At 37.7% G+C, this 115,343-nt stretch carries 103 protein-coding genes, 1 rRNA gene and 4 pseudogenes (2 of these 108 running past the window's edge); 88 read left to right on the top strand and 20 right to left on the bottom strand.

The features are described from left to right. From MKX69_RS08780 to MKX69_RS08725, 12 genes are all read left to right on the top strand, one after another. Window positions 1-486: the 3' portion of a glycosyltransferase gene (locus MKX69_RS08780; protein WP_024634784.1), read on the top strand. Its footprint begins 342 nt before the window's first position; 486 of the gene's 828 nt are visible here — the last part of the coding sequence; its start codon lies beyond the left edge, outside the window; it ends in the stop codon at window positions 484-486. Between the two features lie 4 nt (window positions 487-490). Then, the gene (locus MKX69_RS08775) at window positions 491-1,198 is read left to right on the top strand and encodes a glycosyltransferase family 2 protein (RefSeq protein ID WP_258430241.1); all 708 of its coding nucleotides are present in this window, start codon (window positions 491-493) and stop codon (window positions 1,196-1,198) included. A gap of 99 nt (window positions 1,199-1,297) precedes the next feature. Continuing rightward, window positions 1,298-2,164 carry a glucose-1-phosphate thymidylyltransferase RfbA gene (gene rfbA, locus MKX69_RS08770; RefSeq protein ID WP_195193411.1) on the top strand — a complete coding sequence of 289 codons (867 nt, stop codon included), beginning with the start codon at window positions 1,298-1,300 and terminating at the stop codon, window positions 2,162-2,164. Window positions 2,165-2,177: 13 nt separating this feature from the next. Next, a complete protein-coding gene (rfbC, locus tag MKX69_RS08765; RefSeq protein ID WP_195193412.1) occupies window positions 2,178-2,750 on the top strand; it encodes a dTDP-4-dehydrorhamnose 3,5-epimerase in 573 nt (190 codons plus the stop codon). 21 nt (window positions 2,751-2,771) lie between these two features. Then, window positions 2,772-3,800 carry a dTDP-glucose 4,6-dehydratase gene (rfbB, locus tag MKX69_RS08760; protein WP_086311060.1) on the top strand — a complete coding sequence of 343 codons (1,029 nt, stop codon included), beginning with the start codon at window positions 2,772-2,774 and terminating at the stop codon, window positions 3,798-3,800. Between the two features lie 97 nt (window positions 3,801-3,897). Next, on the top strand, window positions 3,898-4,749 hold the full coding sequence (gene rfbD / locus MKX69_RS08755; RefSeq protein WP_002315336.1) for a dTDP-4-dehydrorhamnose reductase: 852 nt from the start codon (window positions 3,898-3,900) through the stop codon (window positions 4,747-4,749). Between the two features lie 34 nt (window positions 4,750-4,783). After that, complete coding sequence (locus MKX69_RS08750; protein WP_010731146.1) at window positions 4,784-6,817, top strand: DUF7657 domain-containing protein; 2,034 nt, start codon at window positions 4,784-4,786, stop codon at window positions 6,815-6,817. 43 nt (window positions 6,818-6,860) lie between these two features. Then, a complete protein-coding gene (locus MKX69_RS08745) occupies window positions 6,861-8,141 on the top strand; it encodes an EpaQ family protein (protein WP_025478854.1) in 1,281 nt (426 codons plus the stop codon). A gap of 208 nt (window positions 8,142-8,349) precedes the next feature. Next, window positions 8,350-9,156 (top strand): ABC transporter permease, encoded by an 807-nt coding sequence (locus MKX69_RS08740; RefSeq protein WP_002289081.1) that lies wholly within the window; start codon window positions 8,350-8,352, stop codon window positions 9,154-9,156. Between the two features lie 11 nt (window positions 9,157-9,167). After that, window positions 9,168-10,388 carry an ABC transporter ATP-binding protein gene (locus tag MKX69_RS08735; RefSeq protein ID WP_002318607.1) on the top strand — a complete coding sequence of 407 codons (1,221 nt, stop codon included), beginning with the start codon at window positions 9,168-9,170 and terminating at the stop codon, window positions 10,386-10,388. Then, window positions 10,378-11,964, top strand: a complete 1,587-nt coding sequence (locus MKX69_RS08730; RefSeq protein WP_230340878.1) for a class I SAM-dependent methyltransferase — start codon at window positions 10,378-10,380, stop codon at window positions 11,962-11,964. The genes MKX69_RS08735 and MKX69_RS08730 overlap by 11 nt, the downstream gene beginning before the upstream one ends. 38 nt (window positions 11,965-12,002) lie before the next feature. Then, a complete protein-coding gene (locus MKX69_RS08725; RefSeq protein WP_341009800.1) occupies window positions 12,003-14,141 on the top strand; it encodes a glycosyltransferase family 2 protein in 2,139 nt (712 codons plus the stop codon). Window positions 14,142-14,247: 106 nt separating this feature from the next. Here the strand turns inward: MKX69_RS08725 and MKX69_RS08720 are convergent, their stop codons facing one another. Next, window positions 14,248-15,540: an ISL3-like element IS1251 family transposase gene (locus MKX69_RS08720; protein ID WP_000122610.1), complete on the bottom strand. Its 1,293-nt coding sequence runs from the start codon at window positions 15,538-15,540 to the stop codon at window positions 14,248-14,250. A 401-nt stretch (window positions 15,541-15,941) separates the two neighbouring features. Here MKX69_RS08720 and MKX69_RS08715 point away from each other — a divergent pair, with 401 nt between their 5' ends. The 11 genes from MKX69_RS08715 to MKX69_RS08665 all read left to right on the top strand — a co-directional run bounded on the left by MKX69_RS08715 (window position 15,942) and on the right by MKX69_RS08665 (window position 27,860). Continuing rightward, entirely contained in the window at window positions 15,942-17,333 is a 1,392-nt protein-coding gene (locus MKX69_RS08715; RefSeq protein ID WP_002322621.1) for a sugar transferase, read from the top strand. A gap of 19 nt (window positions 17,334-17,352) precedes the next feature. Next, window positions 17,353-18,393: a glycosyltransferase family 2 protein gene (locus tag MKX69_RS08710; protein ID WP_230340880.1), complete on the top strand. Its 1,041-nt coding sequence runs from the start codon at window positions 17,353-17,355 to the stop codon at window positions 18,391-18,393. 179 nt (window positions 18,394-18,572) lie between these two features. Continuing rightward, a complete protein-coding gene (locus MKX69_RS08705) occupies window positions 18,573-19,445 on the top strand; it encodes a LicD family protein (protein ID WP_341009795.1) in 873 nt (290 codons plus the stop codon). Continuing rightward, entirely contained in the window at window positions 19,442-20,143 is a 702-nt protein-coding gene (locus MKX69_RS08700) for an IspD/TarI family cytidylyltransferase (RefSeq protein ID WP_002310302.1), read from the top strand. Before MKX69_RS08705 ends, MKX69_RS08700 begins: the two co-directional genes overlap by 4 nt. A 7-nt stretch (window positions 20,144-20,150) precedes the next feature. Continuing rightward, complete coding sequence (locus tag MKX69_RS08695) at window positions 20,151-21,218, top strand: NAD-dependent epimerase/dehydratase family protein (RefSeq protein ID WP_341009789.1); 1,068 nt, start codon at window positions 20,151-20,153, stop codon at window positions 21,216-21,218. Next, window positions 21,211-22,188 (top strand): glycosyltransferase family 2 protein, encoded by a 978-nt coding sequence (locus MKX69_RS08690; RefSeq protein ID WP_002314201.1) that lies wholly within the window; start codon window positions 21,211-21,213, stop codon window positions 22,186-22,188. The genes MKX69_RS08695 and MKX69_RS08690 overlap by 8 nt, the downstream gene beginning before the upstream one ends. Before the next feature lie 11 nt (window positions 22,189-22,199). Then, window positions 22,200-23,591: an O-antigen ligase family protein gene (locus MKX69_RS08685; RefSeq protein ID WP_341009786.1), complete on the top strand. Its 1,392-nt coding sequence runs from the start codon at window positions 22,200-22,202 to the stop codon at window positions 23,589-23,591. Continuing rightward, window positions 23,591-24,415: a LicD family protein gene (locus MKX69_RS08680; protein ID WP_002314199.1), complete on the top strand. Its 825-nt coding sequence runs from the start codon at window positions 23,591-23,593 to the stop codon at window positions 24,413-24,415. Before MKX69_RS08685 ends, MKX69_RS08680 begins: the two co-directional genes overlap by 1 nt. A gap of 46 nt (window positions 24,416-24,461) precedes the next feature. Next, window positions 24,462-25,397, top strand: coding sequence for a lipopolysaccharide biosynthesis protein (locus MKX69_RS08675; protein WP_308947476.1), 936 nt, complete (start codon window positions 24,462-24,464; stop codon window positions 25,395-25,397). Between the two features lie 33 nt (window positions 25,398-25,430). Beyond that, complete coding sequence (locus MKX69_RS08670) at window positions 25,431-26,861, top strand: lipopolysaccharide biosynthesis protein (RefSeq protein ID WP_308947475.1); 1,431 nt, start codon at window positions 25,431-25,433, stop codon at window positions 26,859-26,861. A 51-nt stretch (window positions 26,862-26,912) separates the two neighbouring features. Next, window positions 26,913-27,860 (top strand): NAD-dependent epimerase/dehydratase family protein, encoded by a 948-nt coding sequence (locus MKX69_RS08665; protein WP_308947474.1) that lies wholly within the window; start codon window positions 26,913-26,915, stop codon window positions 27,858-27,860. A gap of 38 nt (window positions 27,861-27,898) precedes the next feature. Here MKX69_RS08665 and MKX69_RS08660 read toward each other — a convergent pair. Next, window positions 27,899-28,819, bottom strand: a pseudogene (locus MKX69_RS08660) (serine hydrolase domain-containing protein); the annotation flags it as partial. A 90-nt stretch (window positions 28,820-28,909) separates the two neighbouring features. On the opposite strand from MKX69_RS08660, the gene MKX69_RS08655 reads away from it, so the two are divergent. After that, window positions 28,910-29,869: an IS30-like element IS6770 family transposase gene (locus MKX69_RS08655; RefSeq protein ID WP_002293280.1), complete on the top strand. Its 960-nt coding sequence runs from the start codon at window positions 28,910-28,912 to the stop codon at window positions 29,867-29,869. A 9-nt stretch (window positions 29,870-29,878) separates the two neighbouring features. On the opposite strand, the pseudogene MKX69_RS08650 reads toward MKX69_RS08655, so the two are convergent. Continuing rightward, a pseudogene (locus MKX69_RS08650) lies at window positions 29,879-30,127 on the bottom strand (serine hydrolase); the annotation flags it as partial. A gap of 164 nt (window positions 30,128-30,291) precedes the next feature. Here MKX69_RS08650 and mltG point away from each other — a divergent pair. The 7 genes from mltG to MKX69_RS08615 all read left to right on the top strand — a co-directional run bounded on the left by mltG (window position 30,292) and on the right by MKX69_RS08615 (window position 35,810). Further along, window positions 30,292-31,467 (top strand): endolytic transglycosylase MltG, encoded by a 1,176-nt coding sequence (gene mltG, locus MKX69_RS08645; protein WP_341009779.1) that lies wholly within the window; start codon window positions 30,292-30,294, stop codon window positions 31,465-31,467. Between the two features lie 135 nt (window positions 31,468-31,602). Next, on the top strand, window positions 31,603-32,082 hold the full coding sequence (gene greA / locus MKX69_RS08640; RefSeq protein WP_002295409.1) for a transcription elongation factor GreA: 480 nt from the start codon (window positions 31,603-31,605) through the stop codon (window positions 32,080-32,082). A gap of 167 nt (window positions 32,083-32,249) precedes the next feature. After that, on the top strand, window positions 32,250-32,981 hold the full coding sequence (gene liaF / locus MKX69_RS08635) for a cell wall-active antibiotics response protein LiaF (RefSeq protein ID WP_258430498.1): 732 nt from the start codon (window positions 32,250-32,252) through the stop codon (window positions 32,979-32,981). After that, complete coding sequence (gene liaS, locus MKX69_RS08630; protein WP_002318624.1) at window positions 32,978-34,045, top strand: two-component system sensor histidine kinase LiaS; 1,068 nt, start codon at window positions 32,978-32,980, stop codon at window positions 34,043-34,045. Before liaF ends, liaS begins: the two co-directional genes overlap by 4 nt. A 6-nt stretch (window positions 34,046-34,051) precedes the next feature. Further along, window positions 34,052-34,684 (top strand): response regulator transcription factor, encoded by a 633-nt coding sequence (locus MKX69_RS08625; protein WP_002318625.1) that lies wholly within the window; start codon window positions 34,052-34,054, stop codon window positions 34,682-34,684. Window positions 34,685-34,823: 139 nt separating this feature from the next. Next, a complete protein-coding gene (locus MKX69_RS08620; RefSeq protein ID WP_002339643.1) occupies window positions 34,824-35,489 on the top strand; it encodes a potassium channel family protein in 666 nt (221 codons plus the stop codon). Window positions 35,490-35,516: 27 nt separating this feature from the next. After that, window positions 35,517-35,810 (top strand): HesB/YadR/YfhF family protein, encoded by a 294-nt coding sequence (locus MKX69_RS08615; RefSeq protein WP_002318627.1) that lies wholly within the window; start codon window positions 35,517-35,519, stop codon window positions 35,808-35,810. Window positions 35,811-35,877: 67 nt separating this feature from the next. On the opposite strand, the gene MKX69_RS08610 is transcribed toward MKX69_RS08615, so the two are convergent. Continuing rightward, complete coding sequence (locus tag MKX69_RS08610; protein WP_002289148.1) at window positions 35,878-36,825, bottom strand: phosphoglycerate dehydrogenase; 948 nt, start codon at window positions 36,823-36,825, stop codon at window positions 35,878-35,880. 178 nt (window positions 36,826-37,003) lie between these two features. Next, complete coding sequence (locus MKX69_RS08605; RefSeq protein WP_002339644.1) at window positions 37,004-37,807, bottom strand: DUF1189 domain-containing protein; 804 nt, start codon at window positions 37,805-37,807, stop codon at window positions 37,004-37,006. A 145-nt stretch (window positions 37,808-37,952) separates the two neighbouring features. Between MKX69_RS08605 and MKX69_RS08600 the strand changes: the two are divergent. From MKX69_RS08600 to MKX69_RS08580, 5 genes and pseudogenes are all read left to right on the top strand, one after another. Beyond that, window positions 37,953-38,866 (top strand): annotated as a pseudogene (locus MKX69_RS08600) (cation diffusion facilitator family transporter). A gap of 47 nt (window positions 38,867-38,913) precedes the next feature. Then, window positions 38,914-39,384 carry a GtrA family protein gene (locus tag MKX69_RS08595; protein WP_002339646.1) on the top strand — a complete coding sequence of 157 codons (471 nt, stop codon included), beginning with the start codon at window positions 38,914-38,916 and terminating at the stop codon, window positions 39,382-39,384. A gap of 84 nt (window positions 39,385-39,468) precedes the next feature. After that, complete coding sequence (locus MKX69_RS08590) at window positions 39,469-40,077, top strand: superoxide dismutase (protein WP_002298541.1); 609 nt, start codon at window positions 39,469-39,471, stop codon at window positions 40,075-40,077. Between the two features lie 133 nt (window positions 40,078-40,210). Further along, a complete protein-coding gene (locus tag MKX69_RS08585; protein WP_002292860.1) occupies window positions 40,211-40,411 on the top strand; it encodes a cold-shock protein in 201 nt (66 codons plus the stop codon). A 748-nt stretch (window positions 40,412-41,159) separates the two neighbouring features. Continuing rightward, on the top strand, window positions 41,160-42,386 hold the full coding sequence (locus MKX69_RS08580; RefSeq protein WP_002295400.1) for an LCP family glycopolymer transferase: 1,227 nt from the start codon (window positions 41,160-41,162) through the stop codon (window positions 42,384-42,386). 107 nt (window positions 42,387-42,493) lie between these two features. Here the strand turns inward: MKX69_RS08580 and MKX69_RS08575 are convergent, their stop codons facing one another. Continuing rightward, window positions 42,494-42,964, bottom strand: a complete 471-nt coding sequence (locus MKX69_RS08575; protein ID WP_002292857.1) for a TspO/MBR family protein — start codon at window positions 42,962-42,964, stop codon at window positions 42,494-42,496. 321 nt (window positions 42,965-43,285) lie between these two features. Here MKX69_RS08575 and MKX69_RS08570 point away from each other — a divergent pair, with 321 nt between their 5' ends. After that, a complete protein-coding gene (locus MKX69_RS08570; RefSeq protein WP_002292856.1) occupies window positions 43,286-43,864 on the top strand; it encodes a lytic polysaccharide monooxygenase auxiliary activity family 9 protein in 579 nt (192 codons plus the stop codon). A 99-nt stretch (window positions 43,865-43,963) separates the two neighbouring features. Here MKX69_RS08570 and MKX69_RS08565 read toward each other — a convergent pair. The 5 genes and pseudogenes from MKX69_RS08565 to rlmD all read right to left on the bottom strand — a co-directional run. Beyond that, a pseudogene (locus MKX69_RS08565) lies at window positions 43,964-44,128 on the bottom strand (IS3 family transposase); the annotation flags it as partial. Window positions 44,129-44,139: 11 nt separating this feature from the next. Next, window positions 44,140-45,099, bottom strand: coding sequence for an IS30 family transposase (locus MKX69_RS08560; RefSeq protein ID WP_000222573.1), 960 nt, complete (start codon window positions 45,097-45,099; stop codon window positions 44,140-44,142). A gap of 70 nt (window positions 45,100-45,169) precedes the next feature. Beyond that, a complete protein-coding gene (locus MKX69_RS08555) occupies window positions 45,170-45,904 on the bottom strand; it encodes an IS3 family transposase (protein ID WP_341010537.1) in 735 nt (244 codons plus the stop codon). Then, window positions 45,874-46,455 (bottom strand): transposase, encoded by a 582-nt coding sequence (locus MKX69_RS08550; protein WP_341008892.1) that lies wholly within the window; start codon window positions 46,453-46,455, stop codon window positions 45,874-45,876. The genes MKX69_RS08555 and MKX69_RS08550 overlap by 31 nt, the downstream gene beginning before the upstream one ends. Before the next feature lie 211 nt (window positions 46,456-46,666). Beyond that, window positions 46,667-48,049 carry a 23S rRNA (uracil(1939)-C(5))-methyltransferase RlmD gene (gene rlmD, locus MKX69_RS08545; RefSeq protein ID WP_002295399.1) on the bottom strand — a complete coding sequence of 461 codons (1,383 nt, stop codon included), beginning with the start codon at window positions 48,047-48,049 and terminating at the stop codon, window positions 46,667-46,669. 106 nt (window positions 48,050-48,155) lie between these two features. Between rlmD and recX the strand changes: the two genes are divergently transcribed. From recX to ntdP, 3 genes are all read left to right on the top strand, one after another. Further along, window positions 48,156-48,953 (top strand): recombination regulator RecX, encoded by a 798-nt coding sequence (gene recX / locus MKX69_RS08540; protein ID WP_002339650.1) that lies wholly within the window; start codon window positions 48,156-48,158, stop codon window positions 48,951-48,953. Beyond that, complete coding sequence (gene mutY / locus MKX69_RS08535) at window positions 48,946-50,124, top strand: A/G-specific adenine glycosylase (protein ID WP_002339651.1); 1,179 nt, start codon at window positions 48,946-48,948, stop codon at window positions 50,122-50,124. The genes recX and mutY overlap by 8 nt, the downstream gene beginning before the upstream one ends. A gap of 93 nt (window positions 50,125-50,217) precedes the next feature. Next, on the top strand, window positions 50,218-50,751 hold the full coding sequence (ntdP, locus tag MKX69_RS08530) for a nucleoside tri-diphosphate phosphatase (RefSeq protein WP_002290817.1): 534 nt from the start codon (window positions 50,218-50,220) through the stop codon (window positions 50,749-50,751). Between the two features lie 77 nt (window positions 50,752-50,828). On the opposite strand, the gene MKX69_RS08525 is transcribed toward ntdP, so the two are convergent. Continuing rightward, window positions 50,829-51,263 carry a GNAT family N-acetyltransferase gene (locus MKX69_RS08525; protein WP_002290819.1) on the bottom strand — a complete coding sequence of 145 codons (435 nt, stop codon included), beginning with the start codon at window positions 51,261-51,263 and terminating at the stop codon, window positions 50,829-50,831. A 165-nt stretch (window positions 51,264-51,428) separates the two neighbouring features. On the opposite strand from MKX69_RS08525, the gene MKX69_RS08520 reads away from it, so the two are divergent. The 4 genes from MKX69_RS08520 to MKX69_RS08505 all read left to right on the top strand — a co-directional run bounded on the left by MKX69_RS08520 (window position 51,429) and on the right by MKX69_RS08505 (window position 57,072). Next, complete coding sequence (locus MKX69_RS08520; RefSeq protein ID WP_002330482.1) at window positions 51,429-52,388, top strand: IS30 family transposase; 960 nt, start codon at window positions 51,429-51,431, stop codon at window positions 52,386-52,388. A gap of 80 nt (window positions 52,389-52,468) precedes the next feature. After that, complete coding sequence (locus MKX69_RS08515) at window positions 52,469-53,587, top strand: AI-2E family transporter (protein ID WP_002290821.1); 1,119 nt, start codon at window positions 52,469-52,471, stop codon at window positions 53,585-53,587. A gap of 127 nt (window positions 53,588-53,714) precedes the next feature. Then, window positions 53,715-55,091, top strand: coding sequence for a hemolysin family protein (locus MKX69_RS08510; protein WP_002290822.1), 1,377 nt, complete (start codon window positions 53,715-53,717; stop codon window positions 55,089-55,091). Between the two features lie 400 nt (window positions 55,092-55,491). Then, a complete protein-coding gene (locus MKX69_RS08505) occupies window positions 55,492-57,072 on the top strand; it encodes a peptide chain release factor 3 (RefSeq protein ID WP_002298237.1) in 1,581 nt (526 codons plus the stop codon). Window positions 57,073-57,275: 203 nt separating this feature from the next. Here MKX69_RS08505 and MKX69_RS08500 read toward each other — a convergent pair whose 3' ends face one another. Then, window positions 57,276-58,568 (bottom strand): ISL3-like element IS1251 family transposase, encoded by a 1,293-nt coding sequence (locus tag MKX69_RS08500; protein ID WP_000122610.1) that lies wholly within the window; start codon window positions 58,566-58,568, stop codon window positions 57,276-57,278. A gap of 208 nt (window positions 58,569-58,776) precedes the next feature. Here MKX69_RS08500 and MKX69_RS08495 point away from each other — a divergent pair, with 208 nt between their 5' ends. Next, complete coding sequence (locus tag MKX69_RS08495) at window positions 58,777-59,001, top strand: hypothetical protein (protein WP_002287661.1); 225 nt, start codon at window positions 58,777-58,779, stop codon at window positions 58,999-59,001. Between the two features lie 204 nt (window positions 59,002-59,205). Here MKX69_RS08495 and MKX69_RS08490 read toward each other — a convergent pair whose 3' ends face one another. Continuing rightward, the gene (locus tag MKX69_RS08490) at window positions 59,206-59,526 is read right to left on the bottom strand and encodes a DUF1827 family protein (protein WP_002339655.1); all 321 of its coding nucleotides are present in this window, start codon (window positions 59,524-59,526) and stop codon (window positions 59,206-59,208) included. A gap of 147 nt (window positions 59,527-59,673) precedes the next feature. After that, window positions 59,674-61,908, bottom strand: coding sequence for an ATP-dependent Clp protease ATP-binding subunit (locus tag MKX69_RS08485; RefSeq protein WP_025479629.1), 2,235 nt, complete (start codon window positions 61,906-61,908; stop codon window positions 59,674-59,676). 478 nt (window positions 61,909-62,386) lie between these two features. Here MKX69_RS08485 and MKX69_RS08480 point away from each other — a divergent pair, with 478 nt between their 5' ends. From MKX69_RS08480 to MKX69_RS08455, 6 genes are all read left to right on the top strand, one after another. Next, window positions 62,387-62,653 carry a phosphocarrier protein HPr gene (locus MKX69_RS08480; RefSeq protein ID WP_002287602.1) on the top strand — a complete coding sequence of 89 codons (267 nt, stop codon included), beginning with the start codon at window positions 62,387-62,389 and terminating at the stop codon, window positions 62,651-62,653. Continuing rightward, window positions 62,653-64,380: a phosphoenolpyruvate--protein phosphotransferase gene (gene ptsP / locus MKX69_RS08475; RefSeq protein WP_002339657.1), complete on the top strand. Its 1,728-nt coding sequence runs from the start codon at window positions 62,653-62,655 to the stop codon at window positions 64,378-64,380. Before MKX69_RS08480 ends, ptsP begins: the two co-directional genes overlap by 1 nt. A gap of 163 nt (window positions 64,381-64,543) precedes the next feature. Beyond that, on the top strand, window positions 64,544-65,590 hold the full coding sequence (locus MKX69_RS08470; protein ID WP_002323526.1) for a glycosyltransferase family 4 protein: 1,047 nt from the start codon (window positions 64,544-64,546) through the stop codon (window positions 65,588-65,590). Window positions 65,591-65,606: 16 nt separating this feature from the next. After that, window positions 65,607-66,830, top strand: coding sequence for a glycosyltransferase family 4 protein (locus MKX69_RS08465; RefSeq protein WP_002287605.1), 1,224 nt, complete (start codon window positions 65,607-65,609; stop codon window positions 66,828-66,830). Window positions 66,831-66,918: 88 nt separating this feature from the next. Beyond that, window positions 66,919-67,806, top strand: coding sequence for an NAD(P)-dependent oxidoreductase (locus MKX69_RS08460; protein WP_002339659.1), 888 nt, complete (start codon window positions 66,919-66,921; stop codon window positions 67,804-67,806). A gap of 85 nt (window positions 67,807-67,891) precedes the next feature. Next, window positions 67,892-68,122, top strand: a complete 231-nt coding sequence (locus MKX69_RS08455; protein ID WP_002287607.1) for a YkuJ family protein — start codon at window positions 67,892-67,894, stop codon at window positions 68,120-68,122. 56 nt (window positions 68,123-68,178) lie between these two features. Here MKX69_RS08455 and MKX69_RS08450 read toward each other — a convergent pair whose 3' ends face one another. After that, complete coding sequence (locus MKX69_RS08450) at window positions 68,179-69,144, bottom strand: GIY-YIG nuclease family protein (protein ID WP_258430284.1); 966 nt, start codon at window positions 69,142-69,144, stop codon at window positions 68,179-68,181. A gap of 305 nt (window positions 69,145-69,449) precedes the next feature. Here MKX69_RS08450 and fabT point away from each other — a divergent pair, with 305 nt between their 5' ends. From fabT to MKX69_RS08345, 21 genes are all read left to right on the top strand, one after another. Then, window positions 69,450-69,890, top strand: coding sequence for a fatty acid biosynthesis transcriptional regulator FabT (gene fabT / locus MKX69_RS08445; protein WP_002287610.1), 441 nt, complete (start codon window positions 69,450-69,452; stop codon window positions 69,888-69,890). Between the two features lie 9 nt (window positions 69,891-69,899). After that, a complete protein-coding gene (locus tag MKX69_RS08440) occupies window positions 69,900-70,862 on the top strand; it encodes a beta-ketoacyl-ACP synthase III (RefSeq protein WP_131774350.1) in 963 nt (320 codons plus the stop codon). A 52-nt stretch (window positions 70,863-70,914) separates the two neighbouring features. Further along, window positions 70,915-71,139, top strand: a complete 225-nt coding sequence (locus tag MKX69_RS08435) for an acyl carrier protein (protein WP_002287614.1) — start codon at window positions 70,915-70,917, stop codon at window positions 71,137-71,139. Window positions 71,140-71,245: 106 nt separating this feature from the next. Then, the gene (gene fabD, locus MKX69_RS08430; protein WP_341009755.1) at window positions 71,246-72,163 is read left to right on the top strand and encodes an ACP S-malonyltransferase; all 918 of its coding nucleotides are present in this window, start codon (window positions 71,246-71,248) and stop codon (window positions 72,161-72,163) included. A gap of 11 nt (window positions 72,164-72,174) precedes the next feature. Next, complete coding sequence (gene fabG, locus MKX69_RS08425; RefSeq protein ID WP_002339664.1) at window positions 72,175-72,912, top strand: 3-oxoacyl-[acyl-carrier-protein] reductase; 738 nt, start codon at window positions 72,175-72,177, stop codon at window positions 72,910-72,912. 18 nt (window positions 72,913-72,930) lie between these two features. After that, window positions 72,931-74,166 carry a beta-ketoacyl-ACP synthase II gene (fabF, locus tag MKX69_RS08420; RefSeq protein WP_002339665.1) on the top strand — a complete coding sequence of 412 codons (1,236 nt, stop codon included), beginning with the start codon at window positions 72,931-72,933 and terminating at the stop codon, window positions 74,164-74,166. Between the two features lie 2 nt (window positions 74,167-74,168). Continuing rightward, entirely contained in the window at window positions 74,169-74,645 is a 477-nt protein-coding gene (accB, locus tag MKX69_RS08415) for an acetyl-CoA carboxylase biotin carboxyl carrier protein (protein ID WP_002290844.1), read from the top strand. A 24-nt stretch (window positions 74,646-74,669) separates the two neighbouring features. Further along, window positions 74,670-75,089 carry a 3-hydroxyacyl-ACP dehydratase FabZ gene (gene fabZ, locus MKX69_RS08410; protein WP_002287621.1) on the top strand — a complete coding sequence of 140 codons (420 nt, stop codon included), beginning with the start codon at window positions 74,670-74,672 and terminating at the stop codon, window positions 75,087-75,089. Between the two features lie 7 nt (window positions 75,090-75,096). Next, entirely contained in the window at window positions 75,097-76,476 is a 1,380-nt protein-coding gene (locus tag MKX69_RS08405; protein ID WP_341009753.1) for an acetyl-CoA carboxylase biotin carboxylase subunit, read from the top strand. Further along, window positions 76,477-77,346, top strand: coding sequence for an acetyl-CoA carboxylase, carboxyltransferase subunit beta (gene accD, locus MKX69_RS08400; RefSeq protein ID WP_002287623.1), 870 nt, complete (start codon window positions 76,477-76,479; stop codon window positions 77,344-77,346). It begins immediately after the preceding gene. Continuing rightward, window positions 77,339-78,124 carry an acetyl-CoA carboxylase carboxyl transferase subunit alpha gene (locus tag MKX69_RS08395; protein WP_002290847.1) on the top strand — a complete coding sequence of 262 codons (786 nt, stop codon included), beginning with the start codon at window positions 77,339-77,341 and terminating at the stop codon, window positions 78,122-78,124. The genes accD and MKX69_RS08395 overlap by 8 nt, the downstream gene beginning before the upstream one ends. 227 nt (window positions 78,125-78,351) lie before the next feature. Then, the gene (locus MKX69_RS08390; RefSeq protein ID WP_002287626.1) at window positions 78,352-78,879 is read left to right on the top strand and encodes a YqeG family HAD IIIA-type phosphatase; all 528 of its coding nucleotides are present in this window, start codon (window positions 78,352-78,354) and stop codon (window positions 78,877-78,879) included. Then, a complete protein-coding gene (yqeH, locus tag MKX69_RS08385) occupies window positions 78,876-79,985 on the top strand; it encodes a ribosome biogenesis GTPase YqeH (protein WP_002295377.1) in 1,110 nt (369 codons plus the stop codon). Before MKX69_RS08390 ends, yqeH begins: the two co-directional genes overlap by 4 nt. Before the next feature lie 15 nt (window positions 79,986-80,000). Further along, a complete protein-coding gene (yhbY, locus tag MKX69_RS08380) occupies window positions 80,001-80,312 on the top strand; it encodes a ribosome assembly RNA-binding protein YhbY (RefSeq protein ID WP_002290852.1) in 312 nt (103 codons plus the stop codon). A 9-nt stretch (window positions 80,313-80,321) separates the two neighbouring features. After that, window positions 80,322-80,972, top strand: coding sequence for a nicotinate-nucleotide adenylyltransferase (locus tag MKX69_RS08375; protein ID WP_002287632.1), 651 nt, complete (start codon window positions 80,322-80,324; stop codon window positions 80,970-80,972). Then, window positions 80,956-81,549 (top strand): bis(5'-nucleosyl)-tetraphosphatase (symmetrical) YqeK, encoded by a 594-nt coding sequence (yqeK, locus tag MKX69_RS08370; protein WP_002287635.1) that lies wholly within the window; start codon window positions 80,956-80,958, stop codon window positions 81,547-81,549. Before MKX69_RS08375 ends, yqeK begins: the two co-directional genes overlap by 17 nt. 20 nt (window positions 81,550-81,569) lie before the next feature. Next, the gene (gene rsfS / locus MKX69_RS08365) at window positions 81,570-81,929 is read left to right on the top strand and encodes a ribosome silencing factor (RefSeq protein WP_077940756.1); all 360 of its coding nucleotides are present in this window, start codon (window positions 81,570-81,572) and stop codon (window positions 81,927-81,929) included. A gap of 3 nt (window positions 81,930-81,932) precedes the next feature. After that, complete coding sequence (locus MKX69_RS08360; protein WP_341009749.1) at window positions 81,933-82,673, top strand: class I SAM-dependent DNA methyltransferase; 741 nt, start codon at window positions 81,933-81,935, stop codon at window positions 82,671-82,673. A gap of 216 nt (window positions 82,674-82,889) precedes the next feature. Continuing rightward, the gene (locus MKX69_RS08355; protein WP_002339668.1) at window positions 82,890-84,041 is read left to right on the top strand and encodes a nucleotidyltransferase; all 1,152 of its coding nucleotides are present in this window, start codon (window positions 82,890-82,892) and stop codon (window positions 84,039-84,041) included. A 130-nt stretch (window positions 84,042-84,171) separates the two neighbouring features. Beyond that, window positions 84,172-84,891 (top strand): YebC/PmpR family DNA-binding transcriptional regulator, encoded by a 720-nt coding sequence (locus MKX69_RS08350; RefSeq protein WP_002287641.1) that lies wholly within the window; start codon window positions 84,172-84,174, stop codon window positions 84,889-84,891. Between the two features lie 178 nt (window positions 84,892-85,069). Then, a complete protein-coding gene (locus MKX69_RS08345) occupies window positions 85,070-85,717 on the top strand; it encodes a hypothetical protein (protein WP_002319388.1) in 648 nt (215 codons plus the stop codon). A 92-nt stretch (window positions 85,718-85,809) separates the two neighbouring features. Here the strand turns inward: MKX69_RS08345 and helD are convergent, their stop codons facing one another. Then, a complete protein-coding gene (helD, locus tag MKX69_RS08340) occupies window positions 85,810-88,089 on the bottom strand; it encodes an RNA polymerase recycling motor HelD (protein WP_341009746.1) in 2,280 nt (759 codons plus the stop codon). Window positions 88,090-88,365: 276 nt separating this feature from the next. Between helD and MKX69_RS08335 the strand changes: the two genes are divergently transcribed. The 5 genes from MKX69_RS08335 (at window position 88,366) to MKX69_RS08315 (ending at window position 96,214) form a co-directional block, all read left to right on the top strand. After that, complete coding sequence (locus MKX69_RS08335; RefSeq protein WP_002339670.1) at window positions 88,366-90,189, top strand: heavy metal translocating P-type ATPase; 1,824 nt, start codon at window positions 88,366-88,368, stop codon at window positions 90,187-90,189. Window positions 90,190-90,235: 46 nt separating this feature from the next. Continuing rightward, window positions 90,236-90,415 (top strand): 2-hydroxymuconate tautomerase, encoded by a 180-nt coding sequence (locus MKX69_RS08330; protein WP_002287649.1) that lies wholly within the window; start codon window positions 90,236-90,238, stop codon window positions 90,413-90,415. 336 nt (window positions 90,416-90,751) lie between these two features. Next, window positions 90,752-92,692 (top strand): threonine--tRNA ligase, encoded by a 1,941-nt coding sequence (thrS, locus tag MKX69_RS08325; protein WP_002287651.1) that lies wholly within the window; start codon window positions 90,752-90,754, stop codon window positions 92,690-92,692. Window positions 92,693-92,918: 226 nt separating this feature from the next. Continuing rightward, window positions 92,919-93,767 (top strand): MurR/RpiR family transcriptional regulator, encoded by an 849-nt coding sequence (locus MKX69_RS08320; protein ID WP_002287653.1) that lies wholly within the window; start codon window positions 92,919-92,921, stop codon window positions 93,765-93,767. A gap of 293 nt (window positions 93,768-94,060) precedes the next feature. Beyond that, entirely contained in the window at window positions 94,061-96,214 is a 2,154-nt protein-coding gene (locus MKX69_RS08315) for a peptidoglycan D,D-transpeptidase FtsI family protein (RefSeq protein ID WP_002287654.1), read from the top strand. A 430-nt stretch (window positions 96,215-96,644) separates the two neighbouring features. Here MKX69_RS08315 and MKX69_RS08310 read toward each other — a convergent pair whose 3' ends face one another. Further along, entirely contained in the window at window positions 96,645-97,454 is an 810-nt protein-coding gene (locus MKX69_RS08310; RefSeq protein WP_002296740.1) for a Cof-type HAD-IIB family hydrolase, read from the bottom strand. Between the two features lie 291 nt (window positions 97,455-97,745). Here MKX69_RS08310 and MKX69_RS08305 point away from each other — a divergent pair, with 291 nt between their 5' ends. Both MKX69_RS08305 and MKX69_RS08300 read left to right on the top strand, forming a co-directional pair. After that, entirely contained in the window at window positions 97,746-99,182 is a 1,437-nt protein-coding gene (locus MKX69_RS08305; RefSeq protein ID WP_341009741.1) for an NCS2 family permease, read from the top strand. 169 nt (window positions 99,183-99,351) lie between these two features. Then, window positions 99,352-100,548: a multidrug efflux MFS transporter gene (locus MKX69_RS08300; protein ID WP_002290958.1), complete on the top strand. Its 1,197-nt coding sequence runs from the start codon at window positions 99,352-99,354 to the stop codon at window positions 100,546-100,548. A gap of 61 nt (window positions 100,549-100,609) precedes the next feature. Here MKX69_RS08300 and MKX69_RS08295 read toward each other — a convergent pair whose 3' ends face one another. Continuing rightward, a complete protein-coding gene (locus tag MKX69_RS08295) occupies window positions 100,610-100,795 on the bottom strand; it encodes a YjzD family protein (RefSeq protein WP_002295359.1) in 186 nt (61 codons plus the stop codon). A gap of 230 nt (window positions 100,796-101,025) precedes the next feature. On the opposite strand from MKX69_RS08295, the gene dnaE reads away from it, so the two are divergent. The 3 genes from dnaE (at window position 101,026) to pyk (ending at window position 107,328) form a co-directional block, all read left to right on the top strand. After that, on the top strand, window positions 101,026-104,340 hold the full coding sequence (gene dnaE, locus MKX69_RS08290; protein ID WP_341009738.1) for a DNA polymerase III subunit alpha: 3,315 nt from the start codon (window positions 101,026-101,028) through the stop codon (window positions 104,338-104,340). Window positions 104,341-104,507: 167 nt separating this feature from the next. Next, complete coding sequence (gene pfkA / locus MKX69_RS08285) at window positions 104,508-105,470, top strand: 6-phosphofructokinase (RefSeq protein ID WP_002304759.1); 963 nt, start codon at window positions 104,508-104,510, stop codon at window positions 105,468-105,470. Window positions 105,471-105,543: 73 nt separating this feature from the next. Further along, window positions 105,544-107,328 carry a pyruvate kinase gene (gene pyk / locus MKX69_RS08280; protein WP_002295355.1) on the top strand — a complete coding sequence of 595 codons (1,785 nt, stop codon included), beginning with the start codon at window positions 105,544-105,546 and terminating at the stop codon, window positions 107,326-107,328. 34 nt (window positions 107,329-107,362) lie between these two features. On the opposite strand, the gene MKX69_RS08275 is transcribed toward pyk, so the two are convergent. Then, on the bottom strand, window positions 107,363-108,265 hold the full coding sequence (locus tag MKX69_RS08275; RefSeq protein WP_002319209.1) for a LysR substrate-binding domain-containing protein: 903 nt from the start codon (window positions 108,263-108,265) through the stop codon (window positions 107,363-107,365). A 185-nt stretch (window positions 108,266-108,450) separates the two neighbouring features. Here MKX69_RS08275 and MKX69_RS08270 point away from each other — a divergent pair, with 185 nt between their 5' ends. From MKX69_RS08270 to MKX69_RS08245, 6 genes are all read left to right on the top strand, one after another. Beyond that, window positions 108,451-109,020 (top strand): YceD family protein, encoded by a 570-nt coding sequence (locus MKX69_RS08270; RefSeq protein ID WP_002295352.1) that lies wholly within the window; start codon window positions 108,451-108,453, stop codon window positions 109,018-109,020. 57 nt (window positions 109,021-109,077) lie between these two features. Continuing rightward, the gene (gene rpmF, locus MKX69_RS08265) at window positions 109,078-109,257 is read left to right on the top strand and encodes a 50S ribosomal protein L32 (RefSeq protein ID WP_002290970.1); all 180 of its coding nucleotides are present in this window, start codon (window positions 109,078-109,080) and stop codon (window positions 109,255-109,257) included. A 169-nt stretch (window positions 109,258-109,426) separates the two neighbouring features. Further along, a complete protein-coding gene (gene gndA, locus MKX69_RS08260; RefSeq protein ID WP_077974368.1) occupies window positions 109,427-110,848 on the top strand; it encodes an NADP-dependent phosphogluconate dehydrogenase in 1,422 nt (473 codons plus the stop codon). A gap of 192 nt (window positions 110,849-111,040) precedes the next feature. Then, complete coding sequence (locus tag MKX69_RS08255) at window positions 111,041-111,727, top strand: response regulator transcription factor (protein ID WP_002290973.1); 687 nt, start codon at window positions 111,041-111,043, stop codon at window positions 111,725-111,727. Continuing rightward, window positions 111,724-113,229, top strand: a complete 1,506-nt coding sequence (locus tag MKX69_RS08250; protein ID WP_002328187.1) for a HAMP domain-containing sensor histidine kinase — start codon at window positions 111,724-111,726, stop codon at window positions 113,227-113,229. The genes MKX69_RS08255 and MKX69_RS08250 overlap by 4 nt, the downstream gene beginning before the upstream one ends. A gap of 684 nt (window positions 113,230-113,913) precedes the next feature. Beyond that, window positions 113,914-115,343, top strand: a 16S ribosomal RNA gene (locus MKX69_RS08245); it runs 130 nt beyond the window's last position.

Here is a 115,343-nt window from a genome sequence, read left to right as displayed (position 1 = left end):
GTTCCGATGATTTTTTCTGGGGGACGGCAAGTTTCTCCCGTCTATTCGAATCATTATATCAATCGTACAGCACAAGCAGTAGAAGTAGACGGTACGACAGCTGAAAGAATCATGGCAATCAATTCAGGTGTGGCATGGTCTGTCAAATTTCTAAAAAAGATTGGCGGGTTTAATCCTGCTTTTTCTTTAGATTTTTTGGATCATTGGCTGTTTTGGAAAGTGAATCAGTTGGAAAAAACGGTGGAGATACTACCAGTACGACTGGAACATGATCTTTCGGTATTAGACTATGAAAAAGTTTCAAGCAATAGATACCGTTCTATTTTACAAGCAGAAAATCGATTTTATCATGAATATGATCAAAGACATTTATCCAGTCACCGACAACAATTATTGTTAAGAACAGTTAAACAGTTTTTGACCGTCAAAAACCGGCATATCTGGCGGATGACTTTGCGCTCATATGTTAAGAATTGGAAGGTGTGAATTCGTGCGTTCGGTTTGTATAGCTACCTTTAATGGGGGCAGATATTTAAGAGAGCAGTTGGATAGTATTTTATCTCAGCTTTCAGCAGAAGATGAAGTGATCATTTCTGATGATGGGTCAGTAGATGATACATGGGATATATTGACTGAATACGCAGAAAAAGATAGACGGATAAAGCTTTTTTCAGGACCTCGTCAAGGGTTGATCGCTAATTTTGGCTATGCGATCCAGCAGACGAAAGGAGAGCTAATCTTTTTGGCAGATCAAGATGATGTTTGGTTAGAGACAAAAGTGAAAAAAATCACTGACTATTTTGAACAGCATCCGGATCAGTTAGTAGTCGTTTCAGATTTGATCATTGTGAACAGTAAGCTGCAAGAGATCCATGCTTCCTATTTTTCATTCCGAAATTCCAAAGAAGGATGGGTCAATAATGTGATACGAAGTCATTATATTGGTGCAGGTATGGCTTTTCGCTCTTCGCTGAAATCCGATATTTTGCCGATTCCGTCAGAAGTGCCTATGCATGACATGTGGATCGGTTTGTTGGGAGGAAGGAAGACTGGGTTTCTGAGAGAACCTTTGACACTGTATCGAAGACATGATTTAAATGCGAGTGAGATTGAAACGCATTCTAAATTACGCCAAAAAATTTCCTGGCGTGTTCATCTGATTATGGCGTTGATCAAACGAAAATGGTTTAAACGTTGATAAAAGATGTTTAAATCCTTAATATTTCCATGACAAATATAACGATTGATGAGATAATAGCAAAGTGAAATTTGAAATCAAAAAGGAGAGCATATATCCATGAAGGGAATCATTCTTGCTGGGGGCAGCGGAACACGTCTGTACCCTTTAACAAAGGCAACATCGAAACAATTGATGCCGATTTATGACAAACCAATGATTTATTATCCAATGTCTACTCTGATGTTGGCGGGAATCAAAGAAATTCTGATTATTTCAACGCCACAAGATACACCACGTTTCAAGGAATTATTTGGAAACGGAAATGATTTAGGACTGCAGATCGAATATGCAGTACAAGAAAGTCCAGATGGATTGGCACAAGCGTTTATCATTGGAGAAGAATTTATTGGAGATGATAGTGTCTGCTTGGTATTAGGGGACAATATTTACTATGGTGGCGGTCTGTCTAAAATGTTGCAACGAGCAGCTTCAAAAGATGCAGGCGCGACAGTATTTGGCTATCATGTCAATGATCCAGAACGCTTTGGTGTAGTAGAATTTGATGAGAATATGCAAGCTTTGTCGATTGAAGAAAAGCCTGCTCAGCCAAAATCACATTACGCAGTAACTGGCCTTTATTTTTATGACAATGAGGTGATTTCTATTGCTAAAGGAATCAAACCGTCAGAACGTGGAGAACTAGAAATCACAGATGTCAATAAAGCATATTTGGATAAAGGAAAATTATCTGTAGAACTTATGGGACGCGGATTTGCTTGGCTTGATACAGGAACACATGAATCATTGCTTGAAGCATCTACCTTTATCGAAACGATTGAAAAACGTCAGAATTTAAAAGTGGCTTGTTTGGAAGAAATTGCTTACCGTATGGGCTACATTGATAAAGAACAACTGCTAGCCCTTGCACAGCCTTTGAAAAAAAATCAATACGGTCAATATTTATTGAATTTGGCCGCTGAATAAGGAGTTCCTACAGATGAAAGTAACAGATACAAAATTAACAGATGTAAAAATCGTGGAAATGGATGTCTTTGGCGACCATCGCGGTTTTTTTACAGAAAGCTATTCAAAAGCAAAATTTGCAGAACATGGATTAGATTATGACTTTGTTCAAGACAATCATTCGTTATCTGCTGAAGCTGGTGTTCTTCGCGGGCTTCATTTCCAAAAAGGAGAAGCTGCACAGACAAAATTGATTCGTGTGGTTACTGGAGCAGTTTTAGACGTAGTAGTGGACATCCGCAAAGGCAGCCCGACTTATGGTCAATGGGACGGATTTATCTTATCTGAACATAATCATCGTCAGTTGCTTGTACCTAAAGGATATGCACATGGATTCGTTACTTTAACACCAAACGTGAACTTCCTTTACAAGTGTGATAATTACTATAATGCAGAAGCAGATGGAGGCATCGCATTTGATGATCCAGATTTAGCGATTGATTGGCCAATTGATTCATCAAGAGCGATTATGTCGGAAAAAGATCACCGTCATCCGACATTAAAAGAATTTGAAGCAGAAAATCCATTTGTTTACGGAGAAATCTAAGAATTAAGGAGAAATTTTCTTATGAAAAACATCATTGTTACCGGAGGTGCCGGATTCATCGGCTCTAATTTCGTTCATTACGTGGTAAACAATCATCCAGAAGTGCATGTCACTGTTTTGGATAAACTGACTTATGCAGGAAACAAAGAGAACTTGGCTGGACTTCCTAGCAATCGCGTAGAATTGGTCGTAGGAGATGTTGCAGATGCAGAATTAGTGGACCGTCTAGTAAAAGAAGCGGACGCAGTTGTTCATTACGCGGCAGAATCCCATAACGATAATTCATTAAAAGATCCTTTCCCATTTGTACAAACGAATATCATTGGTACGTATACACTTTTAGAAGCTTGCCGCAAGTATGATGTACGCTATCATCACGTATCTACTGACGAGGTTTACGGAGATCTTCCATTACGTGAAGACCTACCGGGACATGGAGAAGGCGAAGGAGAAAAATTCACTGCCGAAACACCATATAATCCTTCAAGCCCATATTCTTCTACAAAAGCTGGTTCAGATCTGTTAGTAAAAGCGTGGGTACGCTCTTTTGGCTTACGTGCAACTATTTCAAATTGTTCAAACAACTATGGTCCTTACCAGCATATTGAAAAATTTATACCTCGCCAAGTAACGAACATTTTAAGCGGTATTCGTCCAAAATTATATGGTGAAGGGAAAAATGTTCGTGACTGGATCCATACAAATGATCATTCTTCAGCAGTGTGGTTGATTTTGACAAAAGGCAGAATTGGCGAAACCTATCTGATCGGTGCGGACGGCGAAGAAGATAATAAGACTGTGATGGAATTGATCTTAGAAATGATGGGTCAACCAAAAGACGCATACGACCATGTAAACGACCGTGCAGGGCACGATTTGCGTTATGCAATCGATTCGACAAAATTGCGAGAAGAGCTAGGTTGGCAGCCTGAGTTTACGAACTTCCGTGATGGGTTGGCTGACACGATCAAATGGTACGAAGAACATGAAGACTGGTGGAAAAAAGAAAAAGAGGCCGTTGAAGCAGCATATGCCAAAAATGGACAATAATACAGAGAAAATTTCACTGTATTAATGGAAAAACACATGTGAGGCAGGCGCTCGCCTGTCTCTTTTTTAAAATAAAAATCAAGGAGCGGATAACCATATGTTTTTATTAACTGGAGGAAATGGACAATTAGGTACAGAATTGCGCCATTTATTAGATGAAAAAAATCTGCCATATGTTTCAACAGATGCAAAAGACTTGGATATCACAGATGCTGAGAAAACAATGGCTTATATTACAGAATTAAAACCGGATGTTATTTTCCATTGCGCAGCTTACACAGCAGTAGATAAAGCAGAAGAAGAAGCAAAAGAATTAGATGAGAAAATCAATGTCGATGGCACAAGAAATGTAGCGCTTGCAGCAAAAGCTGTGAATGCTCAATTCGTCTATATCAGTACAGACTATGTCTTCGATGGAAAAAACAAAAATGTAGAGTACGAAGTAGATGACCAAACGAATCCACTAAATGAATATGGTCGTACGAAATTATTAGGTGAAAAAGCAGTAGAAGAGATTTTAGAAGACTATTATATCATACGAACTTCTTGGGTTTTCGGGATTTATGGACACAATTTCGTCTTCACGATGCAACGCCTAGCGGAAACCCGCGACAAACTGACTGTAGTAAATGACCAGTTCGGGCGGCCAACTTGGACACGTACTTTGGCAGAATTTATGGTATATGTTATCGAAGAAAAAGCACCATTCGGTATTTATCATTTGTCGAACGAAAATAGCTGTTCTTGGTATGAATTTGCCAAAGAAATATTGAAAGATACAGATGTGGAAGTAGCGCCTGTTACATCGGAAGAATTTCCACAAAAAGCAACGCGTCCGCAGTATTCAGTCATGAGCCTGAAAAAGACAGAAGCGTTAGGATTTGCCATACCAACTTGGCAAGAAGCACTTGCGCAAATGCTGGAAGCTGCCAAAAAAATGAATAAGTAATTTCCTTTTTATCAAATAGAATTTGGAGCATGATATGGAAAAACAAACAAGAAGTGCACGACGAAAAGAAAAACCAAAAGCGAATCAGGCAGATTCGAATTTGGTGCTTGACCTGTTTCTAAAACTCCGATACCTTATTGGTGTTTTAGTCATCGTGGTCATTGTTACTTTTAATTTAAACGGAAGTTCACTTGGTGTTTGGGATAAATATGTGTCGCAAAGAGACGATGGGAAAAAAACTGATGTGATTTTTGGACAGAATCGGGAAGTGCGGTCAGATGAATGGCTGGTGCAGACACCTTTTTACCTCTCACAAGCTGAAGAGGACTTTCCGTTGGTGAACGAAGATTATTCATTGAACGGACAAAACATGATCATTGCGTATAATTCTCCTGTAAAGGATATTACGGTTATCGGAAAACCATTCAACTGGGGATTCTTTTTCCTCGGAAGAGATCGAGGCCTTTCCTTTTATTGGGCGATGAAATTAGTCGTCATGGTCTTGCTTGGATTCGAAGTACTGATGATATTAACGAAGAGAAAAAAAGCATTATCGCTGATTGGCGCATTTGCGCTGACATTTTCTCCCGCAGTCCAGTGGTGGTTCATGCAGCATGTGGGCGATTTGATTTTCTTTACTTTGGGATTGATGACTGCTTTTTATCATTATTTCTATAATCATGATAAAAAATGGCTGCGAACGTTGATGATGCTTTTGGTGGTTATTTTCGGTATTGGGTTTATTTTAGTGATTTACCCAGCCCATCAAGTGATGCTGGCGTACTTGCTGATTTTTTATTTTGTTGGACTGCTTATTTACTACAGCAAGAAAATTTCTTGGGATCTGTTGGATGTAGTGTTGATTGGAGGGGCAGTTTTATTTATTGGCGGAGTCATGGTTCATTTCTGGCTGACGTCAAAAGACGCATTGTTAGCTTCTTTGAATACCTTATATCCAGGAAAACGAGTCAGTACCGGTGGAAAGTGGACGATTGGCGAATTTTTTTCTTTCCTGACAAACTGGAAAATTCCTTTTGAAGACATCAACTATTCGAATAACTCTGAAGTGGCTTTGTTCTACCACTTCTTTCCAACTGTATTCCTAGCCAGTCCATTTGTCTTATTTGGCAAAAAAGATAGTGAACAAAAGTTATTGGGACGTATTTTGATGATTTTTTGTCTGTTTTCTATCTTTTGGATTACCGTTGGATTGCCAAAATGGCTAGCAGAAATTACTCTGCTGTCTTATGTTCCTCCTTTAAGAGCCATCCTTACTTTTAGTTTTGCGGCTTGCCTATTATCAATTTGGTTCATCGCTTATATTTGGAGAGAAGATGTTATTCCTATTTGGTATAAATTCATTTTACTGGCAGTAAACGCATGGTCTTATTTCTATGCACTTACTCATTCGAAGATGGATAATTATTTTTCAGATTTCGAAACCATCGCAGTCGTTGTGTTGGGAACAGTGATTTTAGCTTTTGCATTATTTGGATGGAGACGCTTGTTTTATCTTGCTTTTGCCGCCGTGATCATCGCATCTGGTTTCTTTGTCAATCCAGTCGTAGAAGGTACTGGAGCGATTTTTGAAAAAACACTGGCAAAAGAAATCCGAAAAATCGATCAACAAGACCCTGGCAAAGTCTGGTTGACTGAAGATGAACTGTATAACTTCACCCCAACTTTGGGTGTGAAATCTTTCAATACAGTCCGCTTTTATCCAGATATGGCTGCATGGAAGAAAATCGATCCAAAAGAAGAATATGAGAAGTATTATAATCGGTATGCTCACACAAGAGCTTTTATCGCTAAGGAAGATACAAAGTTCATTTTAGATCGTCCAGATATGTTCTCAGTCACGTTGAATTTTGAAGACGCAGAAAAGTTAGGGATCAACTATGTAATCAGTAAGCGACCGTTAACTGATTACAATCAGTTATATGAAGCTCAATTCACACAACTATATGGACCGGATAAAGATGGTTATATGATTTTTAAAGTAGAATATCCCGATTATCCAGATGTACCACAAACACAAACTCAGGAAAATCAGCTAGTCTTACAGTAATGGGCTAGCTGAGAACAACCCTGAAGTATTATTAGAAAGGAGAGTGGAGATAATTCAAGCAATCGTACAAAAATTTGTCAACAAAATGAGTGCTGGTTTCTTGCTTTTGTTGCTGACGCTGGTCTTTTCTGTTTGGACAGCAGGATTAAGCTTCCCAGCCACTTTGTTTATATATAACAACAGTTCGCTACTTATCACTTTTAGTGTGGCTATTTTGCTCATTTTAAATGTTTATAAAGCAAAAGGCGTCGATTTTCTTTATTTAGGTGTTGCGCTTGCACTTTTCATTTTCTTTTCTTACTTTCGGGAATTAAGAAATGAGTCTTTATTTGGAGATTTACTGTTTCCTTTGATTATTTTATTTTGTTTAGTAATTAAATGGATTGAGTGGACAAAATGGGATCGCGGGATTTATCTGCTTGTCTTTACGGTCTTCCTCGGAATCACGTTATATCGTGTATTTACAGAGATCCAAGTACCAGAAGGACAAAGCATCTGGGCTCCAGGAAATTCGCTTTCTGATATTTGGATCAATACGAATACAATCGGAAGTTCTTTGATGACTCTTGCTTTATTGATCAGCGGATTTGCCAGTTCTTTTGAACGGTGGTATGTTCGTATCATCGGTGGGATAGCAGTCGTTGCAGCCTTTTTAGGTATTTGGGTCTGCCAATCAAGAGGCGCATTAGTTGCATTGATTGTTTTTGCGATATTGGATCTTTTACCTAAATCATTGATGCGTGTCATTCGTGCACCGTTTATTGCCTATACGGCTACGATTCTTTTGGCTTTACCGATTTCTTATCTAGCCGCTGTTTCCGAAAAAGTCAATTTGTTTACCGGTCGAGAAGATATTTGGCATAAATTCTATCAGACGCTAGGAGAAAAATCTGAGCAAGTTTTACTAGGGATGAAAACATTCATCTTCCAACGAGGAAACCAATTTTTAGGAAACCACAATAGTTATAATTCTATTTTGAATATCTATGGGTTAATAGGGTTTGGAATTGCTGCTTTGCTACTTATCCTTTTTATTGGTCGCTTAACGTTGAAAGCAGATTTATCCAACGGGCAGATGACTTTTATCTGGGCTTTTTTTGCGGTGATGATGCAGTCATTTATGGAGGATACATTGACTTCATATCCATGGGTTCCGATTATTTATATCCTGTTGGCTATGTCCGTTCATCGCTATGACGAAACGAAAGTTATGGAAGAATACTATGACATAGAAGAGCCATATGACGACATGAATGCTGGAGATCCAAGTTATGAGGAACAACCAGATAGCGCTCATTCTTCCAGGATCCAACGCTATCATTGATAGGCGCAAAATACGAGAGAGGCTGTGACAACCGTCGCAGCCTTTTTTGGTTTATTGCAATTGTCTAGCATCTTCTGTAAAATAGAAACGTTAGAGAAAATCTTGTATCATAGAAAATTAAGAAATAAATAAGAACGCAGCTCGGTACCAAAAATATGGTAAAATGGCACTTGACTGTAATTCACTGAAATCGCTTGGAGGAACACAAATGTTTAAAGATTTGTATTTATTTATGAAGGACATTTATCAGAACAGAAAATTACTGCTACAGTTTTCGATCAATGACTTCAAATCAAGATATGCAGGATCGTTTTTAGGGATCTTATGGGCGTTTATCAATCCGTTATTTACTGTATTGATTTATTGGCTGGTATTTGGCGTTGGATTGAAAGCACAAATGATCGATGCAAAATACCCATTTATCGTATATTTAGTTACCGGGATGATTCCTTGGTTCTTCTTCTCTGATGCCTTTGCATCAACTACGGTTGTTTTTCGGGAATATACTTATTTAGTAAAGAAAGTCGTATTCAATATTCGTATCTTGCCCACGACGAAAATCCTATCCAATTTGTACACCCATTTATTTTTCATTCTGATTGGCATAGCTGTTGCGCTTATAAATGGTATATATCCTTCAGCCATGTCTTTACAGCTGATTTACTATCTATTTTGCATGTGTGCTTTCTTGACAGGATTGACTTGGCTGACAGCATCCATCCAACCATTTTTACCAGACATCATGCAATTGATTACGATCGTCTTGCAGTTGATCATGTGGACGTTGCCGATATTATGGAGCCCGAACCAGTTTGACTCAGGTCTTGTAAGCATATTGAAATTAAATCCGCTGTACTATGTTGTTCAAGGCTATCGTGAGTCGTTTTTAAGTGAAGCTTGGTTCTGGGAGCATGGAACATATACTTTGTATTTCTGGGTGTTCACATTAGTAATGTTCGTAATCGGCTCTGCAGTGTTCCGTAGATTGAAACCACATTTTTCAGATGTGTTGTAAGGAGAATAGCTATGACAGAATATGCAATTAGACTAAAAGATATCACAAAATCTTATAATATGTACGCAAAACCGTCGGATCGATTTCGTGAAGCTCTTAATCCTTTTAAGAAATCCTATCATGATGTGTTTTATGCGTTGAAAAACGTGAATGTAGAAATAAAAAAAGGTGAGATGATCGGTTTCGTTGGAGAAAACGGATCCGGAAAATCTACGATGTTGAAAATCATTACAGGGGTACTGACACCAACAGCCGGTACGATGGAAATCGAAGGGAAAATCTCTGCTTTGCTAGAACTAGGTTCAGGATTCAATCCTGAGTATTCTGGCTATGAAAATATCTATTTAAATGGGATGGTACTAGGCTTTTCAAGAGAAGAAGTCGATGAAATGGTCGATGATATCATTGAATTTGCTGACATCGGCGACCATATTTATCAACCTGTAAAAACTTATTCAAGTGGGATGTTCGTTCGTCTAGCTTTTGCTGTAGCAATCAATGTGAATCCTGATATTTTGATTGTAGATGAAGCATTGGCAGTAGGAGACCTTGAATTTCAACTAAAATGTATGGAAAAATTTACAGAAATCAAGAACTCGGGAAAGACGATTTTATTCGTTTCTCATGATATCAGTTCGATTCGCCGTTTTTGTGATCGTTCCTATTGGTTGAAAAACGGAGAAGTCGTCGAATATGGCGATACGATGGAAGTAACGACGAATTATGAAAACTTTTTAAAGAAAAAATCAGTTAAAACAGTGGATCGGAATAAAAACCAAGTAGAACGGTTCGCCGCTCCAGATATCGTCGACGTGACGAAAGCGGAATTGTTGGATAAAGACAAAAATCCGGTGGATATGCTGGAACAAGGAGAAAAACTATACGTTAAAGTAACTTATGAAGTAAAAGATGATACAATCAAAAATCCGGTTTTAGGAATTGCGCTACGAACAGTCGACAATTTTTATGTGTGCGGACTCAATACTCTACTAGATGGTATCAAGATTCCTTGGAAAAAAGGAGAGAATATCTTTTATCTGGAGTATGAAAAGTTAGGTTTGTTAGCTGGTGAATATTATTTTGACGTTGCGGTCTTTGAAGAAAATGCAACGGTTCCTTTGGTATATAAGACAAAGTACATGAATTTGTTTGTCAGCGGTTCTTATATCGGAGAAGGCATCGTGGTCTTAGACCATAAATGGGAAGAAGGGACTCATAGCAATGAAATATGATTTTGAAATGGACCTAGATGAACAAAGCAGTGTGGGAAAAATTGCCGCACAGATCAAACCAGGAAGTAAAGTTTTAGAGTTTGGTCCCGGAAACGGCCGATTAACGAAACATTTAATCGGTGCAAAACAATGTGAAGTGAGCATTGTTGAGTTAGATAAGGAATTGTTCGATTTTGTCAGCGAATTTGCTCAAGATGGATTTTATGGTGATATCGAAAGTTTTGAGTGGGCAAACTATTATGCTGGACAGACATTTGATTACGTCTTGTTTGCGGATGTTTTAGAACATTTGGTAGATCCTGGAAAAACATTGAAGAAAGTCAGAGAATTTTTGAATGAAGAAGGAGAGATCCTGATTACATTCCCTAACTTGGCGCATAATTCTGTCATGATCGATTTGTTCAATAACCAATTGCCGTGGGCTTCTTATGGTCTCCTAGATGAAACCCATAATTCTTTTTATACTCATGATGGCTTCCAAAAAGTTTTTGAAAAAGCGGGATTATTCATTAATATTGAAGATTATTTGTACTTAGCTGTAGGTGATACAGAATTAAAATCAACTTATGAAGAATTGCCAGAAGCTGTACGCTATGATTTCAAAATGCGACCATTCGGTGAAGTCTACCAATACTTTTTCTCATTGATGAAACATCCAGTAGCACAAAGTTCCATTGCACAGCCACAAAATTCTAATTATGTAAAAGTGTTAGAAGTAACCCAGCAAACGAAACAAGATGAAACAATCCACCAAATACCATTCAATAATTTCACTGGGGAAAATGAGACACTAAGTTTCCCCGTATCAGAAACAACAGAAAGAATGGTGTTTCGCTTCGCGCAACAACCTAGCTTTATCGAATTCAGCGCAGAAGCTGCCGGAGAAAAACTAACATTTATCGATTCGAATGCTGTAGTCAAAACAGTAAATGATTGTTATTTGTTTGATGGGAAAGAATTACCAGAGTTCGTTCTAACGGATATTTCTGGGAAAGAAGTGACTATCCATTGTCACTATCGCTTTATCGGGGAATTGACACCAACAATGAAAGAATTGTTGGAAACGATTCGTCCCATGGCTGAAGTCACAAAGCAGCTTTCTGAGAAAAATGATGAATTAGAAAGAGAAAATCATCATCTTCTTGAGGAAAATACAAGACTAAATCATATGTTAAAAACAACCACAAATCGCTATTGCACATTGTTGGAAAGTGATGAATGGACAATCAAACATAGATTAGGACGACGTAAGAAAGAAACATCGAAAAAAATCCAAGAAAAAGAGCTTTCTATATGTATTGACGAGAAAATCTGGGATGCAGAAACAAAAATATTAAAAATCATCGGATGGGGAATCGCTAATTCGGATCGCCAGCCATTGTCCTATAAGTTATCAGCTGACCAATCGCCATTTTTCGAAGCAATTCCTGTTTCACGAGAAGAAGTCAATCAAGCAGAACAGCTCGCAAAAGGAACAGAAGCGGGATTTGAATTACGAATCCTCTGCGAGCAAGAACGTTCATTCTTAGTGGAAGCAGTGGCTCAAAATGGCCAATCATGGATCATTGAAATGTAAATAATGTTTAACTTATAAAGATAAGGAGTAAACGAATCGTGCAAAAAAAAGAAATTGCCGTATTTATCGATCAAATCACTCGTGAACGGGCCACTGGCGATTTGCTTATTGTGGGCTGGGCAATTGATGAAGTGACCAAAGAAATCCCTACGATAAAGGTAGAAAAAGAAAATGTGATTGCTGAAGCAACACATGTCGTAAGATTGGATATCAATCGTTTATATAATCTTGATGTTAAGACCCAAAGCGGTTTTAAGATACGTTTATCGGGGAAAATGAGAGGAAAAGCAATCTTAGACTTCCAAACAGCGAGATATCAAAATGGCATAGCTGTGAAATTAAACGGTAAATACCCTTATGATGACGGCATTGAATCTTCATGGGAAAGAAAAAAAAGATTACTGAAAAAAGGGATAAATTATGCAAGGACTCATGGCGTAAAAAAAGCAATCCGCCGAGTCAAATTGGAATTGAAGCCAGGATCGATCAATTATGCAGAGTGGATCAGTCGTCATGAGAAACCAGATTTGAAAGAGCAAAGGAAAGAAGCACAAGGATTTGCGTACCGCCCATTGATTTCCATACTTATGCCTGTCTATAACGTTGAAATCAAATGGCTCGAAAAATGCATTGATTCGGTACTGGATCAAACGTATGATCATTGGGAACTATGTATCAGTGATGATGCTTCTACTGATCCAGCTATCCGAAAGTGTCTGGAATCCTATCAAGCAAAAGATGATAGAATCAAAGTCGTTTTCCGACAAGAAAATGGACACATCAGTCTGGCAACTAATTCTGCATTGGAAATGGCAGAAGGAGAGTTTATAGCACTCTTAGATAATGATGATGAATTACCGCCATTTGCATTATATGAAGTGGCAAAAGTGCTAAACGTACATCCAGAACTAGATTTGATCTACAGTGACGAAGATAAAATCGATGCAGATGGCAATCGTTTTGATCCGCACTTCAAAGCAGACTGGTCGCCTGATACATTGATGGGAAATAATTATATCTCTCACTTAGGCGTATATCGAACAAGCATTGTTAAAGAACTTGGCGGTTTCCGTAAAGGTTATGAAGGGTCTCAAGATTATGATTTGGTCCTTCGTGTGACAGAACAAATCCCTGCAGATCATATTTACCACATTGACCGAGTCTTGTATCATTGGCGGACGATCCCAGGATCAACTGCAAGTAATGGTGAAGCCAAAAGTTATATCTATGATTCCGGAGTGAAAGCATTGACAGATGCCCTGTCTAGAAGGAATATCAAAGGAAGCGTACGTCCTGGCAGAATTTCTGGATTTTATGAGATTACTTATGACGTCTTGCAAGAGGATTTGGTCAGTGTGATCGTTCCAACGAAGAATGGCTATGAAGATCTAAAAAATTGTGTAGATTCGATCATCGAAAAAACGTCTTATTCAAATTATGAAATCATTATTGCGGATAATGGAAGTACAGATCCAAAAATGCAAGAATTATTTGCAGAATACAAGCATCAGCTGAAAGACCGCTTTATCGTAGAATTGATTGACATTCCATTCAATTATTCTCGAATCAACAATTTAGCAGCAGAAAAAGCAAACGGCAAATACTTTTTATTCTTGAATAACGATACAGAAGTGATTGAGCCAGATTGGATGACGGCGATGGTTTCTTATGCACAGTTTGATCGAATCGGCTGTGTAGGAGCAAAACTGTTTTATCCAGATGATACAACGCAGCATGCAGGAGTACTATTAGGAATCGGTGGTGTTGCAGGGCATGCATTGAATAACTATGATCGAACACATTGTGGTTATTTCGGCCGATTGGTCATTGACGTCAATTACTTAGCAGTCACTGCAGCTTGTATGATGGTCAAGGCAGCTGACTTCAATGCTGTCAATGGATTTGATGAAACATTAGAAGTAGCATTCAACGATGTTGACTTGTGCTTGAAAGTTTATGAACTGGGTCGTTACAATGTCTATGCACATCAAGCAGAATTGTACCATTTCGAATCTAAATCAAGAGGTTATGAAGATACACCAGAAAAACAAAGACGTTTTGCTGGGGAAATCAAAAAAATGCAAGATAAGTGGCCTTCTTATATTGCTCATGACCCATTTTATAACGATAATCTAACTAAAGAAGGAATCGGCGATTTTTCGTTGAGACCTGATTGATCAAAAGAACTGTATTTTCATTTTTAGGCTCTTTGTCAAATGATGTTGGTAAAGAGAAACCTTAGAATAATTGGAGATCAAGTGGATCAGTTCCTCTTGATCTTTTTTAGTTGAAAATCAATGCGTTGCCATGACGAATCATGATGCGCAATTTGAAATTATAAAAGCTACGAAAGCCATATGCATTTCGTTTTAACACTTTGATATGGTTGTTCAGACATTCAAGTGGGCCATTTGAATAACTTTGTTGTAAAGCATTTTTGATTTGTGGCAGAAATTTCTGGAACGTTCTCAAGGTCGTCTGATAGCCTTCGGGAAGCATGATATTATTGGTAAGTAGTTCTTCAAACGATACGTAGTCTCGTTCCTTTACAGCGTAAAGAAAGTCTTGATATAACTGATAGCCTACACGCAAAGCAGGGCTCCCTTTCAGTAAGCGATCCACAATATCGGTCTCTGTTAAATGAGCTTTGAAGCCAGGTCGCCAAAGGCGTCGAGTATAATCAAGCTTGCGTTCATCTTTTTGAAGAAGTTTCCAGTATCTTTTTAATTGCTTACCTAATTGATAGTGTTTTTGTTCTTTGCTTTTTAATAGTTGGTTCGTTTCTTTGATTCGATGATTGCGAAAGGTACGACCAATATGTTGGACGATGTGAAACCGGTCAATAATCAGCTGTGCTTTTGGAAACAGCTTTTTAACGAGCGATACATAAGGAGCGTACATATCAATCACGATCCATTCGACCGCTTCACGAATTTCTCGTGAAAAATGACTAAAATAACGTTTTAAAAAAGGCAGTTGTCGGTTCTCGACAATGTCCAATAAGCGCTGTGTTTGTCCATCCATCATGATGAAACTCATAGCACCTGAAACACCCCGAACTGATTTGAATTCATCAAAACAAAGTACCTTAGGTAACGGTGTCCGAAAAGGATTCAACGGACGATAAAATCGCTTCATAATACGGTAAACAGAAGAGACCGATAGATTTTTCTGAGCGGCGATCTCTGTCATTGAGGTATTTTTTTTCAGACGAGTCACGACAGACCAGCGGACTTTCTCACTGATGAAACAGTGTTTTTTCGCAACAGAAGTATCTGCGACAAAGGTCCGCTGACAAGCTTTGCATTTGAAGCGTTGCTTTTTCAATTCGAGGTAGGTACGGTATTCAGAAACATCGTTCATTAACAACCGGACGGTTGTTGTACCCCAACGCACAATATCTGAAGCAATCTGGTGTTTACAGTGGATGCATTCTTGGGCTGTATAAATCAAGTTTCCACGATAAATATGACAGATTTGCCCTTTGTATTTTTCTTTTGTGAGACAATTTTCGTTAAAAGTAACTGATAAGTCTAGAATATCTAATGTTTCTTTGATAAGGTGAGTGTAAGACATCTTGATTCCTCCTTTTGGGTTGGTTCGCCAAATTAATTCTAAAGGATTTCAAGGTGTCTTTTCTATATGTTTTGGAAAATAAAAAAGATGCTGGTGTCATCCACCAACATCAAAAAGTATAGAGCCCATTTTTATTGATGAAAATACAGTTTTTTTTAGTTTAGTATATGAATATTGTAACTTGTGACCGAAGAGATGATAGGAAGAACATCCATTCAGTAGGAAGCGTGTGATACGGTTTTTGTCCAACTCTCTGTTAGGCAGAGATACACATATAAGCATACAATAGTTGCCTTTTCTAGTTTCTTTTAATTTCTTTTACAATTTGGTTATTCACTAGGTTTTTAAACTTTGCTATGGTAAGATGATAGAGGCATTATTTTATGGTTAGGAGTGTATATATGAATAAAAATGGGGAGTGGAATGCGGCACGCAGGATATTCATTATCATCATGGATGTACTTGTATTGAATGTGTCGATCTATCTTAGCTTTTTGCTGAAGTTCCAAGGAGAAGTCCCAGCAAGAAACTTAGAGACCTTTCAGCATTCAGCAGTTTTTATTTCCATTATCTTTATTGCGTTGAATATTTTGTTAGGAGCTTATGTATTCTATAACCGAATGATCAGTGATATCGTCTTCATTACTGTTATTGGACAGGTGCTGATAGCATTGGGGATCATGGTGGTTACTTTTGCTGGACGTTGGTTTGCATTTCCGCGTGGCGTCATCGTGCTCTCGTTTATACTTGGCACGATATTACTTAGCGTTTATCGGATAGTCGTTTATAAACTATACTTAAGAGTCAGTCGTGATAAGAAAGTACTTATCGTAGGTTTGGAGAAAGATGTCGCACCAGCGATCCAAAACTTTCAATCTAAGAAAAACAACAAACATAAGGTTGAAGCAGTAGTGATCGACAATTATTATGAAAACACAAAAAAATTGATTGATGACATCGATATTGTCTACCTAGCTTCTAAAATCCCAGAAGATGAAAAAATCAATATTTATCAATTAGTGACAAAAAAAGAGAAGAAGCTGTTTTTAAATACAACTTTTGAAAATTTAACGATGATCAATCCGAACATCATGAATTTCGAAGATGAAAGTATCATTGAAGCTTCCGGTTTCAAAATTCAGCCGGAATATGAATTATTCAAACGTCTCTTTGATATCATCGTTTCGCTTATTTTACTGATCCTCGCTTCACCTTTTATGCTAATCACAGCGATTTTGGTAAAAACAACTTCACCTGGACCAATTATTTATAAACAAGTACGTATTACGAAAAATCAAAAGGAATTTTCAATCTATAAATTTCGTTCCATGAGTGCAACAGCTGAAGCAAAATCAGGACCAGTCTTGGCAAAGAGCAATGATGCACGTGTGACACCAGTAGGCAAATTTATCCGTGCCGTACGTTTTGACGAATTACCTCAAATATTTAATGTATTGAAAGGCGATATGTCGATCGTCGGACCACGTCCAGAAAGACCATTTTTCGTTGATCAGTTCAATGAAGAAAATCCTTATTATTATTTAAGACACAATGTACGTGCAGGGATTACCGGATATGCACAAGTATACGGAAAATATGTATCAGATTATAATAGTAAACTACGTTTTGATTTGTTGTATATCAAAAAGTATTCCTTACTATTAGATTTAAAGATTTTACTTCAAACAATCAAAATCTTATTTGATAAGATGTCCTCACAAGGACTAGATGAAGATGAAAATATCAGTTCATTAGCAGAAATCGACTTTTCACAAGAGAAAATTTATCGCTAAGCTGGAGGAAAGAAATGAAATGAGCCATCCGATATTTAGTATAATTGTTCCAGTTTATAATGCCGAAGACACGATCGTTCATACAATAGAAGTTTTAAAAAATTTGGCATTTGAAGAATATGAAGTGATTTTGGTCAATGACGGGTCAACTGACAAAACAGAGCAGCTGATTCAGTCAGCTATCCAAGGAGATAGTCATTTTCAACTTTTTACAACCGAAAATCAAGGACCTGGACTTGCTCGAAATGAAGGCATCAAGCAAGCTACAGGGAAATATGTATTATTTTTCGATGCAGACGATGAGCCAGTCAAAGAAATTTTGGCAGATTATCAGCAGTTGTTTGAACAGTATCCTGAAGCAGATTTGCTTATCAGTTCTTTTACATTCCGCACGCTAAGCGGGGAAGAAATCATTTCGGAAAAGGACTATCTTGTTCCAGAATACCAATATACAAATCATGAACAGTTCGTGGATGATATGTATCAACTGATGAATCAGCAGTTGATGTATGTGGTTTGGAACAAATGTTACAAGAGGGAAATCTTGATGGAAAAACAGATTCTATTCAAAAATTACAGCAGTTGTGAAGACCGTATCTTCAATTTGAACTATTATGAACATTGTCAGCAAGTAATATTGAATCCAAGAATCGAGTATATTTATCATTTTGAAGGTGGAAAAGGGATAACCAACCAATATAAACCGAATAAATTTGAAACCTTTAAAGAATTTTATGAATTAGCAAATGTCGTGACAAGTGATAAAGACAAACCAGGTATGGCTTCTCTTCTTTTAAAAGGAACAACCTCTGTCATTTTTTCTATTTATGAGAATTCTGAGCGAACTGCTAAAGAAAAAAGAGAAGAAGCTATGCATATCTTGAATGATCCAGCCATCCAAGAAGCTAAAAAAGTTGCATTGACTGATTCCAGCGCGAAAAAAGTAACAAAATGGCTGTATAATTTGCCGGCTCCTCTATTATTATCTGCGGTGAAAGCCGGCAGCTTTGTGGAAGTGAAAATGCCAAGCATCATGGCATTGTTGAAGAGAGTTTATTAAAAAAGTCGGAATAAGGGGTTGTGACTGTTTTTTGTCACAACCCTTTCAAAAACAAAAAATAGCTGTTTATCTATCCGTTTTCAGTCAGTAAAGAAAGAACCACTTGCATAAGATTGAAAACCGCCTCTATTTATGAGAAAATAGGGAAGATTAATAAAAGAATGGTTGAGGCAACTATAATGTACAGTACAGATCCTGAATTAAAAAAAATTCAAAAAGTAAATCTCGAAATGGCACAATACTTTGTAGATTTTTGTAAAAGTCACGATTTGTTGTGTTATTTTTGTGGTGGCGGCGCAATCGGAGCAATTCGACATAAAGGTTTTATCCCATGGGATGATGATTTAGATTTTTTCATGCCTAGAAGGGATTATGATCGCTTAGCTGAATTATGGGAAACCGGCCCACAAAAAGATAAATTTGTTTTATTAAGACCAACTCTGACGAATCACGATCGGAACTCCTTTACAACTATCCGTAACGTCCAAACGACCTTTATCAAAACGTATCAGGAAGATTTAGATATCCCTCATGGTATCCAATTAGATATTTTTCCGTTAGATACTGCACCTGAAAAGCAAGCAGAACGGAAAAAGCAAAAGATATGGGCAATGATCTATGTGCTTTATCGAAGTCAGCAAGTACCGCAAAACCATGGGAAAGTAATGGAATTAGCTGGAAAGTTATTGTTAAATAGCGTATCCGCAAAAACGAAGTATAAAATATGGAGATATGCTGAAAAGCAGATGACCAAATACAATGATAACCCGACGAATTTCGTTACAGAACTTTGTGTCGGTCCACGATATATGGGAAATGTTTATCCTGCAAAAGACTTTGAATCTGCTGTGTGGATACCATTCGAAGATACAGAGATGCCAGTACCAATTGGCTACGATCATTATTTAAGTCAAGTTTTTGGCGACTATATGCAGCTTCCCCCTGAAAAAGATCAGGTTTCTCACCATGAAGCAGTTTATATTGACCCAGAACATTCATACAAAATGTACAAAGGAAAATATTATTTAACTAAAGGAGCAGAAAAAAAATGATTACAGCTATTATTATTGCCGGCGGTGTCGGTAAACGTATGGGACAAGATATCCCAAAACAGTTCATTACAATTGAAGGTAAACCTATTATTATCTATACTTTAGAATCATTTCAAAAACATCCACAGGTCGATCGGATTTTAGTCGTTTGTAAATCTGGCTGGGAAGAAACGATGTGGGCGTATATCAAAGAATTCAATATTAGCAAAGTCCAATGGGTCATCACAGGGGGATCAAAAGGACAAGAGTCAATCAATAATGGTGTCCAGTTTTTGAAAGATTACTCTGAAGACGATGATACGATCATCATCCATGATGGTATCCGTCCACTAGTAGACGAACTGGTATTGTCAGATGTAATCGTTAAATGTAAAGAATTTGGTAACGGTGTAACCTCTCTACCTTACAACGAACAAATTTTTATCAAGAAAACAGAAGAAACGACGGAACAGTATGTCGATCGTAACACATTGCGACGTGTCTCAACTCCACAAGCTTACCAATACGGAAAACTACGGGCAGCATATGACCGAGCAGTGAAAGAAGACATTGGTATGACTGATTCTTCCTATACGAATACCATGATGGTAGATTTAGGAGAAACTTTATATTTTGCTGCTGGTTCTGATAAAAATATCAAATTGACAACAACAGATGATCTAGAATTGTTCAAAGCATATTTAAAAATGAAAGACTAGGAGAAAGATGATGACGTTGATTAAACAACCAATGTACCAAAAAGATTTGGCAAAAGTGATCGATCATACACCAAAAATAAAACAGCTACATGGCAAATCCGTTCTGATGATTGGCGCTTCGGGAATGATCGGCTCTTTTTTGATTGATACGTTGATGGCTGCTAATGAACAACTAGACATCAAAATCAAAGTATATGCTATGGGCAGAAACCGTCAGAAGCTTGAAAAAAGGTTTGCCAGTTATCTTTCCTTAGATACTTTCGAAATTGTTGAAGGTGACGTCACAGAACCCTTACCAAAAGAAATTCAAGCTGACTATTTGATACACGGTGCAAGTAACACACATCCTAAGGCTTACGCAACTGATCCAATCGGTACGATCATGACTAATCTTGCAGGTACAGAGCAAGTATTGAAACATGCAGTAGCAACCCAGCCTGAGAGAGTATTATTTTTATCAACAGTAGAAATCTATGGCGAAAATCGAGGCGATATAGAAAAATTCACAGAAGATTACTGCGGGTATATCGATTGTAATACACTGAGAGCAGGCTATCCTGAAGGAAAAAGAGTCAGTGAATCATTATGCCAAGCCTACATCGCAAAACACGACCTCGACATCGTGATTCCAAGGCTTTGCCGTACGTTTGGTCCGACGATGCTTTTATCTGATACGAAAGCATCCTCACAATTTATTTTAAATGCAGTCGAACAAAAGGATATTGTTTTAAAAAGTGAAGGAAATCAATATTTTTCGTATGTTTATGTTGGAGATGCTGTTTCTGCTATTCTTCATTTACTGCTTGAAGGAGAAAAAGGAGAGGCGTACAATGTTTCTTCAGAAAACTTTGATTTACGACTAAAAGAATTAGCACAACAGCTAGCTGATATCAGCGGCAAACAAGTAATTTTTGAATTGCCGGATGAGATTGAACAAAAAGGTTTTTCAAAAGCAAACACGGCTATTTTAGATAATGAAAAAATCAAAATGACAGGTTGGACACCACTTTTTGAACTAAAAGACTCTTTAGTCCATACCGTAGAATTAGTTAAAGGTGAGAAGCAAAATGTGTGAGATTAGTATTATTGTTCCTGTTTATAAAGTAGAACCCTATTTAAGAAAATGTGTAGATTCAATCTTAGCGCAAACATTTACTGATTTCGAAGTGATATTAGTAGATGACGGTTCTCCTGACAACAGCGGTAAAATATGTGATGAATATGCATCAAAAGACAGTCGTGTCCGTGTCATCCATAAAAAAAACGGTGGATTAAGTAGTGCAAGAAATGCCGGGATTGATGTGGCACGAGGGAAATATTTAGGCTTTGTTGACAGTGATGATTATATCGAAAAAGATATGTATGAACTTTTGTACGACAACATTGTCAAAGAACAAGCAGATCTTTCTATTTGTGGAGTATATGACTTATACGCAAGTAGGGAGCCTAAAATTTTAATGCCACAATATATGGTTTTATCGAAAATAGAAGCGATGAAAATGATTTTAGAAGCAAAAGTTGTTTCTGTTCAGGCTTGGAATAAACTATACAAAAAAGAGATTTTTGATACTATCCGCTATCCTGAAGGTGTTATCACGGAAGATGCTGCTGTTATCCTATCTGTATTAGAAAAAACAGAAAAAGTAGTTATTGACACTCAGCAGAAGTATTATTATTTTCATCGGGAAAACAGCATTTCAAGTAGTGGTTTTGGGGAGAAAGATCTTGATACAATCAATGTTTGGAAAGAGAATGAAATTTGGATTAAAGAACGCTATCCAAAATTATTGCCAGTGGCACATACTAGAACTTGTTGGGCACATTTTATCGTTTTAGATAAGATTGTGATTAGTAATAGTGAATGTAGCTATAAAGGAACCAAAGAAATAGTAAGATTTTTAAGGGATAATTATTTGTTCATTTTAAAGAATCAATATTTTACTAGAAATAGAAAAATAGCGGCGACAGCATTAAAAATAAATTTAAATTTATATAAAAAGCTTTCCATATTGGAAGAAGAGAAGCATAAAAGTAAGCATAGTTAGGTGAGTGGAAAATGGATGTAAAAAAAATAAAGGTTTTTTCTGATAAAAGCAAAAAAGTTTTTATAGTTGTCTTTGGAGTCGCATTGACCATTCGGTTAATTAATTTTTATAGTCTTTTGCCTTCAAAAATCGATACAGCATTATTTTCGTTGATAACTGTATGGGCCTTTGCCATTTTAATAATTGATGCGTTATCTAAGGAAGTAAAAATTTATAAAACAGATTATCTTTTATTAGGATTTATATTAGCTATTTTGTGTTCTACGTTCTTTAATGGACCTAGTGGGATAATTGAAAACATTAAACTAGTCATTTGGCAGGTTATTTATTTATTTGTTGTTTATCGTATTGGAAGAGATAGTATTGATTCTGAATTTCTTACAAAATTCGAAAAATTAATTATAGGTATTTGGAATAATTTGGTTATCATTTCTTTAGGAATGTTCTTTACGCACTATTCTTACGTAGCACCTTTTGAAAAACTTTATAATGGCTTTAGAGCAGGATTTGTCGAGAACCGTTTGTATGGTATTTTTTCTGACCCTAATTTTGCCGGTGCAACTTCTGTAGCAGTTGTTTTTCTTGCTGTAAAGCTATTAATGACGAATAAAAACAAAATGGCAAAAATATATAGCATAGTTACGATCCTTCTTCAATTTGCTTACATCATTTTATCTGGATCAAGAACAGCAGAGATTGCTTTGGTATTATGTGCTTATTTTGCTATCTTCTTTATTGTCTATAACCGATTTGGGAAGACGATTGCTTCTAAATTATTATTGGCAGTAATCTGTGGGGTTATTGGAACTGGAGCTGTTTTAGGAATTGCTGAAGCAGGGAAATATGCTGCCCCTAAATTGATCAATATAACAGCAAGATATGTTCCTAGAAAGTCTGAAAATCCAGATAAAGATCAGAATTCTATCAGTTTAAAACGGGATGATGTTGTAAATAAGGACGATGTGTCTAATAATCGTTTTGCTTTATGGAAAAGTTCGTTTGAGATTTTTCAAAGTAGTCCGCTTGTCGGGAGTTCACCTCGTAATTTAGTTAATTATGCTCAAAAAGAATTACCGAATACGTTCATTGCAACAAAAAAACAAACTTCCCATAATTTTATCTTCTATTTATTAGCAACAACAGGGCTGTTAGGGACTATACCGCTACTTGTATTTCTTGGAATTAAGATTTGGAATACATTGCGACAACTATTTATGCGTACTATAAAAGACTACGATTCGTATGTATTAAATACCATGGCAGTACTTGCAATTTTGATTTCTGCTATGTTTTTAACAGAATTAGTATTAGTAAATAAATTAGGAAGCCTCATCTTTTGGCTATATTTGGGATATATATCAAAAAAAAATTCTGTGGTAGGTAAGGGAGGTATATCAGAATAATGAGAGAATTAAAGATTAAAGATATCCAACGTATAAGCGTAGAAATCCTTGTTTATATAGACCAAATTTGTAGAGAAAATCAGATTGAGTATTCATTATTTTATGGAAGTTTAATTGGTTCAGAGCGACATCAGGGTTATATTCCTTGGGATGATGATTTGGATATTATTTTGACCAGACCTAATTATGAACGATTAATCCAACTTCTTAAAAATGATGATTCGTATAAATTATTAAGTTTTGAAACGAGAGATAATTATAGATATTGTTACGCAAAATTAGTTGATCCTAATACAAAAGCGGTAACGAAGCAATATTATAGTAGTGAAGATCCTGATTTAGGAGTCTTTGTAGATATTTTCCCCTTTGATGGATTTCCAGAAAATCCAGAAGAACGAAAACAATTTGGCGATTTATGTGAACTCTATCGTGCAAACATGATGTTTACATTAAACCATTCGTACGCTATATCCAGATCAAAAGTTAAAGCAATGGTTAAAAGGGTGATTTATTATCCTAAGTACCGTCGACTGTTGAAAAAAGGAAATTACTCATTCTGGAAAAATAAATATGAAGAATTAGTGCGTAAGTATCCGATTGAACAGACGAAGTATTGTGGGTACATGGAATTTATTAATGAAGTATGGGGAGTTTTTCCGATAGAATGGTTTGAGCATTATGAGGACGTAGAATTTGAGGGGCATAAATTTAAAGCAATTAGAGATCGGAAAAAGTTTTTGGAACTGAGATACGGGGACTATATGAAACTCCCGCCAAAAGAAGAAAGAATTTCACATCATCCCTATAAATTTTATGAAAAGTAAATATATGAATTAAATTAATTTGTAATCGAAGTAAGGATGAATAAGAATGATAGACTATAATAAGATAATGATTATTACCCTAGATAAAAAATCTGTCCTTTATTCAACAGACGCAATTGAACTTGGAATAGACGTAAACAGTTATTTTAAAAAAAGAAATATGTTTGTCAAATGTTTAAATCATCTTGACAGATATATTAATACTACTTTTTCCAGAATAGCATATGGTGACTGGAAAAAAAGATTAAATGGGATAGAATTACTAATACTAAATTCACATTTTTTTTCAAAATCAGTTATCAAGTACGTAAATAAACATTATCCACATGTTCGTATTATTATTTGGTATAGTAATCCTGTTTCAGTAGATACATCTATTGACTTCTTTGATGGACTAAATTGCGAAATCTGGTCATTTGATAAAAAAGACGTTGAACAGTTTTACTTAAATTATAATAATCAATTTATTGATACGAGTAGCTTAAAAGTCGTTTCACATGAGAAAAAATATAAGTCTGAATTGTGCTTTATAGGAATAGATAAAGGACGATTAACTTATTTAACAGAACTTCAAACTTTTTTCAAAGAAGTAGGTATAGATTCAATGATCTATATTGTAGATTCTAGTCGAAATTCTTCTTCAACTTATCAATATGAAAAGCCGTTAAGTTATCAAGAGGTAATCAACTATGAAGGAAATTCGAAAGCGATATTAGATATTGTTCAAGAAAATCAAACAGGACTGTCTCTTAGACCTATTGAGTCGATTTTTTTGGGAGTAAAACTAATAACCAATAATAATATGGTAAAATATCAGGATTTCTATAATGAGCAGAATTGTTTTTTACTAACAGAACGACCTTTATCTGAACTAAAACAATTTTTAAATACCCCATATATTCCGGTACCAGATAAAATATTAGAAAAATACACTCTAAAGAATTGGATCAACAACTTTATACGATTTGATTCAGATAAATGATTATAGTTTTTTAGAAAGATGATGTGATAAAACTTGAACACGAAGGCAAAAATGGTTTTTCGTAACTTATATTATACGGTTGGAGCAAATTTCATAACTTTAGCTATTTCCGTACTATTGAATTTATTTGTGCCTAAACTGCTTGGAGTAAGGGAATATAGTTACTGGCAACTGTATGTGTTTTATTCTTCTTATGTTGGTTTTTTGCATTTAGGATGGATAGATGGTATCTATTTAAAAATTGGCGGTGAAGAATATGAAAATCTAGATAAAGATAATCTAGGTTCGCAGTTTTGGTATTTATGCCTTTTTGAGACCCTATTATCTGTAGGTGTTATTATCTTTAGTCAGTTCTTCATGCCTCCATCGTATAAGAAAATGATTTTGACTTTAACAGCAGTAGTTTCTGTTATTACGATAATGAAAACATTTATATTATATGTATTACAATCAACAAACAGAATAAAAGAGTATGCTCAATTATCTCGTGGCGACAGATATTTATATGTAATAATGATAGGAATGTACTTTTTTATAGACGGACGAAACTTTTTTTGGCTGATTATATTAGATATCATTTCAAAACTAATCATCACTTTATGGGGAATGATGCAAATTTCTGATATGGTTTGGCAAAGAAATATACTTAAATTTAAATCTATTTTAAGAGAAATTGTTGATAATATCAATATTGGTAGTAAATTGATGTTATCAAGTATTGCAGGTATGCTTATTATTGGTTCAATTCGTTTTTTTGTAGAAAAAAGATGGACAATTGAAATTTTCGGTAAACTATCTTTTACTTTGAGTATCTCTAATATGTTTTTGACGTTTATTAATGCAATAGGTATAGTAATGTTTCCACTGCTACGTCGTTCGAATAAAGAGAAACTTCCATGGTTATTTAAAACAATAAGAGATTTGTTTGTACCAATTACGTATAGTTTTTTAATTTTTTATGTTCCAGCTAGATATATTTTAAGCATGTGGTTACCAGAATATGCTGATAGTCTTCAATATATGGGAATTCTATTTCCTATTGTTATTTACGAGGGAAGAATGTCTTTATTGATAAATACCTATTTAAAAACAATACGTAAGGAAAAAACAATTTTGTTTGTAAATATACTTACTTTATCATTAACATTGTTGTTTGCTATAGTTATTATTTTCTTAGTTGGAAATATAATGCTTGCAGTAGGACTAATTTTATTTAGTTTAGCATTAAGATGTAATCTTGCAGAATTTTTCTTATGCAAATACTTAGATGTAAAAGTAGGAAGTAAAATTATATTAGAAACCGTATTAACAATCTTATTTATTATTGGTAACATAGTATTCGACGGTGGGTTCTTAAGTATGGTTGTTTATTTAATTAGTTTCTTAGTATATATATTTATTATTAGAAAAAATTTGGTAAAAAGTGCCAAAGAATTTTGGCATCTAATGAAAGCCGATAATTAGTTTGATATTTAAGTTAATAGAAAATAAATATGTGCAATTGGAGTGAATTTGATGGACACTATATTGATTACTGGCGGAGCTGGTTTTATCGGTTCAACGCTAGCAAATTATTTGGGAAAAGAAAACAAAATCGTAGTAGTCGACGATTTATCAATGGGAAAAAAAGAAAACTTGGATATGGAGAAACAAGTGACTTTCATTGAGGGGGATGTATCAGATCCTCAATTGATGGAAAGAATCATGAAAGAATATCAGTTTGCCTATATTTTTCATCTAGCTGCTGTAGCTAGTGTGGCAGATTCTGTAGAACGGCCTGTAGAAACACATCGTGTAAATTTTGACAGTGCGCTTTTATTGCTTGAATTAGCACGAAAATATCAATCTGATTTAAAACGATTAGTATTTAGTTCCTCAGCTGCAGTTTATGGTGATGAACCAACATTGCCAAAAAAAGAAGAATCAGTCATCCGTCCATTAACACCATATGCTATCGATAAGTTTGCAGCAGAACAATATGTTTTGGATTACTGTCATTTATATGATGTTCCGACTAGTGCTGTCCGATTTTTTAACGTTTATGGTCCCAATCAAAATCCAAACTCTCCATATAGCGGAGTCATTTCGATTCTAGTGGATCGTTACAAAAAACAATTGGCAAAAGAAAAAGCAGAATTTACTTTATTTGGTGATGGGAGCCAATCTAGAGACTTCGTTTATATAGAAGATGTTATACAAGCACTTTTACTTGTTGCCAAGGAAGAAAAAGCTTTAGGACAGCAATTCAATGTCGGTACAGGAAAAAGCACTACGCTACTTGAATTGATTCATTCAATTGATCAAATCTTAGGAACAGAGCTAGCGCTTAAATATGAAGCGGAGCGTTCAGGGGATATTCGTGATTCTTTAGCTGATATTTCAAAAATTCGTTCTTTAGGCTATCAGCCTAAATTTGATATATTGAGTGGAATGGAACGGTATTTAAAGTCAGAAATCAACTAAAACAAAAACCAGCAAGATGCTGGTTTTTTTGTTTCGACTTAGCTTTTTAAATTAACACCTTCCATCAGTTCATAAATCTGATTTCTTAAATCAGTGGCCGGTAATTTGATTTTCTTATCTGATTGGATATTACTTTCCATAACGATTGCATCTTTAGTGTCTTTTTTCATCGCTACTACTGCATGGAATCGATTGATATTTCCCTGAGCAAGGATATAATCATTTCCACTGTAAACACCGCCGCTGTAAGGATGTTTATCACCATTATTTTGCCACAATGAGAAAAGTAGTTCTTTTGGTATGATAACGCCAGAAAGAACACTGGTAAAGAATTTGGTCAAGTCATAAACAGACATACTTATATTTCCTGTACCTAATTCATTTCGGATGTCGGTTTCAGGCTCGATCAATGCTTTTGAATAATCGTCAGTTGCTGACATCTGGTAAGATACAGCATGTTGAGGCGAATTTTTTACATTGTCATAAAAATCTGTATGTTCTAGATGGAGAGGACGAATGATTTCTTTTTTTAGAAGAGTTTCATAAGGATGATTCGTTAGTTTGATCAATATCCCTGTAAGCAATGTATAATTCAATGGTTCATAATGATACGTATCATAATCAGCAAGTTTCAAATGATGAAGGGCGAACTGAATGATTTCACTATCCGACATAGGTTTGTCGGGAGAAGCAGTTCGATGAAGACCAGAGCGCATATAAAGCATATTTTTGATTGTGATTTGCTGACTTCCAGGAATCTGAGGATAAAATTCAGATAGCTTTGTGTCAAAAGTTATCTTGCCAGATTGAATTTGTTTTAGGATAAGTAAAGCAGTCATCGCTTTTTGGATCGAACCGATTTGATAGTAAAGAGAAGGAGAATTCGATTCTTTTATGCGTAGATTTGCGTACCCATATCCTTTTTCTAATATCACTCGATTATTTTTGCGTACCGCGAATTGTAAAATTAAGTTAGAAAAATAAAAAGGCATTTATGGTACACTCAAATTGTATTTCCGACGAAAGAAAACAAAGGAGTGTAACCATAAATGACCTACAAACATCTTACCATAGACGAACTGACAATGATAGAATCATATTATCTTCAACATAATAAGCCGGTTGAAATCGCTAACCGAATGGGACGTGCTATACAAACTATTTATAATGTAGTCAATAAGTTCAAGCAAGGCAAGACTGCTCTTGATTATTGGCACCAGTATAAAGAAAATAAGAAAAAATGTGGGAGAAAAGTCATTCAATTACCTGCTCATGAAGTAGATTACATTAAAGAGAAAGTCACTCTTGGTTGGACGCCTGACGTCATTATCGGGCGAAAAGAAAGGCCTGTTTCATGCGGTATGAGAACACTTTATCGTTTATTTTCTAAAGGAATATTTGATATTGACACACTACCGATGAAAGGTAAAAGAAAACCCAATGGCCATCAGGAAAAACGGGGAAAACAACAGTATCAGCGCTCAATCCATGATCGACCTGATAATTATCCTGATTTCAATTCTGAGTTTGGTCACCTTGAAGGTGATACGATCGTTGGCATTCATCATAAAAGTGCCGTCATTACTTTAGTTGAAAGATTATCTAAAGTCATTATCACGATTAAACCCAACGGCCGTAAGGCATTAGATATTGAAACTGCCCTTAATCAATGGTTTTCTCGCTTCCCTAAAAACTTCTTTAAATCTATTACGTTTGACTGTGGAAAAGAATTTTCTAACTGGAAAGCCATTAGTAACCAACATGATATTGATATATATTTTGCGGACCCTGGAACACCTTCTCAACGCCCATTAAACGAGAATTCTAACGGGATTCTGCGTCGTAATGGACTGCCGAAATCAATGGATTTTAGAGAAGTGAATCAGACATTTATTTCCAGTGTCAGCAATCAACGTAATCATATTCCAAGAAAATCATTGAATTACAGAACACCAATCGAAATATTTTTGAGCTATGTACAAGAAGCATTTTATTCTAGCTTAATTTGACAAATCATATACATAAATCGAACCGATATAATCTGATTTTTGCAGTAATTGATCAATTTTGCTGGCAAGCATCTGCTCATTAGATGTTAAATTGGAAGCAAGTTGTGCGGGTTCCGTTTTATAAATTTGTGGTTGAGGTTGTTTTGTTAATTGCCATCCTGTAATGATGCCTGTTGAAAAGAAGCTGACAGCCAGCAACAAAACTGCGAGAAAAGAAAGAGAGATCTGCTGTTTTTTTTGATGTTTTCCTTTTGCCATATTAATTCCTTTCTATCCATTTTTAACTATTTTTCATTGTAATCCTCAAAAAGAGCATTTGCCACTTACAATTTTGACATAATATTTGGTAAAATAATTCACGGCAGTAGAAATTTCATGTATAATAAACAGAGTTACGAAGATGATAGTAAGGAGGAGTTGTTTTGTCAGGAAACAAACAACACCCAAGCAAAGACAAAAAAGAAGCCAGTAAGGCAGCTACAGCAGATATAATCGACAAGCGGAGAAATCTGCGTAAAAAAGAAGATAAGATCGTGAGGAAGATCATTTTAGTGATCGCTCTTACATTATTGATTATTGGCGGATTTCTCGGGTTTACCGTATATCGTTATGTAGATAGCGGGTTGAAGCCTTTAGATAAATCGGACGACCAATTAGTCCAAGTGGGAATCCCAAGCGGCTCTTCTAATAAGCAGATTGGCGAAATTTTGGAGAAAGACAATATTATTAAAAGTGGGATTGTTTTCAATTATTATACAAAATTTAAAAACTTAACTGGCTTTCAAGCTGGTTATTATCAGTTAGCGCCTAATATGACTCTTGATGAGATTGGCAAGCAGTTGCAAGAAGGCGGCACATCTGAGCCAACAAAAGTTGCAGATGGGAAAATTGCCATTCCAGAAGGCTACGACATCGATCAGATTGCTGAGCGGGTAGCGAAGGTAACTGGTAAAGACAAGAAAGAATTTTTAGATTTAGTAAATGATGAGACTTTCTTTAACGAGTTGTATCAAAAATTCCCAGAATTGTTGGAAAGTGCCTCTAAAACTGAGAACACAAAATACCGTTTGGAAGGCTACTTATTCCCAGCTACTTATGATTACTACACGAGTACTTCGCTTAAGGATCTTGTGATTGAGATGGTGAACAAGACAAATACGGTCATGCAAAACTATTATTCAGCTATCAAACAGAAAAATTTGACTGTACAAGAAGTTTTAACTTTGGCTTCTCTAGTTGAAAAAGAAGGCGTAAAAGAAAATGATCGTAAAAATATTGCACAAGTCTTCTTTAACCGAATCAAGGCAAATATGCCACTTCAGTCAGATATCTCTGTTTTATATGCATTAGGAGAACATAAAGAATTGGTGACGTATGAAGATACAGCTGTAGATTCACCATACAATTTGTATACCAATACCGGCTATGGGCCTGGTCCTTTTGACAATCCAAGCGAAGAGGCAATCAAGGCAGTATTAGAACCAGCAGAAAATGACTATTATTATTTCGTAGCAGATACGAGCACTGGAAATGTTTATTTCGCTAAAACGTATGAAGAACATATGGAACTAGTGCAAAAATATGTAAATAATTCTTAGAAAAACAGGGGCTAGTCATTGATCATTTTTAGAAAAACATTTACATTTTAAGAAAAGTGTGGTAATCTTTTTTGGACTATATTCCTCAAAAGATTACCTTTTGCGGTATTTTATCGAAAAAAGGAGACGTTACACATGGTAGAGAAAGTTTATCCAATGACTCTAGAAGGTAAAGAAAAATTAGAAAAAGAATTAGAAGAACTAAAAACAGTTAAACGCGGAGAAATCATTGAACGAATCAAAATCGCTCGCGGTTTCGGAGATCTTTCCGAAAACTCCGAATACGAATCAGCTAAAGATGAACAAGCATTTGTTGAAGGAAGAATCACAACAATTGAAAATATGATCCGTTTTGCACAAATCATCGATAATGACGGCGTAGATGCAGATGAGGTATCGATTGGTAAAACAGTTACGTTCATCGAGTTGCCTGATGGAGATGAAGAAGAGTACACGATTGTCGGAAGTGCTGAAGCAGACCCGTTTTCTGGAAAGATTTCCAATGATTCTCCTATCGCGCAAGCATTGATTGGCAAACGTAAAAATGATGAAGTAACCATTGCTACACCAGGTGGCGATATGTTAGTTAAAATCGTCAAAGTAGAACAAGCGTAGTCTGACTGAAAGATCTAGAGAGTTCATCTTACTGATGACGCACTCTAGATCTTTTCTCTTTGAGTATTGCAGTTTTCACTGAACGATCTTACATCTAAAGTCCTATAGCCAACAGTCAAAAAAATAGGTATGATGAAATGAGAATGTGTCAGGAGGGAGAAAAAGCGATGAATAGTTCTTGGCGTTTTTTTGTGGTAGCCGAAGCACTGCTGCTGTTATTTGCTGTTTGGCAAATCGTAAACAATACTGGACTTTTGCTTTTAGTAATATTCGGTATTTTCAATATATATCTAGCTATGCGCAAATATCCTCGTACTAAATTTCAAAATTTTCAATTGATCTTAGGGAGCTTGGTCATTTTTTTTAGCTTAGTCAACAGTCCTGCTTTATGGATGATGGTTGTATTGGCCGTTTTATTTATCGGCCTGAAAGGTGTAGAGATTTCAGGAATAGATTTGACAAAAAATGCTTTTTGGCGAAAAAAACAGATCATGATGGTCCAAACAGAGCAATTAAAAACACATAATAATGAGCGTAAAAGACAGCAATTATTTGGTAACCAACGTATTGGAAACGACGTCTATGAATGGGATGATATCAACATTGCCATCATTTCTGGTGATACTATCATCGATTTGGGCAATACACTTTTGCCAAAAGATGATAATATTGTGATTGTAAGAAAAGGGATAGGCAGAACACGGATCTTAGTACCCCTGGGAGTGGCTATTCGTTTAGAGCATGCGACATTAGTAGGAAATGTCTTGTTTGAAGAAGAGCAGTTTTCCTTAAAAAACGAACAGATCAAAATCTGCAGCAGTGATTATGATGAAAATCCTCGCAGATTGAAGATCATTACCAATACCTTGGTTGGAGATGTCGAGGTGATACGAATATGATGGGAAGAATATCCAAAGCAATGCTAGCTGTTTATTCGGGGATTGCGGCTTTCCTTATTATTCTATTTTCACTTTTCACTTATTTTTATGCCAGTAACCAAAGTCATTGGTGGGGAGAATTGCTGCGTGCGCGTTTATTATACGTTCCGCTTATCTTCCATTTGATGGCAATTTCATTAGGTGTAGGATTGATCGTATTTCTATTGTTATCACTTATTCAAAAGGCAAAATACGGGAAAATCGAAGAAAAGCTTCGTGCACTTTCTTCTGGCAATTATGAATCCAAACTTTTGCATCAGCCGATCCCAAGCGCGTCGGATGATCTGTACATCAAAGATATTGATATGGAAATTACTAAAATAAAAGAAAAAATGATCGAAGTATCCAGTGAATTACAGATTATGACTAGCCGTCCTCAATATGTAGATGGACAAACCAAAGAAGAGATTTTAGAATTAGAAAGGCATCGATTAGCTCGTGAGCTTCATGATTCAGTTTCACAGCAATTATTTGCAGCGATGATGATGATGTCGGCATTGACGGAGCAAGCAGAAAAAAGTGAGACACCAGAAATGTTCCGTAAGCAGTTGAAAATGGTGGCAGAGATCATCAACGCTTCCCAGTCTGAGATGCGTGCGCTGCTTCTTCATCTGCGTCCAGTCAATTTAGAAGAAAAAAGTTTAAAACAAGGCATTGAGCAGTTATTGAAGGAATTGCAGAATAAAATCCAGATTTCGCTAAAATGGGATGTAGAAGATGTAAAATTAACTAGTTCCATTGAGGATCACTTGTTCCGAATCGTTCAAGAATTGTTATCAAACACATTAAGACATGCTAAGGCTAATGAATTAGAAGTCTATTTGCATAAAATAGATAACAATCTTTTATTACGTATCATTGACGACGGGACAGGATTTAATATGAATGAAACCAAAACGGGAAGTTATGGATTGAACAATATCAAAGAACGAGTAGCTGGTATTGGTGGAACAGTAAAAATCATTAGTTTTAAAGGGCAAGGTACGAGCGTGGAGATCAAGGTCCCTTTGATGAAGGAGGCATAGATAAAGATGATAAAAGTTTTATTAGTAGATGACCATGAAATGGTACGCTTAGGCGTCTCTTCTTATTTATCTATCCAAGAAGACATTGAAGTGATTGGAGAAGCTGAAAATGGACGTCAAGGCTATGAAAAGGCGATGGCACTTCGACCAGATGTCATTTTAATGGATCTAGTCATGGAAGAAATGGATGGCATCGAATCAACAAAAGCAATCTTAAAAGATTGGCCAAAAGCCAAAATCATTATCGTCACAAGTTTTATTGATGATGAAAAAGTTTATCCTGCAATTGAAGCAGGAGCAGCAGGATATTTGTTGAAGACGTCTACCGCACATGAAATAGCTGATGCTATAAGGGCTACGCAATGCGGCGAGCGAGTATTGGAACCTGAAGTGACAACAAAAATGATGGAAAAAATGAGTCGGCGAAATGATCCAGTATTGCATGAAGAATTAACGAATCGAGAAAATGAAATTTTGATGCTGATTTCTGAAGGGAAAAGTAATCAGGAAATCGCGGATGAATTGTTTATCACACTGAAAACAGTTAAAACGCATGTGTCGAATATATTAGCTAAGTTAGAGGTAGAAGACCGAACTCAAGCAGCTATCTATGCGTTTAAACATGGTTTGGTGAAATAAAAACGATGATAAAGAGGATAATCAAAAGCTGAGAAAATAACTATTATTTTTCTTGGCTTTTTTACAATAATGATGCTTGCTTTTGTTTTTGGAAAGGCTTTGTTATACTGAGAAAAGAAGATACTAAAGGAGGAAAATGGTGAAACAAAATTTTGCAATTATAGGCCTTGGACGATTTGGCGGAAGCATCTGCCGTACACTGATCGAAGCTGGACAAGAAGTACTGGCTATTGACAGTAATGAAGATCGAGTCAATGAATATATGAATATAGCCACTCATGCTGTTGTGGCAAATGCACAGGATGAGATGACACTTCGTTCATTAGGTATAAGAAATTTCGATCATGTAATTGTCGCTATTGGAGAAGATATCCAAGCCAGTATCTTAGTTACTCTGATGGTAAAGGAAATGGGCGTACCGAATATTTTAGCAAAAGCCCAAAATGAGTACCATGCCCGTGTACTAGAGAAGATCGGAGCAGATCGTGTCGTACACCCTGAGCGAGACATGGGGATACGGATTGCACATAACTTAGTATCAAAGAATATTCTAGACTACTTAGAGCTGTCAGATAAATATTCTTTAGCAGAAATCCGAGTCTCCAATCCTAAATTTTTCAACAAAACATTAGCTGAATTAAATTTCAGACAACGTTTTGACTTAACAGTAGTCGCCATACGAAGAGTAGATCAAACGGTTATCGCTTCTCCTGCAGCAGATGAATATGTTCGTGAAAATGATAATCTACTGGTGATTGGAGAGACAGGCGATGTGGATATTCTAGACGATAAGATGAATCAATAGAAAGAAAAGAGAAAGTAGGTTGTTGGGATGGAATTAACGGTAACGCCAAAAGCACAAAAGTGGTTTGACTCAGAAATTGATCTGCCAGAAACTTACGGAATACGTTTTTTTGGAAAAGTCTACGGCAAAACAGAGGTTCATGATGGTTTTTCGATTGGAATGTCAGTTGAACAGCCAGAACATCCTGTAAAGAAAGTGGAAATGGATGGGACACTTTTTTTTATCGAGGAAGCAGATGAATGGTTCTTTAAAGGATATGATTTACTTGTTGATTATGATCCCAACCTGGAGGAGCCAACCTATCACTTTAAAAAACAATAAAAAAAGAGAGGGTGACACAATTTTTGTCACCTTCTCTTTTTTCTTTTGAAAATATTGTTTTCAGCTATTAATATCCTGCAGACAATTTTACTTGATTGGTTTGAAGCTCATGGGTGGCAAAGTAGCTTTTCAGATTGGTTAAAAAAATAGCCATTAATTTCTTTTGAAAATCAGGTGTCAAACCTGCAATGTGGGAAGTAATCAGTACATTGTCCATTTTCCAAAGAGGATGATCTTGTGGAAGAGGCTCTTCCTCAAAAACGTCTAATGCTGCAAAGGAAAGTTGCTGGTTATTTAAAGCCTGCACCAGATCTTGTGTCTTAACAGAAGCACCACGGCCAACATTGATGAATACAGATTTTGGATCAAAGTGTTCAAACATATGCTGATCAAAGAGCCCAGTTGTTTCCTCCGTTAGAGGTAAGATATTGACTACGAAATCTACTTCAGGAAGAACTTCCTTTAGTTGATTTAAAGAAAAAGTCTTTTCCATTCCTTCTGCTGGATGACCGGATGTATTGATTCCATAGCAGTTCATGTCTAATGCTTTGCATTTTTTTGCAATCATTTTTCCAATATGGCCAGTTCCAATGATTAGTATTTTTTTTCCTTGGATAGATTGGTAATGGACCGATGAACCTAACCATTTCATGTCACTCTGTGCCTTTTGTGCTTGAAAAAGACCACGAGAATACCCAAGGATGATTCCTAAGACATGCTCCGTAATCGATTCACTGTGGATGCCACTACCATTTGAAAGTAAAATATGTTTCTTTGAAAAAGTCTCAAGGGGTAGCTGATCAACACCAGCTGAGATAGATTGGACCCATTTCAAGGTAGAAGAGGCTAATAGTTTTTCTTGGTAGTCTGAGTTCCAGCCCAAACTGATCTCTACATTTTGTAGATCCTCTGGTTGTAATTCTGTTTTAAAGATATAACCAGGCGCTATAGTATGGATTTCTTCGATAAATTCATCACGAAATGGACGATCTGCATAAATGATTCTTTCTGACATAGTTAATTTCCCGCCTTTCTTTACTCTAAGTGTAGCGCATACAAGAAGAACTTTGAAGCGCCTTGCTTGTTTTTTGAGAAAGAAATATTTTTCAAATAAAAAAGGGGCTGTGACAAAAAAAATGTCACAACCTCTAAAAGGGTCTATTGAAGTAGAAATAACGAGTTGTCTTTATTTCTTAATTGATCGATATTTTTGCCCATCCTTTGACAGCTTGAGCAAAAATAAAGATTCCTGCAAAAGCAATGAAGGCGCTAGTGTCAAAAGAAGGAAGAAAGACCATCAAGATTGTTGCAATTATAGTAGGCAATGAAATTGAATAGATCAATGTTTTTAAACAATCAAGAAAAGTAGCTTTTGTTAGTCGAAAGCGTGCATAGAGAAAAGCAGCAATGTTGGTAAATAGCAAAGTGATCAGCAGATTCAGAAAACTAAGATAAATAGAAAATATAAATGTCAGGACTTTTATCCAAAGTGGTATAGATGCTTCACTTAAAAAAGAACGGAGCTGCTTACCTGTTAAGTTTTTTAAAGATTCATTGGTGTAGGGAAGTTCTAATTGGTTATTGTTCAACAAAGCAGAAGTCGTGCCTGTATTAGGAAGAGCTATGATAAGTTTGTTTTTTAACATCCCGACACTAACAAAATTTCCCATCAAATCAGTAGAGATGTCCTGTTCTGTTCGTTTTCCCTCTGGATCAAATGTGAAGATAATGGAGTTTGTTTGGTAAATGAATCCTTCTTTTTCTTCGGTTTGAAGCTGCCCGTTTTGGATTGTAAAATCAGGAATGCGAGTAGCAATCTTTTGCCCATCCAATTGAATGTTGTTTAAGACTTGAAAAACTTGAAAAGAGATTGGCAAAGCCATAATTATACTCAAAACTAAAAGATAGACAATGGCTTTCCAAAATGGGACATTTCTCGCCTCCTTTAGGTCTTTGAATCGTATAAAGGAACTGATAATTAATTGTTTTGTTGTCATAAGTACTCCTCATCTAGTAGTGTCATCACTTGCAATTCTAGCGAAGTATCAAGTGAAATACAAGTGCTTTAGGGAAACAGCTGAATGATTGGTGAAATATCAAAAAAATGTTATTCTTGTCTAAAGACTATCCAATATAAATAAAATGGAGGAAGGAATAGTGCCTACACAGCCACAGAGATCATCAAAAAAACTATTTGGAGTAGTGGTTTTGAATGCGGTGATCACTTTATCAGAATTTATTGGAGGGATTATGTCAGGGAGTTTGTCTCTTGTTTCAGATGCTTTCCATAACCTTAGTGATACATTGGCAATTATTTTTTCTTACGGGGCACAAAAAATGGCCCGAAAAGAAGCAAATAAAAAACGTACGTATGGCTACCAGCGTTTAGAAATATTGAGTGCTTTCATCAACTCATTCATATTGATCATATTATCCTTGTTTTTAACCGTTGAAGCATTCAAGCGGTTCACTTCACCAGAAAAGATAAATAGTCATTTGATGCTAACAGTAGCAGTTATTGGATTGCTCGCGAATTTGTTCTCAGTATTATTATTACGACAAGAAGCAGATGAAAGTTTGAATATAAAATCTAGTTATTTGCATTTGTTAAGTGATACACTGTCTTCGGTAAGTGTGATTATCGGAGCAATTTTGATCCGTTTTTTCGATATCTACTGGATCGATCCAGTTATTACACTGATCATTTCGATATATATATTGATAGAAGCGATAATGGTGATCAAAAAAGCTGCCGCTATTTTAATACAAAGTGCACCTGCTATCGACTATGAAAAAATGGAACAAGAAATTGAAGCAATCGATGGGGTAAAGGATGTTCATCATGTCCATATTTGGCAGTATAGCGAAAAGATAATTATTTTCGACGGACATATTGATTTTGAAGATCAGCTACTAAGCGAGATTGAAAAGATATATCCTCGTATAATTTCTTTATTAAAATTAAAATATGGTATTACACATGTGACGATCCAAGCAGAGACAAAGGCAAAGGATCAAAAAAATTAATTTTTTTAAATAAAGATGAAAGTTATTGAAATATAGAGTATGATAAATAAGAATTTTTAATAAGGTAGGTTGGCTCATGAAGCAGTATCGACAGTTAAAAGGATATTTAGAAGCAAAAGGATATTGGGAGATACTAGTCTATCTCTTTTTTGGTGGTTTGGCTACGATTGTAAATTTTGTTAGTTTTGCTCTCGCACGCCAATATTTTGATTTAAGTATGGCCTTATCCAATTCTATTTCGTGGTTTTGTTCTGTATTGTTTGCTTTTGTAACGAACAAACTTTGGGTATTCCATTCAAAATCACCGAATTTTACACATGCACTTATTGAATGCGGTAAGTTCTTCTTCTACCGTATCCTTTCTTACGGATTGGACATGGAGGCAATGGTATTGTTGATTAATGTTATGAACAGCAATGAGTATGTGGCGAAAATCATCACTCAAATTATTGTTATCCTAGCGAACTATATTTTCAGCAAGTTGTTTATTTTTAAAGAAACTGAGGTTTTTGAAGAAGAAGTAGGTCAAAGTGAAAAAGACGACTAGGCATAACAATTGAAGAATTTCCTTCTCTTTGTTACTCTTTGTAATGTAGACATTATTAAGAAAACATTGAGGAGGAATTTTTTTATGACTTACACATTACCAGATCTACCTTATGCATATGACGCATTGGAACCTTATATTGACGAAGAAACGATGCATCTGCATCATGATAAGCATCACAATACTTATGTGACGAATTTAAATGCAGCAATTGAGAAATACCCAGAATTAGGCGAAAAAACAATAGAAGAATTATTATCTGATATGGACGCTATTCCAACAGATATCAAGACAGCTGTACGTAACAATGGTGGCGGACATGCTAACCATTCATTTTTCTGGGAAATCATGGCACCAAATGCTGGTGGCGAACCTACAGGAGAAATAAAAGAAGCGATTAATGAAGCTTTTGGTGATTTTTCTTCTTTTAAAGAAGAATTCAAAAAAGCAGCCGCTGGACGATTTGGTTCTGGATGGGCTTGGCTTGTAATGGAAAATGGAAAATTAGCTATTACCTCTACTGCAAATCAAGATTCTCCATTGATGGAAGGAAAGACACCAATTCTAGGTTTGGACGTTTGGGAACATGCTTATTATTTGAAATATAAAAATGTCCGACCAGATTATATTGCAGCATTCTGGAATGTTATTAATTGGGATGAAGTAAACAAACGTTTCGAAGCAGCAAAATAACCATTTCCTCCGTCATATCAGTCTTAAAAATAATTTGGAAAATAAAAGAGCGAAAGCTTGCTAGCGTTTTCTAAATTGGGTATAATGTTCTTGCAAGGTTACTTGCAAGAACTTTTTTGGAGGCTATACATTTATGGAACACGGAACGGTTAAATGGTTCAACAATGAAAAAGGATTTGGGTTTATTACAGTAGACGGCGGAGATGACGTATTTGTTCATTTCTCAGCAATTCAAGGAGACGGCTTCAAGAGCCTAGAAGAAGGTCAAGAAGTAGAATTCACGATTGTTGAAGGTGCACGCGGACCTCAAGCTGCTGAAGTGACTAAATTATAATAATTTGTTGAATAAAGACACGACTTCTTAGAGAGTCGTGTCTTTTTGTCTATTTATGAAGTTTTTAGATTTTTTGGCTAAGTAAATGCATTTGTTCACTTGACATGTCCTAACTAATTATCAAGCAAGGAACATTTTCTTCGTTAGTAATGGATTTTAAAGAAATTTCAGTTTTTGGATGTTGAATAAAAGACCATTTGTGAAACCACTAGTATACTTACTCATTACCATGTCAATTCTATTACTTTAAAAGAAAATCGTTTTACTTTGAAGAGGAGCATATCTATCCATTAAAAGATGATGGTAATGCAATCACTAGTTCGAGTCATTTTAAGAGCCATGCAGTGAGCTGGAAATAAAACGAATAGAAGATGGGTAAAAGGACCAGTCATAGGAAGAAATTTTCGTGAAATCGAATGATAATCTGAACGGTAGGCAAAGACTGTTAAAAAGATGGGAAAGGTATGTGCGATCATTTTACTGCACGATTATTTGGAAAATACCTTGTTGTTCGCTTTTTCTGGAAAAAATACATAAAAAAAGATAAAACGATTGCGAACTGCGTGTATTCGGTCTTTCGATCTTTTTCACGGTATGGTATGATAGTTAAGAATTTTGAGAAATTTTAAAAAATAATAATCGTTACACAAAAATGTTTTTTAAAGTTTTCTTATGATTAAAAAGTGAATTTGCTGATTGAACAGTTATATGAGACAATATTTTAGAAAATGTGAAACAGAGGTGTATTATGAAGCGATGGCAAAAAGTTCTATTAACCTTGTTAGGGGTATTCGTTTTGCTGATTGCCGGATTATCAGCATACGGAATCAGATTTATGGGAGAAGCGAGCCAAACAGTAAACAAAATTTCTAAAAACTCTAATCGAATATCCTCCAAACGTTCTGAGAGAGTAAGCATTGATGACAAAGAACCTTTTTCGGTTTTGCTATTAGGTTTAGATACCGGTGGATTAGGAAGAACGGAACAAGGACGTTCTGATACGATGATGGTAGTAACAGTTAATCCGAAACAAAAAAAATCAACGATCATCAGTTTGGACCGAGATATTTATACGAATATCGTAGGTTATGGAACGGTAGATAAATTAAATCATGCCTATGCATTTGGTGGTGTCGAAATGGCCATGGATTCAATTGAGCAACTGCTCGATATTCCTATTGATCATTATGTAACGATCAATTTGGATGGCATGGAAGATTTGATCAATGCGGTCGGTGGCATCAAAGTGAATAATAAAATTGACTTTACTTTGGATGGTGTCCATGTACCAGTAGGTGAACAAACATTGAATGGAGAAAAAGGTTTAGCCTATTCTCGAATGCGACACGAAGATCCAGAAGGCGATATCGGTCGACAACGTCGTCAGCGGGAAGTAGTGACGAAAATCGTCAATAAAGTTTTAAGTTTAGATGGCGTAAGCAATTATAGAAAAATTTTAAAAGCAGTTGAGAACAATGTGACGACGGACTTAGATTGGGATGACATGCTTGATGTAGCGACGAACTACACCCCGGCGTTTGAAACAATCAAACAAGACCAGTTGCAAGGCGAAGGACAAATGATCAATGATATCTACTATCAAATTTTAGGAAAAAATGATCTTCTTTCGATCCAAAATGAACTGAAGAAACAATTAAATATAAAAACAAGCGATACATTACCTAATTTGAAAAATGAGAATGCTTCAATGATGTTCTTTGATGATTCGGAAGATGGCGATTCGACAAACGGTGATGGATCGAATAGTGAAGGGTACACCGATTATTCTTCCTATTCAGAAAACACATATGATCAGTACCAAGATCCGAATACCTATTATCAGCAAACAGAAGATACAAGTCAGTACTATACACCAAGTCAAGATACTCAAAGTTATGATCCTTACGCTGGACAGGAACAAAATGGTTATGGTTATGACCAGAATAATGAGTATGGAACAACAAGTGGGTACTAGAAAAAAATAGTTTGGTTAATAAAGAGTGCCACCTAAATTAGACAAAAAATCTAACTTAGGTGGCACTTTTTCTATGTGTTAAATTACAGGACGTCTCTTTTTAGCGCTTAGTTTAAAAAATAAATTGAATAATTCAATAGAGTTGCGAATAGTACCCATAAATAATAAGGAATCATGAGCCACATTGCCAGGCGATGATGCAGCCACAACTGATACATAAGCACTGACAAGAAAATAACTAAAAGTGTAATATCGATTGCTGCAATGAAAATATTTCTTAAATTAAAAAATAGAGCAGACCATATAAAATTAAAAATGAACTGAATCACAAAAAGACCGACAAGATTGTTTCGCTGTTTTTTGTTGTTGTGATTAAGTAACAAATAAAGAGAAATACCCATCAATATATACAGTAAGGTCCACATCGGCCCAAATATCCAGCTAGGTGGTGCAAATGGTGGAAGTTGCAAAGAATAGTAATATTCTCCGGGATTTCCGCTAAGCAACCCTGATAAAAAGCCTAATATGACAATTCCTATAACACAAACCCAAAAACGAATATCTTTTATCATCTTCATTTTACTAACTCCTTTCTATAATAGTAGTTTACCATGAAGGCTCACAGCAAGACCTGTATTTAGTTTGTGAAGTAAGAAAAAAATTGATAATTGTTGTTATTAAAAAGTTGAACATTTGTTTATATGAATGATGTTTTTGAAAAAGATCATATGATTTGATTCTCATGTTTTCTATTTGTACTTTTCTCGTCTACTTCTGTTATAATCTGCATCTTACTTTTTTCACCTTTTTTACTTCAACATAAAATTATAAAAGCATAATGTTTGTGTTAATGCAATAAAGCGTTTACAATGTGGTTATCAAATGAAGGAGGTTTCTACATGAAAAAGATTAGTACGTTATTGTTTATTGGGTTAGTTAGTTTAGGGTTGTTCGGTTTTAGCATTCCAGGTTTTGCGCATGGTTATATTACTTCTCCAGGAAGCCGTGCATACCTAGGAACATCAGCAGCAGGAAACTTAAATCAAAATGTCGGAAGAGCACAATGGGAACCGCAAAGTATCGAAGCTACCAAAAATACATTCATTGATGGAAAAATTGCTAGTGCAGGAGTCAGCGGCTTTGAGCCTTTAGATGAACAGACATCTAACAGATGGCATAAAAACATGGTTAATCCAGGAACATTAAATATTACTTGGAATTTAACAGCACAACATCGGACAAGTACTTGGGATTACTACATTACCAAACCAACTTGGAATCCTAATCAACCTTTGAAATTTAGTGATTTTGAATTGATCACAAAAATAGACGACAAAGCAACTGTTCCACCAAAAACAGTCAACCAAACGATCACACTTCCGCAGGATCGAAAAGGATATAATGTGATTTTAGCAGTATGGAATATCAGCGATACGACAAATGCATTTTATCAAGTGATAGACGTGAATATCCAATAATAATCAAAAAGGGCTGTGACAAATGTAGTGACCCCCAAAAGTTAGACTTTTTTGGAGTGGAGAAATCCACTCCTTTTTTCATGCTCTAAAATGATATTTTTACACAACCGTTACGGTTGTTTTACGAAATTGGACGGGACTTTGCCAGTTTAATTTCTGTTTTATCCGTTCATTATTGTAGTAATAGATATAGCTATCGATGGCTGATTTTAATTCCTCGAAACAGTTATAAACTTTCCCGTGAAAAATCTCTTGTTTTAATAAGCTCTTAATTGTCAAATTAAGTTAGACAAATCATCAATACTTACGTAACTCAAAAATACTTCCAAAGGTGTTCGATAATTCAGTGATTTTCTAGGAATATTATTTCGTTTCGATGCGACAGATTGAATAAAAGATTCATCTACTGAATTGAAATCCATAGATTTCAATAAACCATCTCTACGTAACAATCCGTTAGAATTCTCGTTTAGGCCTCTTTGAGACGGCGTTCCTGGATCAGCGAAATAAATGGCAATATCATTGGCATTACTGATCTGTTTCCAATTTGAAAATTCCTTTCCACAATCAAAAGTGATGGATTTGAATAGATTTTTCGGTACAGATTCAAACCAATGATTTAATTTGTTTTCAATATCAATCGCTTGTCTACCACACGGTTTCAATGTGATGATAACTTTTGATAATCGCTCAACTAAGGTAATTACAGCACTTTTATGTTTCAAACCTACGATAGTGTCACCTTCAAGGTGACCAAACTCATTTGAGAATTGGCTATAATCTTTTTCACGTTCATGAATAGAGCGACGGAAAGCTTGTTTTCCACGTCTTTCTTGATGTCCATTTGGTTTACGCTTGCCTTTCATCGGTAAGTCAGAAGGATTAAATAGCCCCTTTTTGAACATACGATAAATGGTACGAGCAGAACAACGAATAGGAAACGCTGCACGACCAACAATCACATCGGGTGTCCATCCTTGAACAACCTTTCTTTGAATATATTCTGATTGTTCCTCAGGTAAAACAAGCGGGCGTCTACCACAGTTTGATTTGTTTTTCTTATACTGTTGATAGTACTCTAAGGCTGATTTTCCTTGCTTGAAGAACAGGTATACTTTATGGATCGTTTGTCTTGAACGATTCAAGCAATGCGCAGTTTTCGCAACAGATTGATTTATTTTGAAATAAGACTCTATCATTACAAGTTCATCCGTTGTAAGATGGGTATAGGTCATTTGTACTCACTCCTTATAATTCTTTGGACGGAACTATTTTGAGTGTAGCACAAATGACTTTTTTAGTTGTCTAGCTTAATTTTACAATCGGCGAGCCAAAAAAATTCTCCATAAGTGAATTATCTAAGCAGTTCCCTTTCCGAGACATGCTTTGAAAGATTTTGTACTCCTTCAATTTGTTTCTATAAGCTTTCATTTGATACGCCCAACCTTGATCTGAGTGAAACGTACGACGATAGGGACAATCGTTAGTGGTCTGGATAGCTTCCTCCAAACCTTCCATTACCGCTAATGCATTGGGTTTTTCAGAGATACGATAGGATAAAATCTCACTATTGAACATATCCATAAAAGGATCTAGATACAATTTATTTTGACGGATAATGCCTTTGGCATCCACTTCATGGTATTTAAATTCAGTTGTATCCGTCGTGATTTTCTGATGGCAGATACTAGTGTAGAAACGACGATGGATCCGATTTTTGGCTACTGCTCCGACTTGACCTCGATAAGAATTGTAGCGCCGTGATTTACGTGTGTATGCCGTTACTTTTATTCCTAGCTTCTTGATCAGGCGCTGAACTTTCTTTTTATTGATAGAGAAACCGCGGTTTCTTAGTTCATTGGTCATCCGTAAACAGCCATAATCCTTGTGCTTCTCCCGAATTTTAAGCATTTCCGCTTCAATCTCTTGATCTGGATTTTTACGGTCCAATCGTTTTTGCCAGTACATAAAGGTTGCCTTAGGGAACTTTAAAGTTTCTAGAAGCTCAACTAATTTAAACGGTCCTCGGAGGCTTGCGATGATTCGTGCGATTGCTTCATTCGTCGTTGTTGGGCTTCCTGTTTTCGCAGCTTCCTCAATTCTTTTAAAAAGGCATTTTCAATTTGAAGGGAACGGACTCGTTTCTCCAACTCCTCGATGCGTTCACGTTCTTCAGACGTTGCTTTAGTTGTAGATTTTTTCTTATTTTTGGGTTCATTTTTCTTAGACAAGATAGGTGGACATCCTTTCGTTTTTGAGAGTCCATCGATCCCACCCTCACGGAATTGATGCATCCAACTAGCGATCAAATTAGGGTTGTTCATGTTAAGTGTGTTGGCAACTTCACGATAGGACAGCTCACTTGTTAGATATAACTCTATCGCATCCAGCTTAAATTGAACAGAATATTTTTTCTTTTGTCGCTTTCTTACTAGACCCTCTTCACCAAATTCTTGATAGGCATTGATCCAGCGCTTCACTTGTGATGGAGCCTTAATGGAATACTTCTTTGCCAGATAATCACTTCCGCCTTTGCCATCCAAATAATCATGAACGATCTTTAATTTAAGTTCAAAAGTATACTTAGCCATAAAAAATACCGACCTCCAAAAGTTAGATTTTTTGGTCTAACTTTTGGGGGTCGGTACAAAAAACTATGTCACAACCCTTTTTTTAAATAAATAGTGTCCTCCTGTTAACTCTTCGGTCACAAGTACAGTATTCATAAAACATGAAGAGCTATTTTTGTTTGGCTGTTCTTATTACTTGATACAGGGCAGACTTTTTCACAACCTCTTTCATTTAGTCAGCGAGTCTCGTCATCTTCACGACAACTTCACAACGTGCAGTCTGAGGAAACATGTCGACAGACTGTAAATATTCAATCTTGAACTTTTTACTTAAATTAACTAGATCTCTGGCAAGTGTAGAAACATTACAGGAGATATAAACAAGTTTTTTTGGAGGGTATTTCAATAATGATTGGATCAATGCGTTATCCAAACCCGTACGTGGTGGATCTACGATGATACCATCAGGCTGAAAACCTTCATTCAACCATTTAGGCAGAACTTGCTCTGCTGTCCCGACTTCATATCGAGTGTTGTGATATCCTAATCTTTCCGCATTTTTTTTTGCATCAGCGATTGCTTGAGGAACGGTATCCATTCCCCGTACTTCTTTGGCTTGTTTTGCTACACTTAAGCCGATCGTCCCAACTCCGCAATAAGCATCCACGATCGTTTCATTAGGCTGGACATCTAATGCTTTGATTCCTTCGCCATAAAGCAATTCGGTCTGCTGAGGATTGAGTTGAAAGAAGGCACGAGGAGAAAGATCGAAAGTCACTTCATTGATTTGTTCTTCAATGGCTTCTTTTCCCCATAAGTGGATCGTTTCATCCCCCATCACGAGAGACGTTTTTTGTGCCTGGACATTTTGCATGATTGAAACAACTTCGGGCAGTCGTTCATTGATCTCACGGATCATTGCGTTTTTTTGCGGGAATTTTTTACTGCGAGTAATAAAAACAACTTGTAACTCCCCAGTTTTGACACCGATTCTAACCATGATTGTGCGGAAGATTCCACTGTTTGTCCGTTCATCATAGATGGGTGCATCAAATTTATTCAATAGTTGAACAACAGTATTCATTACTTTTTGTGTTCGAGGTTCTTGAACCAAGCAGTCTGTTATAGGGACTAACTGATGAGAGTTTGCTTCGTATAAACCAGCTTCAATTTTTTGAGTCTGCTTATTTTTTCGTAACTGAAATTGTGCTTTGTTTCTATAATGCCAAGGCTCATCCATCCCGATCGTCGGCAAAAGTTGATAAGATCGAAAGCCTGCTGGTTTGAATTTTTCCAATGCTTGCAAAAGCAGATCCTTTTTAAAATCCAATTGAGCTTGATAAGCTAAGTGTTGTAATTGACAGCCACCGCATTCATAGTAAACAGGACATGGTGCCACTACGCGATCTTTGCTTGTTTTTTTGACTTTTATTAATTCTCCTTCTGCATAGCGAGGAGTTGCTTTCGTGATTTTCACTAGTACTTCTTCTTTTGGTAGTGCATATGGAACAAATATGATCAACCGTTTGAAATAACCGATTCCTTCACCATTTATGCCTAAACGCTTGATTTTCAAAGGAACCGTTTGTCCAGTTTTGACAATTGTTTCTGCCATAAGTATCTCCCTTTTTCTTTTTTCTGTGGTTTATTCTAACATATAATACCTGATTACGGGGATTTTCTGTGGTATGATAGAGAATATATGTTCGAGGAGGGTGTTTATGTTAACCGTTACGAGAATCAGTAAAGGCAAAGGCCCTTTCTATCGCGTAGATTTATCTGAAGGAGAAGCTTTACAAGTATCTGAAGATGTATTAGTACGCTATCGATTATTAAAAGGACAGGAATTAGACGAAGAAACTATCCAAGAGATCAAGAAGAGTAGCGGAGCTGATTTCGGTTTTCACCTAGCAATGAATTACTTAAGTTATCAGTTGCGATCGGAAAAAGAAATCCGAACATACTTAAAAGAAAAGGAAATCCTTCAAGAAGATCGAAATAAAATCGTAGCCCGCTTAAAAGAATTGGACCTTGTCGATGATTTGGTCTATGGGGAAAGTTATGTGCGCACGAATATGCGCTTAAGTGACAAAGGACCAAAGAAATTAGCGCAGAAGATGCAGCAAAAAGGTTTGAAACTTGAAATCATTGAACAAGCGCTCAACCAATATACATTTGAAGACCAAGTTCAAAATGCACATCAGACAGCCGAAAAAGCGTTTGGAAAAAATCACGGAAAAAGCCAAAAAGAATTATTGAGAAAAATCCAACAAACATTGATGACGAAAGGCTTTTCTCAAGAAGTGATCCAACAAGCGATGGCTGATCTTCCGCAAGAAGCAGATCAAGAAATAGAATATGATTATTTAGTCAAACAAGGAGATAAACTATGGCGAAGAAATTTAAGGTTTGAACCTAAAAAAAGAAATCTAAAAGTAAAGCAAAGCTTATATCAAAAAGGATTTGATTTGGATATGATCCAGCGATTCATTACGGAAAAGGAAGAGGAAAGTGAATAAAGAATGGGAAAAATGGACAGATAAAGAAAAAAAAGAATTTCAAGACCAGTTCATTCAATGGTATGAACAAGAAAAAAGAAACCTGCCTTGGCGCTATAATCGTGATCCTTATCGTATCTGGATCTCTGAGATCATGCTTCAGCAAACCAGAGTAGACACAGTGATCGATTATTTTTATCGTTTCATGGAATGGTTTCCTACAATTGAAGAGCTAGCAAATGCTCCAGAAGAAAAGCTTTTAAAAGCATGGGAGGGCCTTGGTTATTACTCAAGAGCCCGGAACATCCAAGCTGCTGCTAAACAGATCATGTCAGAATTTGATGGGGAAATGCCGCAAACGCCTGAAGAAATTAACTCATTGAAGGGAATAGGACCATATACGACAGGCGCGATTGCAAGTATCGCATTTGGACTTCCAGAACCCGCAGTTGACGGCAACGTGATGCGAGTAGTCAGCAGATTGTTTTGCATTGAAGCAGACATCGCAAAAGCTTCTAGCAGGAAAATCTTTGATGAAGCGATGCGGAAAATCATTGATGAAAAGCATCCAGGTGAATTCAACCAAGCAATGATGGATCTAGGTTCAGCTATCTGTACACCAACCTCTCCAAAGTGTGAGACTTGCCCGATCCAAGCCTTTTGTTTAGCTAACAAACGAGGAATCCAAACGAGTTTTCCTGTAAAAACAAAAAAAGCAAAGCCAAAAGACGTTTATTATATCAGTGCGGCTCTTCAAAATCATTCTGGAGCGTATTATTTTGAAGAAAGAGATAGCCAAAAATTGCTGGCGAATATGTGGACATTTCCAATGATGGAAGTGACACAAGAGGAGTATGAGCGATTGAAAAAAGAATGGGAAACAAAGCCAGAAATCGATCTGTTTGATGACCTAGTAGCAGAAGAAGAGCAAAATCTCCCATTTGAAAAGCAGGAACTCTTTGTTTGGCAGACACGACATTTAGGAGAAGTTACTCATATTTTTAGTCATCTGAAATGGCATGTTCTCCTTTTTTACGGACGGGCAACCGAGGGAGCAGAACAAGAATTTACCGAGAACAAAACTTCGAAGTGGTTGAAGCCTGATGCATTTGATTCGGTCGTTTTTCCTAAGGTCCAAATGAAACTGGTAGATCAGTTAGAGAAAAATCGAAACAATAGGAATCCTTTCTAGGCAAAGCTCATTTTTATTGATATAATAATTATGATGTCGGTGTAATGAACACCCAAACACAAAGCACAAAATGCTGCTTAAGGAAGGGTTGCTATGGGAGTTCCAAAAGAAGGAGAGTTTGTGACGATCCAAAGTTACAAGCACGACGGCAAATTGCATCGAACGTGGCGAGATACCATGGTATTAAAAACAAGCGAACACTCTATGATCGGCGTGAATGATCACACATTAGTCACTGAATCTGATGGCCGCCGATGGGTAACGCGCGAACCAGCGATTGTTTATTTTCATAAAAAATACTGGTTCAATGTAATAGCAATGATCAGAGAAAAGGGGGTTTCCTATTATTGTAATCTAGCTTCACCTTTTTTGCTGGACGATGAGGCCTTGAAATATATCGACTATGACTTGGATATCAAGGTATTTCCTGACGGCGAGAAACGACTATTGGATGTCGATGAATATGAGATGCACAGCAAAATGATGAATTATCCGAACGATATTGACTTCATCCTAAAAGAAAATGTGAAGATTCTGGTTGACTGGATCAATAATGGAGATGGCCCGTTCTCGGAAGGCTATATTGATATTTGGTATAACCGTTACAAGCAATTGTCGCGTAAGTAAACACAAAAAAGAACAGTAAGCCAGTGAGAGATTTTTCTCAAAAGCTTGCTGTTTTTTGCTTTTTTCGAAATAAATTTTTATAAAGTCTTTTTCATATAAATATGAGGCATGCCAGCATCTTCAAAAGGATCGCCGTAAGCTGTATATCCTAGTTTTTCGTAAAAAGTTTCAGCTGTGGACTGTGCCCCTAATAAAATCGTATTATAGCCTTGATTCTTAGCAAAGTTTTCTGCTTCTTCAATCAATATTTTTCCTAACCCTTGGTGTCTGTATTCAGAAAGAATCGCCATCCGCTGTAATTTCATTTTTCCGTTTTCTAAAGGCAAAAGACGTACAGTTCCTTGCGGTTCTTTTTTATCTGAGTACAGGACGAAGTGGATACAATGGGCTTCATCTTTGTCTATTTCTCGAGACAAAGGCACACCCTGTTCGACTACAAAAACTTGATGCCTGATCCGTACAGCATCTAAGTAAATATTGCTCATTGTATCTTTTGTTTGTACAACTTTCATGGTCTAGCCACCTTCCTTTCGTATAGTATACTGGAAAATAAAACAAATAAAAAGTATGGCAAGTTTTCAAAACGCCGATTGTAAAATTAAGCTAGACAACTAAAAAAGCCATTTGTGCTACACTCAAAATAGTTCTGACCAAAGAATTATAAGGAGTGAGTACAAATGACCTATACCCATCTTACAACGGATGAACTTGTAATGATAGAGTCTTATTTCAAAATAAATCAATCTGTTGCGAAAACTGCGCATTGCTTGAATCGTTCAAGACAAACGATCCATAAAGTATACCTATTCTTCAAGCAAGGAAAATCAGCCTTAGAATACTATCAACAGTATAAGAAAAACAAATCAAACTGTGGTAGACGCCCGCTTGTTTTACCCGAGGAACAATCAGAATATATTCAAAGAAAGGTTGTTCAAGGATGGACACCCGATGTGATTGTTGGTCGTGCAGCGTTTCCTATTCGTTGTTCTGCTCGTACCATTTATCGTATGTTCAAAAAGGGGCTATTTAATCCTTCTGACTTACCGATGAAAGGCAAGCGTAAACCGAATGGACATCAAGAAAGGCGTGGAAAACAAGCTTTCCGCCGCTCTATTCATGAACGTGAAAAAGATTATAGCCAATTCTCAAATGAGTTTGGTCACCTTGAAGGTGACACTATCGTAGGTCTGAAACATAAAAGTGCTGTAATTACCTTAGTTGAACGATTATCAAAAGTTATCATTACATTGAAACCGTGTGGTAGACAAGCGATTGATATTGAAAAAAAATTAAATCATTGGTTTGAATCTGTACCGAAAAATCTATTCAAATCCATCACTTTTGATTGTGGAAAGGAATTTTCAAATTGGAAACAAATCAGTAATGCCAATGATATTGCCATTTATTTCGCTGATCCAGGAACACCGTCTCAAAGAGGCCTAAACGAGAATTCTAACGGATTGTTACGTAGAGATGGTTTATTGAAATCTATGGATTTCAATTCAGTAGATGAATCTTTTATTCAATCTGTCACATCTAAACGAAATAATATTCCTAGAAAATCACTGGATTATCGAACACCTTTGGAAGTATTTTTGAGTTACGTAAGTATTGATGATTTGTCTAACTTAATTTGACAATTAAGAAAAATAAAAAAGAATAAAAGAATTTTTAACGAATATAATATATACTAGTAAGAAAGAAAGGAGGAAATCTATTGTTTGAAAAACTTAGACAGTCTAAACTAATGTTTTGGTCGCTTGAATTATTGATCATAGCTGCATTGATCATGATTTCATCAGAAATAAACTTTATTTTCGAACCGATCGGGACATTTTTTTCCACGTTATTTGCACCTGTACTGATTGCAGGCTTTCTTTACTATTTATTGAATCCTATTGTCAAGCTGTTGATGAAAGCAAAAATCAAAAGAATATGGGCTGTCGCAATTGTGCTGCTCCTTTTAGTTGCAGCAATTATTTGGATTTTACTTAGTGTCATCCCAAGTCTAGTACAGCAAATTTCCTCATTGGCATCTAATATGCCTGATTTCATCAAACAGGTAGAAAGCTGGTTAAAAGAGGTAGCCGAATTGCCTTTGTTCAAGGAAGTAGATATCAATAAATATTTTGAGCAATTAGACATTTCTTACGGGACAATCATTCAGCAATTCCTTAGTGGAGTATCCAATAGTTTAGGTTCGATCGTTGGAACGATCGCTTCGGCAACCGTAGTAATCATTACAGCACCATTCATCTTGTTCTATATGTTGAAAGACGGAGAAAAACTAGTGCCAAACATCCAACAGTTTTTCCCAGAAAAAAGAAGAAACCAAATTGTGGAGTTATTGGGGCAACTGAATAAAACATTGGCTAATTACATTAGCGGACAAGCAATCGAATGTTTATTCGTTGGTACCTTCACATTTTTAGGATATATGGTAATTGGTGTGGATTATGCTTTCTTATTTGGGGTCATTGCGGGATTGACAAACCTAATTCCATATTTAGGACCTTATCTAGGACTAGCACCTGCATTTCTAGTAACAGTCTTCAATGATCCGGTAAAAGCATTACTTTGTTGTGTGGTTGTGCTAATCGTCCAACAGTTGGATGGGAATATCATTTATCCTAATGTAATTGGGAAATCACTGAAAATCCATCCATTAACGATCATTATCGTTCTTCTAGTAGCTGGAAATATTGCCGGATTGCTTGGTATCTTCTTAGGTGTTCCTTTTTACGCAATCTGCAAGACGATCATTTCCTATATAATCAAAATCGTCAAAGAAGACAAGCAAAATGAAAACAAGAAGAAAATTGCTACGACCTCGTAGGTAGTTTTAGTACACTTGTTTTTATTGCAAAGAAAATTGCTTTGTGATACCATTTTAACGTGGCTATAGTGCCACGTTTTTTTCTATCGTAAACTAAAAATTAATTTTATAAGGAGAGAATGCGATTATGAATGCTGACCCTGAGAGTCAGTCGCTGTTAGCGCAGATTTTATTATTGATCGTTTTGACATTGATCAATGCTTTTTTAGCAGCTTCCGAAATTGCTGTTGTTTCGATCAATAAGAATCGAATCGAGCAAAAAGCTGATGAAGGAGATGTGAAATCTCAAAAGCTTTTAAAAATATTGCAGAATCCAAATAATTTCCTATCGACAATCCAAGTAGGAATCACTTTGGTCAACATTTTGTCTGGTGCTTCACTAGCTAATACTTTATCGGAACGGTTAGCTCCGGTATTAGGTGGCGGCACAGCGGCAAAAAATATTGCAAATATCATTGTGCTGGCTATTTTGACCTATGTATCGATTGTTTTTGGAGAATTGTACCCTAAACGTATTGCTTTAAATAAATCAGAAGAAGTCGCAAAGTTCACTTCAGGGCTGATACGCTTGATTGGTGTAGTAGCTAAGCCCTTCGTCTGGCTGCTTTCTGCTTCCACAAGTTTATTGGCGCGTATCACGCCGATGACTTTTGATGATGAAGATTCAAAAATGACCAGAGATGAAATGCGTTATATGCTTGAAAACGAAGGCGTATTGAATAATGAAGAATTAGAAATGCTCCAAGGGGTTTTTTCTCTTGATACGAAAGTTGCCCGAGAAGTCATGGTCCCACGAACGGATGCATTTATGATTGATATCAACGACACTGTGGAAGAAAATGTGAATAAAGTTTTATCCGAAAACTATTCAAGAATCCCTGTTTATAACGAAGACAAAGATAAAGTAGTCGGAATCCTTCATACAAAGAATTTACTAAAAGCTGCCCATAAATTCGGCTTTGATAATTTAGATATCAAGAAAATCATGCAGGAGCCTTTATTTGTTCCTGAAACGGTCTTTATTGATGATCTGTTATATGAAATGAAAAAGACGCAGAATCAGATGGCTATTTTATTAGATGAATATGGCGGCGTCGTTGGGTTAGCAACACTAGAAGACCTTTTAGAAGAAATCGTCGGAGAAATCGATGATGAATCAGATGAAGTTGAGAATCTTTATGAAAAAATCGATGAACACGAATATATCATCCAAGGACGTATGCTGATTGATGAGTTCAATGAAGCTTTTGACAGCGATCTGCATATGAGTGATGTAGATACGATGGCTGGTTATTTGATTACAGCATTAGGCATGATTCCGGATGAAGGCGAAAAGTTATCGTTTGATGTCGATAATATTACGCTGGTTTCTGAAGAAATGGAAGGTTCTCGAATCCTTAAAATCCGTGTCATTTTTCATGATCCGGAAGAAACAGAAGCGGAACCTGAAGAAGAACGAAGATACTTCAGAAAAGAATTCGAAGATGACGAGCCAAGAAGATAATTGGAAACTTGGTTATGAAAGATGTGTTGCTTGAATAAACAAGCAACACGTCTTTTCTTTTAGTCAGCTGACAAAAAAATATTTGACTCTTATGGTTTGGTGGCTTTTTCATTCGCTGAATCCATGCTATACTGATTCAGTTGTAGTAGTTGACAAAGGTTGTGAAAAAGCTATCCTGCATTAAGTAATAAGAGCAGCCAAGCAAAAACAGCTTTTCGTATTTTTGGCTTGGGTGGGCTTATTGCTGATAGGCTGTCTCTAGAACGCCGTTTACTCGGAAAAAGAGACTGCTACACGGCTTTTGTCACAGCCCTATATGAAATTGTCTTTCTTTAAGAGATCGGACAATCTGTGCCTAGAGAAAATATAAATAATTGAATGGAAGAAATGGAGTTAGGTTATGAATAATCCAGAATTAAAGCAACAAGTGGACAATCGCAGAACTTTTGCGATCATTTCCCATCCGGATGCTGGGAAAACAACGATTACAGAACAATTACTATTGTTTGGTGGGGCTATCCGTCAAGCCGGGACCGTAAAAGGCAAAAAAACAGGTAATTTTGCCAAATCAGACTGGATGGAAATCGAGAAACAACGTGGGATTTCTGTTACTAGTTCTGTTATGCAGTTTGATTATCAAGGGAAACGAGTAAATATCTTGGATACACCAGGACATGAAGATTTTTCTGAAGATACTTATCGTACTTTGATGGCCGTGGATAGTGCGGTCATGGTAATCGATAGTGCAAAAGGGATCGAAGCACAGACAAAGAAATTATTCCAAGTTGTAAAAAAACGTGGCATCCCGATATTTACTTTTATCAACAAACTAGATCGTGATGGTCGTGAACCATTGGAATTGTTAGAAGAATTAGAAGAGCTATTAGATATCGAATCTTATCCGATGAATTGGCCAATCGGTATGGGTAAAGGGCTAGAAGGTCTTTATGATATCTACCATAATCGTGTAGAGTTTTATCGTCCGGAAAATTATCAGGATGAACGATTAGTAGAATTGGATGAAGATGGACTGCTTCCCGAAAATCATCCTCTAACTGAAAATTCCTTATATGAACAAGTCTTAGAAGAAGTAGAACTAATCAAAGAGGCTGGAGATGCATTTAATCAAGAAAAAATTGCTCGTGGCGATCAGACACCAGTATTTTTTGGTTCTGCATTGACTAACTTCGGTGTACAGACTTTTTTAGAGACTTTCGTTGAATTGGCACCAGCTCCTTATGGACACAAAACACAAGATGATCAGATGGTAAGTCCTTATGAGGAAGAATTTTCAGGTTTCGTATTCAAGATCCAAGCAAATATGAATCCAGCCCATCGTGACCGAATCGCTTTTGTCCGAATCTGTTCTGGAACATTCGAACGAGGAATGGATGTCTGGTTGGAACGTACAAATAAAAAACTGAAATTAAGCAATGTCACACAATTTATGGCAGATTCGAGAGAAAACGTCGAAAAAGCAGTAGCAGGCGATATCATCGGTGTATATGATACAGGTAATTATCAGATTGGGGATACATTGTTCGAAGGAAAACTAAAAGTTGCTTATGAAGAACTCCCTTCATTTACTCCAGAGCTGTTTATGAAAGTGACTGCAAAAAATGTCATGAAACAAAAATCCTTCCACAAAGGAATCTATCAATTAGTTCAAGAAGGAGCGATTCAGCTTTATAAAACATATCTAACGGAAGAATATATCATTGGAGCTGTTGGTCAGCTACAATTTGAAGTATTCCAATATCGTATGTTAAATGAGTATAACGCCGAAGTAATCATGTCTCCAATGGGACACAAAATCGCTCGCTGGATCGATCCAGAAGATTTGGATGAGAAGATGAGTTCAAGTCGCAATATCTTGGCTCGTGACCGTTTCGACCAACCATTGTTCTTATTCGAGAACCAATTTGCAGAACGCTGGTTTGCGGATAAATATCCTAATGTAAAATTAAAAAGTCTGATGTAAAGAAGTATTGACACAAGCTGCCCTGCATCAAGTAATAAGAATAGCCAAACAAAAACAGCCTCTCATATTTTGTTTAGAGCCGTGACGGATTTTCCGTGACGGCTCTTTTTACTATATTAAAATGGCTCTTTGTCAAATGATGTTGGTAAAGAGAAATCTTAGAATAATTGGAGATCAAGTGGATCAGTTCCTCTTGATCTTTTTTAGTTGAAAATCAATGCGTTGCCATGACGAATCATGATGCGCAATTTGAAATTATAAAAGCTACGAAAGCCATATGCATTTCGTTTTAACACTTTGATATGGTTGTTCAGACATTCAAGTGGGCCATTTGAATAACTTTGTTGTAAAGCATTTTTGATTTGTGGCAGAAATTTCTGGAACGTTCTCAAGGTCGTCTGATAGCCTTCGGGAAGCATGATATTATTGGTAAGTAGTTCTTCAAACGATACGTAGTCTCGTTCCTTTACAGCGTAAAGAAAGTCTTGATATAACTGATAGCCTACACGCAAAGCAGGGCTCCCTTTCAGTAAGCGATCCACAATATCGGTCTCTGTTAAATGAGCTTTGAAGCCAGGTCGCCAAAGGCGTCGAGTATAATCAAGCTTGCGTTCATCTTTTTGAAGAAGTTTCCAGTATCTTTTTAATTGCTTACCTAATTGATAGTGTTTTTGTTCTTTGCTTTTTAATAGTTGGTTCGTTTCTTTGATTCGATGATTGCGAAAGGTACGACCAATATGTTGGACGATGTGAAACCGGTCAATAATCAGCTGTGCTTTTGGAAACAGCTTTTTAACGAGCGATACATAAGGAGCGTACATATCAATCACGATCCATTCGACCGCTTCACGAATTTCTCGTGAAAAATGACTAAAATAACGTTTTAAAAAAGGCAGTTGTCGGTTCTCGACAATGTCCAATAAGCGCTGTGTTTGTCCATCCATCATGATGAAACTCATAGCACCTGAAACACCCCGAACTGATTTGAATTCATCAAAACAAAGTACCTTAGGTAACGGTGTCCGAAAAGGATTCAACGGACGATAAAATCGCTTCATAATACGGTAAACAGAAGAGACCGATAGATTTTTCTGAGCGGCGATCTCTGTCATTGAGGTATTTTTTTTCAGACGAGTCACGACAGACCAGCGGACTTTCTCACTGATGAAACAGTGTTTTTTCGCAACAGAAGTATCTGCGACAAAGGTCCGCTGACAAGCTTTGCATTTGAAGCGTTGCTTTTTCAATTCGAGGTAGGTACGGTATTCAGAAACATCGTTCATTAACAACCGGACGGTTGTTGTACCCCAACGCACAATATCTGAAGCAATCTGGTGTTTACAGTGGATGCATTCTTGGGCTGTATAAATCAAGTTTCCACGATAAATATGACAGATTTGCCCTTTGTATTTTTCTTTTGTGAGACAATTTTCGTTAAAAGTAACTGATAAGTCTAGAATATCTAATGTTTCTTTGATAAGGTGAGTGTAAGACATCTTGATTCCTCCTTTTGGGTTGGTTCGCCAAATTAATTCTAAAGGATTTCAAGGTGTCTTTTCTATATGTTTTGGAAAATAAAAAAGATGCTGGTGTCATCCACCAACATCAAAAAGTATAGAGCCATTAAAATCATAGAAATGTCTAATCAAAAAAATATAAAAATTATTTTGCGTACATATGATTAAAGAAAGGAGAGTGTGACACATGGAAACAGAATGGCAAAGACGTGAAAGAAAAAAACAGAAAAAAGAAGAGATGTTACGATTATGTCGATTATTAGATGTAAAAGACTGGGACAAAAACGAGCAAATTGCACAAAAAGTACGATCAATCATCCATAAAGAGGAAAAAGTTAAAAATAAAGACACGCGTAGAACTGAAAATGAAAAGAGAAAAGTACAAAAGAAAAGAGAAAAATCAAAAAGCTAGAAAGAAAAAGAGGCTGAGACAGAAGCGTTTAACTCCAAGAAATAAGCTGGAATTCACAAAAATTTGAAAAGCAATTTTCGTGAATTTCAGCTTATTTCCGAAGGAGTTGCTTCTGCTTCCGCCGTTTATACGTGTTTAGAGCGTGAGACAAAAGTGTTCTTTACTTTTGTCCCACGCTCTTTAATTATTATGTTCAAAATTTGTTTACACGGCTAATGTAGCGCCTAATTCATGTTTTGGAATCGAGATTTCAACAAGGCCTGCCAATTCGATTACTTTGATTTCATCCTCGTGGTAAACGGCGTCTTTGATTTTATCTAAGAAATAATTTTTAGCATCTTCGATTTCTTTCGGCTGGATTTTACGTTTGTCATTGATCAGCAGAATTTCATTATGTTCAGGGGCTTCAGTGTAGACAATAGTGGTATTTCCGGCTGTGTAGACCTCGACTAGATGGGCATCAGTGTTTTCAAGCTGGTTTAATACAAGACGGGAATGGCTGTTTGTTACATTTACCAATTTCATGGCCCTCACCTCTTTTATGTATTTTTAATTGCTTGTTTCTCTTATTATAATTTCTTTTTTATAAAATGAACAGTATTTTGACTTTTCTGAAAAAAGAATGAGACGGCATTTCTCAAAGAAATACCGTCTCACGCTATAAAACTGGATTTATTCAGCCGTTTCTTCGGCTGATTCTTTTGCCAAACGTTCTGGTTTAGAAGTAACGATGATTTTTCCATCTTTATCCAGTTTTGCTTTCAACTCATGGATAGAAGGGTGATCAAGATAAAATTCAGCGATACCATCTTCGATTTGTTCTTGGATTGTGCGTCGAAGAGGACGAGCACCCATAGATGGATCATAGCCTAAGTCAACTAATTTTTCTTTGACATTCGTAGGAACTTCGATGTGAAGTTGCTGTGCTGCCAGCATTTGGTTGACATCGTCTAGCATTAGTGTGACGATTGTCATCAAGTTTTCTTTTGATAATGCACTGAATTCGATGATCCCGTCAAAACGGTTCAGAAATTCTGGTGTAAAGTAGTTGTTTAATTGGTTCAATACAGAACGAGTAACACCTTCGCGTGCCGCACCAAAACCAACGTTTGCTTCTACTTTACCAGTTCCGGCATTACTTGTCATAATGATGATCGTATCTTTAAAGCTGACCGTTCTTCCTTGTGCATCTGTCAATCGACCATCATCTAAGATTTGCAAGAACATATGCAAAACATCTGGATGAGCTTTTTCTACTTCATCTAACAAGACAAGACTGTAAGGATTTCTCCGTACTTTTTCTGTTAATTGACCAGCTTCTTCGTATCCGACATAACCTGGAGGAGAACCAATCAATTTAGAGACACTATGTTTTTCCATATATTCAGACATATCGAAACGAATCATTGAATCTTGTGAACCGAATAGTTCGTAGGCAAGTTGTTTCGCAAGCTCTGTTTTACCTACACCAGTTGGTCCAACAAATAAGAAGGAGCCGATTGGACGATTCTGTTTGTTTAATCCAACACGGTTTCGGCGAATCGCTTTCGCTACTCGATCTACAGCGTTATCTTGTCCGATGACATGAGCTTTCAAGTCATCTGCTAAATTTTTCAGTTGTGTCTGTTCTTTTTCTTTTAATTCACCCACTGGAATACCTGTCCGTTGTTCAACGATTCTTTCCATATCTTTTTCGGTAATCACAGGTGTTTCCTCTTCAGTGAGCTGACGTTCTTTCATTTTTTGAAGTTTATTGATCTGATCGCGATAATAAGCTGCTTTTTCGAAATCTTCTTCTCGAGAAGCTAAAACTTTTTGTTCTTCTGCTTCTTGCAGTTTTTTCTCGATTGTTTTAGGATCAACGATTTGGATCGTCAAGTTTTTCTTAGAACCTGTTTCATCTAGCAAATCGATGGCTTTATCCGGCAAGAAGCGATCTTGGACGTAACGATTGGATAAAGTTGCGGCTGCTTCGATGGCCTCATCAGTATATTTTACATGATGATAGTCTTCATAACGTTTTTGCAAACCTTTCAAAATACTGATCGTTTCTTCGACAGTTGGTTCATCTACCCGTACAGGTTGCATACGACGTTCTAAAGCAGCGTCTTTTTCGATGATGCGGTACTCATTTAAGGTAGTAGCACCAACCATTTGTAATTCTCCTCGAGCTAAAGCTGGTTTTAAAATATTACCAGCATCCATATTTCCATCACCAGCAGAACCAGCACCGACGATTTCGTGAACTTCATCTATGAATAGGATCACATTTTCTGCTTGACGGATCTCTTCAATCAATTTTTGCATACGTTCTTCAAATTGTCCTCGTATACCAGTACCTTGGACTAAAGATACGACATCTAAACGAATGACTTCTTTGTCCATTAATTTTTGCGGTACATCACCATCTACGATTTTTTGTGCTAAACCTTCAACAACTGCTGTTTTACCAACACCTGGTTCTCCAATCAAGACAGGATTGTTCTTGGTTCGGCGATTTAAAATTTCAATGACTCGTTTGATTTCGTCATCGCGTCCGATCACAGGATCGATATCACCTTGTCGTGCTTGTTCTGTGATATTGATTCCGTATTCTCCCAATAAACCTTCTGTATTGCCTTGAGGTGGCTGACCACCATTGAAGTTGTTGTTTCCGCCAAATTGTGTTGGTGGTGTTTGCTCATAATTTCCTTGCTGTTGCATTTGGCGAGACATGGAACGGAAAAGATCGTCCAAACTGCCAAATCCAAATGGATCATTTTGGGCCATATTAGTCAGACCTCCATTTTGTTGATTTTTGATTTTTTGATAACAGCTCTGACAGTAATCGAGTTGTGTCCGCTGACCATTGACAGTGGCATACAAGTGAATCGTTGCCTCATTCTTGCCGCAGTTTTGACAAAGCATGAATCATTCACGTCCTTTCACAAAAATGGGTACATCCATATTTTACATCTCGTTTTTCATGAGGTAAAAGAATAACCCCTAGTTTTTTAAGAGATTTATGAGGTAGAAAAGGTGAAATCTCTATTGACCATTCCTGACCTTTGACTCTTATTATACTAAAAATAAAAAGGGAAGCAAGTAATTCGTTTCATATGAAAACAAAGAGGGTCAAAGGAAAGAATGATAAACGTCAGGAGAAGAGAAAGCGACAAGAAAAAGAAAATAAACACGTTTGTTATAAAATGTGAAGAAAAGGATGAAAAAGAATCCGGAATAATTTGAATACTTTTATCTGAAATTGAATGAAAACTGTTGTATCTAACGAAAAAAAATGTTAATCTTTACAGATGAAAGGGTGGCATTTGTTAGGATTCTCTGAATTACTAAAAAAGAAAACCCTCACATAAAAACAACACTCACTTAAAGGAGACCGATTAATATGGAAAAGAAAGAATTTCACGTAGTAGCAGAAACTGGGATCCACGCTCGTCCAGCTACACTATTAGTACAAACAGCAAGCAAATTTAACTCTGATGTAAACTTAGAGTATAAAGGTAAATCAGTAAACTTGAAATCAATCATGGGCGTTATGTCTTTAGGTGTAGGTCAAGGTTCTGATGTTACTATTACTGCAGAAGGTGCTGACGAAGCTGATGCAATGGCAGCAATCGTTGAAACAATGAAGAAAGAAGGCTTATCTGAATAATGGTTGAAATGCTAAAAGGGATTGCCGCTAGTGACGGTGTAGCCGTTGCAAAAGCTTACCTGCTAGTTCAACCGGATTTAACATTCAGTAAGGCAACAGTAGAAGATACTGCGGCTGAAGAAGCTCGTTTGGATGCTGCATTAGCTAAATCTACTGAAGAATTGCAGCAAATTCGTGAAAAAGCAGCGCAAAGCTTAGGTGAAGTAGAAGCGCGAGTATTTGATGCCCATTTGATGGTTCTTTCAGATCCAGAAATGGTAGGTCAAATCAAGCAAAATATTAAAGACAACAGCGTAAATGCTGAATCAGCGCTAAAAGAAGTAACGGATATGTATATCGGTATGTTCGAAGCAATGGAAGATAATGCTTATATGCAAGAGCGTGCTGCAGATATTCGTGACGTTGCTAAACGTATTTTAGCGCACTTATTAGGCGTTACTTTACCAAATCCATCAATGATCAACGAAGAAGTGGTCGTTGTTGCACATGACTTGACTCCAAGTGATACAGCACAATTAGATCGCAATTTTGTAAAAGCGTTTGTAACAGACATTGGTGGACGTACTTCACATTCTGCTATCATGGCACGTTCTTTAGAAATTCCAGCAATCGTTGGGACAAAAGAAATTACTGCTAAAGTCAAAGAAGGCGATATTTTGGCTGTCAACGGGATCGAAGGCGATGTAATCATCAATCCTACAGATGAACAAAAAGCTGAATTTGAAAAAGCAGGTGCAGATTACGCAGCACAAAAAGCAGAATGGGAAAAACTAAAAAATGCAGAAACTGTCACAGCTGACGGCAAGCATTTTGAATTAGCTGCAAACATCGGAACACCAAAAGATCTAGTTGGTGTCCATAATAATGGTGGAGAAGCAGTTGGTCTGTACCGTACTGAATTCCTGTATATGGATTCTCCAGACTTCCCAACAGAAGATGACCAATATGAAGCTTACAAAGCTGTATTAGAAGGTATGGAAGGAAAACCTGTAGTTGTTCGTACAATGGACATCGGTGGAGATAAAGAACTACCATATCTGCAATTACCTCATGAAATGAATCCATTCTTAGGATATCGTGCATTGCGTATCAGTTTATCTGAACAAGGCGACGAAATGTTCCGTACACAAATGCGTGCATTGCTTCGTGCATCTGTTCATGGTAATTTACGTATCATGTTCCCTATGGTAGCTACACTCAAAGAATTCCGCGCAGCAAAAGCGATCTTTGAAGAAGAAAAACAAAAATTGATCAGTGAAGGCAAGGAAGTATCTGATACGATCCAAGTCGGCATCATGATCGAGATTCCAGCAGCAGCAGTCTTAGCAGACAAGTTTGCAAAAGAAGTAGATTTCTTCTCTGTAGGTACGAACGATTTGATTCAATACACAATGGCAGCAGACCGTATGAACGAACGCGTTTCTTACTTGTACCAACCATATAACCCATCAATTTTACGTTTGATCAAAAATGTAATTGATGCAGCACACGCTGAAGGAAAATGGGCAGGTATGTGTGGAGAAATGGCTGGAGATCAAACAGCTGTTCCATTGTTAGTAGGTATGGGTCTAGATGAGTTCTCAATGAGTGCGACATCTATTCTTAAAACGCGTAGTTTAATGAAACGCTTGGACACAGCGAAAATGGCTGAACTTGCTGATCGTGCATTGAAAGAATGCGATACGATGGAAGAAGTCGTTGAACTTGTTCATGAATATGTAAAATAAACAACGTATCAAAAGCTGGTGTGGCTTGTAAAAGAGCTACGCCAGTTTTTTTGTTCTTTTTTAAGAAAACGTTTTTGTCAGTAAGAATAGACAAAAATAGGGCTTAAGTTTGAGTGACAGTTTGTAGGCTATGTTATACTATATAAGTGAAGGGGGACGTAAGGTGAAGGTATTATTATATTTTGAAAGTGAAAAGATGCTTGCAAAATCTGGAATCGGGCGTGCGCTTGATCATCAAAAACGTGCTCTGACAGAAGTCGGTATCTCTTATACACTAGATGAAAAAGAAGATTATGACATCCTGCACATCAATACATACGGAATCAATAGTCATAATATGGTCAATAAAGCCAGAAGAGAAGGAAAAAAAGTTGTCTATCATGCGCATTCTACAGAGGAAGATTTCCGAAATTCCTTTATCGGATCGAACCAGCTTTCTCCTATCGTAAAAAAATATCTGGTAGGATTGTACCAAAAAGCGGACTATCTGATCACGCCAACACCTTATTCAAAACAGTTGTTAGAAAGCTATGGTATCCGTGTGCCGATTCAAGCTATTTCCAATGGGATCGACTTAGAGAAATATCGCCCTGATCCAATGAAAGAACAAAAGTTCAGAGAATATTTCAAACTGTCTCCGGATCAAAAAGTAATCATTTGTGTCGGTTTGTTTTTCGAACGTAAAGGAATCATTGATTTCGTAGAAATTGCTAAGAAGATGCCCGAATACACATTTATTTGGTTTGGTCATGTTCCCATGTACTCGATTCCTCGGAACATCCGGAAAATTGTAAAAGAAGATCATCCTGAAAATGTCCTGTTTCCTGGTTACATTCGTGGAGAGATCATAGAAGGCGCGTATTCAGGTGCAGATCTATTCTTTTTCCCTTCTTATGAAGAGACAGAAGGGATCGTTGTTTTAGAAGCTTTAGCAAGCAAACAAAACGTACTTGTTCGAGATATTCCAGTGTATAATGGCTGGTTAGAAGATAGCAAGAACTGCTATATGGGGAAGACAAACGAAGAATTTATCCGACTGATCCAACAGATTACCAATCAAGAACTACCGAGTACGACACAAGCCGGTTATCAAACAGCAAAAGAGCGAAGTATCAATAAAATCGGTGAAGAACTTAAAAATGTATACGAAAGTGTACTGAATGAAAAAGTCTCTAGCAAATTAAAAAAAGTAAATCAGGTCAAGGACTAGTTTGGAGGCGAAAAACATGAAAATCGGCTTTTTTACCGATACCTACTTTCCGCAAGTCAGCGGAGTTGCTACATCGATCAAAACATTAAAACAAGAATTAGAAAGACATGGGCATGAAGTCTATATTTTTACAACGACCGATCCTAATGCGGATAAGTTGGAAAAAGATGTGATTCGAATGCCAAGTGTACCATTTATTTCTTTCAAGGATCGAAGAGTTGTTGTTAGAGGCATGTGGTATGCTTATTTGGTTGCCAAAGAACTAGAACTAGATCTTATTCATACCCATACAGAATTCGGAGCAGGGATACTTGGGAAGATGGTAGCTAAGAAGTTGAAAATACCTCTGATCCATACTTACCATACGATGTATGAAGATTACCTTCATTATATTGGTAAAGGAAAAGTGATCAGGCAATCCCATGTAAAATACTTGTCTAGATTATTTGCAAATCATACGACAGGTGTAGTTTGTCCAAGTGAACGTGTTATTGATACATTACGCAGCTATGGTGTAATAGCACCGCTTCGCGTGATTCCTACTGGTATCGACATTGAAAAATTCAAACGTTCTGATATCACTCAGCAGGATATCAGCAAATTAAGGGAGTCACTAGGTCTTCAGGAAAACCATTTGATGATTCTTTCTTTAAGCAGGATTTCTTATGAGAAAAATATCCAAGCCTTGATTAATGGGTTTCCTCAGGTCATCTCCGCTTATCCTAACGCCAGATTAGTTATCGTAGGAAAAGGACCTTATGTAGAAGAGTTAGAGGAATTGATCTCAGAACTGCAGTTAGAAGAATTTGTGCAGTTCACAGGAGAAGTGGACAACAATGATGTAGCACTTTATTATAAAGCGGCAGATTATTTTGTCAGTGCTTCTACTTCAGAAACACAAGGGCTTACTTATACAGAAGCGATGGCAGCCGGAACACCTTGTGTCGTGGAAGGAAATGCTTATTTGAACCGATTGTTCGATCATCCTTCATTAGGGAAAACTTTTGAAACCGACGAAGACTTTGCACCAGCACTTATTGATTATATTTCCAGTGAAGTTCCTAAAGATCCAAAAGTTTTAGAAGCTAAACTTTATGATATTTCATCTACACATTTCGGCGAAGCTATGATCGAATTTTATCAAGACATGGTTGTTTATCATGAAGAAGAGATGCGAAGAAAAGAAGAAGAAGACTCGATTGAACGAATCAAAATAAAATTAAATTCATTTAAAAGATAAAATTCAAACATTTTTTATGAAAAAATCCTTGTTTCTAGCGTATACTAGCATAGAAGCAAGGATTTTTGATTTTTAGGAGGTCGAAAAAATGAAACTTGGTTTTATCGGAACAGGCGTCATGGGAAGTGCTGTCGCACGCCATCTACTAGAAGCAGGACACGAAGTAGCTGTCTATAATCGGACAAAAGCAAAAGCTGATCCTTTAGTAACAGAAGGAGCTATCTGGGCAGATACACCAAAAGCGGTAGCAGAACAAAGTAATATTCTCTTTACAATGGTAGGTTACCCCAAAGATGTAGAAGAAATCTACTATGGACAGTTGGGGATTTTTTCTGCAGATATCTCAGGACATATTTTAGTTGACTTGACTACAAGTACACCAAGCCTGGCAGAAAAAATTGCAAAAACAGCAAAAGAAAAAGGCGCAGATGCGTTAGATGCACCGGTATCCGGTGGTGACTTAGGAGCAAAGAATGGTACACTGACGATCATGGTCGGTGGAGAAGAAGCCGTTTATGATCAAGTACTGCCTTTATTCAAAGAATTTGGTACGACATTTACATTGCATGGTTCTGCTGGGAAAGGTCAGCATACAAAAATGGCTAATCAGATCATGATTGCAGGTACGATGACAGGAATGACGGAAATGCTTGTCTATGCACAAAAAAACGGACTTGATTTAAAGAAAGTGATTGAGACGCTTTCAGGTGGAAGTGCAGCTAACTGGTCTTTAAGCAATTATTCTCCTCGTATTTTAAAAGAAGATTACACACCTGGTTTTTTTGTCAAACATTTTATCAAAGATTTAAAGATTGCATTAGAAGAAGCAGAAAAAATGGACCTTGTATTGCCAGCAACTACCCAAGCATTGAAACTATATGAAGAGTTGGCAGATAAAGGTTTTGAGAATGACGGAACCCAAGCTTTGATCAAACTTTGGTGGCCTGAAGGAAAAATACCAGAAAAAAAATCATAAAAAACGAGTTTTTTTAGAGAAAATCAATGCAAGTAGGCTATGCTTTTGATACAATATAACAGAAATAAGAAAAGGAGGACCTCCGATGACACATTCACAATTAGTCGCAATCATAAAACGACTGGAGGCTATGGTCGAGTCAGCAGATAATGAACTGCAAGTTCGCCGTTTTGAAAAAGAAGGCGTAGAGAAGTGTACAGTAACTTATGATAAAGCGACCGATACATTTGAATTAACTGAAACAGATACTCATCAGCAATACGAATTTGATAATATCGATATCGTAGCGATGGAAATCTATGACTTAATCCAATAAATTTTAGGATAATTGACATTTGAAGTTGAAGATGCCTAAAAGAAGCCGAGAAGCAACTAATTTAGTTGCTTTTCAGCTTCTTTTTTGTTTAACAGTTCAATTTCAAACTGTTCTTTTTCTAATTTTTTGCGGTAACTGATCAAGATTTGTACAGGATCGATTTCTTCTTTTGACAATTGACGTTTCAAAGATAAATGAGCTTCTTTCTTTTCATAATAGAAGTCAGGAGAAACGTCACCAGAGGCAATCATTGTTTCTGCAAGTTGACCATAACAAACGAGGTAGTGCTTTTTCTGACTCTCATCTGCTGCTAATGGCATGCTGAAGGTGAGCGATGGTGTTCTTAAAAACTGCTTTTGTTCCTGGATCCGTCTAATAAAATAAGTAACTAATTCGATATCTTTTTGAAGCATACCGGCTTTTTCGAAATTCAACTGATAGATGAAATGTTGTTGTCTTTTTTTCAAGTAAGTCAGTAGCTTTTTATTTCGGCCTTGAAACAGCCCTTGGAGTTCCTTTTTTTTCTGTTCAAAAGTCATTTCCTGTAGGTCAGGAAACTGGACTCGCAAAGCTAACAAACTAATTTCAGACAACCAAGGCATTTGATAAGTTTCTTCCATTATACGCAAAATAGACGGCATTTTTTTATAGAGACGAAAAGGCCCGTATGTTCGAGCCGTAGGAGTATCTGTTAATACAAATCCCTTATTGGTAATATGTACATAATTATAATTACTGAAATAATTCATTTGTCGGTTATAAAAAGGACGGTAATGTTGGATCAATTGACACTCGAGCAATAAAGCATCTAATTCCGTGTCTACTACGACGAAATCAAAATCTGTTATATGATAAATCATACGTAATACTTTTTTTGAATGCTGTTTATTCTGATGAAAATAGCTGCTTACTCTATTTTTGAGCCGTTTTGCTTTACCAACATAGATGACCTTACCATCTCGGTCTTTCATAAGATAGACACCCGGCAGCATGGGGAGAGTTTTCATTTTTTCTTTTAACATAGGATCTCCTTTTACGCTTTGAATAAAAAGACTATAACAAATTTTGAAATAATGGACAAGTTTTAGGGAATTCTATAGTTCTGTTCACAGAAAATACTTTGATAATCAAAATATGTGAGATAGATGATTTTTCTAATAAAAGAAATTATAAATGCTGATTTATCAGTTGTTTTAAATGAGTAAAATCTTAAAAAAAGCTCATATAGTAAAAAAATGATCTTTTAAGGTTGCATTTTGAAAAAAGTTAAGATATAGTTTGAACATCAAAAGATTTGATAATCAAACTAATTAGTGGACGGTGGAACATGGAACCAGATTTAAAAACAGTAAATGATTATCTTGTTAGTGTCTTCAATGATATTTTGACAATCGAAGAGTCTGAGCTGAAAAAATCTCAATTCAAAGATCTGTCAATCACAGAGATGCACACGATCGAGGCAATCGGGATGTACAAGAAAAAAACAACTTCAGAAGTAGCCAAAGAACTATCAATTACTGTTGGGACCTTGACCACTGCTATTAACAAGTTAGTAAAAAAAGGCTATGTCGAACGTATCCGCAGTGAAGATGACCGCCGCGTTGTAAAGTTGGGACTAACGAAAAAAGGAAAGTTACTATTTCGGGTCCATCAGCATTTTCATCGTGAAATGGTCAAGAACATCTTAGACGGAATGGCTACGGAGGAACAGCATGCCTTGCTGGATGCACTGAAAAACTTGCACGACTTCTTGCAAGACTATAAGTGAGGGTATTTAATGGAACAATTTGGAATGATTACTGCAACAGCCAGCGTCCTTCCTGAAAAGATTATTACTAATAATGATCTTTCCAAGATGATGGATACCTCTGATGAATGGATTTCGTCAAGGACGGGTATTCGTGAACGAAGATGTGTAACAAATCATGAGACTTCTGATTTATGCATTTTAGTGGCGGAAAAATTGATAAAACAGAAAAATCTAAACCCTAAAGATTTGGATTTTATTTTAGTAGCAACAATGTCGCCCGATTACACGACACCATCTGTAGCAGCACAAGTACAAGGGAAATTGGGAGCAACTCATGCTATCGCTTTTGATATCAGTGCTGCGTGCTCAGGATTTGTTTATGCGTTAAGCATGGCTGAAAAAATGATCCGCTGCGGCTCAACTAAGGGACTGGTGATTGGTGGTGAAACACTATCTAAGCTAATCGATTGGTCTGATCGTACGACTGCTGTGTTGTTTGGCGATGGAGCAGGTGGAATTCTCTTAGAAGCGAATCCACAGAAAAAATTGCTGAAAGAAAAATTAGCAGCTGACGGTACCAGAAGTAGCTCATTGACCGCTGGCTACCAGCAAAATAAAAATCCGTTCTATTCAGAAGATTCAGAAGGTTCGTATTATTTGCAAATGACTGGCAGAGATATTTTTGATTTTGCCGTACGAGACGTTGCAAACAATATCCAAGAAGTCATGAAAGACAAACCAGTTGATTATCTGCTTTTGCATCAGGCAAACCTCAGAATTATTGAGAAAATTGCCCGAAAAGTAAAGATGCCGCAAGAAAAGTTCCTGACCAATATGGATAAATATGGGAATACATCTGCTGCAAGCATCCCTATCTTATTGGATGAAGCAGTTTCTAGTGGAAAGATCACCTTGGGAAAACAGCAGAAAGTAATATTTACAGGCTATGGCGGAGGTTTAACATGGGGAAGTATTCTCATGGAGTTGTAGACTGTTAAATTATAAAAATAAAAAGCAAACAATATCGGAGGAATATATTATTATGGTATTCGAAAAAATTCAAGAAATCATCGCAGAAGAATTAGGAAAAGAAACTGAAGAAATCAAATTGACTACTGACATCCAAGAAGACTTAGAAGCTGACAGCTTGGATTTATTCCAAATCATCAATGAAATTGAAGATGAATTTGACGTGAAAATCGAAACAGAAGACGGAATCAAAACGGTTCAAGATTTAGTGACTTACGTAGAAAAACAAACTGCATAATCATTAAAATTAGGTTGGGGGCTGGGACATTTCCTGAAATAGGAATGTCTCGGCCTTTTTGAATAGGAAGAATCAAACATATATTCTGGATATATTGGAGAAAAACATGAAAACAGCATTCTTATTTAGTGGCCAAGGTGCACAATATCAAGGTATGGGAAAAGATTTATATGAAGAAGCCGTTGTAAAGCAGACATTTGATGAAGCAAGTGAGATTCTCGGCTACGATATGGCCGACCTCTGCTTTTCAGAAAATGAACGTTTGGATCAGACACAATATACACAGCCAGCTATTCTAACAGTCAGCATTGCGTATTATCGCTTATTGAAGGAGCATGGAATCGTCCCAGATGCAGCTTTAGGACTGAGTTTAGGAGAATATTCGGCATTAGTAGCCAGTGATGCGTTATCCTTCACTGAAGCCGTTGCACTAGTAGCAAAGAGAGGCGCTTATATGACGGAAGCTGCCCCAGCTGGAAGCGGAAAAATGGTCGCAGTAATGAATGCACCGATTGAGACGATTGAGGAAAGCTGTCATGAAGCAAGCAAGTACGGCATCGTGTCTCCTGCTAATTACAATACACCTCAGCAGATCGTGATCGGTGGCGAAGAAAAAGCCGTAGATGAAGCTGTTTTGCTCTTAAAAGAAAAAGGAATCAAAAGGATGATCCCACTAAATGTCAGTGGACCTTTCCATACAGCTATTTTAGCACCAGCATCAAAAAAACTGGCGAAGGACCTAAGTCAGATTCAATTCTCTGAACCTTCTTTTCCTATCATAAGCAACACAACAACGGAAATAATGAAGAAAGAAACAATCGCGGGACTACTTGAACAGCAAGTCATGCAACCTGTTCGTTTCTATGAGAGTATCCATAAGTTAAAAACAATCGGCATCGAACAAGTCATCGAAGTCGGCCCCGGAAAAGTATTAAGCGGATTTATGAAAAAAATCGATAAAACAATACCAGTTCTGCGTGTTGAGAATAAGCAGACATTTGATGAAACAATAGCAATACTATAAGGAGGAACGTTATGGATGTAAAAGGAAAAAATGTATTTATCACAGGTAGTACAAGAGGAATCGGCAAAGCGATGGCCTTAGCTTTTGCAAAAGCTGGAGCAAATATCATTTTGAATGGTCGCGGAGAGATTCCAAAAGAAAAGATAGAAGAAATCGAAGCATTCGGTGTAAAATGCATAGGAGTTTCCGGTGACATCTCTGATTATGAGAAAGCAGGACAAATGATCAAAGAAGCAGAAGAAAAGCTTGGATCGATCCATATCTTAGTAAACAATGCCGGAATCACAAATGACAAACTTGTGATGCGAATGGATGCAGAAGATTTCAAAAAATGTCTGGATATCAATTTGATCGGTACCTTCAATATGACGCAACACGTTTTGAAAAAAATGATGAAGCAGCGAGAAGGGGCCATCATTAATCTCTCTAGTGTATCTGGGTTGATTGGAAATATTGGTCAAGCAAATTATGCAGCTAGTAAAGCTGGCGTAGTAGGATTAACAAAATCTGTGGCACGAGAAGCTGCAACTAGAGGCATTACATGTAATGCCATTGCGCCAGGATTCATCACAACTGATATGACGGAAGTTTTAGCAGACAAAGTCAAGGAACAAGCGGAAAAGCAAATTCCGATGCAGCGTTTCGGACAAGTAGAAGATATTGCACAAACAGCAGTTTTCTTAGCACAAAATCCATATATCACCGGACAAGTCATCAATGTCGATGGCGGATTGGTCATGCACGGATAAGAAAAGGAGAGCAAACAAATGAATCGAGTGGTAATTACTGGCTATGGAGTCACTTCACCTATTGGAAATGACGCAGACAGCTTTTTGAATAGCTTAAAAGAGGGTACGAATGGCATCGCACCGATCACTAAATTTGATGCTTCAGAAACAGGGATTACCTTAGCGGGTGAAGTCAAAGATTTCCCTTACGATAAATATTTTATTAAAAAAGATAGCAAACGAATGGATATGTTTTCGATCTATGGAATCTACGCTGCTTTAGAAGCAATGGAGATGAGCGGTTTAGATAAGGAAAAAATGAATCAAGACCGGTTTGGCGTCATCATCGGATCTGGGATCGGTGGTCTTCCAACAATCGAAAACCAAGTTATTCGTCTACATGAAAAAGGTGCAAAACGAGTTTCTCCAATGTTCGTACCAATGGCGATTGCCAACATGGCAGCTGGAAATATTGCTTTGCGCGTAGGTGCAAAAGGTATTTGTACAGCTATCGTAACAGCTTGTGCTAGCGGAACGAATTCAATTGGGGAAGCATTCCGTAACATCAAACATGGCTATTCTGATGTCATTCTTGCTGGAGGAACAGAAGCAACGATTTGTGAGATGGGGATTGCTGGATTTGCAGCTTTAACAGCACTCTCAGAATCAACTGATCCTAATCGTGGTTCGATTCCGTTTGACGAAAATCGGAATGGTTTTGTGATGGGTGAAGGAGCAGGCGTTCTAGTTCTTGAATCTTTAGAACATGCACAAGCTCGCGGTGCCAAAATCTATGGAGAAATCGTTGGATACGGTGCAAACTGTGACGCTTACCATATGACAGCTCCTACTCCAGATGGTTCTGGTGCATCTAAAGCAATGAAGCTTGCGATGGAAGAAGCTGGTGTACAGCCGGAACAAGTCGGATATATCAATGCTCACGGAACAAGTACACCAGCCAATGACCAGGCAGAAGCAAAAGCAATCCAAATCGCATTAGGTAAAAATTTCAGAGATACTTACGTCAGCAGCACGAAATCGATGACTGGACATTTATTGGGAGCAGCCGGCGGGATCGAAGCCTTGGCAACTTTGCTGGCATTAGAACATCAATTTATCCCGCCTACGATCAATGTAGAAAAACAAGATCCTGAGATTGACTTGACAGTTGTCAAAAACGAAAGCAAACCTGCAAGTTTTACTTATGCAATGAGTAATTCATTAGGGTTTGGCGGACATAATGCGGTTCTGTGCATGAAACGCTGGGAGGAATAATTTTGGATATCAATGAAATCAGAGAATTAGTCAGTCAATTTGATCAATCCTCGCTAACGGAATTCGATTTGCGTGAAGGTCAATTTGAATTGTATATGAATAAAAATAAAACAAGTCGAGGCATGAATATGGTTCAAACAAACGAAACGTTGCCAGTTTCGGAGCCAGTCAATGTCATACCTGAACAAGCAACAACTGCTCCAGAAACAATGAAAGAAAAAGAATCGGCAGTATTTGATGGAATCGAGGTTGTTTCGCCAATCGTGGGAATCGTTTATCTGCAACCGGCGCCCGACAAACCAGCTTTCAAAAAAGTAGGTGATCAAGTTGCCAAAGGAGAAGTTATCTGCATTATTGAAGCGATGAAACTGATGAATGAGATAACTAGTGAGGCCGACGGAGTGATCACAGAAATCCTTGTAGAAAACGAGTCAGTTGTCGAATATGGACAGCCACTCTTTAGGATTCAGCAAAAATAAGCAAAGCAGGAAAGAGGGAAATCAATGAACATACAAGAAATAAAAGAAATCATTCCACATCGTTATCCAATGCTTTTGATTGATCGAGTGGAAGAAATGGTTGAAGGAGAACGGATCGTTGCTAAGAAAAATGTAACGATCAATGAGCCCTTTTTTCAAGGACATTTTCCAGAAGAACCTGTTATGCCAGGGGTATTGATTGTTGAAGCAATGGCTCAAGCAGGAGCAGTTGCATTACTTTCTCTTGAACAATTCAAGGGAAAGACGGCTTATTTCGGCGGATTGGACAAAGCAAAATTCCGTAAGAAAGTTACACCGGGAGATACCTTATACCTTGAAGTTGAGATATTGAAAGTGAAAGCTTCAGCCGGAATAGGCAAAGGAATCGCTAAAGTAGACGGTAAAAAAGTAGCCGAAGCGGAATTAACCTTTATGATTGGATAGGTGAAATATGTTTTCTAAAGTATTGATAGCTAACCGCGGTGAAATCGCTGTACGTATCATTCGTGCATGCCGCGAACTAGGGATCCAAACCGTAGCGATATATTCAGAAGCAGATGCCGAAGCACTTCATACACAGTTAGCAGATGAAGCAATCTGCATTGGCCCGGCAAAAGTCGTTGATTCATATCTGAATGTTCAGGAAGTACTGAGCGCTGCAATCGTGACAAAAGCCGAAGCAATTCATCCAGGATTTGGTTTTTTATCTGAAAATAGCCGATTTGCCTCCATGTGTGAAGAGTGCAATATCACATTTATTGGTCCTAAAAGTGCAACGATCGATGCAATGGGAAATAAGATCAATGCGCGTCAATTGATGCAAGAAGCAAATGTCCCAGTCATTCCAGGAAGTACTGGTGTATTATCTACAGTAGAAGAAGCATTGGAAATAGCAGACAGAATTGGTTATCCAGTGATGCTGAAAGCAGCTGCAGGTGGTGGCGGGAAAGGCATTCGGAAAGTTCAATCAAAAGAAGAGCTCCCACAGCATTTTTCTTCAGCTCAGCAAGAAGCAGCAGCGGCATTTGGAAATGATGATATGTATTTGGAAAAAATCATTTATCCTGCTCGCCATATAGAAGTTCAGATCTTAGGTGATCGATTTGGTCATGTCATTCATTTAGGTGAGCGAGATTGTTCTTTACAACGCAACAATCAAAAAGTACTGGAAGAATCTCCTTCTGTAGTGATCTCACAAACAAAAAGAGAAGCACTAGGAGACGCTGCTGTTCGAGCAGCTAAAGCAGTCAATTATGAAAATGCCGGAACGATCGAGTTTCTGATAGATGAAGAAGGCGATTTTTATTTCATGGAAATGAATACTCGAATCCAAGTGGAACATCCAGTAACAGAAATGGTCACAGGAATCGATTTAGTAAAAAAACAGGTGGAGATAGCAGCCGGTGAGCCTTTGAATGTGTGTCAAGAAGAAGTAGTATTCCAAGGACACGCAATCGAATGTCGGATTAATGCAGAAAATCCTGCTTTCCATTTTGCTCCTTCTCCAGGGAAGATCCAAAACTTACTGCTTCCAGCAGGTGGGATGGGACTGCGAGTAGACAGTGCAGTTTACCCGGGATATACGATCCCGCCATATTATGATTCAATGATTGCAAAAATAATCGTCCATGGAAATACGCGTTTTGAAGCATTAATGAAGATGCAGCGAGCCTTAAGTGAATTTATCACAGAAGGAATCATCACGAACACAGAATTTCAGATGGATTTGATTAGTCATCCTGCAGTCATAGCAGGTGATTACAGCACAGCATTTTTACAAGAAGAATTTTTACCGAATTGGACACCAGAAACGGAGATAGGAGGCGCATAGATGGCTCTGTTTAAGAAAAAGAAATATATTCGGATCAATCCTAATAGAGAGAGCAAACCTGCTAACTCGCCATCTGTTCCTGATAACATGTGGGCAAAGTGTCCAAATTGCAAACATATCCTTTATACGAAAGACATCGGTGAAGAAAAAGTATGCCCTCATTGCGGATACGCTTTTCGAATCGGTGCATGGCAGCGTCTAGCTTTGATTATTGATGAAAAAAGTTTTGAAGAATGGGATACGGATCTTGTAACCAAAGATCCGCTAGCATTTCCCGAATATACGGAAAAAATTAAAAAAATGCAAGATAAAACAGGACTTCATGAAGCAGTCCTCACTGGTAAAGCAACCATTCAGGGGATTCCCTTCATTATTGGAGTGATGGATCCTAATTTTATCATGGGAAGTATGGGAACGATTGTCGGAGAAAAGATCACCAGATTATTCGAACGAGCAACAAAGGAAAGTCTTCCAGTCGTCTTGTTCACAGCTTCAGGTGGCGCACGGATGCAAGAAGGAATCTTTTCTCTAATGCAGATGGCAAAAATCTCTGCTGCTGTCAAACGGCATAGCAATGAAGGTCTTTTTTATCTAACTGTTTTAACGGACCCGACGACCGGAGGAGTAACTGCCAGTTTTGCAATGGAAGGCGATATCATTCTAGCAGAACCCCAAAGCTTGATCGGTTTTGCTGGAAGACGCGTCATCGAACAGACGATCAAGCAGGAACTTCCAGAAGATTTCCAAAAGGCTGAATTCTTATTATCTCATGGTTTTGTCGATCAGATTGTTCCCCGCATGGAATTGAAGCAGAAAATCCATACGCTTCTTGAATTGCATACACAGAAAGGATGGATAGATCGTGGATAAGACAGCACATGATGTCGTTCAGTTAGCAAGAGCTAAAGAACGATGGACAAGCTTGGATTTTTTTGAAGAGATCTTCGATTCTTTCGAGGAATGCCATGGTGATCGTTTGTTTGCAGATGACGAAGCGATTGTTGGTGGAATCGCTCGATTAGATGGCAAACCGGTAACAGTGATCGGTATTCAAAAAGGACGGGATCTGCAGGAAAATATCCGCAGAAATTTTGGTTCTCCCCATCCTGAAGGCTATCGAAAAGCTTTACGACTGATGAAACAAGCGGAAAAGTTCAATAGACCGGTGATTACCTTGATCAATACAGCAGGTGCATATTGCGGTGTAGGAGCAGAAGAGCGCGGCGAAGGAGAGGCTATTGCCAGAAATCTGCTCGAAATGTCTGATTTAAAGGTACCGATCATCGCCATCATCATTGGTGAAGGTGGAAGTGGCGGTGCCCTTGCTCTAGGTTTAGCGGATGAAGTCTGGATGCTGGAAGAAACGATTTATGCTGTGCTTTCTCCAGAAGGATTTGCGTCGATTTTGTGGAAAGACGGTAGTCGCGCCGCAGAAGCAGCTGAGTTGATGAAAATTACTGCGCCAGAACTACGCGAGTTAGGAATCGTTGATCGAGTTATTCCTGAAACGTTCAACGGCGAGCAGTTGCCACGATATAAAGTCGCACACATTATGAAAAAAGCGTTGATTGAAAGATTGACGGAACTTGTTCGATTCGACCAGCATGAATTACTGGAAAAACGATACAAGAGGTTCCGCCAATATTAGGTGTTTAACAACTAAGCAAAGAGTAAAGAATGGTTCTTGCTCGCTTAGTTGTTTTTTGTTTCTAAATTTTTCTGTGATCAATCTTTATTTTTGATCATTTTGTAAAGAAATACTTTTTCTGAAAGACGAACGAGTATAGAGGTAGTTTTTTTTGCTGATATGCAGTATAATACGGGGTTGAGGAGTACTTTATGTGCTCCTTCATTTTTTGCAGATGAGGAGACAGCATGTTTTCAAATTACAAACCAACATGGATGGTAGAAGCCATCTATCAGATTACACCTGCCCAATTAAAGAATCTAGGCATCAAAGCAGTATTGACCGATTTAGACAATACGTTGATTGCATGGAATAATCCAGATGGAACAGAAGAGTTGCTTACTTGGATTTTAGAAATGAAAAATGCAGGAATCCCTGTTGTTGTTGTTTCAAACAATAATTCAAAACGTGTCGCGCGAGCGATTGAAAAATTTGATCTTTTGTATGTTGCACGAGCAATGAAACCTTTAGCAAGAGGGATCAACATAGCAAAGAAACAATTGGATTTAGCAGATGATGAGATAGTAATGGTAGGCGATCAGATTATGACTGATATACGTGGAGCCAATCGTGCAGGGATACGTAGCATCCTTGTAAAACCCATTATCGCAACAGATAGTTGGAAGACACAATTTAATCGTTTTTGGGAAAAAAGAATTATGGCCTATCTATTAGCAAAACACCCTGATATGGGCTGGCGAGGTGGAATCGAATGACAGAAGAATTACAATGTATCGGCTGTGGTGCCGTTATACAAACAAACAAACCCGGTGAATTAGGATACACGCCGCAAACGGCTTTGGAAAAAGGTTTAGCTTCCGGGGAAGTCTATTGTCAGCGTTGTTTCAGATTACGCCATTATAATGAGATCCAAGATGTCTCATTGACGGATGACGACTTTTTGCGCTTACTGAATGAATTAGGGCAAAAAGATGCATTGATCGTCAATGTGGTGGATATTTTTGACTTCAATGGTTCACTAATCCCAGGACTACACCGTTTTGTCGGTGATAATCCAGTACTTTTAGTTGGGAACAAAGTGGATATATTACCTAAATCATTGAAAAAAACTAAATTAACACAATGGATGAAGGAACGTGCTTACGAAGCAGGAATTCGTCCAGTAGATGTATTATTAACTAGTGCTAAGAAATCTCATGAGATGACGGAACTATTAGAAAAAATCGAAGAATACCGCGATGGACGGGATGTCTATATCGTCGGAGTAACAAATGTCGGAAAATCGACGCTTATCAATCAAATCATCAAAAATACAGCGGGAGTACAAGATGTAATCACAACTTCGCAGTTTCCAGGAACGACCTTGGATAAAATCGAGATTCCTTTAGATGACGGGCATTTTTTGATTGATACACCGGGAATTATCCATCGCCATCAAATGGCGCACTACTTAGGTAAAAAAGATTTGCGGATCATTGCACCGTTAAAAGAAATCAAACCTAAAGTTTATCAGCTGAATGAAGGGCAAACACTTTTCTTGGGCGGACTTGCAAGATTTGATTTTATCAGCGGCAATCGTGCTTCATTTATTGCTTATGTGTCAAATGATGTAAATATTCATCGAACAAAACTGGAAAAAGCAGACGAATTTTATCAAAAACATGTAGGTGGATTATTACAGCCTCCTCGTCCTGATGAAGTCGAGGCATTTCCGGAGCTTGTTCGTTTTGAGTTTTCTGTGAAAGAAAAAACAGACATCGTTTTTGCCGGTCTAGGCTGGATCACTGTAACAGCGCCAGCAGTAATTGCGGGCTGGGCGCCAAAGGGTGTAGATGTATTGAAACGCAAAGCATTGATTTAAGGAAGAAGGAAAATAATGAGTTTAAGAGGAAAACAAAAGCGTTTTTTACGTAGCCAAGCGCATCATCTTCAGCCGATTTTTCAAATCGGAAAAGGTGGGATCAATTCAGCAATGATCGTTCAAATTGAAGAAGCTTTAGAAAAAAGAGAACTGATCAAAGTATCGTTACTTCAAAATACAGATGAGATTGCAGAAGAAGCAGCTCAAGTATTAGAAAAAGAAATAGATTGCGAAATCGTCCAAATCATTGGACGTGTTATCGTATTATACAAACCTTCCACAAAAGAAAAGTATCAAAGGCTATCAAAAGAAGTAAAAGCAATATAAGGAGTGACCATGATGAATACGCAAGCTAAGACATTTGTTCGTTCACAATTATTTCCTGAAGAAATGCCTCAATTCTTAGAGAAGAAAAAGCAAGTAGGGATCTTGGGCGGAACATTCAATCCCGTTCACCTTGCACATTTAGTGATGGCTGAACAAGCTGGCCGGAATTTAGGTCTTGACCGCGTATTTTTGATGCCTTCTTATCAGCCACCTCATGTTGATGAGAAACAGACGATTGATGCAAAACATCGACTCAACATGTTGGAATTAGCTGTGGAAGACAATCCTTTTTTGCAGATTGAAACGATTGAATTAGCTCGTGGTGGGAAAAGTTACACCTATGATACTATGAAGGAATTGACGCAAAACAATCCGGATACAGATTATTACTTTATTATCGGTGGGGATATGGTAGAATATTTGCCAAAATGGTATAAAATCGATGAGCTGACTTCTATGGTCAACTTTGTGGGTATACGTCGACCAGGATACACAACGGATACTCCATATCCTGTAATTTGGGTAGATGTACCTGAGATCGACATCAGTTCCACGAAAATACGTCAAAAGATCAAAGAAGGCTGTTCTATCCGCTACCTTGTTCCAGATAAAGTAATTGATTATATTCAAAATGAAGGGTTGTATGAATATGGACTATAGTAATGAATATACTGCTTATTCTAGAGAAAACCTGATGCAAAAAATACAGATGAGAATGAGCGAACAACGCTTCAAGCATGTGCTTGGAGTAGAAGAAACAGCCGTGGCTCTTGCCAAAAAATACGGTGCTTCTCCTGAAAAAGCTAGTATTGCTGCATTGACACATGATTATGCAAAAGAACGACCAGATGAGGAGTTCAAAATGGTAATCGTAAGAGACGGTTTTGATCCAGAGTTATTGAATTATAATAATGCAATCTGGCATGGTCTTGTTGGCGCTTCGTTTGTAGAGCGGGAATTAGGAATCACCGATGCAGAGATTCTTCATGCAATCCGGGTGCATACGACTGGGGCTGCTAAGATGAGTCTCCTTGACAAAATCATTTATGTAGCAGACTATATTGAACCAGGTCGAGATTTTCCTGGGGTACAAGATGCACGAGCCATTGCATGGGCTGATCTAGACGAAGCTGTAGCATTTGAAACAAAACATACATTGGCCCATTTGCTTGCGCAAGAACAACAGATTTATCCAAAAACAATCGAAACATATAATTACTGGGTAGCAAAAAAATAAGCTGCTCATATTAGGAGGAAATCATCATAGATAGTAAAGAACAATTAAAAATTGCGGTTGAAGCAGCAGATTCAAAACGGGCAGAAGACATTATCGCTTTAGACGTTCGAAATGTTTCCTTGTTGGCAGATTATTTCATGATCTGTTCAGCAAATAGCGAACGTCAAATCAACGCAATTACAGAAGAAATCATTGATAAAGAAGAAGAAAACAAATATGAAGTAAAACGTATTGAAGGAAAAGAAGGCGGAAAATGGGTATTGATCGATCTTGGAGATGTGATCGTACATGTTTTCCATGCACCAGAACGAAGTTTCTATAATCTGGAAAAACTATGGTCAGATGCTCCGCTAGTCGATCTTAGTGAATGGTTGGATTAACATATGGCTTATGAAACATTTGCTTTCATTTACGATGAAGTGATGGACGAAACACTTTATCAGCAATGGCTAGCTTTTTCGAAACGTCATTTACAAGAAGACACAAAAAATATTTTGGAACTGGCATGCGGTACTGGAGCATTAGCGGTTGCCTTTGCAAAAGATGGATATAAAGTGACAGGGTTAGACCTTTCAGAAGAGATGTTGATGATTGCCAGCCAGCGAGCATATGAAGAAGACGCATCGATCCAATTTGTGGAAGGCAGTATGCTCGATTTATCAGAAATCGGACAATATCAGGCAATTACCTGTTTTTCTGATTCGCTGTGCTATATGAAAAATAGACAAGAGGTACAGCAAGTGTTTGATGAAGTCTATCAAGCGTTAGAAGAAAATGGCCGATTTTTATTTGACGTACACTCCACCTATCAAGTAGATGAAGTTTTTCCAGAATATAGCTATCATTATCAAGGGGATAATTTTGCTTTTTTGTGGGATAGTTATCCAGGAAGCGAGAAACACAGCATCGAACATTTTCTTACCTTTTTCGTTGAAGAACAAGAAGGGTCTGGTCGATTTATTCGTGAAGATGAACTACATCAAGAGCGTACCTATCCATTGGAAAGTTATTTAAGAATGCTGGAAAACAGCAGCTTTTCGAAAGTCGAAGCATTTTCTGATTTTACAGACGAAGCAGCATCAGAGAAATCAAAGCGCTGGTTTTTTGTAGCATACAAAGACTAGCGGTTTTGCCTGCTCGAGTTAACAAGAAAAGAATAAATCTTCAACATAAATTATATATCCGAACGATATAGGCATTGCTCTTGCAGTGCAGCTTTTCGTCGCAGAAGTATTGTGTTTGCGAGAATAGTTTATATAGTTCGGGTATTTTTTCCGATTTTTGCCTTTTTTTACTTGTCTCTATTTCTTTTTTATCGATAACTATGAAGGAGGATGCGCATGAAAAGCTGCGGGATTATCGTAGAGTACAATCCTTTTCACAATGGACATCGCTATCATGTGGAAATGGCACGAAAAACAACAGGAGCAGAGGTCGTCATTGCTGTAATGAGCGGGAATTTTTTGCAACGAGGCGAACCGGCTATCATCGATAAATGGCATCGCGCGAATGAAGCTTTACAAAATGGTGTGGATTTAGTAGTGGAGCTTCCCGTCGAATGGGCGGTTCAGTCAGCTGACTATTTTGCTAAAGGTGCAGTAAAAATCTTGCAAACACTGGACTGTGACAGTTTGTGTTTTGGAACAGAAGAAGAGACTTCGTTTGATTACAGCAGTTTCGGACGCTTTGTCCAAGAGAATCAAGATAGGATAGAAGAGGCATTTCAAGAACTGTCTGATCAAACGTATAGTTATCCGCAAAAAATGACTGAGGTTTTTCGCAGTCTGTATCCAGATATTACGCTTGATTTTTCTTCGCCAAATCATATCTTGGGATTAAGTTATGCAAAGGAAAATGCCAAGTATGTCCACCCTATGGAATTACATCCGATCCGACGTAAAAGTGCAGGCTATCATGAAAAAATCATCACAGATCAGAGGATAGCCAGTGCAACAGCCATTCGCCATGCGTTAGAAGAAGGAAAAAGAATAGCTGGACTTGTGCCGCCTCAGACAGAAGAAGATCTTTCAACTTGTTCGCTGCAGACTTGGGAATCTTATTGGCCGTATTTGCGTTATCGGTTGTTATCTTCTACTTTGCTGGAACTGACAGATATCTATCAGATGACCGAAGGAATAGAATCGCGCATGAAAACAGCAGCTGCAACTGCTGATAGTTTTGAGGATTTTGTGTCAAAGGTAAAAACAAAAAGATATACATGGACACGGATCCAACGATTATCTTGTTATGTCTTGCTGAATATCAAAAAGCAAGAGATTCCTGTCCAACAAAATAAAAATTATCTTCGACTACTTGGATTTACCGATGCTGGAAGAAGATTCTTAAAAGAAAAAAAAGAGATTTCTATTTATTCCCGAATCGGAAAAAAAGAGGCACAAGAAGCGGAACTGTTAGTTAGAAGTGATCAAATCTATCAATTGGGAGGCAATATTCCGGAACAGAATTTCGGGCAAATCCCAATCCGAGTATAGATAATTGACTAAAAATGAGAAGAATGAAGGAAGAAAGAAAAAAAGCTTCACAGAATCGTGATTCACAAGTATAATGGAACAGGACGTTTTTGCGTTATGAAACTATCAAATCAGAAAGCGAAGTGAAAATATGGGACGTAAATGGGCAAATATCGTAGCAAAGAAAACTGCTAAAGATGCTAATAATAGCCGGATTTATGCAAAATTTGGGATTGAAATCTACGCGGCAGCAAAATCAGGTGATCCTGATCCGCATGCAAACCAAAAACTACGTTTCGTCATTGATCGCGCTAAAACTTATAATGTACCAAAACATATTATTGACCGAGCAATCGAAAAAGCAAAAGGTGCAGGAGATGAAACATACTCTGAATTGCGCTATGAAGGATTTGGACCAAGCGGCTCAATGGTGATTGTTGATACATTGACGAACAATGTGAATCGAACAGCAGCAGACGTACGGGCAGCATTTGGGAAAAATGGCGGGAACATGGGTGTTTCCGGAGCGGTTTCTTACATGTTTGACAATACAGCAATCTTTGCTTTTGCAGGAGAAGACGCTGATGAGATCCTTGAATATCTAATGGAAAAAGACATCGATGTTCGCGATGTAATGGAAGAAGAAGGACAAATCATCGTTTACGGTGAAGTAGCGGATTTCCATAGTATACAAGAAGCATTAAAAGAAAAAGGAATCACTGATTTTTCAATCGCTGAGATCCAAATGATCCCTCAAAACGAGGTAACACTATCTCCAGAAGATCAAGAAACATTTGAAAAAATGATTGATGCACTGGAAGATCTAGAAGATGTACAGCATGTGTTCCATAATGTGGCATTAGAAGACTAAGCAACCAGTTTTAACGAAAAGTATTCAGTCTTTTTCGAAAAGTAAGACAATCTCACTAACAGATTGTCTTGCTTTTTTGTGTGATTTATTTTCTTTTCTAATTCAACCTGTGGTATGATGAGAGCATAAGTATCATGTGAAATGATATGAAGTATGTGGAAGATGGACGGGGAAGAATATGGAAGCAAAAATCACTTTAGAACCTTTTGAACGTATCTTAAGCGGTTACCGCAAAGTAGAAGAGTTAGCTGTGAACGTAACTGATTGTTCAAAATTAGCGCAAAAATACGCAAGATTCGGCGTTGAAGGCTATCGATTAGGAAACTATGTCGGTACAGGGTATCTGAACCGTTATTTAGAGTGTATGGTGGACCGCGCACCAATGCTGATTTATAGACAAAAATATTTGATTCCGCTGCTTTTTCGTCGTTCTGATTCAGCCTTTCGGTTATTTGAAGAAGAGTATCGGATGGAGGCTTTCTTTCTACTATTAGAGTGGAGCTTGAAACATCGTCCTGAAAAAATTCTTATCGAAAGAAATGAGAAGATAGACACGAAAAAAAATAAAGTGATCGATAGTGCATACCTAGCATTTCGTGTATCAGAGATTTTGGATTGTGGCGGCTATCCAATCAGCAATTTCCAATCAATTGACCAGTTCATTGAATGGAATCGAATTTACCGATTGATCGACAATGGCGGGATTGGCCGTCATAGCAAGGTATTTGACCCAGAATATCCAGAAAACATGGAAGAACTGAAAATGATTATTTCGCTTGTCAAATTAAAATATCCTGAAACAGATTTGGATTTATATATAGAATAAATGATCTTAAATGATTGAATTACTTTTTCTGCAATTATTATTGTAAATAAAAAGACAACTGCTAACATTAATGATAGCAGTTGTCTTTTTACTTACAGTACTTTTTTCTCATAAGATGAAATATCCATATTGTTTAACAAAGGACTTTCATTATTGGAGGTAAAAAGGGTCAATTCATGCATCGCACGTGTACACATGGTGTAAAGGATCAATTTGTCTTGCTGAGAAGAAAAATGTTCTGCATCTACATCCCACAAGAAAACTCGGTCAAACTCCAGACCTTTTGCTAAAAAGGCTGGAAGTAAAATAATGGAACGTTTCATAAAGTCACTCTCATTTAAAATCAGCTGGACTTGTTGTTTCAACTCGTCTGGCAGTTGAGCATAAAGAGCTTCGCATTCTTCTTGTGTTTTAGCTATGATTGCTGTACGCCAATACCGGGCTTTTCCCTGAGTCATTCGAATGGTATCTGCTAACCAATTCAATTTGATATCATCTGTTGTTCCTTGGATGAGCAAAGGAAGGTCTCCTTTTCTTGCTGTTGTTTCTACTTGATGTTCTTTCACAATAAAATGATTAGCAAAATCAGTGATTTCTTTTGTGGAGCGATAGCTTGTCGTTAATTGGAAACGAGTGACTTCACGGTCCACGAAAAGGTCTTCCAATGATCCAACGATCGTTTCATTTCCAAAGACATTTTGATTTAGATCTCCACAGAAAGTCAAATTTGCTTTTGGGAACAAGGCTTGCAGCAATGCCACTTGTGATGGTGCGAAATCCTGCATTTCATCAATAAAGATATAGCGAGCTTTGTGTGTAACCGTCACTGGATATGTTCGGCGCATCAGTAAAAAGAATAGTACAGCATCCTCTTGACGCAATTCTCTTTGACGCAAGTGTGTACGAACAGTTGTCAAATGTTCCTGCCATCTGGTCTCACTGATTTTATGTCGTGTTAGAAGAGAAAGTGGCACAGTTTGTAGAAAGTGGAGATATTGTTTCGTTATATTGACAAATTGATAATTCATGATCCCTCGATGGATTCGACGGAATCTTTTACGTACGATATGGTTGGCCAGTTTTTTACGTAATGAACGCTCCTTTTGTTCTGTATATTCAAGATTTGGATCTGTTGCGTATAGTTCTTGGAGCTGTTCTTCCGCCAGATCTTTGACCCATTGCTGACGTGTTTCGTCTTTTTGCAGACCGCCTAATTTTTTCAGGAGCTTCGTTTGTAATAGAGAGAGTCTATGATGTAAAGGTAATTGTTCATTTGTTTCTTTATACCATTGGCGAATCGATTCCTTTGATAGGATCGTACGGCCATTTATTTTCATATCACGGAACAAGGGACCGTAGTTTGTGATGCCTTGGATATAGCGATCAATCTGATCGACTAAGGTCAATCCGCTTTTCATCACTTGTATCGGATCTTTTTCCCCTAGCAAAAACCCACTTTCTTGTTGCTGTTCATCTAGTAAAGAAAACTCTGGCAGCAGCTGCACCAAATAATTTTTGAATGTCTGTGTAGGCACGCCGCTTTCACCTAATGAAGGCAATACAGTCGAGATGTAATCAGAAAACAAATGGTTGGGTGAAAATAGAAGAACATTTTCAGCCTCTAGCCACTTGCGATTATGATACAACAGAAAAGCAATACGTTGAAGCAAAGCGGATGTCTTTCCACTTCCGGCGATTCCTTCAATCAGCATCACTTTACTTGTTGTGTCCCGAATGATTGCATTTTGTGCTTTTTGTATCGTAGAGACGATGTTTTTCATATGGTTGCTTGATGATTCATCCAATATCTCTAGCAAAAAGTCATCATTGATTACTTCCGACGTATCTACCATAGATAAAATACGTCCTTCTTGGATTTTAAATTGTCGTTTCAACTGCAGATCGACATCTATTCTATCTGTTTCAGTTTCATAAAATGCGGGACCAATCTCACCTTCATAATAAAGATTGGCAATTGGTGCGCGCCAGTCAATAACGATTGTTTCTTCTGCCAGATCTCTTAAAGAAGCGATACCTAGATATAATGTTTCTGTTTCACGGTCTTCTTTAAAGTCGATACGGGCAAAATAAGGACTATCTTTCATGACAGACAACGTTTGCAGGCGTTTTTGCTGTGCTTCAAGAGTATGGTATTTCAAAAGCAATTCCTGCTCATGTTGGCGATATTCAACAGCAGATTCATAAAAAGCTTCATTGGAACCAGCTCGAATCTTGTGATTAGCTGTGTCTTTTGTCGAATGATTCATTTCCTGAGTCAATTCTTGTTGTTTTGTATCCAGCATATTTTGTTCGATCTGGATTAGTTCGATCGTTTCATCCACGTGCGTTTGTTCTAGTTGTTTCTCATTCATCGCATGTTTGCTCCTTCCGCCGTAAATAACGAATTAAAAGTATAGCATAGTTTTTCGAAAAAAGGTACTTTTTAACTGATGAATCAAAAAATAATCCTTGCTGAATATTTTTGTTTGTAGAACTGATGAATTTTGGAAACGCTGATAGTGATAGTTGTTTTCAATTAAGGCCTATTGTTTTAAAAAGTGCTAGTCAAGGACTATGCTTAAGATGAAAGAGGCAGCTGGAAATTTATTACTAACCTCTCTAAGTCACATAAAAGAGGAGAAAAAACAATGACACATTTCAAAAAATTTTTACTTACTTTGCTTATTGGTGGGATAGCTTTATTAAGTGAATTTGTTTTTCACCAGCCGGCCCTTGCATTTGCGATTGTCGCATTTACTGGAGGGATTCTCGCCTTCTTGATGTTTTTGGAAATGATCAAGACGTTACGTTCAGGAAGATATGGCGTAGATGTATTAGCGATTACCGCAATCCTTGCAACATTAGCCGTCAAAGAATACTGGGCTAGTTTGATGATATTGATCATGCTTACGGGCGGAGATAGTCTAGAGGATTACGCGAATAAACGAGCGGGTAAAGAACTGCAGTCTTTGTTAGATAACACCCCAAGAATTGCCCATCGATTCAAAGAAGGAAAATTGCAGGATATAGTAATCGATGAAATAAATATTGATGACCAGTTACTAGTCAAGCCTGGCGAACTTGTACCCGCAGATGGTCGAGTGACCAAAGGAGAATCTTCGGTCGATGAATCTTCTTTGACAGGTGAGTCCCGCCCGGAAACCAAGAAACCTGGAGATCAGATTATGTCAGGGTCTTTAAATGGAGACGGATCGATCCAAATGATCGCTGAAAAACGTGCCGCAGACAGCCAGTATCAAATGATTATTAAACTAGTCGAAGAATCAAAAGAAAAGCCTGCCCGATTTGTCCGTTTAGCTGATCGTTATGCAGTCCCTTTCACGTTGATTGCTTATTTGATCGGTGGTATTTCTTGGTGGTTCTCAAAAGACCCTTTACGATTTGCTGAGGTACTGGTAGTGGCATCACCTTGTCCACTGATTCTAGCTGCGCCCATTGCTTTAGTTGCAGGAATGAGCCGTTCAAGTAAAAACGGGATCGTTGTAAAAACTGGAACAACGATTGAAAAGCTCGCACGTACAAAAACGATTGCTTTTGATAAAACAGGAACGCTTACCAAAGGGATATTGGAAGTAGAGGCGATTCAGCCAGTCAATGGAATAAAAAAAGAAGAGCTACTTCTGTATGCAGCTAGTGCAGAACAGGAATCTAGCCATATCTTAGCTCGTTCGTTAGTGAACAACGTGAAAAACAGCCAACTGTATCCTGTTAGTCAACTGAAAGAAGTGACCGGTCAAGGAATCCAAGCAGTAGTCAATAATCATGAAGTAAAGATTGGACGTGCCTCTTTTGTTTCAGCTGAAGAAATAGAAACGTCCAATACAGCAATCTATGTAACAATTGATCGATCTTTTGCAGGAACGATCCTATTTTCGGATCAGATTCGCCCAGAAGCAGCAAAGACAATCAAGGAGCTAAGAAAACTTGATGTGAAAAATTTGATGATGATCACCGGGGATGGATCTGCCATTGCTCAAACGATTGCAGAAAAAGTCCAATTAGATTCTGTACATGCCCGTTGCTTGCCTCAAGATAAACTGACTATTTTAGAAAGTATCCCTAAAGATCAAAGACCTGTTGCGATGGTAGGAGACGGCGTGAATGACGCACCAGCACTTGCTGCTGCAGATATCGGCATTGCAATGGGAGCTCATGGTTCTACAGCTGCTAGTGAAAGTGCAGATGCGGTCATCTTGAAAGATGATCTTTTACGTGTAGCAAAAGCAGTAGTGATCTCAAAAGATACGATGAGAATAGCGAAACAATCTGTACTGATTGGCATCTTTATTTGTATTTTTTTGATGTTAATTGCAAGTACGGGACTAATCCCCGCATTATTCGGAGCTGTTTTGCAAGAAGTCGTGGATACGGTCTCTATTTTGAGTGCCTTGAGAGCAAAAAAAGATCCAGCCATTTTTCCTGATTCAGTACCCAAGACAAACATAGTATGATAGAATCGAGTTGAAAAAAGAACGATCAGAAAGAGGAGAGAGCATTATGCCATTCGTACATGTCGAATTAGTAGAAGGTCGCAGTCCGGAACAATTAGAAAATATGATGAAAGATATCACGGAAGCTGTTCATAAAAACACGCAGGCACCAAAAGAACACATCCATGTCATCATCAATGAGATGAAAAAAGGAACATACGGTGTAAATGGGGAATGGAAAAAATAAGTTTAGTTTCCCACTTGATTTTTCTATTTATTAGTGGTTAAATAAACACATAATTGATTGATGAGAAAGCCAACTGAATTTGAGAGTCTTCGATAAGAGAGGAAAAGCTAGGCTGAAACTTTTCCAGGAGAAAACCAAAGGATGACCACTTTCGAAACCCTTGTTGAAGCAAGGGCGGTCGGACCGTTACAACGCTTGAGGAACGCATTTGCGTTTGAACATTAGGTGGAACCACGAACTTTTCGTCCTAGTATCTCTTTTCAAGAGATGCTAGGATTTTTTTGTTTTTCAGCTTGATGATCTGATCAATCAAAACATTTCAAGGAGGAAACTATTATGATAAAAATTACTTTTCCAGATGGTGCAGTCAAAGAATTTGAGTCTGGAACAACAACATTGGCAATTGCTGAAAGCATTTCAAAAAGCTTAGCAAAAAAAGCTTTAGCTGGTAAAGTGAACGGAAAACTCGTTGATTTGACTCGTCCAATCGAGGAAGATGCAAGTATTGAGATCATCACACCAGACCATGAAGATGCACTTGGCTTAGTCCGTCATTCAGCAGCTCATTTGATGGCCCAAGCCATGCGTCGCCTCTATCCAAATATCCACTTTGGCGTTGGACCAGCTATCGATTCAGGGTTTTACTACGATACAGATAATGGACAAAACCAAGTAACTGCAGAAGATTTGCCGGCAATCGAAGCAGAAATGATGAAAATCGTCAAAGAAAATCTGCCAATCGAACGCCGTGTTCTTTCAAAACAGGAAGCATTAGAAATTTTTGCAAGTGATCCGTACAAAGTAGAACTGATTAGTGAATTGCCAGAAGAAGAAGTGATTACTGCTTATCAACAAGGCGAATTCATCGATTTGTGTCGTGGACCACATGTTCCATCTACTGGCCGTATACAAGTATTTAAATTATTATCAGTGGCAGGTGCTTATTGGCGTGGAAACTCAAACAATCAAATGATGCAACGTGTATACGGGACAGCCTTTTTTGACAAGAAAGCTTTGAAAGAATATATCCGTCTCCGTGAAGAAGCAAAAGAAAGAGACCATCGTAAACTAGGAAAAGAACTTGACTTGTTCATGGTTTCCCCAGAAGTAGGTTCTGGTTTGCCATTCTGGCTTCCAAAAGGGGCAACAATCCGACGCACGATCGAACGTTATATCGTAGACAAAGAAGTTAGTCTAGGTTACCAACATGTATATACACCAATAATGGGAGATGTTGAGTTGTACAAAACATCTGGACACTGGGATCATTATCAAGAAGACATGTTCCCGCCAATGGATATGGGAGATGGCGAAATGCTTGTTCTTCGTCCAATGAACTGCCCTCATCACATGATGGTCTACAAAAACACGATCCATTCTTATCGTGAATTACCAATTCGTATCGCTGAATTAGGAATGATGCATCGCTATGAAAAATCAGGTGCTTTGTCAGGTTTACAACGTGTACGAGAAATGACGTTGAATGATGGTCATACATTTGTTCGTCCTGATCAAATCAAAGATGAATTTAAACGTACGCTTGAATTGATGGTGGCAGTATATGCTGACTTCAATATTACAGATTATCGTTTTCGCTTGAGCTATCGCGATCCAAACAATACAGATAAATATTTTGATGATGACGCAATGTGGGAAAAAGCCCAAGCAATGCTGAAAGCCGCTATGGATGAATTAGAACTAGATTACTTTGAAGCAGAAGGCGAGGCAGCCTTTTACGGACCAAAACTAGATGTTCAAGTCAAAACAGCTCTTGGTACAGAAGAAACATTATCAACTATACAATTAGACTTCTTATTGCCAGAGCGCTTTGATTTGACATATGTTGGAGAAGACGGGGAAAATACGCATCGTCCAGTAGTTATCCACCGCGGAATCGTTTCTACAATGGAACGTTTTGTTGCTTATTTAACAGAAGTATACAAAGGCGCTTTTCCAACATGGTTGGCACCTATACAAGCAACAATCATCCCTGTTTCTGTTGATGCACATGGCGATTATGCTTATGAAATCAAAGAACGTTTGCAAATGAAGGGGTTGCGTGTAGAAGTTGACGATCGTAATGAAAAAATGGGCTATAAGATACGTGCCTCTCAAACACAAAAGATCCCTTACCAATTGGTTGTTGGAGACAAGGAATTGGAAGATGCAACAGTGAACGTACGTCGTTATGGAAGTAAAGAAACAGCTGTAGAAGATTTGAATATCTTTATTGATGCTATGGAAGCAGAAGTCAAAAATTACAGCAGAGAAAACTAATAGGTAAATTTCCTGTAAAAAAGTAGTAGATAGAAAACAATCCGAACAATAGATAACAGGTATTCCTCAAAGACACAGATGCTCAATAGAATCTGTGGGATTGATAGGATAAGATATTCTGTTGGGCGGATTGTTTTTTTTTGTTTTTTTATCCAGTATACGACCGTGAATAAGGGTCTGATATGGTATACTTACATAGACTATCATTAAAAGGGTGGAGGAACTTATGAGCGTAATTAGTCGTATTGAAAGTATGATGGAAGATTATTCTTCAGCAGAAAAAAAGTTGGCCAACTACATTATCGGTAACATTGAGAAGGTCCCTACAATGACAGCTAATGAATTAGCAGAAGCTTCCGGGTTGAGTGCGCCGACAGTTGTACGTTTTTCCAAAAAAATCGGTTTTCAAAGTCTGACGGACTTCAAAATCACGATTTCAACAGAACTACAGACTGGAATCGATGAAGGTTTTAGTGATATAGAAGCAAATGAGTCCTTTTACTCTATCAAAAACAAACTTGGTAACAATGCACAAGTAGCGATAAAAGAAACAGTAGATATTCTAGAAGAAGAAACGATCCAAAAAGTCGTAGAGTGTTTGGAATCGGCAGAGACTGTTTTTTTATATGGGGTTGGCGCCTCTTCTTTAGTAGTAGAAGATATTCTGCAAAAATGGTCTCGTGTCGGTAAGCCAATCATTTTTGAAAAAGATATCCACGTCTTGCTCCCGCAACTTGTCAGCAATGAGAAAAAGAAAGTGCTTTGGCTTGTTTCAAACTCAGGTAGAAGTGCAGATGTAGTCGCATTAGCCGAGCTGGCGAAAAGCATGAATATCGAAATCATTGCGTTGACGCAATTTGGAAATAACCCGCTTAGCAAGATAGCCGATGTACTCGTACAAACATCTAGACCAAAAGAAATCACGAATCGAAGTGCGGCAACTAATTCACTTTTGGCCCAATTTGCTACGATCGATATCATTTTTTATTTCTATATGGCTAAAAACGAAAAGCTTAGCGAAAAAGTGAAAAAAACACGAGAAGCAATCCAAGAATATTTTATGGATTCGAAATAAAAACCTTACTATTTTTTATATAAGTTTTTTAGAATAACAAAACGTAGTTTTCCACAAATAAATGATCCATCAAAGTGTTTCACGACTTAAGAAAACATAATTTTCAAAAATAAGTTTATTTTTTAATGAAAAAAATAGTTGGATATGTAACTTTAAGTGATTGCTGTGAAACAAAAAGTTGATTTTATCTTGAAATTAGGTAAAGAATTTCTTGCTCCGCCCATTTTTTCTTTTTTATTAAGAAGTTTTTGGGTACAATGAAGCATGAATGTAAATAGGCGGAAGGATAGGAAATGATGAAAGATTTTATGAAAAAAATATTAAATACTTCTTGGTTAGAAAAAATAAGAAAAGGTGCACAAGAACCTAAGAACAAAACGTTTCGCCGGTCCCATGTTCCTTTTCGCTTAAATTTTCTTTTTTTCATTATATTTACGTTATTTGTTGCGTTGATTGCTAGATTGGGTTATTTGCAGATCGTGAACGGCGAAGAGATGGAGGCGCGAGTGAAGTCTACTTCTACGATTACGGTCCAAGAAAGTACTCCTCGCGGAATGATCTACGACTCCACAGGAAAAGCTTTAGTTACGAATAAAGCGAATCAGGCCATCACATATACGAGAGGAACACAAGTTACGGCTAAAGATTTGCTTGAAATCGCAACGAAGCTGAACTCGCTGATCGATGTTCCGGTAGATGAAAATCTGACAGATAGAGATAAAAAAGATTTTTGGCTGGCTGATCCCAAACATTTGAAAGAAGCCACAAAAAGACTTTCGGCAAAAGAAAAGCAATTAGGGAACAGCGAACAATATAGTGCGATGGTCAATAAAGTCACAGCTGATGAGATTAATTTAAACGAGGAGCAATTAAAAATTGCTACCATCTTTAAACGGATGAATAGTGCATATGAATTAAACACTGTCTATATCAAAAACTCTGGTGTTACTGATCAAGAGTTAGCTGTTGTGGCAGAACGCGCTTCTGAACTTCCAGGAGTTTCGACTGGCACAGACTGGACACGAGAATATAATGCAGCAAGTTCACTGAAAAGTATTCTTGGCAGTGTGACGACTGAAAAGCAAGGACTTCCAGCAGATGAAGCAGAGAAATACCTAGCAAAAGGTTATTCTCGGAATGACCGTGTAGGACAAAGTTATTTGGAAAAACAATATGAAGATGTCCTGCAAGGAACCAAAACCCAATATGAAGTTTCCCTTGATAATGAAGGAAATGTTTCGAATCAAAAAGAAATCTTCTCTGGGGAAAAAGGTTCTAATTTAATGTTATCTATGAATGCAGAATTCCAATCAAAAGTAGAAGAAATTTTGAAAAGGAATTATCAAACATTGATCAACAACGGCAAAGCACAGTATTCGCCTGGTGCTTATGCAGTGGCTATGAATCCTCAGACAGGAGAAGTGCTAGCAATGACTGGTTTCAGTCATGAACAAGGTTCCAAAGAAATCACCGAGAATGCTTTAGGCACGATTACTAGCGCCTTTGCTCCAGGGTCTGTAGTCAAGGCTGGTACTTTGACAGCAGGCTGGGCAAGTAACGCGATCAGCGGAAATCAAGTTTTGATTGATGAGCCGATTCGTCTGCAAGGTGCTTCAGAAAAAAGCTCTGTCTTTAATCGAAGCGGACAAGTTGCTCTTGATGCAGTCAAAGCATTGGAATTGTCTTCTAATACGTATATGATCAAAGTGGCGTTAAAGATGTTAGGACTAGACTATACACCTGGAATGGGACTACCTAGTTTAGATGAAGAAGCTAAAGCTTATCAGCAATTGAGAGACTCTTTCAAAGAGTTTGGTCTTGGTACAACGACTGGGATCGATTTGCCGAATGAATCTCCTGGGATCTCACGTTCTGTTGATTATATGAAGAAGTTCAATGCGGATAATGGCAAAGAATGGTATACTCCAGGTAACTTTACCGATTTGGCATTTGGACAGTTTGACACATATACACCAATCCAATTAGCTCAATATGCTTCAACAGTCGCTAATGGCGGGAAACGAGTACAGCCGCACCTAGTCAAAGCGATCTATGGCAATGACGAAAATGGAAACTTGGGTGAAGTGAAGAAAGAAATTGGCACAACAGTAGAAAATACGGTCAATATTTCTGCAGAAAATATGGCGATCCTCCGTGAAGGATTCCACCAAGTTGTCCATGGTACCGATCCTTACACAACAGCCAAACCATTAGCCAGTGCGAAAATGGACCTTTCCGCAAAAACAGGGACTGCAGAAACGGTTGCGGAAGGTCATCCAGATATTACGACAGTCAATAGTAATATCGTGGCATACGGACCAACAGACAATCCGGAAATTGCCATCAGTGTTGTCTTGCCGAACTTATTAGACGAACAAGACCACATGAACTTGACGATTGCTAAAGAAATAATGGACGCGTATTATGATATGTTCATGGCAAAATAAAAAAGAGGTCGTGAAAAAGCCGCTTAGTTTCGAGTATGAAGAAAAATTTTGTGAAAATAGCTTCTCACATTTTTGCTTAAATTTGACTTCATACCGAGAAACTGGCTTTTGAACACCGTTTAAGGAAGAGGTTGTGAAATCAGCGCCCTGACCTGAGTATTAGAGAAACAAAACGGAAAAATAGCTTCTCATATTTTGCCGTTTTTGAGCTAATACCGAAGGACAGCTGATTGAACGCCGTTTATCAAGAGGTCGTGGGCCTGCCGTTCAGCTCCGAGTCACAAGGAACAAGTTCAAAAAAACAGCTTCTCATGTTTTATGAATATTGTGACTTGTGATTGAGGAGTTGGCAGGAGAACACCGTTTACTCGGCAAAAAAGGTTGTGACAAAAATTGTCACAACCTCTTTTTTGTGGAATCTAATTCTCTATTATAGTTTAAGTAGTTTTTCCAGATAAACAGCTAAACCGTCTTCCTGATTGCTCAAAGGAGTGACATCATTTGCAATGCCTTTGAGTTGATCAGTACCGTTAGCCATAGCTACTCCCCAACCTGCATAATCCAACAATTCCAAATCATTATGCTCGTCACCAAAGGCAATGACGTCTTTTTGATCGATAGACAGGTAGTTAGCAATCTCTTGCACGCCTTTTGCTTTTTGGATTCCTTTTGAAACAATCTCTAAGATGGCAGTAGGTCCACCCCATGTCCGAACATCGACATAACTGCCAAATTGACGTGTTAATTCAGCAGATACAGCTCCTGCAAAACGTTTGTCTGTTCGGACAAGCAAAGATGTAGGATTTGTCGTCAAATTTTTAGGAGAAAGCAAATTCTTCTCTCCTGGACGAGAAGAAGCAAAAATTTTTTCATCAAAGAAATCAAAACTGTCAATAAAAAAAGTATCACGATTTTCAGCAGCGATAAAATCTAAATTTAGCTGCTTTTTTTGCGATAAGATTTCAAAAGCGATTTCACGATTGATCAACGTTTCTCTTTCACCATCCCAGTGCTGATTAGGGATGTGTACTAATGCGCCGTTAAAATTAACCATCGGTGTTGTTAATTCTAATTGTTGGTAAAACTGATGGCTCATTCGGAATGGGCGTCCTGTAGCAATACTGACATGATGACCGGCATTGATTGCTTTTTTCAGAGTCTCTTTTGTTTTAGATGTAATCATCGAATCTTGATTGAGGGTAGTTCCGTCCAGATCGATGGCAATTAATTTTTTATTCAATAAGGGTCCTTCCTTCCTCAACTAGCATTTGTTTTAGTCTAGCATATTTTAGGTAATTAACAAGAGCAATCAGCTATTCCTAACAAAAACTACAGTTATGGCTATATAAATAGCTAAACATAAGCTAAACACGAACGTTAAGTATTATTTTCGCTTTTTTTGTTAAAAAAACGTTGAAAAGCGAATAAAACGTCTATATAATTTGAAATTGTTCGATGGATTTGCCCTATTTTACTTATTTTTTATTATTATAGTTTTCCATCAGAAAAAATTCAGGGAGTGGAACTTTTTATGGAAAAGTTTTTCGGTTTAAAGAAAAACAATACAAATGTATCAACTGAAATAATGGCGGGAGTAACGACATTCTTTGCCATGAGTTATATCTTATTCGTAAATCCGACGATTTTGTCAGCATCAGGTATGCCCTTTCAAGCAGTATTTCTAGCGACAATCATTGCATCGATTATTGGTACGCTGGTAATGGGATTGTTCGCAAATGTACCATATGCTCAGGCACCTGGTATGGGATTGAACGCATTTTTCACTTTTACGGTCGTTTTTGGGCTTGGTTATTCTTGGCAACAAGCCTTGGCAATGGTGTTTATTTGCGGATTAATCAATATTTTTATTACTGTCACAAATATTCGAAAAATGATTATTCGGGCGATTCCCGAAAGTCTTCAACATGCGATTGGTGGCGGGATCGGTATTTTCGTTGCGTATGTCGGAATCAAAAATGCAGGATTCTTATCTTTTTCAGCAGACCAGTCAGCTATTTCGAGCTCTGTCGTTGAAGGCGGAAAAGCGACAAATGTTACGATAAATGGTGGAATCGTCCCTGCGTTAGCCAACTTTGACAACGCTCCTATCTTATTGGCTGTGATTGGTTTGGTGCTGACAGCCATTTTAGTTGTAAAAAATGTCCGTGGGGCTATTCTTATCGGTATCGTAGCGACCACAGTCCTTGGTATTTTTATGGGTGTTGTTGATTTAAGTTCCATTGATTGGCAAACGAATTCGTTAGGTAATTCATTTAAAGAATTAGGAACAACTTTCGGTGCAGCATTTGGTTCTGAAGGCATGCAATCTTTATTCAGTGATTCTTCCAAGATTCCTCAAGTATTGATGACGATCATCGCATTCAGTTTATCTGATACTTTCGATACGATCGGAACATTTATCGGTACAGGACGCCGCACAGGCATTTTCTCAAAAGAAGACGAGATCGCGTTGGAAGATGGTCGTGGGTTCAAAACAAAAATGGATAAAGCACTATTTGCCGATGCGATCGCTACTTCCGTGGGGGCTATCTTTGGTACATCGAATACAACAACTTATGTCGAATCTGCAGCTGGGATCGGGGCCGGTGGACGTACTGGTTTGACTTCAGTAGTAGTGGCAGTGCTATTCGCATTAAGTAGTTTATTCTCTCCACTGATCGCCATTGTACCAAATCAAGCAACTGCGCCAGCATTGCTTTTAGTTGGAGTAATGATGATGGCTTCTTTTGCAGACATCAAATGGCTAGATATGGAAGAAGCTTTACCGGCCTTCTTTGCATCGATCTTTATGGGATTGTGCTATAGCATTTCCTATGGGATTGCAGCAGGATTTATTTTCTATACAATTGTGAAAGTAATCAAAGGAAAATACAATGAAGTTTCTGTTGCTTTGTGGATCGTTGATATTTTATTCATTATCAACTTCATCATTCTAGCAACAATTTAACTAAAGGGAAGGGATTGGAACAGTATTTGTTCTGATCTCTTTTTGTTTTACATAAAAAGAACGTTACATATAAAATGACCTTTGCGGGATTTTTCTCTTTTTACTGGCGAGATCGTTGCTTGTTTATTCGAAAATAGGTATGATAAAAGAGACGAAAGAGGGATGATAGATGGAGATTAATTGGAGAAAAAATTTAGTGATTGCGTGGATTGGCTGTTTTTTCACTGGTGCAAGTATTAGTTTAGTTATGCCATTCATACCAGTTTATGTTGAGCAACTAGGAACACCAAAAGATCAAATCGAATTGTTTTCGGGACTAGCAATCTCTGTGACTGCTTTTGCATCTGCCGTGGTTGCACCAATCTGGGGAAATCTAGCTGATCGAAAAGGCCGAAAACTCATGATGATCCGTGCAGCAGCAGGGATGACATTAACAATGGGATCTTTGGCTTTTGTACCGAACGCGTATTGGCTTTTGATCATGCGGTTTTGGAATGGAATTTTGTCTGGATATATTCCAAATGCCACAGCGATGATTGCTTCACAGGCACCTAGAGAAAAGAGCGGATGGGCGTTAGGAACATTGTCTACCGGAGCGATTGCTGGAAATCTGATCGGACCTTCAATGGGCGGTGCACTGGCTCAGTGGTTTGGTATGGAAAATGTATTCTTGATCACAGGGGCTTTGTTGATGATCACAACGGTGCTGACCATCTTCTTAGTCAAAGAAGATTTCCATCCAATCGAGAAAAAAGATCTGATAAGCACCAAAGAAATTTTTTCAAAAATGGATCATCTCTCTATTTTGATCGGTCTCTTCATTACGACCTTGATTTTACAGATAGGAATCACTACGATCAGCCCTATTTTGACCTTATATATTCGTGAATTGAGCGGAAGTACAGAAAATATCCTTTTTGTCAGCGGCTTGATTGTTTCGATAGCTGGTGTTTCCGCTGTCTTTTCTTCACCGAAACTAGGAAAACTAGGGGATAAGATTGGGAATCAAAAAGTTCTAATTGGAGGACTCATTTTATCATTTTGCTGTTATTTACCTATGGCATTCGTCACTACACCGCTCCAATTAGGTATACTTCGCTTTATTTTAGGCTTTTCAACTGGCGCTTTGATGCCTTCTGTCAATACACTGATCAGTAAGATTACGCCTCAAGAAGGAGTCAGCCGAATCTATAGCTACAATCAGATGTTTAGCAACTTTGGACAAGTTTTAGGTCCCATGCTAGGATCGACAGTCGCGCATGCTTATAATTACAGTGCTGTTTTTATTGTGACAAGTTTGTTTGTTCTGTCAAATATTCTTCTTTCTTTATTCAACTTTCGTAAAGTTCTTCGCAGCAGATTATAATGGTGGTGAGGAGTAGAAAATAAAAAAGAGCTTGAGATATCTCAAGCTCTTGGCTGTTTTTTTACGAATGGGCAGAGGTTTCTTTTCTTGGCGCAACTGCACCAATCAAAAGGATAATGACACCCGCAATGAATGAAATGATTGTTGTCAAAGTAAAATCATATGTTCCGCTTGTTAATGCAGCACCAATATAACCGACTACTTGACCTAGAACGACAGCCCAGAATAATGTAACGATATATCGCATAAAGAACACCTCTTTTCTATCTTAATTTTACCAGATTTTCTTTGAATGTAAAGAAACGAGACCAAATCTCAATAAAATTTGAGTTCTTGCGAAAGAACTCATTCCTACAGATTACAAGCAAGCAAATGAAGTGGAATAATCAACTTCAGCGCCTGCTATCTTAATGAAAGTAAAAGGATCAAACCTTTTAACGCTAGTGAATTTTAACGAAAAAAAAGGCGGAATGCAAGATGTTTTTCCCACAACTTTATACAATTACTTCTTATTCTCTTTTACAAAGTACGATACGTATTCGAGAATATGTACAAGAAGCAAAAAAACAAGGCTACACTTCATTAGCCATAACGGATAAAGATGTCTTATACGGTGCACCTGAATTCTATCGTATTTGTGTAGAAGAAGGAGTACAGCCAATCATTGGATTACATCTTAGTTATACTTATGAAGAAAAAAATTATGGCTTGCTTGCGTACGCAAAAGATGAAGTAGGTTATCAGCAGCTGATGAAACTTTCCAGCCGAAAAATGATCCAAGAAAAATTGGATCTTGCAGAAATGACAGAAACCGACCATCTAGCGTTTGTTGTTCCGGCAAATCATTCTGTTTCTGAGGCTTTCAATAAAGAGGATAACTTTTTCGGTCATTGGCAGTTTTTACTTGAAAATGTTTTTACTAGAAATTTTTATATCGGCTTGACAGAAAACACGCCTGATCAATTGCCTGAATGGTATCAGTATGTGATAAAAGAAAATTATTCGCTTTGTGCATTACATCCCATCGCTAGTTTACAACAAGAAGAACTTTTTGCACTTGAAGTGATGAAACATATCAAAGATGGAAGCCAAATACCTTTAGAAAATTTATCTGCATCTTTACCACTAACAGCAAATGGCTATCTTCTTTCAGAACAAGAAATGATCAAACGATTCGAAAAAGCGGGTCTTTCCCAAGCTGTAATAGGCGCCCAGCGTTTAGCTGAATCGATTTCATTTGAATTCCAGTTCCATCAGAAATTACTTCCGCATTATCCAGTTCCTAATGGAAAACAAGCTGGAGAATATTTAAGAGAGTTATGCTATTCGCAAGTGGAACGCCGAATCACTGATTATACAAAGGAATACCAAGAACGTTTGGACTACGAGTTATCTGTCATCCATCAAATGGGATTCGATGATTATTTCTTGATCGTATGGGATGTAATGGCTTTTGCTCATAGAAACAAAATCGTTACCGGTGCAGGTCGTGGTTCTGCTGCGGGTTCATTAGTAGCCTATGTGTTAGAAATCACAGATGTGGATCCATTAGAATATGATTTGCTGTTCGAACGCTTTTTAAACCCCGAACGCTTTACGATGCCAGATATCGATTTGGATATTCCTGACAATCGACGTGAAGAAGTATTGAATTATGTTCGAGAAAAGTATGGACAATATCATATGGCACAAATCGCAACATTTGGCACAATGGCAGCAAAAATGGTTCTTAGAGATGCAGCTAGAGTGTTTGGTTTATCGCAAAGTGAAGCAAACCGCTGGTCAAAAGCAATACCCAATCAATTGAAAATCACATTGACCCAAGCTTATAAAACTTCGCATCAATTAGTAGAATTAGTTCAGGCAAGCGAAAAAAACCAACTTTTATTCAAAACTGCAGTGATTTTAGAAGGATTGCCAAGACATGTTTCGACTCACGCAGCAGGTGTAGTTATCAGCGATAAGAATCTACTTGAACTAGTTCCGCTCCAACGCGGTTCTGATGAAGCTTTTCTGACCCAGTATACGATGAATGAGGTAGAAGCAATCGGTCTTTTGAAAATGGACTTTTTAGGACTACGCAACTTATCGATTATTGATTTTACTTTGAAAGCTGTTAAGCGAGTAGAAGGGTATGAGATCCGATTAAAAGAGATCCCGCTAAATGATGCAAAAACGCTGCTCTTGTTTCAACGAGGCGAAACCTCAGGAGTATTTCAATTTGAATCTGCTGGTATCCGGAACGTTTTACGAAGATTAGGTCCAGAAAACATCGAAGATATTGCCGCAGTCAATGCATTGTATCGACCAGGCCCTATGCAAAATATAGATACCTTCATTGCCAGGAAGAAAGGAAAAGAAGCCATTCGCTACCCAGATGATTCACTGATCCCGATTTTGAAAAACACATATGGAGTGATCGTCTATCAGGAACAAATCATGCAGATCGCCTCGACTATGGCTGGATTTACATTAGGGCAGTCAGATATTCTGCGACGGGCAGTGAGTAAAAAGAAAAAAGACGTATTAGATGAAGAAAAGTCGCATTTTGTATCAGGAGCATTACAACAGGGATATTCGGAAAAAACAGCAGCGACCGTATATGAATATATCGAAAAATTTGCAAACTATGGATTCAATCGGTCACATGCATTTGCTTATTCATTCGTGGGATTCCAAATGGCGTATCTAAAAGCCCATCATCCAGGTGCTTTCTTTACCAGCCTGATGAATTCTGTTCGGCATAACACATCAAAATTGAAAGAATATATTGCAGAAGCACGTAAAAATAAACTCAAACTTTCCTCGCCGTCCATTAATCAAAGTAATTCCAGTTTTGAGTTGGTCAATAAGGAAGAAATCAGATTCGGACTGACAGCGATAAAAGGTATTCGGCGTGATTTTGTAGAAGATATATTAAACGAAAGAAAACAAAATGGCCCGTTCCAGTCAGTGGATCAATTCCTCATACGGATCGATAAGCGTTGGCTGAAATTAGAGTTACTGCAATCACTGACAGCAGTAGGCGTTTTTGATGAATTATCTCCTAACAGGAAACAATTGATGCTTGATCTCGAAGGAAAAATCCAAAATATCGTTTACAGTGGTGGAAGTCTTGACTTGCTGGGAATCATGGCATTAAAAGAAGAAGAAGTCGCTGACTATACACTAGAAGAACGCTTGAAGCTGGAAGAGGAGTACTTAGGTATTTATTTGTCAGGTCATCCTGCAGAAGGGTTTGATCGTCTTCGTTTAGCTAAACAAGTTCAGCTGATTACAGATATCGTCCCTAATCAACCAGTCAATTTATTAGTGATGATCAAGGAAGTTAGAGAAATTCGGACAAAAAAAGGAGAACTGATGGCCTTTGTTGAAGGAACCGACAGTAGTGGAGAAATTTCTGTCACAGTTTTTCCAACTCTTTATCGTAAATATCGTAATTTGTTTGCCGTTGATCGAGTGATCTTTGTTCAAGGGCGGAGCGAAATCAGCAAATATAATCAGGAACTGCAACTAATTGGAGAAAGCTTTGCTGATCCTAACCAGTTAGAAGCCCAGTATCCTTCACAAACTTGCTATTTGCGTATTACAGAAGAACGGGAAGATCCCGAGATAATGAAACAATTACAAGTGATTTTTCAGAAACACCCAGGATATATACCAGTAGTTATGTATCACGAAAAAACGCAACGAAAAGTAGTTCTGTCAGATGCTTATTGGGTGGATGACAGCAAGAGTATAAAGGGGCAACTTATTTATCTGCTTGGCGAAGATAATGTGGTTTTCAAATAACTTACGGTAAAAAATACTACTTGCTTTCATTTTTTTTCATTTTTTTATCCGTAAATCAAGACAAGTGAGAAAAATAATGTTAGAATGTTAGTCGTGGTTAACGCAAAAATGGTTGTAAACCTAAGTCATACTTAGGATAAAGTATTTTAATGAGGTGAATGTTTATTATGAAACGCATCGGAATTTTGACCAGTGGCGGAGACGCACCTGGAATGAATGCAGCTGTTCGTGCCGTTGTTCGTAAAGGTATTTACGAAGGACTGGAAGTATACGGGATCAATTATGGTTTTGCCGGTTTAGTTGCTGGAGATATTCGTCGTCTTGATGTGGCAGATGTAGGTGACAAGATCCAACGTGGTGGTACATTCTTGTATTCTGCACGTTATCCAGAATTTGCAACTGAAGAAGGTCAATTAAAAGGAATCGAACAATTGAAAAAATTCGGAATCGAAGGTCTAGTGGTTATCGGAGGAGACGGCTCTTATCATGGCGCAATGGCTTTGACAAAACGCGGTTTCCCAGCAGTAGGTATTCCTGGAACAATCGATAATGATATTCCTGGGACTGATTTCACAATCGGTTTTGATACAGCAATCAATACAGTACTAGAATCAATTGACCGTATTCGTGACACAGCGACTTCTCATGTTCGTACATTCGTTATCGAAGTAATGGGACGCAATGCAGGAGACATCGCTTTATGGTCAGGTGTGGCTGGCGGAGCGGATGAAATCATCATCCCAGAACATGATTTTGATATGGCTTCAGTTGCTAAAAAAATCCAAGAAGGCCGCGATCGCGGGAAGAAACATTGCTTGATCATCTTGGCTGAAGGTGTAATGGGCGGAAATGAATTCGCTGAGAAACTTTCAGAATTTGGCGACTATCATACACGTGTATCTATCTTGGGACACGTTGTCCGTGGTGGAGCACCAAGCGCACGCGACCGCGTGTTGGCAAGTAAATTCGGTGCTTACGCTGTCGAATTGCTTCAAGAAGGAAAAGGTGGATTATGTGTCGGTATCCATGACAACGAAATCGTTGCGTCTGACATCATTGATACACTTGAAAACAACAAACATAAACCAGACTTATCACTATATGATCTAAATAATTCACTTTCATTTTAAGAGTGAAAGAAACCAAGCTATTTAAGCTGTGTACAGCTTTAAATAAACAAAATTGAATGGGAGAGTTTTTTAAATGAAAAAAACCAAAATCGTTAGTACATTAGGACCAGCAAGTAACTCAGTAGAAATTATTTCTCAATTGATTGAATCTGGGGCAAATGTCTTCCGCTTTAACTTTTCTCATGGTGACCATGAAGAACAATTATCACGTATGACTATGGTCCGTGAAGCAGTTAAAAAGACAGGAAAAGATGTCGGTATTCTTTTAGATACAAAAGGAGCTGAAATCCGTACAACTGTTCAAGGCACAACAGAAGCTGATTTTGGTCGTGCAGGATACATCAAATTTGAAGTAGGAGATCAAACACGCATCTCTATGGATCCTGAACATGTAGGTTCAAAAGAAAAAATCGCGGTTACTTACCCAGGATTATTTGACGATGTTCACGTTGGTGGACACATTTTATTTGATGATGGTTTGATCGATATGCAAATCATTGAAAAAGACGAAGCAAACCGTGAATTAGTCGTAGAAGTTAAAAATGCAGGTATGCTAGGATCACGTAAAGGGGTAAATGCACCAGGCGTTTCTATTAGTTTGCCAGGTATTACTCCAAAAGATGCTGACGATATTCGTTTTGGTTTAGACAACGATATCGACTTTATCGCTGCAAGTTTTGTACGTAAAGCACAAGACGTTCTAGATATCCGCGAAATCTTAGAAGAAAAAGACATGACTCATGTTCAAATCTTCCCTAAAATCGAATCTCAAGAAGGTATCGACAACATTGACGAAATCATCAAAGTTTCTGACGGTGTTATGATTGCCCGCGGAGATATGGGTGTTGAAATCCCAGCTGAACTAGTACCAATGGTTCAAAAACGCATCATCAAAAAATGTAATGCTGCTGGTATCCCAGTTATCACTGCTACACAAATGTTAGAATCAATGCAAGAAAACCCACGTCCAACACGTGCGGAAGCTTCTGACGTTGCTAACGCTGTATTTGATGGCACAGATGCAACAATGCTATCTGGTGAATCTGCAAACGGGGACTACCCAGTTGAAGCTGTTTCAACAATGGCACGTATCGACCAAGAAGCTGAAAATGCATTATCAGAATTAGGTACATTCCAATTGAACGAATTCGATAAAACAGATGTAACTGAAACAATCGGTTTATCTGTAGCTCGTGCTGCAAAAAATCTAGGCGTGAAAACAATCGTTGCTGCAACTGAATCAGGATACACTGCAAAAATGATTTCAAAATATCGTCCAGATGCAGATATCTTGGCTGTTACTTTTGACGAACGCACAAAACGTGGTTTGATGTTAAACTGGGGCGTTTACCCAACAGTTGCTGAAAAACCATCAACAACTGATGAAATGTTTGAACTAGCAGCTAAAAAAGCTGTTGAATTAGGTTTCGCATCAGAAGGCGATTTAATCTTGATCACTGCTGGTGTACCAGTTGGTGAACGCGGAACAACTAACGTGATGAAAATTCAAATGATTGGTTCTAAATTATTAGAAGCTCAAGGCGTTGGACAAAAATCTGTCGTTGCAAATGCAGTTATTGCTTCATCTGCTGAAGAAGCTGTAAAAAAAGCAAAAGACGGAATGGTTCTAGTTGTACCATCAACTGACAAAGAATATATGCCTGCAATCGAAAAAGCAGCTGCTGTTATCGTTGAAGAAGGCGGATTGACTTCTCACGCTGCAGTTGTAGGAATTGCACAAGATATTCCTGTAATCGTTGGTGCTAAAGGCGCAACAACAACAATTACAGAAGGTGAATTGATTACCGTTGATTCACGTCGCGGCATCGTTTACCGTGGCGAAACAACAGCTATCTAATTTAGCTTAATAAAAAATAAAAACAGCTCTTCTTCTACGAAGAGCTGTTTTTTTGTGCTGTAACGAATTCATGGATAACTTGGACTACTTGTTCTTGAAGAGGCGTGACGATCTGCTGTGTTCGTTTTGCCAATGAAATCAAGAAGCGAGGCTGAACTTCATCTGAAAGAGGGAGGCAAACTAAATGATCTTCAGGATGGACAGCAATCTCTGCCAAAAAACCGATACCCACATTTTCTCGGACCATACTCTTTAAAATCGTCAAGTCATTGCTTTGATAAACAACTTTTGGATGAGTATGTGTTTGTTTAGAAAGCTTAGTGAATGCTGCGGGGTGGACATAATGTTCGTTCAATAGTACAAACTGTTCATCTGCTATATCTTTGAAAGAGACAGTATCCTGCTTGGAAAGAGGATGTGTAGGTGGCACGACGATCATGAAACGTTTGTCCAAAAGTAACTCTGTTTCTAAATATTGATCCACGATTGGCTGTGTTGAGCCTAATACAGCTAAATCGATCCTCCCTTGTCGGATCATCCCGTATAAGTCCCGAGAGCCTCCATCGGTAATCTCAATTTGATTCATCAATTCATGCTTGATAAAGTAACTTGACAGTTTAGGAAAGTATTCATTGCCGATAATAGGAGGCATCCCAAAACGAAGCTTTTTCTTTTGCAACTGAGTGATTTCAGCTCTTGCAGTAGAAATCTCTTGGAGAATGGTTTGTGCATGGAGAAACAGCTGCTTTCCAGAAGGCGTGACGATTAAATCGTGATGCGATCGATCTCTTGTAATAAGTACGGTATCAAACTCTTTTTCAAGACGTTGTAATGCATATGTAATAGTAGGTTGGCTCACACGGAAATAATTAGCCACTTTCGTAAAGTTTTTTTGTTTGACGATTTGGACATAGTATTCGATATCTTTCGTGTTCATGAAGATCATCCGCTCCTTTAATGGAATAATGATTATTGTAAATGATTCTGAGGGTGATAGCAAACAGAGGCTTTCTAATAAAGATTTTTCTGTTTTTTTATGAACTGCAAGGTGTCAAGAAAATTTCATTGACAACATGCTTTTTGCCCTGTATAATTGCTTTTGTTGCTTAGGAGTGATGAAAAATGAAATGGTCTTTATTGGAATTGAGAAAATACCAGGAGACACCGTTAACTTTTCATGAGACGCTCGACTTGAAAGCCGCTCTCATGAAGCGAGACAATTTAATACTTGATGTTGCGCCAGTGGAAGTCGAAGGTTTGGTCTCAGTTGATAAGAAAGGCTATATCGTTCATTACACTGTGCAGACGACTTTGACAGTTCCTTCAACACGTTCACTAGAACCTGTTGAACTGCCCATGGATTTTTCTGTAGACGAAGTATTCATGACAGAAGAACAATTCCAAAGTAGAGATGAACAAATGTCTGCGGATGAGATTTTGCTAATTGAAGGTCCATTATTGAATTTAGCAGAGTCGATTGAAGACAACATCTTATTGGCGATTCCAATGCGGGTATTGACAAAAGAAGAGGAAGCAGCAACAGAACTTCCAAAAGGCAATGATTGGGAAGTTGTTTCCGAAGAAGAATACCAGCGCAGAAAAATGGAAGAAGCCGAGAATAAAATTGATCCTCGTCTTGCAAAACTATCTGAACTTTTTGATTCTAAATCAAAAGACGACGATAACAAGTAAGATTGGAATATATTGTGTCTAATTTAGATACAAGACTTTACAAGGAGGTGTAGCAAAATGGCAGTACCAGCTAGAAGAACATCAAAAGCTAAAAAAGCAAAACGTCGTACACACTACAAATTGACAATCAAAGGGTTAAACGAATGTCCAAACTGTGGTGAAATGAAAAAAAGCCATCACGTATGTGCAAATTGTGGTTACTATGATGGTAAGGACGTAATGTCAAAAGAAGCTTAATACATTTTAATTAGAAAATGTAAAACCTCAAGGCTAACCATGGAGCCTTGAGGTTTATTTTTTTGTAGTCGGTAAATAAAAAATATGTTGTTCTTTAGTTTGCAATGTAGCCGTGTTAAGCTATAATGTAAGAGATTAGGGAGAAATCCCGTATGTAGGAGGAGTTCATATGTCAAAACAACAAATCGGCGTTGTCGGTATGGCCGTTATGGGTAAAAATCTAGCCTTGAACATAGAAAGCCGCGGCTATTCAGTGGCTTTATTCAATCGTACAGGGGCTAAAACAACCGCTGTAGTAGAAGAACACCCAGATAAAAATTTCAAAGCAACATATACAATCGAAGAATTTGTAGAATCTATCGAGAAACCACGTCGGATCTTGCTAATGGTCAAAGCAGGACCGGCAACAGATGCAACAATCCAAGAGTTACTTCCTCACCTTGATAAAGGCGATATTTTGATTGACGGAGGAAATACATTCTTTAAAGATACGATGCGTCGTAATGAAGAGTTAGCCAACTCTGGCATCAACTTTATCGGTACAGGCGTTTCCGGTGGTGAAGAAGGAGCTTTAAAAGGACCTTCAATCATGCCTGGTGGACAAAAAGAAGCCTATGCGCTAGTTGCACCAATCTTAGAGCAAATTTCTGCAAAAGCAGAAGACGGAGCACCATGTGTCACATATATTGGCCCAAATGGAGCCGGACATTATGTGAAAATGGTACACAACGGTATTGAGTATGGAGATATGCAACTGATTGCTGAATCTTATGACTTAATGAAGAATATTTTAAACCTTTCAGTAGAAGAAATGGCTGATATCTTTAAAGAATGGAATAAAGGCGAATTAGACAGCTATTTGATAGAAATCACTGCTGACATTCTGACACGTAAAGACGATGAAGGAACAGGTAAACCAGTAGTAGATGTGATCCTTGATGCAGCTGGGAATAAAGGAACAGGTAAATGGACAAGCCAAAGCGCGCTTGACTTAGGTGTGCCACTTCCATTGATCACTGAATCTGTATTTGCCCGCTATATTTCTGCTTATAAAGAAGAACGCGTACAAGCAAGCAAGATTTTATCTCGTACGAACGATTTTGAGTTCACGGGAGACAAAAAAGAATTGGTCGAAAAAATCCGAGAAGCGTTGTATTTCAGTAAAATCATGAGTTATGCCCAAGGATTTGCTCAATTACGTGTCGCTTCAAAAGAATTTGATTGGGACTTGCCATTTGGTGAAATCGCAAAAATCTGGCGCGCTGGATGTATCATCCGAGCTCGATTCTTGCAAAAAATTACGGATGCCTATGACAAAAATCCTGAGATCGAAAATTTATTGCTAGATGATTACTTCGTTGAAATCACGAAAAAATATCAGCAATCAGTCAGAGACGTCGTTGCCTTGGCTGTCCAAGCTGGCGTACCTGTACCGACTTTCTCATCAGCCATCGCTTACTTCGATTCATACAGAGCAGAACGTCTGCCTGCAAATATAATCCAAGCCCAACGCGATTACTTTGGCGCACATACCTATGAACGTGTCGACAAAGAAGGAATCTTCCATTACTCATGGTACCATGAAGAATAATAGTCTTTCGGCTGTTAGGAAATGAGAAAATAAAAAGAGGACGAAAGAGCTGAAGTCGATTGTTATGAGTAGACTTCAGCTCTTTTTTAAAATTGCTATCCATGATAAAATGACTATAGATTTTTAAGCATATTATCGGTATAATGATAGAGTTTTTAAAAAGCCAGTAGAATAGAAAGGATAAAATAATAAATGAGCAATATTCTAATCATTGAAGATGAAAAGAACTTGGCACGATTTGTCGAGCTAGAGTTGAAGCATGAAGGGTATAACGCAGAAGTCCACTACAACGGCCGAACTGGTTTAGATGCGGCATTAAATAATGAGTGGGATGCCATATTGTTGGATCTGATGCTCCCAGAATTGAACGGTTTAGAAGTCTGCAGACGTGTACGCCAAGTCAAAAATACACCAATCATTATGATGACTGCAAGAGATTCTGTGATCGATCGTGTATCTGGACTTGACCACGGAGCAGATGACTACATCGTCAAACCATTTGCTATCGAAGAATTATTAGCACGTCTTCGTGCATTGTTGCGTCGAATCGATATTGAAGGCGATAAAAATGTGGCTAAACAAACTACTATTACTTATCGCGATTTGACTATCGAAAAAGAAAACCGTGTCGTACGTCGCGGAAATGAAGTAATTGAACTAACAAAAAGAGAATACGAGTTGCTGCTTACTTTAATGGAAAACGTGAACGTGGTATTAGCACGTGACGTTTTACTAAATAAAGTGTGGGGATACGAAACAGAAGTTGAAACAAACGTAGTGGACGTATATATTCGTTATCTTCGCAACAAAATTGACGTTCCCGGGGAGGAAAGCTATATCCAAACTGTACGCGGAACAGGTTATGTGATGCGCTCGTGATAAAGCCGAAAAAATCGGAAAAAAGAGAACTGAAAGGGCCCTCCTTGACAATCAAGTGGGCCTTTGCGAGTTCTTTCTTCATATTCGTTGTGTTTACAATTTTCGCTGTCATTACCTATAAATCATCTATCAATCTGATTGTGGCAAAAGAAAGAAACAATGTAGAGCGTACGATTTCAGAAGTAGCTTCTCGTTTGGCTAACTCGGATGAAGAACTGACATTAGTAAATACGTATCGTAATCTGACGAAAGCGACAAATGACGGAGATGAGGTCGTAGATCATACTTCACTGGTCGAAGGAAACTTAATGAAGATCGATTCCTTTATAGCTGAGCTAGGGCAGCCATCAATGGGTCTTTATGTTTATGATTTGGACGAGAACTTGATTTTTAAAACCCATGAAAACAGTCGAAACCTGATTCAGACTACTCGTAAAGTGCCAACGATCGTTACACTAGAAGGAAAAACTGGCTTTTTATCTATCCAGCCTATATATTCTAAAGGTACAAGAGAAAAGATTGGCTATGCGCAAAGCTTCTATGAATTATCTTCTTTCTATGATATCCGAAATAAGCTATTATTGACTCTTATTGTTTTAGAAGTTGTTTCTTTGATCTTAAGTAGTATTTTAGGTTTCTTTTTATCTTCTTATTTCTTAAAACCACTCAAGGTACTCAGAGATACAATGGATACTATAGGTAAAGATCCGCAATCAGATATCCACATGCCTGAAATCGACACAAATGATGAATTGGCAGATTTAGCTGAAATATTCAATGAGATGCTTGACCGTATGCGTTTGTATATTGAACAACAAGAGCAATTCGTGGAAGACGTATCTCATGAGTTAAGGACACCTGTTGCAATTATTGAAGGGCATCTTAGTCTGCTAAATCGTTGGGGGAAAGATGATCCTGAGATATTAGAAGAATCATTAAGCGCCAGCATGCAAGAAATCAGCCGTATGAAAAGCTTAGTTCAAGAGATGCTAGACTTATCAAGAGCAGAACAAGTAGATGTTCATTATGCGAATGAAACAACTAAAGGAAAAGAAGTCACCTATCAAGTTTATAATAATTTCAAGATATTATATCCAGACTATGTGATCACTTTAGATGATGATTTGACAAAAGAAGTGACCCTGCAAATTTATCGTAATCACTTTGAACAATTAATCATTATCATATTGGATAACGCAGTAAAGTATTCAACTACACGAAAAGAAGTCCATATCTCTATTTCTTCCACTCTGAATGAATTTGAGATCGCGATTCAGGACTTTGGCGAAGGAATACCCAAAGAAGACCTTAATAAGATCTTCAATCGTTTTTATCGAGTGGATAAAGCAAGAGCTAGAACGAAGGGTGGAAATGGTCTGGGGTTGTCTATCGCTAAACAACTGGTTGAAAACTATAAAGGACGTATCTTAGCAGAAAGTGTAGTAGGGCAAGGGACAATTTTTAGAATCTTTATTCCTATCGCAAAGGCAGAAGACAAGTAAAGCATGTGCTTTACTTGTCTTCTTATATATCCAACAAAGAATAAGGTACAAAATACAAGCAAGTGAGAAATTCAGGGATGTCATTATAAAAAACTAGCGAACAATTAAATAGAATAACATCCGTTAATTAAATGTAAGTAGCTTTTAGATGAACGAAAAAACAATAAAATACTGTAATATTCGTGTTTAAAAATAATAAATAAAAATAGGGAATTTTCTATTGCAATTTTATAAAGAGATTGCTATATTATTATTTGTTCTAAATGATTCCTTTAAGGTGTCACTAAAAATTATAAAAAATAGTGTTGACGCACTTTTGATGTCATGTTATAATAACGAAGTCGTTTAAATGAGATAGCTAATAAAGCTTGATTTTATCGAAAAAAACTTCAAAAAAGTTATTGACAAATAACAATAAAGATGATATGATAATCAAGTCGCTGCTAATGAGTGATAAAGACGTTTAGAAAAAATAAACAAAAAAGTTGTTGACATTCTCTTTTGAATCTGATAAGATTAAAGAGTTGTTGAAACAAAAAGATTAGACCTTTGAAAACTGAACAAAGTAAGATAAACCAAATGTGTAGGGCGTCTTGATTCAATTCGAGACAACAAACATTTTTAACAAGCAAGCAATATGCTAGCAAACAAATTGAGCTTAACAATCGCAAGATTGTTCGAACTTTTTATGAGAGTTTGATCCTGGCTCAGGACGAACGCTGGCGGCGTGCCTAATACATGCAAGTCGAACGCTTCTTTTTCCACCGGAGCTTGCTCCACCGGAAAAAGAGGAGTGGCGAACGGGTGAGTAACACGTGGGTAACCTGCCCATCAGAAGGGGATAACACTTGGAAACAGGTGCTAATACCGTATAACAATCGAAACCGCATGGTTTTGATTTGAAAGGCGCTTTCGGGTGTCGCTGATGGATGGACCCGCGGTGCATTAGCTAGTTGGTGAGGTAACGGCTCACCAAGGCCACGATGCATAGCCGACCTGAGAGGGTGATCGGCCACATTGGGACTGAGACACGGCCCAAACTCCTACGGGAGGCAGCAGTAGGGAATCTTCGGCAATGGACGAAAGTCTGACCGAGCAACGCCGCGTGAGTGAAGAAGGTTTTCGGATCGTAAAACTCTGTTGTTAGAGAAGAACAAGGATGAGAGTAACTGTTCATCCCTTGACGGTATCTAACCAGAAAGCCACGGCTAACTACGTGCCAGCAGCCGCGGTAATACGTAGGTGGCAAGCGTTGTCCGGATTTATTGGGCGTAAAGCGAGCGCAGGCGGTTTCTTAAGTCTGATGTGAAAGCCCCCGGCTCAACCGGGGAGGGTCATTGGAAACTGGGAGACTTGAGTGCAGAAGAGGAGAGTGGAATTCCATGTGTAGCGGTGAAATGCGTAGATATATGGAGGAACACCAGTGGCGAAGGCGGCTCTCTGGTCTGTAACTGACGCTGAGGCTCGAAAGCGTGGGGAGCAAACAGGATTAGATACCCTGGTAGTCCACGCCGTAAACGATGAGTGCTAAGTGTTGGAGGGTTTCCGCCCTTCAGTGCTGCAGCTAACGCATTAAGCACTCCGCCTGGGGAGTACGACCGCAAGGTTGAAACTCAAAGGAATTGACGGGGGCCCGCACAAGCGGTGGAGCATGTGGTTTAATTCGAAGCAACGCGAAGAACCTTACCAGGTCTTGACATCCTTTGACCACTCTAGAGATAGAGCTTCCCCTTCGGGGGCAAAGTGACAGGTGGTGCATGGTTGTCGTCAGCTCGTGTCGTGAGATGTTGGGTTAAGTCCCGCAACGAGCGCAACCCTTATTGTTAGTTGCCATCATTCAGTTGGGCACTCTAGCAAGACTGCCGGTGACAAACCGGAGGAAGGTGGGGATGACGTCAAATCATCATGCCCCTTATGACCTGGGCTACACACGTGCTACAATGGGAAGTACAACGAGTTGCGAAGTCGCGAGGCTAAGCTAATCTCTTAAAGCTTCTCTCAGTTCGGATTGCAGGCTGCAACTCGCCTGCATGAAGCCGGAATCGCTAGTAATCGCGGATCAGCACGCCGCGGTGAATACGTTCCCGGGCCTTGTACACACCGCCCGTCACACC

Source organism: Enterococcus sp. FSL R5-0957 (genome assembly GCF_038008005.1).
Lineage (GTDB): Bacteria > Bacillota > Bacilli > Lactobacillales > Enterococcaceae > Enterococcus_B > Enterococcus_B faecium.
This window is presented reverse-complemented; position numbering and strand designations above follow the sequence as displayed.

What these genes read in the sequence shown, in the direction of transcription:
- rfbC (WP_195193412.1), top strand. Translation starts at nt 2,178, where the DNA reads ATGAAAGTAACAGATACAAAATTAACAGATGTAAAAATCGTGGAAATG.
- MKX69_RS08615 (WP_002318627.1), top strand. Translation starts at nt 35,517, where the DNA reads ATGGAATTAACGGTAACGCCAAAAGCACAAAAGTGGTTTGACTCAGAA.
- MKX69_RS08405 (WP_341009753.1), top strand. Translation starts at nt 75,097, where the DNA reads ATGTTTTCTAAAGTATTGATAGCTAACCGCGGTGAAATCGCTGTACGT.
- MKX69_RS08270 (WP_002295352.1), top strand. Translation starts at nt 108,451, where the DNA reads ATGAAATGGTCTTTATTGGAATTGAGAAAATACCAGGAGACACCGTTA.
- fabZ (WP_002287621.1), top strand. Translation starts at nt 74,670, where the DNA reads ATGAACATACAAGAAATAAAAGAAATCATTCCACATCGTTATCCAATG.
- MKX69_RS08625 (WP_002318625.1), top strand. Translation starts at nt 34,052, where the DNA reads ATGATAAAAGTTTTATTAGTAGATGACCATGAAATGGTACGCTTAGGC.
- fabT (WP_002287610.1), top strand. Translation starts at nt 69,450, where the DNA reads ATGGAACCAGATTTAAAAACAGTAAATGATTATCTTGTTAGTGTCTTC.
- yqeH (WP_002295377.1), top strand. Translation starts at nt 78,876, where the DNA reads ATGACAGAAGAATTACAATGTATCGGCTGTGGTGCCGTTATACAAACA.
- MKX69_RS08440 (WP_131774350.1), top strand. Translation starts at nt 69,900, where the DNA reads ATGGAACAATTTGGAATGATTACTGCAACAGCCAGCGTCCTTCCTGAA.
- MKX69_RS08585 (WP_002292860.1), top strand. Translation starts at nt 40,211, where the DNA reads ATGGAACACGGAACGGTTAAATGGTTCAACAATGAAAAAGGATTTGGG.
- liaF (WP_258430498.1), top strand. Translation starts at nt 32,250, where the DNA reads ATGAATAGTTCTTGGCGTTTTTTTGTGGTAGCCGAAGCACTGCTGCTG.
- MKX69_RS08510 (WP_002290822.1), top strand. Translation starts at nt 53,715, where the DNA reads ATGAATGCTGACCCTGAGAGTCAGTCGCTGTTAGCGCAGATTTTATTA.
- MKX69_RS08730 (WP_230340878.1), top strand. Translation starts at nt 10,378, where the DNA reads ATGAAATATGATTTTGAAATGGACCTAGATGAACAAAGCAGTGTGGGA.
- pyk (WP_002295355.1), top strand. Translation starts at nt 105,544, where the DNA reads ATGAAAAAAACCAAAATCGTTAGTACATTAGGACCAGCAAGTAACTCA.
- rpmF (WP_002290970.1), top strand. Translation starts at nt 109,078, where the DNA reads ATGGCAGTACCAGCTAGAAGAACATCAAAAGCTAAAAAAGCAAAACGT.
- MKX69_RS08495 (WP_002287661.1), top strand. Translation starts at nt 58,777, where the DNA reads ATGGAAACAGAATGGCAAAGACGTGAAAGAAAAAAACAGAAAAAAGAA.
- MKX69_RS08320 (WP_002287653.1), top strand. Translation starts at nt 92,919, where the DNA reads ATGAGCGTAATTAGTCGTATTGAAAGTATGATGGAAGATTATTCTTCA.
- MKX69_RS08605 (WP_002339644.1), bottom strand. Translation starts at nt 37,807, where the DNA reads ATGACAACAAAACAATTAATTATCAGTTCCTTTATACGATTCAAAGAC.
- helD (WP_341009746.1), bottom strand. Translation starts at nt 88,089, where the DNA reads ATGAATGAGAAACAACTAGAACAAACGCACGTGGATGAAACGATCGAA.
- MKX69_RS08685 (WP_341009786.1), top strand. Translation starts at nt 22,200, where the DNA reads ATGGATGTAAAAAAAATAAAGGTTTTTTCTGATAAAAGCAAAAAAGTT.
- MKX69_RS08500 (WP_000122610.1), bottom strand. Translation starts at nt 58,568, where the DNA reads ATGTCTTACACTCACCTTATCAAAGAAACATTAGATATTCTAGACTTA.
- MKX69_RS08255 (WP_002290973.1), top strand. Translation starts at nt 111,041, where the DNA reads ATGAGCAATATTCTAATCATTGAAGATGAAAAGAACTTGGCACGATTT.
- MKX69_RS08740 (WP_002289081.1), top strand. Translation starts at nt 8,350, where the DNA reads ATGTTTAAAGATTTGTATTTATTTATGAAGGACATTTATCAGAACAGA.
- accD (WP_002287623.1), top strand. Translation starts at nt 76,477, where the DNA reads ATGGCTCTGTTTAAGAAAAAGAAATATATTCGGATCAATCCTAATAGA.
- MKX69_RS08275 (WP_002319209.1), bottom strand. Translation starts at nt 108,265, where the DNA reads ATGAACACGAAAGATATCGAATACTATGTCCAAATCGTCAAACAAAAA.
- MKX69_RS08575 (WP_002292857.1), bottom strand. Translation starts at nt 42,964, where the DNA reads ATGAAGATGATAAAAGATATTCGTTTTTGGGTTTGTGTTATAGGAATT.
- MKX69_RS08455 (WP_002287607.1), top strand. Translation starts at nt 67,892, where the DNA reads ATGACACATTCACAATTAGTCGCAATCATAAAACGACTGGAGGCTATG.
- MKX69_RS08750 (WP_010731146.1), top strand. Translation starts at nt 4,784, where the DNA reads ATGGAAAAACAAACAAGAAGTGCACGACGAAAAGAAAAACCAAAAGCG.
- MKX69_RS08480 (WP_002287602.1), top strand. Translation starts at nt 62,387, where the DNA reads ATGGAAAAGAAAGAATTTCACGTAGTAGCAGAAACTGGGATCCACGCT.
- MKX69_RS08665 (WP_308947474.1), top strand. Translation starts at nt 26,913, where the DNA reads ATGGACACTATATTGATTACTGGCGGAGCTGGTTTTATCGGTTCAACG.
- MKX69_RS08505 (WP_002298237.1), top strand. Translation starts at nt 55,492, where the DNA reads ATGAATAATCCAGAATTAAAGCAACAAGTGGACAATCGCAGAACTTTT.
- MKX69_RS08710 (WP_230340880.1), top strand. Translation starts at nt 17,353, where the DNA reads ATGAGCCATCCGATATTTAGTATAATTGTTCCAGTTTATAATGCCGAA.
- fabF (WP_002339665.1), top strand. Translation starts at nt 72,931, where the DNA reads ATGAATCGAGTGGTAATTACTGGCTATGGAGTCACTTCACCTATTGGA.
- rlmD (WP_002295399.1), bottom strand. Translation starts at nt 48,049, where the DNA reads ATGGCAGAAACAATTGTCAAAACTGGACAAACGGTTCCTTTGAAAATC.
- gndA (WP_077974368.1), top strand. Translation starts at nt 109,427, where the DNA reads ATGTCAAAACAACAAATCGGCGTTGTCGGTATGGCCGTTATGGGTAAA.
- MKX69_RS08335 (WP_002339670.1), top strand. Translation starts at nt 88,366, where the DNA reads ATGACACATTTCAAAAAATTTTTACTTACTTTGCTTATTGGTGGGATA.
- MKX69_RS08695 (WP_341009789.1), top strand. Translation starts at nt 20,151, where the DNA reads ATGATGACGTTGATTAAACAACCAATGTACCAAAAAGATTTGGCAAAA.
- rfbB (WP_086311060.1), top strand. Translation starts at nt 2,772, where the DNA reads ATGAAAAACATCATTGTTACCGGAGGTGCCGGATTCATCGGCTCTAAT.
- MKX69_RS08360 (WP_341009749.1), top strand. Translation starts at nt 81,933, where the DNA reads ATGGCTTATGAAACATTTGCTTTCATTTACGATGAAGTGATGGACGAA.
- MKX69_RS08355 (WP_002339668.1), top strand. Translation starts at nt 82,890, where the DNA reads ATGAAAAGCTGCGGGATTATCGTAGAGTACAATCCTTTTCACAATGGA.
- MKX69_RS08690 (WP_002314201.1), top strand. Translation starts at nt 21,211, where the DNA reads ATGTGTGAGATTAGTATTATTGTTCCTGTTTATAAAGTAGAACCCTAT.
- MKX69_RS08580 (WP_002295400.1), top strand. Translation starts at nt 41,160, where the DNA reads ATGAAGCGATGGCAAAAAGTTCTATTAACCTTGTTAGGGGTATTCGTT.
- MKX69_RS08390 (WP_002287626.1), top strand. Translation starts at nt 78,352, where the DNA reads ATGTTTTCAAATTACAAACCAACATGGATGGTAGAAGCCATCTATCAG.
- MKX69_RS08465 (WP_002287605.1), top strand. Translation starts at nt 65,607, where the DNA reads ATGAAAATCGGCTTTTTTACCGATACCTACTTTCCGCAAGTCAGCGGA.
- MKX69_RS08375 (WP_002287632.1), top strand. Translation starts at nt 80,322, where the DNA reads ATGATGAATACGCAAGCTAAGACATTTGTTCGTTCACAATTATTTCCT.
- MKX69_RS08295 (WP_002295359.1), bottom strand. Translation starts at nt 100,795, where the DNA reads ATGCGATATATCGTTACATTATTCTGGGCTGTCGTTCTAGGTCAAGTA.
- MKX69_RS08675 (WP_308947476.1), top strand. Translation starts at nt 24,462, where the DNA reads ATGATAGACTATAATAAGATAATGATTATTACCCTAGATAAAAAATCT.
- MKX69_RS08345 (WP_002319388.1), top strand. Translation starts at nt 85,070, where the DNA reads ATGGAAGCAAAAATCACTTTAGAACCTTTTGAACGTATCTTAAGCGGT.
- MKX69_RS08330 (WP_002287649.1), top strand. Translation starts at nt 90,236, where the DNA reads ATGCCATTCGTACATGTCGAATTAGTAGAAGGTCGCAGTCCGGAACAA.
- pfkA (WP_002304759.1), top strand. Translation starts at nt 104,508, where the DNA reads ATGAAACGCATCGGAATTTTGACCAGTGGCGGAGACGCACCTGGAATG.
- fabG (WP_002339664.1), top strand. Translation starts at nt 72,175, where the DNA reads ATGGATGTAAAAGGAAAAAATGTATTTATCACAGGTAGTACAAGAGGA.
- MKX69_RS08735 (WP_002318607.1), top strand. Translation starts at nt 9,168, where the DNA reads ATGACAGAATATGCAATTAGACTAAAAGATATCACAAAATCTTATAAT.
- ntdP (WP_002290817.1), top strand. Translation starts at nt 50,218, where the DNA reads ATGGGAGTTCCAAAAGAAGGAGAGTTTGTGACGATCCAAAGTTACAAG.
- MKX69_RS08560 (WP_000222573.1), bottom strand. Translation starts at nt 45,099, where the DNA reads ATGACCTATACCCATCTTACAACGGATGAACTTGTAATGATAGAGTCT.
- ptsP (WP_002339657.1), top strand. Translation starts at nt 62,653, where the DNA reads ATGGTTGAAATGCTAAAAGGGATTGCCGCTAGTGACGGTGTAGCCGTT.
- yhbY (WP_002290852.1), top strand. Translation starts at nt 80,001, where the DNA reads ATGAGTTTAAGAGGAAAACAAAAGCGTTTTTTACGTAGCCAAGCGCAT.
- MKX69_RS08550 (WP_341008892.1), bottom strand. Translation starts at nt 46,455, where the DNA reads ATGGCTAAGTATACTTTTGAACTTAAATTAAAGATCGTTCATGATTAT.
- MKX69_RS08490 (WP_002339655.1), bottom strand. Translation starts at nt 59,526, where the DNA reads ATGAAATTGGTAAATGTAACAAACAGCCATTCCCGTCTTGTATTAAAC.
- MKX69_RS08300 (WP_002290958.1), top strand. Translation starts at nt 99,352, where the DNA reads ATGGAGATTAATTGGAGAAAAAATTTAGTGATTGCGTGGATTGGCTGT.
- MKX69_RS08485 (WP_025479629.1), bottom strand. Translation starts at nt 61,908, where the DNA reads ATGCTTTGTCAAAACTGCGGCAAGAATGAGGCAACGATTCACTTGTAT.
- MKX69_RS08460 (WP_002339659.1), top strand. Translation starts at nt 66,919, where the DNA reads ATGAAACTTGGTTTTATCGGAACAGGCGTCATGGGAAGTGCTGTCGCA.
- MKX69_RS08655 (WP_002293280.1), top strand. Translation starts at nt 28,910, where the DNA reads ATGACCTACAAACATCTTACCATAGACGAACTGACAATGATAGAATCA.
- MKX69_RS08590 (WP_002298541.1), top strand. Translation starts at nt 39,469, where the DNA reads ATGACTTACACATTACCAGATCTACCTTATGCATATGACGCATTGGAA.
- MKX69_RS08305 (WP_341009741.1), top strand. Translation starts at nt 97,746, where the DNA reads ATGGAAAAGTTTTTCGGTTTAAAGAAAAACAATACAAATGTATCAACT.
- MKX69_RS08315 (WP_002287654.1), top strand. Translation starts at nt 94,061, where the DNA reads ATGATGAAAGATTTTATGAAAAAAATATTAAATACTTCTTGGTTAGAA.
- liaS (WP_002318624.1), top strand. Translation starts at nt 32,978, where the DNA reads ATGATGGGAAGAATATCCAAAGCAATGCTAGCTGTTTATTCGGGGATT.
- MKX69_RS08525 (WP_002290819.1), bottom strand. Translation starts at nt 51,263, where the DNA reads ATGAAAGTTGTACAAACAAAAGATACAATGAGCAATATTTACTTAGAT.
- MKX69_RS08435 (WP_002287614.1), top strand. Translation starts at nt 70,915, where the DNA reads ATGGTATTCGAAAAAATTCAAGAAATCATCGCAGAAGAATTAGGAAAA.
- dnaE (WP_341009738.1), top strand. Translation starts at nt 101,026, where the DNA reads ATGTTTTTCCCACAACTTTATACAATTACTTCTTATTCTCTTTTACAA.
- fabD (WP_341009755.1), top strand. Translation starts at nt 71,246, where the DNA reads ATGAAAACAGCATTCTTATTTAGTGGCCAAGGTGCACAATATCAAGGT.
- MKX69_RS08715 (WP_002322621.1), top strand. Translation starts at nt 15,942, where the DNA reads ATGAATAAAAATGGGGAGTGGAATGCGGCACGCAGGATATTCATTATC.
- rfbD (WP_002315336.1), top strand. Translation starts at nt 3,898, where the DNA reads ATGTTTTTATTAACTGGAGGAAATGGACAATTAGGTACAGAATTGCGC.
- MKX69_RS08610 (WP_002289148.1), bottom strand. Translation starts at nt 36,825, where the DNA reads ATGTCAGAAAGAATCATTTATGCAGATCGTCCATTTCGTGATGAATTT.
- MKX69_RS08520 (WP_002330482.1), top strand. Translation starts at nt 51,429, where the DNA reads ATGACCTATACCCATCTTACAACGGATGAACTTGTAATGATAGAGTCT.
- MKX69_RS08595 (WP_002339646.1), top strand. Translation starts at nt 38,914, where the DNA reads ATGAAGCAGTATCGACAGTTAAAAGGATATTTAGAAGCAAAAGGATAT.
- yqeK (WP_002287635.1), top strand. Translation starts at nt 80,956, where the DNA reads ATGAATATGGACTATAGTAATGAATATACTGCTTATTCTAGAGAAAAC.
- recX (WP_002339650.1), top strand. Translation starts at nt 48,156, where the DNA reads ATGTTAACCGTTACGAGAATCAGTAAAGGCAAAGGCCCTTTCTATCGC.
- MKX69_RS08450 (WP_258430284.1), bottom strand. Translation starts at nt 69,144, where the DNA reads ATGTTAAAAGAAAAAATGAAAACTCTCCCCATGCTGCCGGGTGTCTAT.
- rfbA (WP_195193411.1), top strand. Translation starts at nt 1,298, where the DNA reads ATGAAGGGAATCATTCTTGCTGGGGGCAGCGGAACACGTCTGTACCCT.
- MKX69_RS08680 (WP_002314199.1), top strand. Translation starts at nt 23,591, where the DNA reads ATGAGAGAATTAAAGATTAAAGATATCCAACGTATAAGCGTAGAAATC.
- MKX69_RS08700 (WP_002310302.1), top strand. Translation starts at nt 19,442, where the DNA reads ATGATTACAGCTATTATTATTGCCGGCGGTGTCGGTAAACGTATGGGA.
- MKX69_RS08720 (WP_000122610.1), bottom strand. Translation starts at nt 15,540, where the DNA reads ATGTCTTACACTCACCTTATCAAAGAAACATTAGATATTCTAGACTTA.
- greA (WP_002295409.1), top strand. Translation starts at nt 31,603, where the DNA reads ATGGTAGAGAAAGTTTATCCAATGACTCTAGAAGGTAAAGAAAAATTA.
- MKX69_RS08570 (WP_002292856.1), top strand. Translation starts at nt 43,286, where the DNA reads ATGAAAAAGATTAGTACGTTATTGTTTATTGGGTTAGTTAGTTTAGGG.
- thrS (WP_002287651.1), top strand. Translation starts at nt 90,752, where the DNA reads ATGATAAAAATTACTTTTCCAGATGGTGCAGTCAAAGAATTTGAGTCT.
- MKX69_RS08705 (WP_341009795.1), top strand. Translation starts at nt 18,573, where the DNA reads ATGTACAGTACAGATCCTGAATTAAAAAAAATTCAAAAAGTAAATCTC.
- MKX69_RS08350 (WP_002287641.1), top strand. Translation starts at nt 84,172, where the DNA reads ATGGGACGTAAATGGGCAAATATCGTAGCAAAGAAAACTGCTAAAGAT.